This is a genomic window from Streptomyces polyasparticus (assembly GCF_014493765.1).
GTDB lineage: Bacteria > Actinomycetota > Actinomycetes > Streptomycetales > Streptomycetaceae > Streptomyces > Streptomyces polyasparticus.
In genome coordinates, this window is record NZ_JACTVJ010000029.1 from 1 (window position 1) to 110,823 (window position 110,823).

Consider the following 110,823-nt stretch of genomic DNA (forward strand, 5'->3'; position numbering starts at 1 on the left):
TCCGGCGAGCCGTCGGAGAGCAGCCATCCGAGCCCTACGAGAACGCGGTGCAACGCGACTACCTGGAGCAGCACGGCTCCCGCTCCCCCGCCCAGAGGACCGACCTGCTCGCCGCGAACCTCGCCGACTACCGAGCCCTCGTGCACCGCACCGACAGCGCGGGACTGCCCACGCTGCTCGGCCGGCTGCTCGACGGCCGGCGCAGCGTCGTCGTCCCGGACGGACTGCCCGAAGGCTGGCTGGCCGACACCCGCGCGGAGCTGCTGCCCGACCGCGCCGACGACACCCCGTACGTCCTCGACTCCGTCGACAGCATCGTGACCGGCTGCGCCCTGGCGATCGCCGAAACCGGCACCATCGTCCTCGATGGCGGCCCCGGACAGGGGCGCCGCCGCGTGACGCTGATCCCGGACCACCACGTCTGCGTCATCCAGGCACCGGACCAGATCGTCGACTCACTGCCCGAGGCGGTCGAACTCCTCGACCCCGTACGCCCGTTGACGTGGATCTCGGGACCGTCCGCGACCAGCGACATCGAGCTGGACCGCGTGGAGGGCGTGCACGGTCCGCGCACGCTGGAGGTCGTACTGGTGCAGGAGGAGTAAGCGGGCAGCAGGAACGGTGCGGGCGCTCAGACCGTCCGCGTATACGTCCGGATCCGGTAGCGCAGCCCGGTCTTGGAGGACTGCCAGCCGCCGTCCTCGGCGGTCTGCCAGGTCGCGTCCACCTCGGGGGCGTACGTGTCGCCCTGCACCGTCACGTCGACCTCGGTCACCGAGAGCATCGAGGCGTACCCCAGGGCCGCCCGGTAGATCTCGCCGCCGCCCATGACCCAGACCGCTTCCGGGACCTCGGACTCGTAGGGTTTCGCGGCGAGTTCGAGGGCCTCGTCGAGGGACCCGGCGCGTTCCGCGCCCTCGGCCGCCCACTGCGGGTCGCGCGTGACCACGATGTTGCGCCTGCCGGTCAGCGGGCGGAAACGGGGCGGCAGCGAGTCCCATGTCTTGCGGCCCATCACCACGGGGTGGCCGAGGGTGGTCGCCTTGAAGTGCGCGAGGTCCTCGGGCAGCCGCCAGGGGATCGTGTTGCCCGCGCCGATCACACCGTCGAGCGCCTGCGCCCAGATCAGCCCGACCTTCAGCCCGGAGTTCGGCTCGGAACCCGGACCGGAATTCAGCCCAGTGCTCATACGGCGACCGGCGCCTTGATGGCCGGGTGGTGCCGGTAGTCGATCATCTCGACGTCGCCATAGGCGTAGTCGAACAGCGAGTCGGCCTGGCGCAGCTTCAGCCGTGGGAACTCGTACGCGGTGCGCGAGAGCTGCTCGGTGACCTGCTCGATGTGGTTGTCGTAGATATGGCAGTCGCCGCCGGTCCAGATGAAGTCGCCCGGTTCGAGGCCGGTCTGCTGGGCGACCATGTGCGTGAGGAGTGCGTAGCTCGCGATGTTGAACGGCACGCCGAGGAACAGGTCCGCGCTGCGCTGGTAGAGCTGGCAGGAGAGCTTGCCGTCGGCGACGTAGAACTGGAAGAACGCGTGGCACGGGGCGAGCGCCATCTTGGACAGCTCGGAGACGTTCCAGGCGGAGACGATCATCCGGCGGGAGTCCGGGTCGCGGCGCAGGGTCTCGAGGACCTCGCTGATCTGGTCGATGTGCCCGCCGTCGGGGGTGGGCCAGGAGCGCCACTGGGCGCCGTAGACCGGACCGAGATCGCCGTTCTCATCGGCCCACTCGTCCCAGATGGTCACGCCGTGCTCACGCAGCCAGCCGACGTTCGCATCGCCGCGCAGGAACCAAAGGAGCTCGTAGACGATCGACTTGAGATGCACCTTCTTGGTGGTGACCAGGGGGAATCCCTGCGAGAGGTCGTAACGCAACTGGTGCCCGAAGATGCTTCGGGTACCGGTGCCCGTCCGGTCGGCCTTGGCCGTTCCGGAGGTGAGTGCAAGCCGCAACAGGTCTTCGTACTGGGTGTCCGCCACAGCGGGCGAGTCTACTGTCCGCAAAGGCCTGGACGTGCGCAGGGTCCGCGTGCCGGGCGCTATCCGCAGACGTTGAGGCGGGCCACGAGCAGGGCGATGTCGTCCTCCTGGCCGTCGCCCTTCACCGCGGCGAGCACGTCGTCGAGGAAGGTCTCGAGCGGACCGTCCGCGGGCAGTCGTACGCCCCTGAGGCGCTCCAGGGACGTCGTGATGTCCTCGTCGCGGCGCTCGACGAGGCCGTCCGTGTACAGGAGCAGGACGCCGCCTTCGGGAAGAGGTGCCTGGTGGGCGCGGTAGGTGCCCATGCCCGTACCGAGCGGCGGTCCGACCGGGATCGGGCCCTGTACGGCGGATCCCGCGGGACAGAGCCCGAGCGGCGGCAGATGGCCGGCGTTCGCGTACGTCACCTGGGAGGTCTTGGGGTCGACGAGGGCCAGCAGACAGGTGGCCACGCGCTCGAAGCCGGACTCGGCCACCAGACGGTCGGCGTGCTTGAGGATCACGGCCGGCGCGAGCCCTGCATAGGCCAGGGCGCGCAGGCTGGAGCGGTAGTGGCTCATGGCGACGGCGGCCTCGACACCGTGCCCCATCACATCGCCGATGACCAGCAGGATGCGGCCCTCGGGCAGCGCGATCGCGTCGTACCAGTCGCCGCCGATCAGCGCCCGGTCGTCGGCGGGCAGATAGCGGGCGGCCGTCTCCATGCCGGGGTGCAGGATGCCGGGCGGGGTGAGCAGGGAGCGCTGGAGTTCCAGGGCCATGGCGTGCTCGTGGGAGAAACGCCGGGCCCGCTCCAGGGCGCTGCTCGCGCGGGCGGCGAGTTCGCGGGTGATGTCCGCGTCGTCCCGCGTGAAGGGTGGGCTGTCGTGGGCGCGGGCCAGGGTGAGCGTGCCCAGGAACGGACCGTCGGCGCCGGCCACGCTGAGCGGCACCACCAGCATGGAGTGCACGCGGGCGCCCATGTACGCGTCCGCGAGCTCGGGCTGTGCGGCGAGGGCGCGCCACTCGGGCGGCGAGATGCGGTTGCGCAGCCAGGGCCGCCCCGACTCCAGGCACTGCTGGATCGCGGAGCCCGGCTGATAGTCGACCAGGGTGCCCGGCAGCGCCGCCTTGCGCATCGCCTGCCGCAGGGCCGGGGCGGCGGCCAGGGCCATCCGGCGCAGCCGCAGGACACCGGCGGGCGGGCGGCGCTCGGGGACGGCGTCGCCCGGGCGCAGCGCCACCACGGCGGCGTCCGCGAGACCCGGCACCACGGCGTCGGCCAGTTCCTGGCAGGTGAGCTGCAGATCCGCGGTGGTGCCGATCTTCGGGGTCGCGGTGTCCAGGAGGTCGAGCCTGCGGTGGGAGCGTTTGAGGGCGCGCAGGTCCTGGCGCGGGCCGCTGACGTCGAGGCCGATGCCCACGATGCCGAGGACGCGCCCGTCGCGGTCTTCGAGGCGGTGGTATGTCGAACGCCACTCCCGATGCCGGTACGGGGAGTCGGCCAGGGTGCGGCCCCGGCCGATCAGCTGACGCGGCTTGCCGTCGGCGAGCACCCTGCGCAGCACGGTGTCCGAGCGGTACACGCCCGGCAGCACGTCGGTGAGGGTGCGACCCAGATGGGCCTCGGCCGGCAGGCCGTTCATGCGCGCCATGTGCGGATTGACGTAGAGGTAGCGCAGCTCGGTGTCGAGGACGGCCATACCCGCGGCCGCGCCCTCCACGATCGCGCGCAGGACCCGGTACTCACCGGCCAGGCGCCATGCGCCGGCCACGTCCGCCGCAGCCAGTACGGCCTCGCCGTCCAGCGAGATCAGCGGCCGCCGGGCGGCGGTACGCGCAGGCTCGGTGTCCAACGCCGAACCTCCTCGTCCTCGCCCACCGCTGCGGCAGGCCATGTGCCTCTCCATGCTGGGGTGCCCTCGGGGCATCCCGCATCCGCAGGCGGTGGCCGTGCCCGGCGGGCGGCCGCCGAGTGCGGGGGCGGGCTGTGGTCGGGTCAGCCCGCCCGGCACGAACGAGGTCAGTCCGCGCGGGCTGTGGTCAGGTCAGTCCGCCCGGCACGAACGAGGTCAGTCCGCGCGCCGGCCCCGTGAGCTGCCGCGCCACACGCTCTCGCCGATGTCGATCACACCGATCACGATCAGCACGATGCCGAGCGGCCGGCCTTCGAACCAGACGATCTCCTTGTCCGCGAAGAACGCGACGAGCACCAGACCGGCCACGACCAACGCGGCTCCGAGCGCCCTCTGCACAGCAGTCGACATGTTCCCCCGTCCCCCTCTGCTCCCCGTCACGGCCCGCACCGGCTCAACGGCCTTGAGCGGACGGTGACTTGACTCGGGTGATCGTACCGACGGGTGGTCGCCTTGGCATCAGCACGCCACGTACACACGACGCCGCAGGCCTCGCATCAGCCGATCGGCTGACCCCTTCGTCAACCGTCCCGCGCGCCACTGCGAGCCGGTACGTCGAGGGGGCGGGGGCGCTCGCCGATCGAGGATGGGTCTTGTCATCGGAACGGCCGCACAGGCCGGACCGCGAGACCCATCGAACTCAGGAGATTTCGGCGATGAAGCACGTCAAGAAGGTTTCCCGGCGTACGCGTGTGATGGCCGGCGGCGCGGTGGCCGTCGCGATCGCGGCGGGCGGGTTCGGCGTGTACTCCGCCGGCGCCGCCACCGAGGCCGCTCCGGCCGCCGCCGTCGCGGCGGACGCGGCCGACGGCAACCTGATCCAGACGAACCACCTCACCATCGAGGCCGCCGCGAAGGCCGCGGACGCCGCCCTGGACGAGGCCGAGAAGCAGAACCAGCGCGTCTCCATCGCCGTCGTCGACCGCAACGGCAACACCATCCTCACCATGCGTGGCGACGGTGCGGGCCCGCAGTCCTACGAGGCCGCCGAGAAGAAGGCGTTCACCGCCGTCTCCTGGAACGCCCCGACGTCCGAGCTGGTCAAGCGCCTGGAGTCCGCGCCGACCCTGAAGGACATCCCCGGCACCCTCTTCCTCGGTGGCGGCGCCCCCGTCGCCGCCAAGGGCGGCCCGATCGCCGGCATCGGTGTGGCCGGCGCCCCCTCCGGCGACATCGACGAGAAGATCGCCCAGGCCGGCGTCGCCGCACTGACCGGCTGACGCACCCCGCTTCCGGCGCGCCCGCCGCGCACCGCCCCGGTCCGTCCACCGGGTCGGTGGGTGCGGGACGCGCCGGACCGGACACCGACGGCGTGCGCGGTTCCCCCGCCGCCGCACGCCGTCGGTCACCTTTCGACCTCCGTCCGAGGAGCCCCACCATGTCCCCTGCCGATCAGGCCCTGCTCGCCGCCGTCCTCTCGGACGACCCCGCCGCCGTACGTGCGGCGCTCACCGACGGCGCCGACATCGAGCGCCGCGACGAGCACGGCCGTACGCCGCTCCTGATCGCCGCGGCGGACGACTGCGTGGCGGCGGCCGAGGCCCTGGTGGCCGCCGGCGCCGACCCGAACGCGCAGGACGAACGGTCGGACAGCCCCTGGCTGGTCACCGGTGTCACCGGCAGCGTCCGCATGATGCGCGCGCTGCTGCCCGCGAACCCCGACCTGAAGCTGGTCAACCGCTTCGGCGGCATCTCCCTGATCCCGGCGGCCGAGCGCGGCCATGTCGACTACGTACGGGCGGTGTTGCGCGAGACGGACATCGACGTGGACCACGTGAACCGGCTCGGCTGGACCGCCCTGCTCGAAGCGGTCATCCTCGGCGACGGCGGCCGTGCGCACCACGAGATCGTGGAACTCCTGATCACGGCGGGTGCCTCACCGGGCCTGACGGACAGCGAGGGCATGACGCCGCTCGAACACGCCGAGCGGCGCGGATTCGACGAGATCGCCGGACTGCTGAGGGCCGTACGGTGACGCGGCGCGACGCGAAGGTGTCCCGACTTCACGCGAAGGCGTCCCGCCGCAGGGCGCAGGGGCGCATCCCGCGCACGTTGTCCGCCGCGGCCGTCACGCTGACCGCCGCGGCCCTGCTCGCGAGCTGCTCCCAAGGTGAGTCCGAGGCCGATGCACCGACCACCCGCACCCCGTCGGCGGCGCCGACCGCCCAGGCGCCCGAAGCCTCCGACGGCGCCCGTGCCGAGACGCCCGAAGGGACGCTGCTCGTCGCGGACTTCGGCGCCGACACCGTCACCTTCGTCGACCCCGGCAAGGGCGCCATCGACTCCGTACAGGTCGGCACGGCTCCGTACGGTCTGACCGTCGGCGAGGACGGCAGGGCCTGGGTGGCCACGGCCGAGGGCGTCGCGGTGGTCGACACAGATCAGCGCAAGCGCCTCGCGCTCATCCCGTACGAGACGGGGAACCTCGGCGAGGCGACGGGCGGCGAGTACCGCGGCGGCGGCATGGGCATCGCGCTCGCGCCCGACGGCGACCGGGTCTACGTGGGCGTCAACGTCCCCGGCGGCAACGGCACGGTGGAGGCGATCGACACCCGCAGCCTGAAGGTCACCGGCACCGCGGATGTCGGACGCCGCCCCTTCGACGTGGATGTCTCGCGCGACGGCTCGCAGGTGTACGCGACCGACCACGACTCCTTCGATGTCACGGTGGTCGACCCCGACTCCATGGACACGCGCCGGATCGAGGTCGCCCCGTACGGCACCGAGGGCGGTCTGGGTTCCTGGCTGAAGCCGCACTACACGGCGGTACGGCCGTCCGACGGGAAACTGCTCCTGCCGTTCGAGGGCGAGCGCCTTGTCGTGGTCGACCCCGACACGGGCAGGTCCACGATCGAGCGGATGACCGCGAACACCCACCAGCACGGCGTCCAGATCACCGAGGACGGCACACTCCTCGCCGTCGGCACGGGACCGATCGACCCGAGCACCGACGAGGGCCCCTCCCTGACGGTCCGGGCCCCGGACGGCAAGGAGAAGGTCATCCCGCTCGACGGCCCGCACGAGGACGTCGCGGTCTCGGCAGACGGCGACACCGCGTATGTCACGGGCGGCTTCACCCGCGACGGCTACTGGAACGGCATCACGGTCGTCGACCTCGACAGCGGCGATACGCGCCGACTGGCGGCCGGCGAGCGGCCGTTGGGCATCGCCGTTCTCTGACGCCGGCGGTGCGGAGGGTTCAGGAACCGCAGGGGTGCGGAGGACGCCCGCCCAAGTCCCGGCGGGGGCTTGGGCGGGCGGCGGCCCGTCGGTCCCTGAGTCTCGCCCAAAGCGGGCGGCGGCCCGTCGGTCCTTGAGGGTCGCCCAACAGGGGCGCCTGCTAATCCGCGAGCAGCGGCCCGAAGGTCGTCGCCGCCAGTTCCTCGGCGCGGGCGTGACCGATGATCTCCCCCGGCACGTCCGGATGCGCCGCACTCCAGGCCCTCGCCGTATCAGGCCCGCTGAAGAACCCCACCGTCTGACAGCAGACCTCCGCCGCGGTGCCACCGCCGGGCTTCATCCCGGCGAAGACGACCGCGCTCGGCGGCTCCCATGTCAGCTTGCCCGCACGCGAGTTCACGGTCACCGGCGCACCGTTCACCGGGTCCGTCGAGGTGATCGTGAGGTCGCGGCCGAGCATGGACGGGATGCCCAGCGCGTCGATGGCGCACATCGACCAGACCTCGACCTCGTCGATCCGTACGCGGTGCACAGTGGGCGCAGCCGAGAAGGGATACGCGGCGCGGATGCCGCCCGCGTCGTCCAGCGTGAGGAAGTCCTCGCGCGCCAGCTCGGCCAGAACGTCACGGGCACTGCGCCCATGAGCGGCGGCCACCGCCGCCAACTCGGCCTCTCCGGGCGCACGGCCGGTCTCGGCGAAGTGCCGCAGCACCGCCTGGTGCACCGCCCGCAGCCCTCGCTCGGCCGGCGCGGCGCGCCCCTTCCCGCCCCGGCCGACCAAGGCGGACAGACCGCTGTCGCAGCAGTCACAGCCCCCGGACAGGGCTGCCCGCAAAGCCTCCACGCCCGGCGCATGGTCGACCGTCCCGTCGGCGCCCCGATAGAGCCGACAGGACAGACTCGACTCCGCTCCCTGGGCCTCTGTGTGATCCGCAAAGGGATCCACACCGTCGACGAGGATGGTGGGCGACCCTGCCATCCCCAGCGCCCTGGCCTCCTCCTCGTCCCGCACTTCGACCGTCTCCATCGACACCTCGTTCGTGTTCGCCTTCTCCTGCGCCAGTCCGGCCAGCGCGGCGGCGATCCGCTCGCGCGCCGGCCGCTCGCCGGGACACCCGGGAACCACCAGCAGCCTGATCCTCATCTCCCCGTCCCTTCCGTCGACTTCGCCCAGCCGGGGACGACTTCGCCCTGCTGCGGGCGACTTCACCCTGTCGGAGACGCTAGACCTTCCAGTGCACTGGAAGGTCAAGGGCATAGCCTGGACGTATGCGTATCGGCGACCTCGCGGCCCGCAGCGGACTCACCACCAAGACCATCCGCTTCTACGAACAGGTCGGTCTGCTGCCTGAACCCCCGCGCACCTCCGGCGGATACCGCGACTACCCGGACGAGGCCGCGACCCGCCTGGCCTTCGTCCGCGAGGCCCAGGGTGCCGGGCTCACGCTCGCCGAGATCCGCTCGATCCTCACGCTGCGCGACAGCGGCCAGGTGCCGTGCGCCCAGGTCACCCACCTGATCACCGAACACCTGGCGGACATCGAAGCCCGCCTGCGCGAACTGTGCCGCACCCGCGACACTTTGCGCACCCTCGCCACCCGCGCCGCGGAGACCGACCCATCGGAATGCGCCGAGGCAGGCACCTGCACCATCCTCACCCCCGCCCCTTGACCGAATGCCTTCCATCCGGCGCCAACAGGTCAACTTCCTGTGCCAGGCCAGCGAGTTGGCGCTCCACCGCACCGATTGACCCAGGTGCGAGGTACGCCCACGCTCTCCTACCGTGTCCCGGGGCACCGGCCGAGGGGATCTGCGATGAGCATGTACTTCGACATCGGCGACGAGACGTTGTGGAACCCGTCGAACGGTGCCGGGCGCCTCTTCCTCAAGCAGGTCGAGGTCTTCGAGGCCGAGCTCGGGCCGGCCTCGGGAATCGGCCAGGGCAAGTATTGGGGCGACCCCGACACACTCGCGATCGATCCGGAGCTGTACGCGGAGTTCACCCGCAGCCTCGTCGACTGGCACTGCCGGACGGGGCACTCCGTGATCCTCGCGCTCTCCGAGGGGTTCGTGGCCACAGCCCTGGCGCTCGCGCGGCGCGCGGGGATCGAGGTGGAGATGCCCGAGCCGCAATCCGGCCATGTATGTGGTGGCGTCGCGCACGACGTGCAGGTGCCGGGCGTTCCCCGGACCGGGACCGTCGCCGCCGCGCTGGACACCCGGGCGCGGGAGATGGACCGGGGCATGGCCCGCTGAGAAACCCGCTGGAAGAGCGAACTCTCCCCGTGCTTGCATGGCTTCATGGTGTCGTCCGACCGTTTGCTCGCCTTCGCGGCCATGTCGTTCCTGCTGATCGTGATCCCCGGTCCCAGCGTCCTGTTCGTGATCGGGCGTGCGCTTGCGCAGGGGCGCCGCGCCGCACTGACCACGGTCGTGGGGAACACGATCGGCGCCTATGTGCTCATCGTGGCCGTGGCGTTCGGCGTCGGGTCGGTGGTGGAACGCTCGGTGCTCGTGTTCACCGTGCTGAAGCTGGCCGGCGCCGCCTACTTGGTGTACCTCGGCGTCAAGGCATGGCGCGAACGCCGTTCGCTGCATGCCGCGGTCACGGGTACGGGGGCTGCGCAGGGTGGCCGACGCACCTTCTGGGAGGGGTTCGCGGTCGGTGTGACGAACCCCAAGACCATCGTGTTCTTCGCCGCCGTGCTGCCGCAGTTCGTCGACCGCGGGCAGGGACATGTCGCGGCTCAGATGCTGGTGCTCGGCCTGGTCTTCAACATCATCGCTGTCGCTTCCGACATGGCGTGGGGCCTCGTCGCGGCCACCGCTCGTGACTGGTTCGCCCGTTCACCGCAGCGGCTCTCCCTGGTCGGCGGAATCGGTGGGCTCACCATGATCGGACTCGGTGTCACCGTCGCCACGACCGGCCGGAAGGACTGACTCGCCCCGGCCGACCACAAGTCCGCAGATGCCGGTTGTCAGCGGCGGGACGTACGGTACGCAGGCAGGAGCGTTGAAGGGGAGATCATGGGCGACTGGTTCCAGACGATCGTCGACACCGAGGCCACGCCGCAGGAGGCGCAGGGGCTCGCGACGAGTGTCCTCGACTGGCTGATCGCGGACGGCTTCGTCTCGGCGGAACGTACGGACTGCGTCCTCGGCGCCGACGCCGGGCACGCGCCAGGGCCGCGTTACGGCGAAGCCGTCGAAGAGCTGGATCCCCACCTGATCAATCTGTGGAGCAACGGCCTGCATGTCACCGTGGAGCGCACGGTCTTCGACGCCGGTCAGGGCGAGCCCTCGGCCGTCACCTGCCCGCACTGCGCGGCGGAGTTGCCGCTCGTCGACCAGTACTGGTCACCCATCGACGAGAACTGGGACCGGTTCAGCGACGCGGTGAACTCCTGGCCCGACGGGGACGACGAGCCCGTCGCGTGCCCGTCATGCGACCGGACCGCTCCCGTGCACACGTGGATCTGGGCCGACGACTGCTTCGCGTTCGGCCATCTCGGCCTCACGTTCTGGAACTGGCCCGCACTCCGCCGGGAGTTCGTCGCGGACATCGCACGCCGTCTGGGCGGCCACCGCACCGTACTCCTCGCGGGCAAGCTCTGACGGTGCCACCCGTGCCGAGTCTGCTGCCCCTGGTGTCAGGCTCCCCGCCGGGCGACGACGGCCTCGGCGACGCTGAGAGCCTGTCTTTGAACCCCCGCCTGCGACCCGACGCCCGGCACGCGCTCTCGGCGGACTGCGCACGTCCGAAGACGTAGGTCAGTTGGTGGGCGAGGTCAGGGTGGCCGTCGTCGAGGATGCGCGTGTGCAGCCTGCCGGCCGGGCCTTGCATCCCTGAAGGGCTCTGCGGTGCGAGAGGGAGAGCCTTGGCGGGGGTGTGGACCATGTACATGCTGCCGCGTCACCGGCCGTGTAGACAGTGCCCTGACGACACAGACGGGACCACAGCGCGTCCCACCCCGGGTCCTGCAGGTCGGGGCCGACAGCTTCGAGGAGCGCCGGAACGTCTTGGGCGCTCCCGTAGGCGTGGTGAAGCTGGGACCAGTCCGTCATAGGGCTGATCCAAGCAAACGGCTCGACGTCGGTCGCCCCCGGGCTACCTGTCGCGATCGGGGGCCCTCAGGCCGAATCGGAGGGCGAGGCGGTCGGCCATCACGGACGCGGGGACTGACCCGTCGATCGTGATCGTGGGGAGGTCGTGGAGCTCGGCCTGCCTGCGGACCTCGCGGTCCCAGTGCGCGTCGCGTACCAGCCGTTTGGCGAATGTGGCCGCCGGATCCTCGTTGCCCCAGTTGCCCCGGGCGCGGGAGCGGTCGGTATAGCGGGTGGCGAGTGCGTTCTCTCTGAACTCGGCTGTGGGGAGCAGGAATACGGCCTGGTGCGTCCATCGCAGCAGAGGTGCGATGTGCTCCGGCAGGACACCGAAGTAGTCGACCAGAACAATGCGGTCGCCGGAGAAGCCGAGGAGGTCCTCGACAAGGAAGCCGACGGTCTCACCGTGGAGACCGGGCATGCTCTCGAACACCTGCTGTCCGGTGCGTTCGCGCCACATGGCTCCGGGCGGCAGGTCCCGCAGTGCGGTGAAGTGAGGGTGTCGTTGCGGTGTGCTGCGCTCCAGCCAGGCGTGTTCCGCCCGGTCGCCGTCGTAGACCTCGACGTTGTGTCGCTCGGCCAGTAATCGGGTCAGCGTGCTCTTGCCGCCGGCCGTACCGCCGGCGATCCAGCGCACATGAGCGAGTCGGTCCGCGAGGCCCTGACGGGGCTCGGCGTCCGAGGAGGCGAAGGTCATGGCCACCATGGTGACGGTCGCGCAGGCGGCCTTCCAGGTGCTCCCCCTTTGCACGCAGCCGACTTCACGCGCGCCTCACGCCGAAGGGGCCTAAGTCCCGTCGCTCCCAGGCCCATCGACAGGGCCGGTGCTCCCCGCCTGCACCGCTTGACCCAAGCTTGACCGAATCCAGCGAATCGGATGAAAAGTGCAATTTAGGCTTACCTCAGAAACGTCCCCAAGCGCGTCCCCGGACACGCCTCCGGACACGTCTCCAGGAAGGCCAGGCCCCAGTGACCCTTCGCGGCTGCGCCCCCGGCACCCACGCCCGGATCCGGCGGATCACCACCGACGCACAGGACCGGCTGCGCCTCGCCGAACTCGGGTTCGTGCGCGGGGCGGAGGTCAGGGTGGTCGGCCGCGGGGCGACCGGCGGGCTGCTGCTCGCGCTGGGGGACGCGAGGGTCGCGGTCGACGACGCCACCGCACACGCCGTCAGCATCGAGCCGGTGAACGATCCGATGAACGAGCCGGTGATCGAGCCGCTCACCGATCCCGTACGGGCGGCCCCCCATGCCTGACACCCGCACCCCCACACCCACCACCACCCCCCTCATCACCCCCACCTGCAGCCCCACCCCCGAGAACACCCGCACCCCCGGCGCCCCCGTAGTCGCCCTCGTCGGCAACCCCAATGTCGGCAAGTCGACCCTGTTCAACGCCCTCACGGGCGCCCGCCAGCACGTGGGCAACTGGCCCGGCAAGACCGTCCAGGTCGCCCGCGGCACCTGGCGCCCTGCGGACGGTGCGCCGGTCGATCTGGTCGATCTCCCCGGCACGTACAGCCTGGTCCCCCGCTCCCCGGACGAGGAGCTCACCCGCGACCTCCTCGTCGACCCGGGCGCCGAAGGCCGCCCGGACCTGGTGGTGGTGACCGCCGACGCGGCCAATCTGGCGCGAAATCTGTATCTGCTCGCCGAGATCCTGGAGACCGGGGTGCGCTGCGTGGTCGCCCTGACCATGACGGATGTGGCGCGCGGCCGCGGGATCACGGTCGACGAGGCGGCCCTGGCAGGGGAGTTGGGCGTGCCGGTGATCCCCGTGGTGCCGCGCAGGCGCCAGGGGCTGGCCGCTCTCGCCGACGCCGTACGGCAGGAGCTCGACGCGCACCGCCCCGCACGCCCCCTCCACCTGGACGTGCCCCAGGACGACGACCCCGAACTGGCAGCCGCCGAAGCGCGGTACGCGTGGGTGCACGAGGTCCTCGCAGTGGTACGCATACAGCGCGCGGGCGCCGGGCTCACCCTCTCCGACCGGGTGGACCGGGTTCTGACCTCCCGCTGGTTCGGCATTCCGGCGTTCCTCGCCGCCATGTGGTGTGTGTTCACGGCCACGACGACGCTCGCGAAACCTCTGCAGGACGGACTCGGGGCGTTCATGGACGGCCCGGTCACCGATGCGGCCTCCGGTGCGCTGTCGGGCGCGCCGGACTGGCTGCGCGGGCTCCTGGTGGACGGACTGATCGGCGGCGTCGGGCAGTTGCTGACCTTCGTCCCCCTGATGGTCATCATGTTCGTGCTGCTCGCGCTGCTCGAGGACTCCGGCTACATGGCCCGCGCTGCGTTCGTCGTGGACCGCCTCATGCGCCGGCTCGGGCTGCCCGGCCGCGCGTTCCTGCCGATCATCGTGGGCTTCGGCTGCAATGTGCCGGCGCTCGCGGGTCTTCGCATTCTCGGCAACCGGCGCCAGCGGCTGCTCGTCGGCATGATCATCCCGTATGTCTCGTGCAGTGCGCGCCTGACCGTGTACGTGCTGTTCGCGGCGGTCTTCTTCGGGAGCACCGCGGGCACCGTGGTCTTCGCGATGTATCTGCTCTCGGTACTGCTCGTGGTCGGGATCGGGATGCTGCTCCGCAAGACGCTCTTCCGTGAACTGAACGGCGAAGCCCTGGTGTTGGAGCTGCCGCCGTACCGCCTGCCCACCCTGCGCGTGGTCGGCACGCAGACCTGGCAGAAGCTCGCCGGGTTCCTGAAGACCGCCGCCGGGGTCATCGTCGCCACGGTCACCGCGGTGTGGCTGCTCTCGGCGATTCCGCTGGGGGCCGCGTCCGGTACCTCGTTCGGCGAGGCGCCGATCGAGCACAGCGTGTTCGGTGCGATGTCCCGGGCCGCGGCCCCGGCCTTCGCACCGGCCGGTTTCGACAACTGGCACGCGGCCGCCGCGCTCGGCACCGGCTTCGTCGCGAAGGAGGCGGTGGTGGCGACCGTCGCCCAGACCTACAGCGCGGACGAGCCCGAGGGCCCCGACCACGCCGGCGAACTCGGCACGCGTCTGCACGAGACCTTCGAGCAGAGCTCCGGCGGCCATCCGCTGCCCGCGGTCCTGGCCTTCTTGGTGTTCCTGCTCGCGTACACCCCCTGCATGGCCACGATCGCCACCCAGTGGCACGAGATGGGCGGCCGGATGACGCTCCTGTCCACCGGCATCCAACTGGCCGTCGCCTGGCTGCTCGCGATCGCCGTGTTCCAGATCGGGAGCCTGTGGTGGTGAACGGGACCGTCAGCCCGCTGCGCCGCATCCTCGTCGAGATCCACCGCGGCGGCTCCCTGGAGGACGTGGCGGCCCGGATCGGCGTCGCACCGGACGAGGCCGCCGCGATGGTCGACTACTGGGTGGGCCGCGGGGTGCTCACCCGCGAGGCCGTCTCCGGCGGCTGCCCACCGGCCGGATGCGGCGGCTGCACGCTGCGCGCTTCCTGTACGTCACCAGGGCTGACGCGTAAGCCGTCAGGGCCCCCGGGTACGTCACCAGGGCTCACCGGCCGTCCGCTGCTGCACACGATCAGGCCGGCCGACGCGCCAGGGCCCTGACACGACCCTTACTTTCCCTCATTCTTCCCTGACAACTGTCAGGAATCTTTGACGCGTTCACCGCTCGGCTGCACGGTGGAATGGACCGGGCCGCCGAGCGGCAACTCGACGGCCCGTGCACGACATGAGCAATCCGCGCGGACGATGCGACTCGATGCGCGCGGACTTCCCCAGCGTATGGAGAGCAGGTTTCACCATGCCCAGTCCTGCACTGTCCACTGTAACCGTCGACTCCGCCGCCTATACGGTCACGATCGCGGACACCCCTGAACAGGTGCGCGCCGCCCAGCGGTTGCGCCATGACGTCTTCGGCAGCGAGCTCGGCGCGCGCCTTCACTCGCCGGAACCGGGCCTGGACATCGACGAGTTCGACGCCGTGGCCGACCACCTGATCGTCACCGAGACCGGCAGCGGCGAGGTCGTCGGCACGTACCGGCTGATACCGCCGGGCCGCGGCGCGCGGCTCTATTCGGAGAGCGAGTTCGATCTCGCGGCACTCGCCCCGATCCGCCCGCACCTCGTCGAGGCGGGCCGCTCCTGCGTCCACCCCGACCACCGCACCGGCGCCGTGATCAATCTGCTGTGGTCGGCGCTCGCCCGCTACGTACTGCTCTCCGGCCACGAATACCTCGCGGGCTGCGCCTCCGTACCGCTGGACGACGGCGGCCGCGCCGCCACCAGCGCCTGGCTGCTCGGCACCGCCAAGCACGCCGCGCCCGCCGATCTGCGGGTCCACCCGCACCGGCCGTGGCAGCCCGCGGGTCCGCTGGGCGGCACCCCGTCGTACGCGGATCTGCCGCCGCTGCTCCGCGGCTACCTGCGGCTCGGCGCGTGGATGTGCGGGGCCCCGGCGCACGACCCGGAGTTCGGCGTCGCCGACTTCTACGTCCTGCTGCCGATGGTCAACGTGAGCGACCGCTACCGGCGCTACTTCCTCGGCGAGGGACGGTGAACGCCTGGGCGGTGCAGTCTCCCTGCACCACCGGCTGCGTCGAGCACCGGACCGGCCCGGTGTCCGCGCGCACGGCGCTGCGCCGCCATACGGACTTCACCGCGATCATCGCGGGCACCGCGGCCCACCGCCACACCCTCACCGATCCGCAGGCGCTGCGCCTGCGCGCCCGCCACCTCCTGGCCGCCCTCGACATCCGACGGCGGGGCGGCGAGGGCGAGTTGAGCGTCCCCGGCCGCACGGGCACGCTGATCGTCGCCAACCACATCTCCTGGCTCGACGTGATCGCCCTGCTCGCCCGCGAACCGGTCACGCTGATCGCCAAGCGCGAGGTCGCCGGCTGGCCCGTGGTCGGCACCCTGGCCCGCCGCGCCGGCACCTGCTTCATCGAACGCGACGCCGTGCGGCGCCTGCCGCACCAGGTCGCCCTGGTCCGCGAGATGCTCCTCGCCGGCCGCTCGGTGGCCGTCTTCCCGCAGGCCACGACGTGGTGCTCCGAGTACGGCGGTACGTTCCGCCGCGCCATGTTCCAGGCCGCCGTGGACGCCAAGGCGCCGGTGCGGCCCGTCACCCTCGGCTACCGGCAGCACGGGACGCCGACGACGGTGGCCGCGTTCGTCGGCGACGACGGTTTCCTGCCCTCGCTCCACCGGGTGGCGCGGGCGGACGGACTGACCGTGCGGGTCGACACGCACGAGCCGCTCCTGCCGGGTCCCCGCTGGGACCGGCGGACCCTGGCCCATGCGGCGCAGCAGGCGGTGCTCGGCGACGCGACCGCCGCGGCCCTGCCGTCCTTCTCCCCCGCCGCCCATGCTTGACCAGTACGTCCAGACCCTGCAGCAGCTGCTCGACTCCCCCTGGCTCTGGTTCGCCATCTTCCTGACCGCTTCGCTCGACGCCCTGCTCCCCTTCATGCCGAGCGAGACGACGGTGATCACCGCCGCCGTCCTCATCGGCCCCGACCCCGGTCGACTCACTCTGCTCACCGTGCTCGCCGCCGTCGGCGCCTTCGCGGGCGACGTCGGCGGCCATCTCCTCGGCCGCCGTGCGGGCCCCCGCCTCATCCCCCTGCTGCTGCGCGGCGAGCGGGGCCGCCGCCGGTACGCATGGGCCCGCTCGGCCGTCGCACGGCACGGCCCGCTCCTGATCGTGGCGGGCCGCTATGTACCCGGCGGCCGCGTCGCGGTCGGCCTGACCACCGGCGCGCTGCGCTATCCGCTGCGCCGCTTCCTCGCCTGCGAAGCGCTCGGTACGGCGCTGTGGGCGGTCCTCGCCGTCTGTGCGGGCGCGCTCGGCGGTGCGGCCTTCGCGGACCGTCCGCTGTACGGGCTCGCACTGTCCTTCGGCCTGGTCACAGCGCTGACCCTCGTCCTCGAGTGCGTCCGCCGGCGCCGGACACCGACTGGCTCCGTACGACGACGTGCCCCAGCCCTCCCCGTACAGCCGAATGGCGCAGCCCCCGAAGCGCCCGGGCCGCGGCCTGCCGCCCGTCCGCAGCCGCCCGGTTCGCCCGGATTGTCGACTCGCGTGAGGATGTGAGCACGACTGGCCTCACCTCCCGCGCGCGGCGCGCTGCGGGCGGCAGGAGTCCCCGTCGCCCGCGCACGGCAGGGAGAACGCATTGACCGGCACTGAGGTGGACACCCCGGCTACCCCGGCCGACGCCTCCGCGCGCGGCCGTTTCCGCGCCTGGCTCCTGGGTGGCCTCACCGCAGAGACCGCCCAGCACGCGGGACCGCACGGCACACCGCCCTCCGAGCACCGCGGCCACAAGTGGTGGCGGGTCATGTGCCTCACCGGCGTGGACTACTTCTCCACGCTCGGCTACCAGCCGGGCATCGCGGCCCTGGCCGCCGGTCTGCTCTCGCCGCTGGCGACGGTCGTCCTGATCGGGCTGACGCTGCTCGGCGCCCTGCCGGTCTACCGGCGTGTGGCCAAGGAGTCGCCGCACGGCGAGGGCTCGATCCGGATGCTGGAGCGGCTGCTCTCCTGGTGGTCGGGGAAGATCTTCGTCCTGATCCTGCTCGGGTTCGCGGCCACCGACTTCATCATCACCATCACTCTGTCGGCGGCCGACGCCGCGGCCCACGTGGAGGAGAACCCGTTCGCCCCGCAGTGGCTGGACGGGGAGCACACCTGGATCACGCTGTTCCTGATCGCGCTGCTCGGCGCGGTGTTCCTCAAGGGGTTCCGTGAGGCCATCGGCGTCGCCGTGGTCCTCGTCGGCGTCTATCTGGCGCTCAACGTGGTGGTGCTCGCGACCGCGGTCTTCAAGGTGGTCACGGAGCCCGTGCAGATCGACAACTGGTGGGACATGGCCACCGCCGAGCACTCCTCGCCCTGGGTGATGATCGGCGTCGCGGTCCTCGTGTTCCCGAAGCTGGCCCTCGGTATGTCCGGCTTCGAGACCGGTGTCGCGGTGATGCCGCAGGTCAAGGGCGGCAAGGACGATACGTACGAGAATCCCGCGGGCCGGATCCGCGGCACCCGCAAGCTGCTCACGACCGCGGCCGTGATCATGAGTTGCTTCCTGCTGCTCTCCAGCCTGGCGACCACGATCCTGATCCCGCAGGAGGAGTTCAAGAAGGGCGGCGAGGCCAACGGGAGGGCGCTGGCCTTCCTCGCGCACGAGAACCTGGGCGAGGTGTTCGGCACCGTCTACGACGTCTCGACGATCGCCATCCTGTGGTTCGCGGGCGCCTCCGCGCTCGCCGGGCTGCTCAACCTGGTGCCCCGCTATCTGCCGCGCTACGGCATGGCCCCGCAGTGGACGCTCGCCGTGCGCCCGCTGGTCCTGATCTTCATGGCGATCGCGGTGTTCATCACGCTGTGGTTCAACGCCGACGTCGACGCCCAGAGCGGCGCGTATGCGACCGGCGTCCTCGTCCTGATGCTGTCGGCGGCCTTCGCCTGTACCGCGGCGGCCCGCAAGGCCGGTGAGCGCAAGGGGATGATCGGCTTCGGCGTGATCACCGCCGTGCTCGCGTACACCCTGATCGACAACGTCGTGGAGCGGCCGGACGGCATCCGGATCGCGGCGCTGTTCATCCTCGCGATCCTGATCAGCTCGCTCGCCTCGCGCATCCACCGCGCGTTCGAACTGCGGGCCGCGACGGTGACCTTCGACGCGAAGGCACAGCAGCTCATCGACGAGGCGGCCGCGATGGGCGGTCCGCTGCGGATCATCGCCAACGAGCCGCAGGAGCACAGCACGGTCGAGTACCGCGAGAAGGAGTACACGCAGCGCGAGGCCACGTTCATCCCGGGCGGGCGCCCCGTGCTCTTCCTCGAGGTGTTCATCCGCGACTCCTCGGAATTCACGGCCGATCTGGACGTGCACGGCGACGAGAAGCACGGCGCACGCCGGCTGCGCGTCGAGTCATCCGTCGTGCCGAACGCGATCGCGGCGGTGCTGCTCGCGCTGCGCGACCGTACGGGCGAGGTGCCGCACGCGTACTTCAACTGGACCGAGGGCCACCCGGTCAGCCATCTCCTGCGCTTCCTGGTCTTCGGTGACGGCGAGGTCGCCCCGGTCACGCGCGAGGTGCTGCGCCGCGCGGAGCCGAACAGGGAACGGCGGCCGCGCGTGCACGTCGGCTGACCTACGGGACCCAGCCCGCCGTCCCCCGCACGATCCGGGCGGCCGCACGCGACAGCGGCAGCAGGCCGTCCGTGTCGACCTTGTCGAGAGTGTCGGCGGAGTCGACCAGATACATGGGTGCGCTCAGGAAGTGCACAAGCCGTACGCCTTCGGGATGGAAGAAGGCACCGTCCGTGGGCGGCATCGGGGAGAAGACATCGGGCTTGAGGATGTGCGAACGCCGCAGCCGCTCGGCGGTGATGCTCTCGTGCACGAGCTGTTCGAGGGGCGCCTCCTGGGTGGTGAACCACCAGCGCGCCTCGGGATCGGCGGTCGGCTTCAGACCGCCGTCCTGCGGTACGCAGCGCAGGGCCGCGTGTTCGAGATGCATCTGCAGGACGACGTCCGGCAGCAGCGCCCGGTGGGCTTCGAGGAACGCGCGGGTGCCGGCGGCGTGCGCCATGTGGCCCGCGGTGAGCAGGAACAGCAGGTTGTGCGGCCGCTCTTCACGCGGGACCTGGGACCAGTGGCGCGCGGCGGCCAGGACCAGTGCGATCCCCGTGCCGTCCTCCACGGCGGAGGCCCAGGGCGCATCATGATGCGAGGCGATGATCACCCAGTGGTCGGACGCACCGGGCAGCGTGGCCACGACGTTGTGGCTCAGCGCGTCGGTCAGCCGGGAGCTGGTGGTGAGCGTGCCGGTGCACGGGCCCTTGTCCATGAGACCGAGGACCCGGCGGGTGTCGGAGGGCCGCAGCCACAGTCCGGGGATGGGCCGCTCGACGGCGTCGTACGGCACGTAGTAGTCGCGCGTCTCCCAGGGGAAGGCCAACGCCCCTACGTATCCGGCCGACTTGGCGGCGAGCGCCGGCTCCACCACCTGGTTGAGCCGGGGCCCGAACGGCAGGGTCTGCACCAGGGTGTCGAAGACGCCTTCCGGGTCGTACGAGGAGGTCGCGAGCGAGCGCACGTACGACTGGGGCAGTTCGGTGAGCCGCAGCTCGTCGACGGCGAGGGCGCCGGGGTGGGCGGGTGCGTCGGCGAGGCGGACCAGGGGTGCGGTGGTGCCGCGGCTGGGTGCGGTGAACGGCAGCGGGAAGCCCTGCACGCGCAACTCACCGCAGCCCACGGCGTCTTGTCCGTCGCGGCGGACGGTGAGCTCGGCCGAGCGGGGCAGCCAGCGGGGCACCGGCACGGGTTCGAGCTCCACGTCGAGTCCGAACGAGCGCAGCTTGCGTGCCGCCCACTGCTCGGTCCAGGTGTCCGCCGGGTAGCCGGGGCGGCGGATGCCGCGGGCCACGATCGTACGGATCCAGTCCATCATCTCGTCGGTGCCCGGCCACTGGCTCATGAGGTCTACTCGACCCCCAGGCCTTCCACGACGACCGCGCCGGGCAGTTCGGCGAACGCCTTGCCGGGGACGATCAGCTTGCCGCGCCGGCGTCCGCTGCCGATCAGGACGTACGGGGTGTCGACAACGGCCGCGTCCACCAACAGGGGCCAGTCGGCGGGCAGTCCGATCGGGGTGATGCCGCCGTACTCCATTCCGGTCTCGCCAGTCGCGAGGTCCATCGGCGCGAACGAGGCCTTGCGGGCGCCGAGTTGGCGTCGCACCACACCGTTGACGTCGACGCGTGTACGGGACAGGACCACGCACGCCGCCAGGGAGCTCTCGCCGCCGCGCTTGCCCGCGACCACGACGCAGTTGGCGGACTCGTCCAGAAGGCTCGCGCCGTAGTGCTCCACGAACACGGCCGTGTCGGCGATCGCCGGATCGGTGTCCACGTACAGGAACTGCTCGGCGGGCACGGTGCCGCGCCAGTGCCGTACGGCGTCGGCGACGGGGGCGGTCAGCTCGTCGAGGCAGTCGGGGGCGGGCCGGGCGTTGTCGAAATTTCCGATCGGTGCGCGCATGACGGCAAGTTAACAGTCGCCTGCGTACGGAGGTCAGTTGGCCGGGGGGATCTGCACGGCCATGGTCATCTCGACCGGGGCGTCGCCGTCGTTGCGGTAGGCGTGCGCGACGTTGGCCTCGAAGGAGACGGAGGATCCGGCGGGCACGGGGTATGTGGTGCCGTCGACCATCAGGGTCAGCTCGCCCGCGGTGACATGGATGAGTTCGACGGTGCCGGACGGGTGCGGATCGGACGAGCTCTCGTCGCCGGGCATGAGCAGCCAGTCCCACAGCTCGAACGGGCCGCGCACCTCGGTGCCGACGAGCAGCTTGGTGTGGCTGCCCGCGTCCGTGGACCACATCCGTACGACCTGGTCCTCGGGCACGATCCGTACCTGCGGGCCCTGTTCGTAGTCGAGCAGGGTGGTGATGGAGACGCCGAGCGCGTCGGCCAGCTTGACCGTGGTGCCGACGCTCGGGTTCGTACGCGCCTGCTCGATCTGGATGATCATGCCGCGGCTGACGCCGGCGCGGGCGGCCAGCGCGTCGAGCGTGTAGCCCCGCTCCCCGCGCCAGCGCTTGAGGTTGCGCGCGAGCGACTGGGTGAGCTGATCGAGATCCGACATTCCCGTCCCTAATCCGCGGTCGCGGCCACCCCATCGCACCGGCAGTCCAATATTTTGACTGACAGAGTCCATTGGACTGCACTACGGTGTGGTGCACCGAATCGTTCAACACACTGTACTGCGAGGTTGCGTCATGACCGCACTGTTCGCCCTGGCCACCAGCCTGCTCTGGGGTCTCGCCGACTTCGGCGGCGGACTGCTGACCCGACGCATCCCCGCCCTGACGGTGGTGGTCGCCTCGCAGACGATCGCGGTCGTGGTGCTCGGCGCGGTCGTCATCGCCACCGGCGGCTGGAGCGAGTGGGGGCCGCAGCTGTGGTTCGCGGTCGCGGCCGGACTCGTCGGCCCGGTCGCGATGCTCTCCTTCTACAAGGCCCTCGCGCTCGGCCCGATGGGCGTCGTCTCGCCGCTGGGTTCGGTGGGAGTCGCGGTGCCGGTAGGCGTCGGGCTCGTGCTCGGCGAACGGCCCGGACTCCTCCAGTACGGGGGCATCGCGGTCGCCGTCGTCGGCATCGTCCTCGCGGGCGGGCCCCAGTTCCGTGGCGCTCCAGTCCAACGGCAGGCACTCTTCCTGACCTTGCTCGCCGCCTTCGGCTTCGGAGCCGTGATGGCCCTGATCGCCGAGGCCTCGACCACACTGACCGGACTCTTCCTCGCACTGTTCGTCCAGCGGGTCGCGAACGTCGCGGCCGGCGGCACCGCCCTGTACGTCGCGCACCGGCGGGGCATGGAGGTCCTTCCGCACGGCGAGGGCACCCGGGTGCTGCGGTCGGCACTGCCCGCCCTGGCCTTCGTGGGCCTGGCGGACGTGGCCGCCAACGGCACCTACTCGATCGCCGCACAGAACGGCCCGGTGACCGTCGCGGCCGTACTCGCCTCGCTCTACCCGGTGATCACCGCACTCGCCGCGCGCGGAGTGCTGAAGGAGCGACTGCGGGCGGTGCAGGCGGCGGGGGCGGGGCTTGCGCTGGTGGGGACGGTGATGTTGGCGAGTGGGTGACCGGGCCGGGACGGTGCTGTCGGCGAGCGGTTGACCAGCTGAGACGCTGCTGCCGGCGGGTAGTTGACCAGACGGGGCGGCGCTGCCGGCGAGCGGTTGAACAGCTGAGACGCTGCTGCCGGCGGGTAGTTGACCAGCCGGGACGACGCTGCCGGCAGGCAGTGGGACGCCGTGCCCGCGAGCAGGCGGTCAGCCGACGGGAGCGTCGGGCTCCTCCTCCACCCACTCCGCCAGCGCGAGCAGTTCCTCCGAGGTCATTCCCGCCGGGATCGGTACCGGCGGCGGCGTCCGCAGCGGTGGCTGCCAGCCGGTCTCGGCCTGCCAGCGCCGCACCACGCGGGCCGGCGCACCGGCCACCACCGCGTGATCCGGCACCTCTCCCCGTACGACCGCGCCCGCCGCCACCACGACATTGCGGCCGATCCGTGCGCCCGGCAGGATCACCGCGCCCGTGCCGATCCAGCAGCCGGGGCCGATCTCCACCGGCTCCATGCGCGGCCACTGCTTGCCGACGGGCTCCTGCGGATCGTCGTAACTGTGGTTCGTGGACGTGACGTAGACGTATGGGCCGAAGTAGCAGTCCGCGCCGATCGTGACCGTCGTATCGGCGATGACATGGCTGCCGCGGCCGAGGACGACGCCGTCGCCGATGCGCAGGATCGGATCGGGGCCGAGGTCGAGGTCGGGCATCAGGCCGGCGGTCAAAGTGACCTGTTCGCCGACGATGCAGTGGTTGCCGAGTTCGATCCAGGGTTCACCGAACACCGTGCCCTGCGGGAACGCCAGCTTGGTGCCGGTCCCGATCCGGCGGAACTTCAGCCGGCCGGGGCGTTCGGCCGTGACGGCTCCCGACCGCTGCACCCAGCGCCATCCGGCGTGCACGGCGCGCGTGACCAGGCGGCGGCGGGCCGCGGCCAGCGATGAGAACGTGTTCCTGTTCGGCACCCGGACACCGTACTCATGCGCGCTCGCGGCGATGAGAGGCACGGCCTGTGATCTTCACCCCACCCTCCGCCGCCCGGACACCCGTCCCTTACCGTTCCAGCAGGGCGCACCACGACATACGCAGCAAGGAGCACGGCATGACAGAGCGGGCGTTGATCGCAGGCGTCGGCGGCAAGGACCCCCAGGTGGACCCGGAGGCCTTCGCCGCGCCGACGTCCGTCGCGATGGGCGAGGTGACGCTGAAGGCGGGCTCCAGCATCTGGTACCACGCGGTGCTCCGCGCGGACTGCGGCCCGATCGTGCTCGGCACCGACAGCAACATCCAGGACAACTGCACGGTCCATGTCGACCCCGGCTTCCCGGTGACCATCGGCGACCGCGTCTCGGTCGGCCACAACGCCACGGTGCACGGCTGCACGGTCGAGGACGACTGCCTGATCGGAATGGGCGCGACAGTGCTCAACGGCGCGGTGATCGGCGCCGGTTCACTGGTCGCGGCCCAGGCACTGGTCCCACAGGGCATGCAGGTGCCGCCGGGCTCGCTGGTCGCGGGCGTACCGGCGAAGGTGCGCCGGCCGCTGACCGAGGAGGAGCGCGAGGGCATCAAGCTCAACGCGGCGATGTACACGGAACTGGCGAAGGCACACCGGGCCGCGCACGAGGAGCGCGGCGAGTAGCGTCCCGCTCAGCGCACCGGCCGGTCGGCCGGACAGGAAGTGCCCTCGTCCGGCAGTGTCCCGTCGGCGTAGAAGGCGTTGATCTTCTCCCTGACGCAGGGCGAGCCGTTGGCCCCGTGGCCCACCCCTTCGTAGGTCAGCAGCACCGCCCCCAGTTTCCTGGCGGTCTGCTCGGCCCATACGAAGGGTGTGGCCGGGTCGACCTTTCCTCCGATCGCCAGGATCTCCGGAGCTCCGGGCCGGTCGATCTCCCGGAGGAACGTACTGCCGGGCGGCCAGCCTGCGCAGCTCGCCGCCTGGCCGTACAGCATGGGCGCGAAGTACGGCGCTTGCGAGGCCAACCGCCGTTGCGCGGCCGCGCCCTCGCTTGCCGGGTCGGCCGGCCGGTCCGGGTCGTCCATGCAGGTGACGGCGGTCAGCGCTTCCCTGCCCCCGCCGCCGAGGATGTCGTCCATGCCCTGGTTGAATCCGGCCAGCGGTTCGGGGTCCCCTGATCCGGCCAGTGCCGCGAGGCCCCGCTCCAGGTCGGGCCAGGAATCCTGGGCCAGGAGCGCGACCCAGATGGCGTTGCGCAGATCGAGTGCCGTGAACGGCCGGCCCGCCGCGGTCTTCGGCGGCCGCGCGGCGACCCGCGCGGTCTGCTCCTCGACGAGGTCGCGCACCTCCCCCGGGGTGCGGCCGAGCGCGCAGGCCTCGCGGGCGGCGCAGTCCTCGATGAAGGCGTCCAGGGCTTGTTCCGAGGCCTTGGCCACCGCAAGGCCGTCCCGTTCGGCGGGCAGGTCGAGCGTGTCCACCGCGTCGAGGACCATCCGGCCGGTCCGCTGCGGAAACTGGCCCGCGTAGACGGCGCCCAGGCGCGTTCCGTAGGACAGACCGAAGTAGTTCAGCTTCTCCTCGCCCAGCACATGGCGCAGCACGTCCAGATCCCGCGAGGCCTCCACGCTCCCGACGTGGTCGAGCAGCGGGCCGGTCTCCTTGCGGCAGGCCGCGCCGTACTCCTTCCCTTCGGCCACGTCCCGGGCGAAGTCCTCCGCGCGCCGGCCCTCGTCCGCGAGCTTCCGTTCCAGGTCCTCCGCCGCGTCCTGTGCGCCGCAGCGCACGGGCGAACTGCGGCCCACACCCCGCGGATCGAAGCTCACCAGGTCGTAATGCCGGGCGATGCCGCCCCCGTTGTCGCGAAAGAACCCGGGCAGGATGTCGATGCCGGAAACGCCGGGGCCGCCGAAGTTGAAGACCACTGCTCCTTTTCTGCGTGCGCCTTCCGCTTCCGTCGCGAAGCGGCCCACCGCGATCGTGAGGGAACCTCCATCGGGGTCGGCGTAGTCGACCGGCACGGTCAGCCTTCCGCATTCCATGCCGGCGGCGGCCTCGGCCGTCGCCTCCTTCGGACCGTCCGGTCCCGCGCAGGCCTTCCAGGAGATGCGCTGGTCGTAGAAGCGCCCGAGCTCCGGCTGCGCGGGGGCGCAGCTTGCAGCCGCCGATCCCAGGAGCGCGAGCACGACGCCGGCCGCTGCCGCTCGCCCACGCCCGACCTGCATCGCTTCCCTTTCCCGTGATCGCCTGCGGCCAGGCTGAGCGCGGTGCCCCGCCGCCGCACGCAGGGTGTCGCGGTAGCGGCTGACCGACGCGCGCCTCCCCGAAGACCGGGGCGAGCACCTCACCGAGGAGGTGATGTTGCGAGCGTGGCGCTGAAGGAGCGGCGATACGAGCGCGGTGGTACTCCCCGGCGGCGGACGAACTGTTCCCTTAGGACCGCCGCGCTGGAGTAGCCCACCTGGTGGGCGATCTCCTCGACGGGCAGGTCCGTGGACTCCAGAAGTTCCTCGGCGCGCGCCAGGCGCAGGTCGCGCAGCCAGGTGTGCGGGGTGGTGCCGGTCGCGGCGGTGAAGCGGCGGGCGAAGGTGCGGCGGCTCATCACCGCGCGGCGAGCCAACTCGGCTACGGGCAGCGGCCGGTGGAGTTGCGTACGGGCCCATGCAAGCACCTCGGCGAGCCGTTCGTCCTCGCCGTCCTCGGGGACGGGGGCGGCGAGGTACTGGGCCTGTCCGCCGTCCCGGTGCGAGGGCAGCACGATGTCCCTGGCCACGGCGTTGGCCAGGGTCGCGCCGAACTCCCGCCGCAGCAGATGCAGACACAGGTCGAACCCGGCGGCCGCCCCCGCACCGGTGATGACCTGTCCCTCGTCGACGTACAGGGCGCCGGCGTCGACATCGACCTCGGGATGACGCTCGGCGAGGAGCCCGGCGAACCGCCAGTGCGTGGTCGCCCGCAGGCCGTCGAGCAGTCCCGCCTCGGCGAGCGCGAAGGTGCCCACGCAGTGCGCCGCGACGGTCGCGCCCCGCGCGTGTGCGGCACGCAGCGCGTCGCGAACGGGTGCCTGTGCGGGTGTACGGAAGTCCGCGCCCGGCAGGGCGATCACCAAGTCGGCTTCGGCCAGCCGCTCCAGGCCGTGCTCGACCGCGATCGGGATGCCCACGTCGGTACGCACCTGCCCGGGCCGCTCCGTGCACAGGGCGAGGTCGAAGCCGGGCAGGTCCGCGCCGTGCGGGCCGAACACCTCACCGACGATGCCGACGGCGAGCAGGCCCGCTCCGGGCGGGACATGGGCGGCGACGGTACGGAAGGCAGGCATGCCGCAGTGTGGCACGATTCCTGCGATCGCTGGCATCCATGCCACTCGTCCACGCTCCGTGGGCCCGGCAAGCTGAGGGCATGACAGACGCACCGCGCGGCCGCAGCGCCTCGTACACGATCCTGACCACCGGCTATGTCGGCTCCACCGGCCCCGGGGTGGCCGCGACCGTCTCCTATGTGAACGACGGGGACCGGCACGTGATCTTCGATCCGGGAATGGTGGCCGACCGCGAGGACATCCTGGGTCCGCTCGCCGGACTCGGCCTCACGGCCGAGGACATCACCGATGTGGTCCTCAGCCACCACCACCCGGACAACACGATGAACGTCGGCCTGTTCGGCCGGGCCCGTGTGCACGACCACAAGGTCGAGTACCGGGGCAACCAGTGGCGCAACCGCGACGCGGAAGGCTACGAACTCACCCCGTCGCTGCGCCTGATCCGCACGCCCGGTCACAGCACCGAGGACATCACCCTGCTCGCGGGAACGGCCGAGGGCGTCGTGGCCTTCGCGGGGGATCTGTGGTGGCACGTGGACGGCCCGGCGGACGATCCCGTCGCCCCGGACCGCGAGGTGCTCCGCGCGTCCCGGGAGCGCGTCCTCGCGACGGCCGAGGTGATCGTGCCGGGGCACGGGGCGGCTTTCAAGTCTGCTGAGACGGTGGTGCGTTAGCCGGAAGGGCGAACCCCGCGCGTCAACCGGAAGGGGCGGCCCTCGCGCTATTCGGAAGGAGCGGTCCCCGGCGCCGGCGCGCGCCGCCTCCTGCGGACGATCCACAGGGCGCCGCAGGCGAGCAGCACGCCGAGGGCGAGGCCCGCGAGGGAGGCCCGTATCAGCCAGCTCCCGGCCGCGAGGCCCAGGTGGTAGACCACCCCGGTGGTCACGCCCGCCCACAGCACCGCACCGCCCGCGTTCGCCGGGGCGAACTGCCAGTACGGCATGCGCAGGACGCCCGCCACAGGACCGGTGAAGATACGGAGGAGCGCGACGAAGCGGCCGAACAGGACCGCCCACACACCCCACTTGTGGAACGATCGCTCGGCCGCGGCGAGCCGGTCGGGTCCGAACCGGCGGGGGAAGCGGTGGCCGAGCCGTTCCAGGAGCGGGCGGCCGCTTCTGCGCCCGAGCGCGAACCCGCAGAAGGCCCCCGTGGCCGCGCCCACGGCCGCGCCCGTCGCGAGCAGCCACGGGTCGATCTCTCCGTACTGCGAGGCGAGCAGCGCGGCGCTGACGAGGGTGACACCGCCGGGCAGCGGGATACCGATGCTCTCGACCAGCAGAATCGTCCCGACCAGGAGGTAGACCGCGAGCGCGGGGACGGACGCGAGCCACTCCTGCAATGCCCGTTCCCTCCGGTCCACCTGCGCAAGACGACGGCATGGTCCCAGTCCGCCCGCACCTTCCCGGCGGAATGCCACCATTCCCCCCGTATCTACCCGGAGAAGTGCCCTCATCTACCGGGAGAAATGCCCTCAGACCACCTGCATCTGTCCGGCGGAGTGCCCGGACCAGCTGCATCTGCCCGGGGGCATGCCCGGACCACCTGCATCTGCCCGGCGGCATGCTCCCCCTCGGTCCGGCGGTGCCGGTCCTTTGCATGCCGCCGGGCAGCCACTGGATCACGCGGTGGCGGCCGCGTCCCAGAGGTCACACAGGTGCTCTTCGTCGACCGTCGTGCTGACCTGGAGCCCGCCGGCCGAGGCGGTGCGCAGGCTCAGGACGCGGCCCTCGGTGTGCGGCATGACCGGCCCGCCCTGGGCGCGCGGCGGGGATCCGTGGATGAAGGAGCCCCAGTACTGCACCATCTGCCGTGCGAGGACCCGCTGCTGGTCGTCCAGGGGCGTGGTGATGCCGAAGTGCTTGAACAGGTACTGCACTTCGTTGACATGCGTGGCACCGAACGGGAAGTTCGTGCCCAGCTTGCGCAGCGAGGGGAACGGCGGCGAGGTGCGGTCGGCGAACTCGTACGCGTAGACCTTGCCGCGCCGGGCGAGCGTGCGGTCGAGCCGCAGCGCCGTACAGGCCATGAACTGGTCGCCGAGCGCCGTGCCGAACGCGATCGTCGGCGAACGGAAATCTCCCAGCGGGTAACGGCGTTCGACCTCGGGCGCGAGCGCTGGGCCGAAGAGCTGCTCCAGGGCCTTGGGGTACTGGTCCGCGGTCAGGGGCTTGCCGTTGCCGTCGAACTGGGCGAAGGCGAACAGTCGGCCCTCGTCCTGGTTCGCGCCGTTCATGACCGGGATGCCCGCGGCCGCTCCGGCGGCGAAGGCCTCGGCCGGCTGCCGCGGCAGGAAGCGGCCGCCCGCGACGGCGGCCCAGCTGAACCCGGCCTGCGCGGTGAGGATCTCCTGCGCCGACTTGCCACGCAGACAGGCGACGGCGGTCGCCGGGTCGGGGCAGCCGGCCTTCTTCGCGAAGGCGGCACCTTCGTCCACGGCCTTCGTACGGGTACGGGCCGCGCAGTCGTTGTACGCACCGCTCTGGATGATCGCCGCCCGGTAGAGCCCCTTGGCGGTGGGCGAGGCCAGCTGGTTGCACACCGAACCGCCGCCGGCCGACTCGCCCGCAATGGTCACGCGGCCCGGATCGCCGCCGAAGCGGCCGATGTTGGACTGCACCCAGCGCAGCGCCAGCTGCTGGTCCTGCATCCCGAAGTTGCCGGACACCCCGTCGCTCGTCTCACCGTCGAGTCCTTCGGTGGCGAGGAAACCCAGCGCTCCGAGGCGGTAGTTGACGGTGACGACGACGGTGCCGGTCCGCTCGGCGAACTCGTCGGGCACGATGTCCTCGCCCGCACCGCCGGTGAGCCCGCCGCCGTGCAGCCACACCATCACGGGCAGCGGCCGCATGGGCGCTTTGGAGCCAGGTGCGGATGCCTTGGACCCGGGCACGTACACATTGAGATCGAGGCAGTTCTCCGTCAGGCTCGGCCGCTCGTAGCCGGGGTCCCAACTGGCGCCCTGCACACAGCGGTTGCCGAACTCCGTCGCGTCCAGGACGCCGAGCCAGGGCTTCACCGGCTGCGGCTCCTTCCAGCGCAGCCGGCCGACGGGCGGCTCGGCGTAGGTGATGCCGAGGAACTGACGTCCCGCTTCGGTGCTCTCGCCGCGGACCAGGCCGCCCGTGGTGTGCACCACGGTGTCGTGGTCCGCGCGCGCCTGGGCGGGCCCGGCGCCGAGCACCGGGCTGCCCACGGCGAGCACCGCCGCGAGGAACAGGCCGACGCGCCCGCGTATCGCGGAGATGTCCATCGTCACCGCCCCACCTTCGCCATGGTCCGCAGCCGCAGATCGCCGGCCGAGGCGCCGACCTGCACCGCGCGTCGCCCGGTGCCGAGCACCCAGTCGTGCCGCTTGCTGTCCCAGGAGGACAGCGACCGCCGCGTCACGTGCACGGTGACCCGGCGCCGCTCCCCGGCCCGCAGCGCGAGCCGCTGGTATCCGGCGAGCGCCAACTCGGCTTGATCGAGGGAGAGTTCGGGCGAGGGGCCGACATAGACCTGGGCGACGTCGATGCCGCTGCGGCGACCGGTGTTGCGCACGGTGAAGCTGACCGCGAGCCCGCCGTCGTCCTCGCGTACGTCGAGGTCGCTGTAGCCGAACGAGGTGTACGAGAGTCCGTGCCCGAAGGGGAACAGGCTCCGCTTGCCCTCGGCCGCGTACCACCGGTATCCGATGTGCACGCCCTCGGTGTACTCCTGGCGCCCGTTCACACCGGGGTAGCGCACGGGGTCGCCGGCCGTCGGGTGGGTGGCGTCGTCGAGCGGGAAGGTCTGGGTGAGGCGGCCGCCGGGGTCGCAGTCGCCGAAGAGGACCGCGGCGGTGGCGGCGGCGCCCTCCTGGCCCGGGTAGTACATCTGCAGCACGGCGCCGGTGCGCGCGAGCCACGGCATCGAGGTCGCCGACGAGGTGTTCAGGACGACGGTCGTACGGGGATTGGCGGCGGTCACCGCCTTGATCAGCGCTTCCTGGTGGCCCGGCAGCGCGATGGTGGTGCGGTCCATGCCCTCGGTGGCGTCCTCGTAGGCGAAGAGCACCACGCTGTGCGCGCGGCGCGCGGCCCGCACCGCCTCGCCGACGTCGAGCGCCCGGGTCGCGGCGGTCACTCTGCGGATACGGAAGATCTGGCCCTTGTCGCCGCCCTTGGCCGTGATCTTCAGCTGACGTCCGCCCGCGGGGACGTCGAGGGTCTTGCGGCGGACGGAGAGCCCGTCGGGCGCGGCGTTGATGAGACCGCCGGAGAAGAACTCGCCGACGCCGGGAGCCAGCGGGAACAGCTCCTCGCCGTCGAGCAGCACCTTGGGCCGCTCGCCGGAGTAGTGGATCACGAACGTCCACTCCCCCGCCCTGCCGACGTCGAGCGTCCCGTCGTAACTCCAGGTGGCGCCGGGTGCGACACCCTGGCCCTCGGCGTCGAAGCCGGGGCTGAGCAGGTCCTTGGGGATCGCCTTGCCGTACAGGTCCTCGCCGAGCGCGCACGAGACCTGCGCGGCGCGTCCGGCGCGGGCGCGGATGGCGTCCAGCGGGGTGTCGGCGTGATCGGGCACGACATGGGCGCTGCCGCCGCCGCTGACGAAGGGCTGCTTGCCGGTCGGTCCGATGACCGCGATGCTGCGGGCCGCCGGGCCCTGCAGCGGGAGCGTGCCGCGGCGGTTGTGCAGCAGGGTGGCGCCGGCCTTGGCGATCTCCAGGGCGGTGCGGGCGCCGGCCGGGGCGTCGCGGGCGGGGCGCTTGCCGATGGAGCCGTCGAGCAGCCCGAAGCGGTCCATTACGGAGAGCAACCGGCGCACCGAGCGGTCCACGGCCGACTCGGGCACGCTGCCGCCCCGCACGGCCTTCTTCAGGGCGTCGCCGAAGTAGATGCCGCCGGGCATCTCCATGTCGAGGCCCGCGGTGATCGCCTCCACGGTGCTGTGCGCGGCGAACCAGTCGGTCATCACCCAGCCGTCGAAGCCCCAGCGCTCGCGCAGGATGTCAGTGAGCAGGGCCTTGCTCTCGCAGGCGAACGTGCCGTTGACCTTGTTGTACGCGCCCATGACGGAGCCCGCCCCGGCGGCGATGGCGGCCTCGAAGGCGCGCAGCTCGGTCTCGTGCATGGTCTGCTCGTCCGCGTACACGTCGATCGTGTTGCGGTCCTTCTCCTGATTGTTCATCGCGAAGTGCTTCACCGTCGCGACGAGACCCTCGCCCTGGATGCCCCGGATCTCCTCGGCGACCATGTCGGCACTGAGCAGCGGGTCCTCGCCGAAGGTCTCGAAATTCCTCCCCGCGTACGGGGTGCGGATCAGGTTGCACATCGGCGAGAGCAGCACATCCTGGCCGAGCGCGCGGCCCTCACGGCCGATGACCTTCCCGTACGCGCGGGCCAGCGAGGGGTCGAAGGTGGAGGCGAGCAGAACCGGGGCGGGCAGGGCGGTGGCCGGTTCCTTGATACGGACACCGGCGGGGCCGTCGGCCAGGCGCAGCTCGGGGATGCCGAGGCGGGGCACGCCGGGGATGTAGCCGGCCTGGCCGAGGGCTCTGGGGTCCTCGGCGCCGTGCAGCAGCGAGATCTTCTCGTCGAGGGTGAGGCGGGCGATCAGCGCTTCCACGCGCGCGCCCGCGGTGCGGCCGGGTCCGCGCGTGGCTTCGGCCGCGTGGGCGGGCACTGCCACGCCGGCGGTCGCAGCGGTGGCCACGGCGACCGCGGTGCCGAAGAGGCGCAGTGCGGAGCGGCGCGAAACGTGCGGTGCGGTCATGAGCCGTGACTCCTTCAGTACGTGACAAGGCGGCGCGTGTACACGTGTCAACAAGTGAGCGGTGCTCGTTCCTTGAACGCGCAATAGACGCACTATGCGACAAACGAGAGTTGACGGGCTGTCAGACACTGCGGGTTACGCCGGGAAACGTATGACCGTCACTGACTCGTGTCAATGAGTTGAACGGAAAACAAAAACGCGCCCGCTGCGGGGTGGATGCAGCGGGCGCGTCGGCACGGAGAGGGCGGCCCTCCGGGGTTGTGCGTTCAGGCGGTGAAGATCATCAGCTGTTGGGGCGCAGGGTCCAGACGACCGTCATCTCGCCCGTGACGGCGCCGTCTTCGCGCGTGATCTCGATCCCGACGGGGAATTCGGGGCGCTTGCCCTCGTCGAGCTCGGCGACGACCTCGGCGACGGGGCGGCCCAGGGTCGCGGTGGCCTTGACCGGCCCCATGGCGAGCTTCTTGTAGGCGATGTCGGCGCGCACCGCGAGCGGCACCGCACGCGAGAGCTGGTCACCGAACGCGGCGAGCACGATGGCACCGCTCGCGGACTCCCCCAGCGTGAACATCGCACCGGCGTGCGGTCCGCCGACGTGGTTGTGGAAGTCGCCCTGGTCCGGCAGCGACACCACGGCCCGCTCGGGACTGGTCTCGCCGAACTCGAGGTTCAGGGTGCGTGCCATCGGAACGGTCGCGGCGAGCATCTCGCCGATCGACATCTGGTCTGCGCTCATGAACCGCATGTTACCGACCGGTAAGCCTGCTTGACCATACCCTTCTTCCCCACAGCGGACGTATGGGTGCGGTGTGTGCCGAGCTCGTCACAATCGGGGGCGGCCGTGGCACGGGTGAGGCCACCCCTCTATCGTTACTCGCCATGTGGCCAGGACAGCAGCCGCCCGGGGGCGAGCAGAACCCGCAGGACGCGAACCAGAATCCGTATCAGCAGCCGGGGTACCAGCAGCCGAATCCCTATCAGCAGCCGGGATTTCAGCAGCCGAACCCTTACCAGCAGCAGGGATACCCGCAGACCGGCCAGCAGGGCTACCCGGGGACGGGTGAGCAGCAGGGCTACCAGCAGCCCGGTCCCGAGGCGTGGAACGCGCCGAGCCTGGCTGGCGGACCGCAGCCGCCGCAGGGCGGTGGCGGCGGTGACCGCACCAAGCTGGTGGCGATCATCGCGGCGTCCGCGGTGGTCGTCGCGGCGGGTGTCACCGGTTATCTGGTGCTCGGCAAGGACGACGACAAGGGCTCGGACACCGCCAAGGGCGGGGACAAGACCTCCTCCGCGCCGAAGAGCCCGTCCGCCTCGGCCTCCGAGGAGGAGAACCCGCGCGGCACCGGCTCCAACATCGACCCGGTCATCCCGGGCTGGAAGGTCGTGGTCAACCCCAAGCGGGGCACGGCGTTCGACGTGCCGGCGGACTGGGAGGTCGACACTCCCTCGATGATGGTCGGCTTCGAGGATGTCAAGAAGCCCGACGAGATCGCGCCGCTGATCATCATGTCCGCGCCCGCGTACTACAAGAAGACGTGGTGCGAGTCTGACGACGACAAGGACGGCACGAAGGACAACACGCCGCTGGCCACGGTGGGCACCAAGGGCTCGAACGGCGCGAAGAACTTCGACGACATCATCCTCAGCGACGCGCCGCGGTGGGTCTACGGCGGCTACACGCAGCCGGACAAGAAGAGCATGACCTGGGACAAGAAGGGCACGCCCTACACCACGTCCTCCGGTGTGAAGGGCGCCTACGGCTGGGCCCGTTCGAAGAACACCCCGGACACGGGCAAGTGCGCCTCGGACGGCAAGGCGATCACCTTCGGCTTCAAGAACTCCGCGAACGACTTCGTCTCCTGGAGCCTGCACGCCCCCACGGGTGTGGAGGGTGAGCTGCCCGACGAGACGATCATGAAGATCCTCAGCACGGTACGGCTGGCGGGCAACCCCACCGAGACCGGCTGACCGGCTCACCAGCCGAAGACGTCCCCGTACGCCCCTCGCCCCGGCGTGCGGAAATGCATTTGGTGTCCTGGCGGGCGGACAGGGATAGTTCCGGGGTGCATCCCACCCCGGCCCCGTCCGCCCGCTTTCGCATGCCCTCCTGGGCCGGGCGCAACTACTCGCTGCTCACCGCCGCCGCGATCGTCACCAACCTCGGCAGCCATGGCGCCCTCATCGCGGCGGCCTTCGCCGTGCTCGACAACGGGGGCGACGGGGGTGACGTCGGGCTCGTCGCCATGGCGCGCACGTTGCCGCTGGTGCTCTTCCTGCTGATAGGCGGCGCGGTCGCGGACCGCCTGCCGCGGCACCGGGTGATGGTCGCGGCCAATGCGCTCAACTGCCTTTCGCAGGCCGCCTTCGCGGTCGTCGTGCTCGCGGGCGAGCCTCAGCTGTGGCAGATGATGCTGCTCACCGCGCTCGGCGGCACCGGGCAGGCCTTCTTCAATCCGGCCGCCGAGGGCATGCTTCTGTCCAGCGTCGAGGGCGAACAGGCCGGCCGTGCCTTCGCGATGTTCCGTATGGCGATGCACGGTGCCGCGATCGGCGGTGCGGCGCTCGGCGGCGCGATGATCGCCGCGATGGGGCCCGGCTGGGTACTCGCGGTGGACGCGGCGGCCTTCGCGGTGGCCGGCGCGCTGCGCGCCTTCCTCGACGTGAGCCACATCCCCGACCGCGGCAAGGGCGGCGGGATGCTGGCCGATCTGCGCGAGGGCTGGCAGGAGTTCATCGGGCGGACCTGGCTGTGGACGATCGTCGCGCAGTTCTCCGTGGTGGTCGCGGTCGTCGGCGCCGCGGAGTCGGTCTACGGACCGCTGGTCGCCCGCGACGAGCTGGGCGGGCCGGGTCCGTGGGGGCTTGCGCTCGCGGCGTTCGGTGCGGGCACGGTGGGTGGCGCGTTCCTGATGATGCGCTGGAAACCGCGGCGCATGCTGTTCGTCGGATCCCTCTGTGTCTTCCCGCTGGCGCTGCCCTCGGCGGCGCTCGCCGTACCGCTGCCGGTGGCGGGACTCGCGGCCGTGATGTTCGTGACCGGGGTCGCGATCGAGGTGTTCGGCGTCTCGTGGATGACGGCGCTGCATCAGGAGATCCCCGAGGAGAAGTTCTCGCGGGTGGCCGCCTACGACTGGTTCGGGTCGATCTCGATGGTGCCGCTGGCCACGGCGCTCGCCGGGCCCGCGGAGTCGGCGTTCGGACGTGAGCCCGCGCTGTGGGGGTGTGCGGTGCTCGTCGTGGTGGTGACGGCGGCGGTGCTGTGCGTTCCCGACGTACGGAATCTGACGCGGCGCACCGGGTCGGTGGTGGCTTCGGGCACGGCGGGGGCCGAGAGGCCGGGCGACGGGGCGGCCGAGGGGGCAGCGCCTGCTTCGGCCAAGGAGTCAGGCCCTGCTTCGGCCGAGGAAGCAGACCCTGTTTCCGCCGACGCGTCAGCCGATGCTGAACGACCCGCCGGGCGGCTCGGGTGAGGCCACCGCGTCGGCCTCTTCGACCGGCCTCGCGCCGTCGATGAAGCGGACGAGTGCCTGGCCCTGCACGACCCGTGCGGGGAAGGCATCGGCCGCGGTGCGGCGGGCGAGCTCGGCGGTGTCCAGCTCATGGCGGGCGGCGACGAGGACCGCGTTGCCGAAGCGGCGGCCGCGCAGGACGCCGGGCTCCGCGATCAGGGCCAGATGCGCGAACACGGCCTGGAACGTGGCCAGTTGAGACCTCAGGAAGGTGAAGGGCGCGCCGTCCGCGAGGTTGGCGAGGTACACCCCGTCAGGGCGCAGCACCCGCTCGGCCTCGCGGGCATAGCCGAGCGTCGTCAGATGCGCGGGCACCCGCGAACCGCCGAACACGTCGGCGACGAGCAGATCCGCGCTCGCGTCAGCGGCGGACTCCAGCCAGGTACGGGCATCCGCGCCGTGCATCCGTATCCCCGCGTCGTCGGCCACCGGGAGCTGCTCGGCGATCAGGGCGAGCAGGGCGCGATCGGCGTCGACGACGTGCTGGCGTGAGCCGGGGCGGGTCCGGGCGAGATAGCGCGGCAGGGTCAGCGCACCGCCGCCGAGGTGGACCACGTCGAGCGCGCCGTCGTCCAGGGCGTCGATGGCGTGGGCGAGCCGGCGCGCGTACTCGAACTCCAGATGGGTCGGGTCGTCGAGGTCCACATACGACTGCGGGGCGCCGTCGACGGTCAGGAGCCAGGCCCGTGGCCGGTCCACATCGGGCATCAGCTTGGCGACACCGTGGTCCACGGTGCGCATCACGGGTATCGGCTCGTCCACCGCTCCATTGTGCCGGGCCTGACGCGCGCCGGGGTCCGCTTGCGGCCGCTGGCCCGCGCTCCCTGGCCTACGGCGCGTGCGCACGCCTGTCGTCCGGTCGTCCGGTCAGGCCTCCGTGCCGGAATCCGCGCATGCCGATCCGCTACCCCCGCCCGCTGCGGCCCGGTGACCGCGTCGGCGTCACCTCCCCGTCGAGCGGGGTGCCGAAGGAGTCAAGGCGCCGGCTCGATGTCGCCGTGGAGGATGTGCGGGCGCGTGGGTACGAGGTCGTTGGCGGTGGCGACCGTGCACGGCAATGCCTCGCGTCCACACACCGAGCCGCAGCGAACTGACGCAGACCCTGGGCTGATGCGGCACGACCAGGGTCCACGTCGGACCTAGTCCTCCCACAGCCGCCTGACCTCGGCCACGTGCGCGGTGGCCTGGGCCAGGCCCGCGCGGGCCGCCGGGGCGCGGCGGGTGGGGTCGAGGACGTTGCGGCCGAAGGTGCGGCGGGCCTCGCGGGTCGGGGTGATCAGGACGACCTTCGCGCCGGCGGCGGCGAGCTTCGCCGCCTGGGCGCGCGGGGTCGGCAGCGGCCCGCCGCCCATCGCCATGGGCGCGATGATCAGGACCTTCGCGTAGCCGGCCGCGAGGGCCGCGTTGGCGGAGGAGTGCACGCCGCCGTCGATGTAGCGCCGGCCGTCGATGGTGATCGGCGGCCACACCCCGGGCACCGCGCAGCTCGCGGAGACCGCGTCCACCAGGCCGACGCCGCTGTCCCGGTCGAAGGGCACAAGGTCACCGGTCGTGGCATCGACCGCGGTGACCACGAGGCGGCGGTCCTCGGGCCAGTCGTGCGAGAGCAGCCGCTGCGCGATCACCTCGCGCCGGTCCTCCGCGGGGACAGTACGCAGGGCCGAGGCCATCTTCCCCATCCGGATGCCGTACGCCTTCGCATCGCGCGAACGCACCGCGCCCCAGGCGTACCGGGCGAACATCGCGGGCCCCATGGTCGCCGGGATCTCCCCCTTGGGGTCGACGAGTTGACGCTCGAAGAGCTCCTCGTGCGACAGCACTCCCGAGGTCAGCTGGGCGCCGACGACCGAGCCCGCCGACGTACCGACGACGAGGTCGGCAGCGGACGGATCGACCCCGGCGCGGGCGAGTCCGTGCAGGATGCCGATCTCCCATCCGACACCGGTGAGTCCTCCGCCGCCGAGTACGAGTGCCGTGTCGCCCATGGGTGCCCCTGTCCGTGTCGGTGCCCGCGCTGCCTACCGAGGAGTATGCAGAGTGGGGGACGGCGAGGGTACTGGCTCGACCGGTACGGGGAACGCCAGCCGGATCGAGAGCCAGGCGAAGACCGGGCCGAGGGCGTTCATCGCGATCACGCAGATCCAGGCCGACCAGGCGTTGCCGGCGTCGTAGCCGAAGCCGCCGAAGAAGGTCGCGAAGTAGCTGGCGAATCCGAAGAACATGCCGGGGATGAGGGAGAAGAGGGGGAGGCGGCCGGTGTACATCAGGGTCGTGTTGACGACCAGGATGCACAGCGCGGCGAAGAAGTTGCGCGCCAGCTGGCTCTCGCCGAAGGCGGTGCCCGCGTTGGTCTCCAGGAGCACGATGACCAGGGCGAAGGTGGAACCCATCGGCATGGCGCACCACAGGCGTTTGGCGTTGGTGAGGTTCGGGCCGCCGAGCAGGAAGGTGCCCGCCCAGGCGATGAAGATCGCCCAGGGCGGCAGATGCAGGGCGTTGCCGCCGATGAACGCGGTGGTCGCGGCGAGCACGGAGGCCACGATCTCGTGCGGTATGCGTTCGCGCATCACCGGGGCCGCGACGGTGGTGGCGCCCGCTTTCGTGTCGGTTATGTCAGCACTCCAGGGATCGGGTCAGTCTGCGAGGCGTGCGGGGGCGAGGGTGAGTTCCGAGCTGTGCGTCGAACGGGCCACGATGCGGCCCGACTTGATGACGGCGGTGCGGACGGGCCGTTCGAGCAGCACCGCCGCGTAGTCGCGGGTGTCGGTCAGGACGAGGTCGGCGACGGCGCCCACGTGCACGCCGTAGTCCGTGAGCCCCGCGATGCGGGCCGCGTCGTGGGTGACGAGTTGCAGGACTCGGTGCAGGTCCGCGGGTCCGGACAGATGCGCGAGGCGGGCGAGCAGGAGGGCCGTGTCGAGGAGGTCGCCGGTGCCGTACGGGGTGAAGGCGTTGCGGATGTTGTTGTTGGAGCAGGCCATGAGGACGCCGGCGTCCCAGAGGTCGCGGACCGGGGTGATGGCCCGGCGTACGGCCTGTTCGTCGTTGCGGCCGCCGAGGAAGAGGTCCGTGGCCGGCAGCGGAACGACGGCCACGCCCGCCTGCGCCAAGTCGGCTGCCACGGCGCGGCGTTTGGCGGGTGGGAGCGCTCCGAGCGAGGTGACATGGCCGAGGGCGACGCGGCCGCCGAGACCGCGGGCGGCGGTCTGTGCCGCGATGAAGCCGGCGAGGGCGAAGCGCGGGTCGGCGGCGTCGTCGGAGAAGTCGCAGTGCAGGTCGGCGGGGACGCCGTACTCGACGGCGAGGTCGAGGACGAGCTCGACATGGCGCTTGCAGTCCGCGAGGTCCTTCTCCGCGTACGTGCAGCCGCCGACCACGTCCGCGCCGGCGTCGAGGGACTTGCGGAGCAGGGCGTGGGTGTCGGGGGCCTTGAAGATGCCCTCCTGCGGGAACGCGACGATCTGCAGGCTCACCAAGTCGGCCCAGGTCTCGCGCAGTTCGAGCATCACCTCCAGGCCGGTGAGGCCCGCGATGGGGTCGACGTCCGGGTGGGCGCGTACGGTCGTGGTGCCGTTGCGGACGCACATGGCGAGGACCTGTTCGGCCCGTGCGCGCACGCTGTCGTGGGTGAACGCGCGTTTCAGCTCGCCCGTGACCCGGATCGCCCCGTCGAGCGTGCCGGTCGGGTTGGGGCGGATGGCGTCGAGCAGCGCCTTGTCCGGGTGCAGATGGGTCTCGACCAGGCCGGGCAGGAGCACCCGTCCCTCGCCGTCGAGCACCTCTGCGCCTTCGGGTGCGGTGAGGCCGGGGCCGGTCTCCGTGATCCGGCCGTCGTGGATCCGTACATCGGTGGGGTCGGGTGCGTTCTCGATGCGGACGTCGCGCAGCAGCAGGTCCGTCACAGGTCACTCTCCTCGGGGAGTCGGTCCGGGCGGTTCGGAGCTCGCCGGGGCAGCCGGCCTTCAGAGCTCGCCCGGAAAAGTCGGCCTTCAGAGCTCGCCGGGGAAGTCGGCCTTGCGGATCATGCAGTGGACACCTTTGACCTGGTCGACCACTTGCGACACCTCGAAGTCCGCGGCCGCACTCAGATAGGCGTACGCGGTCTGCCGGTCCATGCCAGTGGCGGCGGTGAGGAAGGCGAGCGCGGCGCGTACGCAGCGGCGCATCGCCTCGTCCAGGTCGGCGTCGAGCCCGATGGCGATCCAGTGGGCCGGGGTCTCGGCGAACGGTTCACCGGTCAGCCCCTGGACGCGGCGGGCCGCTTCCCCGCGGATCAGGGAGAGCCGGAAGGTGGCGCGCAGCGGTGCCTCGAAGGCGGTGAGCGCCACCTCGCCGTTCCCCTGGGCGAAGTGCGGATCGCCGGCGTAGAAGCCGGCGCCCTCGGACCGTACGGGGAGATAGAGGGACGATCCGCAGGTCAGATGCTTGATGTCGAGGTTGCCGCCGTGGACACCGGGCGGAATCGAGCTGAGCGGGGTGCCCTCGGTGCCGCTCGCGACGCCCATGATGCCGACGAAGGGGCTGAGCGGGAAACGGGCGCTGAGGGTGTCGGTGCAGCGCAGGACGCCGTGGCCGGTGTCGTCGACGGTGCAGAAGGCGCTGATGGTGCCGGTCGGGCCGCGCAGCAGATCGGCGCTGGTCAACTCGGTGTTGCCGGCGGGCAGTTCATTCGGCAGAGCGCCGCGGGTGTGGCGGTTGGCGACGATGCCGTAGTGGGCGCGGCGGTGCAGCGTGAGCGTCTCCACGCGAAGCAGGTCGCCGGGGGCGGCGCCGCGTATCGCCACCGGTCCGGTGACGATGTGCGGGCCTGGAAGCACCTCCTGGTCGCGCCCGAGGACGGACTCGGCGATCTCGCGGGCGTCGGGCAGGACGTCGCGCTCCGCGACCCCGAACTCGCCGAAGAACGCGACCGGATCGCGGCCCTGGTCGGGCAGGATCCCTTCGTGCGAGACGAGGTCGACGGTGAGGGTCTCGCCGTCGGCGACGGTGAGCACGGGCGCGCTGCCCGCGTGCGGGAGTTCGCCCCAGCGGGCCGTCTTCACCGTCGTACGGAGGTGATGGGCGCCGTCGAGAGGGAGAGCGGCGGGGATGCGGGGCGTCGCGGGGGTGGGCGTCGCAGTGGTGGGCGTCGCGGTGGTGGGCATCGAGGATCCTCAGCGTCCGATCGGTCGGGGGCTCGCAACGAGGTGGTGGTGCTTGCATGTTCGGGAGGCTCGCAACGAGGCGGCGGCACTTATGTGTTACGTCTCCGCTGCCGCGGCGTTGCGATCAAGAACCGCGCCCGCGCCGACGATCCGAGTGCCGGTACGCCCGGCAAGGGCCTCGTCCAGCGCGGCCGGCGAGGTGACGAGGACACTGCTGCCGCCGCCCGCGAGGAAGTCCAGCGCGGCGCGGACCTTGGGGCCCATGCTGCCCTCGGGGAACTGCCCCTGCGCGAGATGTCTCCCGGCCTCGGCCACGTCGAGGCGGTCCACGGACCGCTGCCGCGTCGTGCCGAAGTCGAGGGCGATCCGTTCGACGCCCGTCGTGATGATCAGCTCCCGCGCGCCGAGCGCCGTGGCGAGCAGCGCCGAGGTGGCGTCCTTGTCGACGACGGCCTCCACTCCGCGCAGCGATCCGTCGGGCGCCGCGACCACCGGGATGCCGCCGCCTCCGCCGGCGATCACCACCTGGCCCGCGGCGAGCAGCGCAGCGATCGCGTCCTGTTCGACGACCAGGCGCGGGGCGGGGGACGGTACGAGCCGGCGCCAGCCGCGGCCCGCGTCCTCGCCGATGGAGCAGCCGTGCCGTGCGGCGAGCTGTTCGGCCTCGGGCCGCGCGTAGTGCGTGCCGATCGGTTTGGTGGGGTGCGCGAACGCCGGGTCGGCCGCGTCGACGACCGTATGCGTGAGGACGGCGACGGGGCGGACGCCGGCGGGCAGGGCACCGGAGAGTCCGCGGGCGAGGATGTAGCCGATGCTTCCCTGGGAGTCGGCCACGCACATGTCCAGGTCGAGCGGCGGGAGTTCGGGGGCGATCTCCGCGACCAGGTCGGAGCGGCGTTTGATGAAGCCGACCTGGGGGCCGTTGCCGTGGGTGATGACGACGCGGGCGCCGCTGCGCACCAGGGCGGCCACCGGTGCGGCCAACTGCCTTGCGGCTTCGTACTGTTCGTCGATGGTGGCCCGCCGGCCGCCGCGCAGCAGCGCATTGCCGCCGATGGCGAGGACCGTGACGGGCCGGTCGCCGTGGCGGGGAAGCGGCGGTACGGGGATGCGGACCGCGGGTTCTTCTGGCATGCCAGGACGATAGAAATGCCGCCGCCGGAGGTCATGGGCATCCCATGCCAGTAGCGGGCGGGGCCTGTTGACGTCTGCTGACAGTGTCAAAGCCCCGCGCCAAGAACTGTATACAGTCTTCTGTCCGCGGCGTTTACAGTCCCCGAACGCGCGCTCATAGTGACCAACGTGGCCGGAACCCCAGTGCTCGCCCCACGCCCCGCCCCCGCCGCGGCCCTGACCGTGGCGCAGGCGCTCGAGCTGCCCGCCCTCGCGGGGGCGCGCCTGGTCGCGGGGCATGCGGGGGCGCCGCACCCGATCCGGGTCGCCAACATCATGGAAGTGCCGGACATCGTCCGCTGGATGCGCGGCGGCGAGTTCCTGCTCACCACGGCCTATGCCGTACGCGACGACGAGCGGGCGCTGGCCGCACTCGTGCCCGAGATGGCCCGGCGCGGTCTCGCCGCCCTCGGGGTCAAGGTCGGCCCGTATCTGCCGGTGCTGCCCGAGCCGATGCTGCGCGCGGCGGACGAACTCGCCTTCCCCATCGTCGAGTTGCCCGGCGAGGTGATGCTGAACGACATCCTCTCCGAGGTCATCGGCACCGTGCTCAACCGTCAGGCACTCAGTCTGGAGCGCACCCAGGCGCTGCGCGAACGTCTCTCTCAGGCGGTCCTGAACGGCGGCTCACAGCACGAGCTCATCGTCCTGCTCGCCCGGGAGACGGGCTGCCCCGCCGCCGTACGCGCCGTCGACGGCAGCGTCCTGACCGCCGCGGACATCGTCCCCGACGGTGTGCCGCCCAGCATCACCCGGCCGATCACCGTGGGCGGCCGGCCGCTGGGCGAAGTGGCCCTGTGGGGCGACGGCTCCCGCACGGCGGACGGCGAACTCGCCCCGGCCGTGGAGCATGTGGCCAGCCTCGCCACGATGCTCCTGGTCCAGGAGCGGGCCCTGGCCGAGCGCGAGCGCCGCTACCGCACCCTGCTCCTGACCGCCCTGGTCTCGAATCCGCCCGGCGACCGCGCCGAGGCCGCGCGGCGCGCCGCCGCACTCGGCTGGGATCTGGAGCGCGCCCGCGCCACGGTGGTCGTCGAGGTCACTCCGGCGCCGGGCGCGGCCCGCACCGCTCCGGTCACCGAGGAGCGGCTCCTTTCCGCCGCCCGTACCGCACTCGGCGCACAGACCCCGGCGTGGGGCACCCCGGGCGGCATGACCGTCCTGGCCGAGCCGGGCTCTTCGCTGCGCCAGACCTGCGCGGCACTGCAGCGCGCGGTCGCGGCGGCCTGCCCCGCCCATACGGTCGCGGTCGTCGCGGGGTCCGTACGCGAGGACTTCGTGGAGCTGCACCTCAGTCACGGCGAGGCACTCTCGGCGCTCGCGCTGGGACGTGAACTCGACGGTCCCGGGAGCTCGTTCACGCGCCTCTACGAGGAGTGCGGGGTCTACCGGCTCCTGAACCAGCTGCCGGACGCCGAGCTGCGGTCCCTGGTGGCGGAGGCGCTCGGGCCGCTGATCGCGCACGACGCCCGGCACGACAGCAGCCTGGTGCACAGCCTGAGCGTGTATCTGCAGCGCGACCGCAACGGGGTGGACGCCGCCGAGGAGCTGCACATCCACTACAACACCCTGCGCTACCGCCTGAAGCAGATCGAGAAGCTCACCGGCGCACCGGACAAGGATCCGATGCGCCGGCTGCAGACCGAACTGGCCCTGCACGCCCACCGGTTGCTCAGCGCGCGCCTTCGGTGACCGGCAGCTGCGCGGGCACCCGCGCCTGCTGCGCCGCGCGCCACTGCGGCAGCGAGAACAGCAGATAGAGGAGCGCCCCGGTCAGCGGCAGCGTGTGCCACAGCTTGTCGTCGAAGCCGAAGCCGAGGATCAGATTGATGCCCAGGCCCGCGAAGTACGCGGACACGGCACGCCAGTTGACCGCCGCGAGGGCCGCTTCGGAGAGGTCGTAGCGGCCGCGGCGCAGCAGGAAGTAGTCGGCGACGAGGATGCCGGGGATCAGCGGGATCGCGTAGCCGAGATAGCCGAGGTAGGTCAGGAAGGCGTCCAGGATGCCCGCGGTCAGTCCGTAGTACGCGAGCCCGCAGGCCAGGACGCCGGCGATCACGTTCACCGCGATCCGGGGCAGGTCGATGGCGGTCCGCCCGGCGAGCGAGGCCGCGTACATGTTGTTGACCTCGTGCGGGAAGCCCTGCACGAAGATCGCGAAGGTGGCGAGCGCGCCGACGCCCACGATGCCGAAGGCCTCGCCCATGTCGGCCTCGCGGACGCCGAGTCCGAGCAGGATGCCGAGCATGTTGAAGCCGAAGTTGCCGACCATGAACTCGGCAATCGTGGTGGTGTAGACGGTGGACCTGGACTTGCCGAAGCGGGTGATGTCGGGCGTGACGGTCGCGCCGGTCATCCACTTGTTGACCCCGAGGGCGAACAGCGCGAGCGCCGTGGCCTCCCCCGCACGCGCCGGCTCGGCGCCCACGATCTCGCCGATGCCGCCCGCGTGGTCGACCGCCGCGATCACCGCGATCACGACGGTGACCAGCATCAGCGGCACGCTGATCCGGCCCACCCAGGTGAGCCCCTTGCCGAAGCCGACGATGGACAGCGCGGTGTACAGCGCGCTGAGCACCACGCAGTAGACGAGCCCGAGCCACGGGTCCTTGCCGCCGGGCAGCACCCCGGCCGTGATGCCGGTGCTGTAGCCGACGAAGCCCGCCGAGAGCAGCGCGATGACGAGGGAGGGCAGCCGGCTGCCGCCGCGTCCGAACGCCGCCTGGAGGCCGAGTGCGGTCGTGATGCGTTCCCGCTGGCCGATCAGGCCGCACAGGATCGACACCACGCTGACGACGAGGGACGAGCCCACGGCGATCAGGACACCGGTCCAGAACGGGAAGAACAGCCCGAGCGACATCCCGTACAGGAGGTCGGTGGCCGACACCGTGAAGCCCATCCGGACCAGGGTGATCGACAGGGTGGAGCGGCGTTCGTCCGGCGGCAGCCGGTCGGCGGCGAAGTCCTCGGTGGCTTCGGCGGCGCGCTGGGCGCGGGTACTGGCAGTGCGGTCCGTTCGGGAACTGTCCATCCGGGGGCACCTCTTCGTTGCTCGGCAGCGGGACGGGAGCACGGATGCGGGTGTCGTCCCGAATGTTCGCCGCCCCGGGAGCGCGCGGCACTGTCAGCCGGTGCCAGTGATCGTGGCCGCGCTGCTGGCACTTCACGCCGAAGCGGACCCCTGGGGTGCGGACCGTACCGTCGGGTCATGGAGCAAGCCACGGACGACATTGCCCCCGACGACGGCACGGTGCGCACCGTCAACTCCCTGCGCCGCGACACCTATGCCGACTCCGTAGCCCTGATGAGAGCCGCCCGCACGCTCGGTGCGCTGCCCGGTGTGAGCGCCGCGAGCCTGGTCATGGCGACCGAGGCGAATCTGCGTCTGCTCGCCGACGCACGACTGCTCACGGCCGAGGCCGAGCGGGCCGGACCCAATGATCTGCTCGTGGCGGTACGAGGCCACGCTGACGCGCTCGCCGACGCGCTGGCCGCCGTGGACGGCCTGCTCGCCCAGCCCGACTCCCCCGCTGCCCCCGACGCCCCCACGGCCCGTGCCCTCACGGAGGCCGACCCCGGTACGGCCCTCGCCCTGATCTCCACGCCCGGTCCGTACGCGGCCGCCGAAGCGCTCAAGGCGCTGCGCCGCGGCATGCACGCCTTCGTCTTCAGCGACAACGTGCCCCTCGACCAGGAGATCCGCATCAAGCAGGAGGCGCATCGCGCGGGGCTGCTCGCGATGGGGCCCGACTGCGGCACCGCGGTCATCGACGGCATACCGCTCGGCTTCGCCAACGTGTTGCGCCCCGGCCGGATCGGCCTGATCGGCGCCTCCGGTACGGGACTTCAGCAGGTCTCCTGCCTCCTCGACGCCCACGGCGAGGGCGTACGGCAGATGATCGGCACCGGCGGCCGCGATCTGAGCGCCGACGTCGGCGGCATCACCACCCTGGACGCCCTGGAGCTGCTCGACGCCGATCCCGGCTGCGAGCTGATCGTCCTCGTCTCGAAACCGCCCGCTCCCGAGGTCGCGGAGCAGGTGCTCGCGCGGGCCGCGCGGGCCGCGCGGGCGGGCAAGCCGGTGGTGGCCTGCTTTCTCGACGGGGCTCGCTCCGTCCCCGGTGGACGCGTCACGGTGGCGGGCACGCTGCGCGACGCGGCGTCCGCCGCGGTCGGGCGGCTCGGCGGCAAGTCGCGCGAAGGCTTCACTCCACCGCACCTCCCCGTCCCGTCCGGCCGATGGCTGCGGGCCCTGTACGCGGGGGGCACTTTCGCGTACGAGGCCCGGCGGATCCTTCCCGATGCGGCGACCGGCACCGGGCCCGCGGGGGCTCAAATAAGGCTGCCGGACTGTCACTTGATTCTCGATCTCGGTGACGACGCGTACACGGCGGGCCGTCCGCACCCCATGATCGACCCGACCGTGCGGGCCGCACATCTGCGGGTCGCGCTGGCCGATCCCCGTACCGCTGTCGTCGTGCTCGACGTCGTGCTCGGCCATGGCGCCGGGCCCGATCCGGCCGCGGCGCTCGCGGCCGAATTGCGGCGGGTGCCCGCGGCCGAACGGCCCCCGGTGGTGGCGTTCGTGGTCGGCACCGACGCCGACCCGCAGGACCGCGCGGCCCAGGAGGCGCGGCTGCGCGAGGCGGGGGCGCTGCTCGCACCGACCAGCACCGACGCCATCGAGTGGGCGGCCGCGCTCGTGCCCGCGCACCGCCCGGAACGCAGCCAGGAACTGACCGCGGCAGGAGGCGCCGTATGACCGCGTTGCCCGGACTCTCCGACGAAACGGCGGGCCTGCTGCTCGGCGGAGCTCCCGTCCGAATCGCCGCGGTCGGTGTCCCGGAATTCGCCGAAGTGCCCCGTACGGCTGGTGCCGAGGTCACCGCCCTGGACTGGCGTCCGCCGGCCGCGGGCGAACCCGAGGCGGCCTGGCGGCTTGCAGAACTCACCGGCCATCCGGCCGTCGAGGCCGCCAATCGGGAAGCCGTCGCGCGGCTGCTCGCGGTCCGTCCCGTCTGGACCCGGGTGCTGCCCGCCCGCGAGGCGATCGCGGCGCTCGGCGACCGGTCCCGGCGGCTCCTTCTGCACGCGGGCCCGCCCCTCGCCTGGTCGGCCATGTGCGGACCGATGCGCGCGGGCGTCATCGGTGCGGCGCTGCTCGAAGGCTGGGCGGACTCCCCCGAGGCGGCCGAACGGCTTGCGGACAGCGGGGTGTTGGAGTTCGAACCGTGCCACCACCATGAGGCGGTCGGCCCGATGGGCGGAATCATCTCCCCTTCGATGCCGCTGATCGAGGTCGAGGATCCGGCGACCGGACGGCGCGCGTACTCCAACCTCAATGAGGGCGCGGGCCGTTGTCTGCGCTACGGAGCGCTCGGCGCGGACGTCATGGAGCGGCTGCGCTGGATGGGAACGGTGCTCGCACCCGCGCTGAGCGCCGCGCTCGGCGCGCGCGGCGAAGGGGTCGATCTGCGGGCGGTCACGGCGCAGGCGCTCCAGATGGGCGACGAGTGCCACAGCCGCAACACGGCCGCATCGACCCTGCTCCTGCGCGAACTCGCGGCCGACCTCTGCGAGACGGCCCACGCCCGTGAGGTCCTGCGTTTCCTCTCCGACAACCACTACTGGTTCCTCAACTTCTCGATGGCGGCGGCGAAGCTGGCCACCTCGGCCGCGCACGGCGTGCCGCACTCCACGCTGGTGACCGCGTTCGCCCGCAACGGAGTCGAGGTCGGGATCCGGGTCGGCGGGCTCGGCGACGCATGGTTCACCGCGCCCGCCACACAGGTCCGCGGCCTGTACTTCGCCGGCTACGGGCCCGAGGACGCCAACCCCGACATCGGGGACAGCGCGATCACCGAGACGTACGGGCTCGGGGGCTTCTCGCTGGCCGCGGCCCCCGCGATCACCGGGTTCGTGGGCGGCACGGTGGAGGAGGCGCTCCGCACCAGCCGCGACATGGCCCGCATCTCCCTCGCCCGCCACGAGGCCTACCGCCTCCCGGCCCTCGGGGGCGTGGGCGCCCCGGTCGGCATCGACGTACGGGCGGTCCTCGACACGGGGATCGTGCCGGTCGTGACGACGGGGATCTCCCACCGGGAGCCGGGGATCGGACAGATCGGGGCGGGGCTGACGCATGCGCCGCTGGAGTGTTTCCGCAAGGCGCTGGATGCCATGGCGGTGCCGGCCTCGGAGATCGCGTCGGGCACGGGTTCGCCGTGAGTCCCGCCGCCCTGGTCTGCTCGCCGTCCACGCTGGTCGCGCCGCTGCTGCACGGCCGGCGGCGGCTCGCGCGGGTGGTCGGGCTCACGAGGGCCGCGGTGTATCTCCTGCCGTACGGGGACGGGGCGTCGTCACCGTACGGCCAGGGGGCGCCCCTCTCGTACGGGGAGGGGGCACCCCACTCGTACGGGAAGGGGGCACTCTTCCCGTACGGGCAGGGGCCGGGCGAACGACTCATGCCGTACGGGCAAGGGCCAGCCGAACGACTCATGCCGTACGGGCAGGGGCCGGGCGAGCGGTCAACCTTGGAGCAGGAAACCGCGTCATCCTTCCCGTACGGGCACAACTCGCCCTTCGCTCTGGTGTCCCCCACCGGAGTGCGCGTCCCGGCGGCCGTCCTGCTGTCCCCCGCGGCAGGTGAGCACCCGTTCGCCGGGATCGCACCGGGCGCGGTCGCCCGGGTCGGCGACGGCCGGGTCGAACTGGGCCCGCTGCGCCTGACGGCCGGGGTGTCCTGGGCGCCGCCCCGTGTCCAGGGCACACCGGTCGCCGGGGCGCTGCCCGCTCTGGCCGAGCTGACGTGGGACCGTCGACTTCCGGGCGCCGTCGCACCGTTGGCGGCACAGCTCGCCGAGGCACTGGCGAGCCGAAGCGCGGCCATCCGCGACTGCGTACTCGCCCTCCTGGGCCGAGGCCCCGGCCTCACCCCGTCCGGCGACGACTACCTCTGCGGCCTCCTCCTGGTCGCCAACACCCCGCGCCTCGCGCCGAGTTGGCTGGCCCCGCTGACCACCGCCGTGGCCGACGCCGCGGAACACACCACGCTGATCTCGGCCTCGCTGCTCGCCCACGCGGCCACCGGCCACTGCATCCCCCAGGTCACCGACCTGCTGCGCGCCACGGCAGCAGCGAGCGAGGTCCCGCACGCCCCGCTCGCCGCGCTCCTCGCGGTGGGCCACAGCTCGGGCTCGGACCTGCTGCACGGTCTGTGCGCGGGCGCACGGCTGCTGTCCGGCCGACCCGCCTGACGGCAGCCGCTCACGCCTCACAGCCCGGGCTGTGAGGGCGGGCGTGAGGGGCCAGGAACCGAACTGCTGCACCACACGTCTCCCGCACCATGATCTCCAGCGAGCGCCAAGAACACGCGATCTCCACCAGGCTGGTCTCGCCGTCCGCAGTGAGTGAGCACCCGTCGAAGACCAACGACTACAACAGCTTCGCCGAGGCGTACACGGCCGCGAACGAGACCAACCTGACCAATGCCTACTACGAGAGGCCCGCGATGCTGGCCCTCGCCGGAGACGTGGCCGGGCGGCGGATCCTCGACGCCGGCTGCGGCTCGGGGCTCCTGTTCGCCGCGCTGCGCGACCGTGGCGCCACGGTGAGCGGCTTCGACGCGAGTGCCGAGATGCTGCAGCTGGCCCGCCGGCGGCTCGGCGACGGTGCGGACCTGCAGGTAACGGACCTGGGCAGCCCGCTCCCTTACCCCGATGACACATTCGACGATGCCGTCGCGTCCCTCGTGCTGCACTACTTGGAGGACTGGGGTCCGGCGCTGGCCGAGCTGCGGCGCGTACTCAAGCCCGGCGGTCGACTGATCGCTTCTGTCGACCATCCCTTTGCCGTCGACCTCATCCATCGCGAGGCCGGCCTCGATGCCGGGTACAACTACTTCGACACCACCAAGTGGACCGTGGAGTGGACCATCGGCGGACAGACCGCCCTGGTGAGTCGCTGGAACAGGCCGCTGCACGCGATGACCGAGGCTTTCACCGGAGCCGGTTTCCGGATCACGGTCATCAGCGAGCCGGAGCCCGATCCCGCCGCCCGCGAGCGGTTCCCCGAGACCATCGCGGCCGAGCCGCGCTTCCTGTGCTTCCTGTTCTTCGTCCTGCAGGCCGACTAGCAGGGGCTGTGCGGCGGAAGGTGCGAAGTGACTTGCTGCAGAAAGAGGATGTGCCTCAGGCCGAGTCCCGCACAATCAGCTCCGGATCGAAGACCACCGACGTCGGCTCCGTACGCACCCCCCGTATGTGCTCCTCGAGCAGCCGGGCCATCTCCGCGGCCATGTCCTCCACCGGCTGGCGCACCGTGGTGAGCTGCGGGCTGCAGGTGACCGCGATGGTCGAATCGTCGAAGCCGACCACGGCCACGTCCTCGGGAATCCGGCGCCCGTGCTCGCGCAGCATCTGGCACACGCCCTGCGCCATGAGGTCGTTCGCGGCGAACACTCCGTCCAGGTCGGGGTGTTCGGCCAGCAGACCCGCCATCGCGGACATACCGCTGGCCAGCGTGAACCCGCCCTCGGCGATCGGCACGTACGGGCGTCCCTGGCGGGCCATCGCGTCGCGGAACCCGTCGAGCCGGTTCTGGCTCGCCCGTACGTCGAGCGGTCCCGCCACGGTGACGATCCTGCGGCAGCCGCGGGCGAGCAGATGGTCGGCCGCCTGCCGTCCGCCGTCCCGGTGGTCGAGGTCGACATAGCTCAGCGCGACCGGCCTGGCCGGGCGCGCGAAGAGCACCGCGGGCAGACCTTCGGCGGCGAGCAGCGCGGGCAGCGGGTCCTCGGGGTGCGTGGACACCACGAGCGCACCGTCGGCGCTGCCCTGACGCAGATACGACAGGACCTCGGCGCGCGCCTCCGCGCTCTCCGCGAACATCAGGACCGGGTGCATGCAGCGGGGACGGAGATGCCCGATGACCCCGCTGACCACACGGCCGAAGAACGGGTCGGCGAACACCCGGGCGGTGAAGGCGTTCTGGTCCTGCGCCGAGACGCCGCCCGCAGGAACGCCGTCCGCGGAGGAGTCGCCCGCGCCGGAGACGACCAGGGCGACCGTCCCGCTGCGCCGTGTGACCAGGGATCTGGCGGCGCGGTTGGGTGTGTAGCCGGTACGTTCGATCGCCCGCCGGACCAGATCCTGGATGCTCGGGTCGACGTTGCGCACGCCGTTGATGACCCGGGACACGGTCGCCCGGGACACTCCGGCTTCCCTGGCGACATCCTCCAGGGTCGGGGCCTGTCGGTTCATGCCCCGCACCATAACTGTGCTGCCGGTCCGCTGAATAGAGCGCTCTCCCATGATCGTGCACCGGCCGCCCACCCACCGCGCCGCTCACTCCTCGCCGGCCAGCCGCACATCCAGGGCGAGCCGGTGGTCCCCCGCCGAACGTCCGACCAGGAAGCGGCAGCGCCCGGGCTCGGCGCGCCACCCACCGTCGGCCACCGACCAGTGCATCAACAGCCGCCCCGGCACCTGCACTTCGGCCTCCGCCTCCTGACCCCCTGCGGCGCGTACCGCCGCATGCCCCACGAGCCGGAGCTCGGGGTGCTCCACCGCCGCACCCGGCCGCGCCAGATACACCTGGACGACTTCGCGGCCTTCTCTGGAGCCCGTGTTGCGCACGCGCACCGTCACAACGAAGTCCTCGCCCGCGCGGACGGCTGTCGGCCCGGTGACCTCCTCGTACGACCAGGTCGTGTAGCCCAGACCGTGCCCGAACCAGTACGCGGGTGCGCGCCGCCCGCGCCGTACCCAGGCGCGGTAGCCGATGTGCAGGCCTTCGGCGTAGTCGAGCCGCCCCGCGACGGGCCGGGTCCGTGAGACCGGTGCGTCGGCGAGCCGGACGGGCCAGGTGGTGGGCAGCCGTCCGCCGGGCTCCGTCCGTCCGAACAGCACGTCGGCGAGCGCACCGCCCGCTTCCTGGCCGGGAAACCACGACAGAAGCAGCGCACCGACCTCGTCGCGCCAGGGCATCTCGACCGGTCCGCCGCTGTTGACGACGGCGACCAACCGGGGGTTGGCCGCGGCCACCGCCCGTACCAGCGCGTCCTGTTCGACGCCCAGGGCGAGCGAGCAGCGGTCGCTGCCCTCGCACTCGGTGTGCTCGGTGGTGCCCACGGCCACGACGACGGCGTCCGCCGCCCGGGCCGCCGCCACCGCCTCGGCCAGCGCCGTGTCGAGGTCCTGGTCCGGGGGCGCCGCGCTGAGCACTGTCGCCCGTCCGGTGTCCGGCGCGAGCTGCCGGGTGGCCACCACAAGCACCCCGCGCCCGGCCGTCAGTTCCACCCGCGCCTGCACGCCGGGCGGGTTCACGTGCACCACCGCGGGATCGTCCGTCGTCCGCGGGAACTCCCCGTCGAGTACGGCGGTTTCGTCCACGCTCAGCCGCATCCGTCCGAAGCCCGCGAGGCCGAGCGTCCACGTCCCGGAGATCCGTGGCCGGAGGCGGGCGCTGAGCTCGACCGTATGGGCGCCGGGCGGCAGCGGCGGCTCCAACTGGCGCCCGGAACGGCGGTGTTCGGAGTGCAGCGACCGCCCGGCAGCATCGAGGACCCGCAGCCGCAGTCCCGGCTTCCCGGTCAAGGGGTCGGTGCACAGCTCGGCATCCAGCGGCGGCGCGGGGCACCTTGGCGCAGGACCCGGCACGTGGACGACGCGGGCCCGGCCGCGCAGTGCGGCACGTATGCCGTCCAGGAACGACACTTCGGCGTGCGGGAAGACCCCTGCGCTGCCGCCGCCTTGGGTGCGTGTGCGTGCGGCGTGCGCGCCGACGACCGCCACCGTCCGCAGCCCTGCCGGATCCAGCGGCAGCACCTGCCGATTGGCGAGCAGCACCATCGCGGAGGCGGCGGCGCGGCGGACCAGCCTGCGGGTGCCGGCGGAGCGCGGCCGCCCGGCCGACGCCCCTACCGTTCGCTGCTGCAGCCAGGCGGCGAGCCGCAGTAGCCGGCGGACCTTGTCGTCGATCGCGGCCTGCGGCACGAGACCGTCCTCGACCGCCCTCGACAGGGCCTCGCCCCAAGGCCCTTCGGGCCCGGGCATGACCAGGTCGAGGCCGGCCTTCGCAGTGTCCGTGGTGGTGCGTACGGCGCCCCAGTCGGAGACCACGACGCCGTCGAAGCCCCACTCGTTCTTCAGCGGGTCGGCGAGCAGGCCGTTGGCGCTCATCGTGACGCCGTTGACCTGGTTGTAGCCGGCCATGACCAGCCGTACGCCGGCGGCCACGGCCGCTTCGAAGGGCGCGAGGTAGACCTCGCGCAGCACCCGCTCGGCCACCCGGACGTCGACGGTGAGCCGGTCGGTCTCGGCGTCGTTGGCCACATAGTGCTTGGCCGCGGCGGCCACACCCCCGGCCTGGATCCCGCGGATCAGCGCCGCCCCCATCCGGCCCGTGAGTTCCGGGTCCTCGGAGAAGCACTCGAAGTGCCGTCCGCCGAGCGGGCTGCGGTGCAGATTGAGGTTGGGCGCGAGCACCACGTCCACGCCCTTGCGCCGCGCTTCGGCGGCGAGCAGTCCGCCGAGGGACTCGACCAGCTCCTCGTCCCAGGTCGCCGCGAGTGCGGAGGCCGAGGGCAGCAGCACCGAGGTGCTGCGTTCGTCCCAGCTCTGGCCGCGTACTCCCGCGGGGCCGTCCGAGAGCACCGACTCGGGCAGCTGCACCGCCGGTTCGGCGTGCGTACGCCAGGTCGTGGCCCCGGTGAGCAGCCGCACCTTCGCGGCCGGGGTCAGCTTGTCAAGAAGCCGGTCGAGTTCCTCGTCGGTCACGCAGACCTCCTTTCGTAGGGCATACGGATCAGTTCTTCGGGCGCAGGGACCGGACCTTCAGGCGGACCGGTCAGGCGTAGACGCCGAGCTCGTACAGCGAGTAGCCCCAGCCGGTACCGCGGGCGGTTCCGTGCACCCGGACATAGCGTCCGGTGGCGGAGACGTCGAAGGAGTCCACGCCGCCGTTGCCGTCGGTCACCTCGCGGACGGTCTGCCAGTTCTGTCCGTCGTCCGAGGTCTGGATCGTGTACGCCTTCGCGTAGGAGGCCTCCCAGACGAGCTGGACGTGCCGGAACGCGGTCCGCGCACCGAGGTCGACGGTCAGCCACTGGGGGTCGCTCCAGTCACTGGCCCAGCGGGTGGTCGGGCTCGCGTCCACGGCGTTGGCTGCCGGGCACGGGCAGTCCCCGTAACTCTGCTGAAAGGAGGACGCGGTGGCCGGCTTGCCCCGCGCCACGTTCGTGCCGTCGGGTGTGGGCGGCACGACCTTCACCGACCGTGTCTCCACGCCGACATTGCCCCGGCCGTCCTTGACCTTCACGTACACCTTCCAGACTCCGGGCCTGTCGGGTGCCGTGACTTTGAGGCGGCCGCCGCCGAGGTCGGTGTGGGGCAGGGTGGTGAGGTACTTGCTCTGGTCGATGTAGTTGCTGCCGACCTGCACCTCGTACGAGAGCGCGTCGCCGTCCGGGTCGGTGACCTGCGTGGTGAGGACGAGGTCGCGGCCCGCCTGCACCTTGGTGGCGTCGCCCTCGATGCCGAACTGGCCGATCACCGGCGGGGTGTTGTCGCCGGAGGTGTCCGCTCCGTACGCGCGCTTCACCGCGTAGTACGCGAGCCGCCTCTCGCCGGCGGGCAGCAGATTGAACCAGATGCCGCCGAAGTCGTACTCGAGGCCGTAGTGGAAGAGCGTGGCGCCGAGCGCGACGCCCTGGTGGCCCTTGATGCAGTCCCAGGCGCGGGTGTAGCCCTCTGCCTTGGCGCGGCCGGTGGGCTCCTCGGGCACACCGTTGATGTCGTCGGGCACCTCCCATTCACCGGCCGGGCCCGATTCGGTGACGATGTACGGCTTGGTGTAACCGCCCTGCTCCCAGGCCGACTTCACGTCGCACACGGCGTCGTAGGAGTTGACCGCGTACAGGTCGAGGTCGGGTGCGTTGCGCTGGTAGTAGGGCCAGGCGCCGACCCAGGCGTCGGTGGAGGTCACGGGGTGGTTCGGGTCCACGGCGTGGATCTTCTTGGTGACGTCGTTGACGAAGGCCGTGTACGCGTTGCGCTGGGTCTCCAGCTCGGTGCCGCTGTAGCAGTTCTGCAGACCGAGCACCGATTCGTTTCCGACGTTCCACATGAGTACGCCCGGGTGGTCCTTGTACTCCTGGACCCACCTGGGGAACTCGTCGAGCATCTGGTTCTTGTACGCGGTGTCCGTCACGTAGTTGACGCAGCCGCCGCTGCCGGGACCGCCGCCGGGCTGCAGCCAGAAGCCCGCGATCACCTTGAGTCCGTGGGCGGCCGCGGAGTCGAACAGGGGTTTGCTGGAGGCGTCCGTGCCCCAGGTGCGAATGGTGTTGACCCCCATGGATCTGAGGTCGGGCATATAGCGGTCGGCGTCGGCCACCGAGGGGCCCCAGGTGAGGCCCTTGATCTGGTACGGGCCGCCGTCGACGGTCAGTTGCCAGGTGCCCTGGCCGCCGGTCACCTTCACGACGCTCGGGGCGGCTTGGGCTTGCTGGGCGGGCAGCACGAGGACGGTGGCGGCGAGCACACCGGCGGTCAGTGGCGCGGCTATGCGGCGCGCGGGAGTTCTGGATCGGGTCATCGTTGCCTCTCGGGAGAACGGGTGCGGGTGCTGGAGGTGCGACTGCGGAGGGGCGCGTGGGTGCGCCACGGGAGCCGGCCCGGGCCCGGCGCGGGGAACGGGACCCGGGCCGGCCGGTTCAGGGCAGTTCGTAGTTCTCGTTCAGCGCCGCCCCGGCCTCGGGGTGCGTCTCGTCGTAGCCGCGCGCATTGCACTGCAGACCGCCGACGACACAGTGGTCCACGAGGGCCTTCAGGGTGCGGTCGTCCCAGGCGTTGAAGAAGTCGTAGTGGAACGACCAGGCCTCACCGGACGACAGCCGGACGTTCGACAGATCGCCGTTGACGGGGAAGGCCATCTTGAACTCGATCATCGGCAGCGCCACGGGGTGCGAGGCGGGGCAGATGTTGTTGTTCGTCCCGGGGTTGACCACCGGATACGCCATGTGGCTCTGGTGGTTGGGGGTGTCGAGGTACTTGCCGTCCCAGCAACTCGGCGCCTGGAAGCGGATGTTGACCTGGACGTCCTCCCGCTCGGGGCAGCTGGTGGGGAAGTCGGTGTTGAAGAAGCTGTCGCCGCACTCCCAGCCCTCCACGAACCCCTTGTGGGCGCGGAACTCCTCGCGGGTCTGCAGCGGGCTGCCGACGACATAGCGCAGCCCCTTGGGGAACGGCCGGACGCTGGTGTAGTCGGTGACGCCCGCCTTGTAGTAGATGACCTGCGGTCCGACGGGCAGGACCGGCCGGTCGCCGTCGAGCAGCGTGGGCATCCAGTACGCCGACTTGTCGCCGGGCGCGAGGCACTTGGTGCCGCCCGCCGACAGCGAGGCCGTGGTGCTGGCCGCGTCGGTGGTCGTATTGCCCATGAACGTGTGGTCGTGGGACCTGCCGGGCTGCTGCGGATAGACGATCGGGTCGTCGGGACGGGTGTGGGTGACCGAGCAGTTGGCCTGGAACTCGTGGAAGTAGCGGTGCGGCGGCTCCTTGGTGGAGGGTTCGACGCCGGTGACGGGCGGTTCGGCGGGGATGTATCCGTCGCCGTCCGGGTCGTCGGCGGCGGCGCGGGTCGAGGCGGCCATGCGGTGGCCGGCGTGGGCGGCCCCGGACTGCGTGACGGATGCGCCGGCCGACGCGGCGCCGCCCGGGGGCGGACCGTCGACGCTGGACGCCACGCCGCCTATGCCGAGCGTGGTCAGCAGCAGGGCGCCGGCGATGAGGCTCCCTGAGAGGACTTTCGATCTCCGTGGCATGGAGAACTCCTGGACGCTGGAAGGACGGTGGGGGTCGGGTGGCCACCCGCGCCGGCGGGCGACCACCCACGGTGCGCCTTCCAAGGGAAAGCGGGAGAGCGCTCTCCCACTGCGGGAGTGTTGAGGCGCTCGCATACGAGTGTCAAGCGATCCGACCGAAGGAATCGCGCAACGGAACGTACTGCTGGGCCTCTTGACGGCTGCTGACTCCCCCTGAAGCATGCTCGTTCGGAGAGCGCTCCCCCACCCCTGTTCGTTCATTTCATGAACCAGGAGAGCCAGCCATGCCCCCGACAACCCCCCTCAACTCCTCCGCAGCGCACGACGGTTCGGCGGTCGGAAGACGCGCCGTCCTGGGCGCCGCCGCCACGGCCGCGGTACTCGGCGCCACCACCGGCCATGCCTCCGCCGCCCCCTCACCTGGCGCGCAGCGCCGGCGCAACCTGCCCGGCGGCGGCGACCTCGGCCCCAACGTGATCGTCTTCGACCCGTCGACGCCCGGCATCCAGGCGAAGCTCGACGAGATCTTCCGCGCACAGGAGTCGGCCCAGTTCGGCACCGGCCGCTATGCGCTGTTCTTCAAGCCCGGTACGTATCACGGGCTCAATGCCCAACTCGGCTTCTACACCTCGATAGCGGGACTCGGCCTGACCCCCGACGACACCACCATCGACGGCGATGTGACCGTCGACGCGGGCTGGTTCAACGGCAACGCCACCCAGAACTTCTGGCGCTCGGCGGAGAATCTGGCCCTCGTCCCGGTCAACGGCACCAACCGCTGGGCGGTGTCCCAGGCCGCTCCCTTCCGCCGGATGCATGTGCGCGGCGGCCTCAATCTGGCGCCCGACGGATACGGCTGGGCCAGCGGCGGCTACATCGCCGACAGCCGGATCGACGGCCAGGTCGGACCGTACTCGCAACAGCAGTGGTACACCCGGGACAGCGCGGTCGGCGGCTGGGTCAACGCGGTCTGGAACATGGTGTTCTCGGGCGTCGAAGGCGCACCGGCGCAGAGCTTCCCCGACCCTCCGTACACCACGCTCGCCACCACGCCCGTCTCGCGCGAGAAGCCGTTCCTGTATCTCGACGGCGGCGCGTACCGCGTGTTCCTGCCGGAAAAGCGCACCGGCGCCCGCGGGGTCAGCTGGGGATCGGGCACGCCGCGCGGCACCTCGCTGCCGCTGGAACGGTTCTACGTCGCCCGTCCCGGAGACTCGGCGGCCACCATGAACCAGGCGCTCGCCCAGGGCCTGCACCTGCTGCTGACCCCGGGCATCTACCACGTGGACCAGCCGATACGGGTGGACCGTCCGGGCACCGTCGTCCTGGGCCTCGGCTACGCCACGCTCATACCCGACGGCGGCGCCACGGCGATGAAGGTCGCGGATGTCAGCGGCGTACGGCTGGCCGGCTTCCTGATCGACGCGGGACCCGTGAACTCCCCCACCCTCGTCGAGGTCGGCCCGCAGGGCGCGTCCGCCGACCATGCGGCCGACCCGGTCACGGTGCAGGACGTGTTCATCCGGGTCGGCGGCGCGGGCGCCGGCAAGGCGACCACCGGCATGGTCGTCAACTCCCGCCACACGATCATCGACCACACGTGGATCTGGCGCGCCGACCACGGCGAAGGGGTGGGCTGGGAGACCAACCGCTGCGACTACGGTCTGGTGGTCAACGGCGACGACGTGCTGGCCACGGGCTTGTTCGTGGAGCACTTCAACAAGTACGACGTGCAGTGGCACGGTCAGCGCGGCCGCACGGTCTTCTTCCAGAACGAGAAGGCCTACGACGCCCCGAACCAGGCCGCGATCCAGAACGGTGCGGTCCGGGGCTACGCGGCGTACAAGGTCGCCGACTCCGTGACGGAACACGAGGGGTGGGGCCTCGGCAGCTACTGCTACTACAACGTCGACCCGGGCATCGTGCAGGACCACGGCTTCGCGGCTCCGGTGACACCGGGCGTCCGCTTCCACGGGCTGCTCGTGGTCTCCCTCGGCGGCAACGGCCAGTACGCCCATGTCATCAACGACACGGGCGCCCCGACCTCGGGCACCTCGACGGTGCCGTCCACCGTGGTCTCGTATCCCTGACCGTCGGCCGGTGGCTGTCAGGCCCGGTGGACCACCTCCCCGGCCACCGCCACCACCTCCGCGACCGTCCCCGGGATGTCCTGCGGCGCCGCGCGCAGGATGTCCCGGGACAGGACCACGAAGTCGGCCTTCTTGCCGACCGACAGCGAACCCAGCTCGTTCTCCAGGAAGTTGGCGTACGCCGAGCCCATCGTGTAGCCGTGCACGGCAGTGGCCACGTCCAGGGTCTCCTCCGGCTGCCAGGGCTCGCCTCCTGCGAGAGGGCGCCGCGTCACCGCCGTATAGATGCCGATCATGGGGTCCATCTCCGCGACGTTCCAGTCGCTGGAGAACGCGAGCGGCGCACCCGCCTCGTGCAGGCTGCGCATCGGCCACGCCTTGTGCCAGCGGTCGGGTCCGACGTTGTCCGCCCAGTCCTTGCCCGGGCCGGCGACCTCGGGTGCGCAGTGCCGTGGCTGCATGCAGGCCACGACGCCGAGCTCGGCGAAGCGCCCCGTATCGGCCGGGTCGAGGCATTCGACGTGCACGATCTGATGGCGGGCGTCGCGCGGCCCGTTGATGCGCCGGGCGTGCTCGAACCCGTCGAGGGCGACGCGGATGCCCCGGTCGCCGGTGGCGTGCACGAAGCACTGGAAGCCGTGCGCATCCAGCTTGGTGAGCAGTTCGGCGAACTCATCGGGCGGGTAGTACGTGGTTCCGCTGTGGTGGCGGCAGCCCGCGTACGGAGCGAGCAGAGCGGCGGTGCGCGGCTCCACCACATCGTCGATGTAGAGCTTGAGCGGTCCCACGCGCAGCCGGTCGCCGCTGTGGCGGCGGGCCGCGGCGGCGAACTCGTCGAGGTCGGCGTCGCTGGTGCCGCGCGGGTGGAAGAGCGCCGCCACGAGCCGGGAGCGGAGCCGGCCCTCGGCCCGCGCCCGCTCGAACAGAGCGAGGTCGTCGAGGGAGTTCTGGGGTTCGACGACGGTGGTGATGCCGTAGCCGATCGCGTCGTCGAGTGACTTGGCGAGGCGGCCGTACTGCCGGTCGGGCGAGGCCCAGGGCACACCGAGGGCGCGCAGCGCGCGATGCCCCTCGCGCGACAGCCCCTTGATCGCGAAGTCCTTGATGAATCCGGTGGGTTCACCGGTGACGGGGTCGGTCTGCGCCGTCCCGAACGGCAGCTCCGTACGGTCACGGGTGACGCCGAGGCGCCGCAGGGCGGCGGTGTTCAGCCAGGCGGTGTGGACGTCGTAGCTCAGGACGATGGCCGGGACGGAGCCGGTGACCGAGTCGAGGTCGGCGGCGGTGGGCAGGCGGCCGCCGCCGAGCGCCGAGTAGTCGAAGGCCTCGCCCTCGATCCAGTCGGCGTCCGGGTGCGCGGCCCGCCACGTCCGTATCCGCTCGTGCACCTCGTCGAGCGTCGTGGCGCCCGCGAGCTGCACGCAGGCGGCGTCGGATCCGAGGCGTACGTGGTTGTGCGCGTCGATGAACCCGGGGAGCACGAGCCGCCCCTCTGCGTCGAGCACCTGCGTGTCCGCCCCGGTCCACTCCCCCGCGTCCGCGTCGTCCCCGAGCCAGACGATCCGGCCGTCCCGTACCGCCATCGCCTGCGCCTCGGGCAGGTCCGGGTCGACGGTGTGGATGCGCGCTCCCCGTACGAGAAGGTCGGCGGGGCGGGGGTGCGGATGGGTGGTGCCGGGGCGGTGCATGGGGCGACTCCTGTGGTCGTACGGGGTGTGGTGCGGTGGGGGTTCAGCGCGAGGCCGTGGGGGCCGTGCGGGTGCTGAGCGCCCAGTAGGCGAGCGCTGCGACGACGGACGAGGCCAGGCTGAGGTCGGCGCCGCCGAGCGGGGTGACGAGCGGGCCGGTCCACAGCTCCGAGTCGCAGGTCAGGGCGCCGAAGGCGATGCCGGCGAGCAGGGCGGTCAGGCCGGCCGGGTGGTAGCCGCCGCGGTACCAGTAGGCGCCGGCGCGGCCGGAGTGAAGGGATTCGTTGTCGTAGCGGCAGCGGCGCAGCACCATGTCGGCGAGGAACACACCGCCCCAGGGCGCGAACACGATGACCAGCAGCGACAGGAACGACAGCAGGGCGCTGGTGAAATCGCCGAGGAACAGCGCGTACACCGAGCCCCCGAGTGTCACGGCGGCGCTGATCACGATGGCTTTCGCGCGGCTCCAAGGGATGCCGAGGACCTGGAGGTTGAGGCTGGACGAGTACAGCGTGATGATCGAGTTGGTGACGCAGCCGCCGAGGACGAGCGCGAGGAAGACCGGCTTGAACCAGCCCGGAAGCAGCGTCTCCGTACCCGCCACGGCGTCCGTCAGATCGGCCTGTGTGGCGGCGGCCACGCCCGCGACGCCCAGCGCCACGGAGGAGACGAATCCACCGAGGGCGCCGGCCCAGGTCAGGGAGCGCAGCGAGGTGGTGACCGGCAGATAGCGGGTGTAGTCGGCCGGCATCGGCAGATACGAGAACGGGCCCGCGAGCGCCACCACGAAGGCGAGGCTCCACCCCGCGGCGCCGGGCGCTCCGCCTTGCGTGGAGAAGTCCGCGCCGGGCAGGACGAACACGAGCAGCGCGCCGAACCCCGCGGCCAGGACATAGGCGAGCCAGCGCTCGGCGAACTGCACGGTCGCGTGTCCCCACAGGGCCACGGCGAAGGTCAGCGCCATCGTCACGGCGAGGGCCGCGGCGCGTGCGCCGGTGCCGTGCCATCCGAGGTGGGCGAAGAAGGCCTCCAGGGCGAGGACGCCGACGACGGTGTTGACCACCGTGTAGCCGATCGAGACGACCCAGTTGAGCAGCCCCGCGGGCCAGTTGCCGCGTACACCGAACGCGGCGCGGGAGATGACCAGGGTCGCCGTGCCGGTGCGGACGCCGCTGTAGCCCGCGGCGCTGATGGCGAAGAAGGCGAGCCCGCCGATGACGACCACGCCGGTGGCCTGCCAGAAGTTCAGGCCGAAGGCGACTGCCAGGGCTCCGTTGATCACGTAGGTGAAGGTGAGGTTCGAGCCGAACCAGAGCCAGAACAGATCCTTCGCACCGCCGTGGCGCGCGGACTCGGGGATGGGGTCGATGCCATGGGTCTCGATCTGGAAGACCTCGTCCCGGCCCTGATCCCGTGGTGCGGGCGGGGACGGTTGCGTACGCGTCTTGGTCATCGGCGGCGCCCTCTCCAGGCAGGGTGCATGCGGCGGGCATGCGTTTTGAATGCCGTTCTATTTCTTAGAACGGCATTCAAGATGGAGGGTGGCGGCACACGGCGTCAAGACCCTGACGGATAAGGTCGGAAGCCGACGGGCCGCAGACGCCCGGACGGCAAGCGAAGGAGCGCGGGGATGGCGGTGCGGGAGCGCGAAGGGCGTTCGGGGCGACCCTCGCCCGAGCGCATCCTCGAGGAGGTCATGACGGCGGTCGCCGAGCACGGCCTCGCGGAGCTCACCATGGCCTCGCTCGGCCGGCGGCTCGGCATGAGCGGCGGCCATATCCTCTACTACTTCGGCAGCAAGGACCGGATCTTCCTGGAGGCCCTGCGCTTCAGCGAGGGCCGGCTCGCCGAGGAGCGGCGCGCCCTGCTGAACCGGCGGGTGACGGCGGAGCGCAAGCTGGAACAGTTCCTCGATCTGTATCTGCCGCGCGAGGCCCGCGACCCGCGCTGGATGCTCTGGATCGAACTGTGGGCCCGTACGCCGTCCGACGAGGAACTGCGCACGGCGCAGGACGAACTCGACGCGGGCTGGCAGGAGGACCTGACGGCGCTGCTTGCGCGCGGGGTCCGGCAGGGACGCTTCGCGGCCCACGACTGCCCGGCGGTCGCGAGTCAACTCCTCGCGCTCCTCGACGGGTTGAGCACCCGGGTCGTCCTCGGCCTGCGCGGCGCCGAACGGGCGGCGGCGCTGGATACGGCGCGGGCGGCGGCGAAGTCGCTGGTGCCGCGGGCCTGAGCCCCGCGGATACGACGGCCGCCGCCGAGCACCCCCGTCAGCGCCGGGAACCCACCAACTCCCCCGGCCGGTAGGGCACATACGCCGCGCCGTCCAGGCCGAGCTCGACCGCCGCACGCTGCAGGACGTGCGGCTGGGCCCGGTCGTCCCAGCGGCCGGTGTCCAGGCGGTGCTCCATGGCGTGGACGGCTGCCACGTACTCGGCGGTGGTGAAGGCGCAGTGGCCGGGGCGGGCCACGTAGGCCTGGCGCAGCAGGGGTGCGTCCGCGGCGGCCCGTACGCGGTCGGCGAAGGCGTTCTCCTGCTCCACCGGGACGAGTTGGTCGGCGATGTTGTGCACGTTCAGGAGGGGTACGTCGAGGCCCTGTCCGGCCGTCGAGGTGCGCTGCGCCGTGCGTACCGCCGCCGGGTCGGCCGTGATGTGCGCGTCGCGGGTGAGCGTGGCCAGGTCGGCGCCCAGGTCGAGACCCGCGGTGCGGTAGAGGGCACGCACCTGCGGGGCGTGTGCGGAGGCGGCGAGCAGGCGCGCGTAGTCGACGCCCTTGGTGCCCGAGGGGTTGCCGCCCACCGCCTGCTCGATGTGGTAGCGGCCGAACTCGATGAAGTTCAGGACCCCTTGGGCCAGCCAGGCGTACTGCTGCTCCTCGTGGGCCACCTCGTCGTGCCGCGGCGGAGGGGTCGCCCCGGAGTGCCAGGGCGGGAGGTTGAGGTAGGCGGCGGCGAGAGCGATCCGGGCCCGGCCCTGGGGCGTGGTCTGCGCCGCCTTCACCGCGGCGGTGAGACGGTCGGCGGTCGCCGTGGCCTCCGCCGGGCTCGCGAAGTCCACCAGCTTCAGCTGTTCGCCGGGGAGCAGCAGGCGAGCAAGGGCGTGTTCGGCGTCGAGCTGGTAGTTCGACAGATCGATGCCGCCGGCGACCAGGCCGCAGAAGCCCAGCGCGCCGTCCACCCGGCCGTCCGCGTCGCGGGCGATCTGCGCGTTGACGAGACCGCCCATCGACTGGCCGACCGAGATGGTGCGCTCGGGACGGCCGGCGGCGCGGCCGAAGGCCTCGATGGTGGCGAACTGGTCGCGCTCCGCACTGCTCAGGGCCCACCACGACCCGGCCGGATCGTAGGAGGAGCCCGCCAGCGCGTAGCCCTCGGCGAGCAGCCGGTCGCGTACGGCGGGGCTCGGCGCGTTGGCGGCGACGGTGGGGCCGAAGCCGTGGGCGAACAGGAGCAGGGTGCCGTTCCAGTCCGCCGGCACGTCGGCGATCCAGGCGGCGCCGTCGGCGAGTGTGCCGGTGAAGTGCTGCGGCGGCGCGGCCGGTTGGGGCCGCGCTGCGGCCGTTCCGGTGACGGCCGGCGCCGTGACGGCGAGGAGGACCGCCGCTGCCAGGGAGACGAGGGTGCGCTTCGGGCGTACGGGCATGGCGAGTCGCTCCGTTTCATCGGAAGGCATTCGTACGGAGGCACGGGTGCCGCGCGCAGTGCGCGGGGCACCGGAATGTAGGGCGGCTTTCCGACTGTCGTCAACGATCCGCACAACATCCCGAAAACCCTTCCACCGGGCGGAAGTTGCCTTGCCTGCGCGCTTGTCACGCTCCGACTCTGGTCGCACCATCGCGGCGGAGCACAGCCGCTCCGCCCCGCGGCGAGAGGAGTGCCATGCCGGCCTTTGCGAGGAACCAGTGGTACGTGGCGGCCTACGGACACGAGGTGGGCCGGGAGCTGATCGCCCGGACCGTCCTCGGCGAGCCGATCGCCTTCTACCGGACCGAGGACGCCGCGGCCGAGGTGGTCGCACTGGCGGACCGCTGTGTGCACCGCCGCTTCCCGCTGTCGCAGAGCCGGCTCGACGGCGACACGGTGGTGTGCGGCTACCACGGCTTCACGTACGACAGGACCGGCACCTGCGTGTTCGTCCCCGGCCAGAAGCGCATTCCGCGGACCGCCCGCGTGACCTCGTATCCCGTGGTGGAACAGGACTCCTTCGTCTGGGTCTGGATCGGCGATCCCGCACTCGCCGACCCGGCGGCCGTTCCGCGCGCGCCACACCTGTCCGACCCGGCCTGGGTCTCGGTCAGCGGTATGGAGCCCATCGACTGCGACTACGGACTGCTCGTCGACAACCTCCTGGACCTTTCGCACGAGACGTATCTGCACGGCGGCTACATCGGCACCCCGGAGGTCGCCGAGACCCCGATCACCACGGAGGTCGACGAGGGCGCGGGCATCGTGCGGGTCAGCCGGCACATGGACGATGCGGCCTGCCCGCCGTTCTACGCCCGCTCCACCGGCATCGAGGGCCGGATCACCCGCTGGCAGGACATCGAGTACCACGCGCCCTGTCTGTATCTGCTGCACAGCCGCGTCGCCCCGGTCGGCGTGCTGCCGAACCCGGACGGCACCGACCCGCACGCCTTCCACACCGAGATCACCTATGCCATCACCCCGTCCGCGCCCGGCAAGGTCTACGACTTCTGGGCGGTCTCGCGCGACTTCGCGAAGGACGACCCCGAAGTCACCACGTTCCTGCGGGACTTCAACCACAAGGTGGTGATGCAGGACGTCGACGCGCTCAACATCCTGCAGAAGGCCCTGGACACCGAGCCGGAGGGCTACCAGGAGTTGAGCATCAACATCGACACCGGCGGCCTCGCCGCCCGTCGTATCCTCGCCCGCCTGGCCGAGGCGGGCGCCAAGCCCGCGGAGCAGGTGTCGTGAGCGGCGCCCCCACGGCCCAGGCGACGTACCGCGCCACCGCCGAGGTGTACCGGGTCGACTGGCAGCCCGGCACGGACCTGCTGCACGGCGTCTGCCACTGCGGGGCCGAGCACGTCGAGGAGGACCCCGTCGCCCTGTGGCAGTGGATGCTCGCGCACCCCGAGGGGCACACCGTATGACCGAGCAGACCCTGAATCGGGGTGTCACGACCGAGCGCGGTCAGGAACCGGCCGCCACGGCCGAGCTCACCCTTGAACTGGTCGTCGCGCAGCGGCAGTTCCCCGCCCGGGGCGTGCTCGCGCTCACCCTGCGCGACCCGTCGGGCGGTGAACTGCCCGCTTGGGAGCCCGGAGCGCATATGGACCTGCTGCTCCGCGAGGGCCTCGTACGGCAGTACTCGCTGTGCTCCGACCCTGCGGACAGGAGCAGTTGGCGCATCGCGGTCCTGAGGGAGGAGCCGGGGCGGGGTGGATCCGCTCACGTCCACGAGCAGTTGACCGAGGGTGCGCGGGTGCGGGTGCGCGGCCCGCGCAACAACTTCGCGCTCCGCCCGGCGCCCCGCTACCGCTTCATCGCCGGCGGCATCGGCATCACCCCGATCCTGCCGATGGTGCGGGCCGCCGAGGCCGCGGGCGCCGACTGGTCACTGCTCTACGGCGGCCGTACCCGCGCCGCCATGGCCTTCACCGACCAACTCGCCCGCTACGGCGACCGGGTCCGCCTCGTCCCGCAGGACGAGGAGGGGCTGCTCGACCTCGCGTCGTATCCGGGCGAGCCGCGGCCGGACACGCTCGTCTACTGCTGCGGTCCCGGCCCGCTCCTCGACGCGGTGGAGCAGGTGTGCGCCTCCTGGCCGCCCGGATCCCTCAACGCCGAACGCTTCCAACCGCGTTCACCGCTCCACGACTCCGCCGACCACCCCTTCGAGGTGGTCCTCGCCCGCACCGGCCGCACCCTCACGGTGCCCACCCATGTCTCCGTGCTCGACGCGGTGCGCGCGGCCGGGACCGAGGTCCTCTTCTCCTGTACGGAGGGAACGTGCGGCACCTGTGAGACGGACGTCCTGGAGGGCACACCCGACCACCGCGACTCGTTGCTGAGCGAGGAGGAGCGGGCGGCGGGCGAATCGATGATGATCTGCGTCTCGCGCTGCCGGGGGTCAAGGCTGGTACTCGACCTGTGAACCCAGGCGTGTGGTGGGGCAGCGTCAACAGACCGGCCACGGGCCGGTGAGAATGGCGCGATGAAGAGAACCGCATGCTCGGCGGCGCTGATCTGCGTCGGAGCCCTTGCACTGCTGGCCGGCTGCACCACCGGCAGTGCCCCGCGCTCCGACCGCCCCTCTGCCGCTCCCGGCCCCACGGCCACCACCACCGTCGCGCCCGCTGCCGCGGTCCAACTGGCCGATCGCTACCGGCAGTCCGGCGGAGCGCGCGATGTGTACGGGATTCAGCGGAGCTCCGGCCCTGCCGGCGTACCCCTGCTGGTCGTGTGGACGCGCGACCCGGACGACAGCGCCGAGACGTTCGACGACCTCAAGGGGTCGATCATCGGCTTCCTGCAGCGCGAGGAAGGGCTTTCGTTGAGGCGGGGCTACTTGATGGACGTCTTCGGCCGGGATGGTTCGCTGCAGCACCGCCTCGACGCCCGCCCCTAGCTCCGCGCACCCGGGTGTGGTTGGCCGGCCTCCAGGTGGCCGGGGGGGACGTCGCGGGTTCTCAGCCGCCTCCCCCGTCCTTCGCCGCCCGCCGCCGCTCCCACCAGCCCTGCGCACTCGGGACCAGGCCCCGCGGCAGATACAGGACGACGAGGATGAGCAACACCCCGTACACGGCATAGGACATGACGGCGGGTGCGTAACCGGGCATGCCCTCGGCGGTACCGAGTTCGTTCAGCTGCTGGAGGAGGAGCGTGATGGCGGCCGCTCCGACGAGCGCGCCCCAGATCGTGCCCAGGCCGCCGATCACCGCCATGACGACGAACTCGAAGGACAGCAGTACGGGGAAGGAGCCGGGCGCCACGTACCCGGTGTAGAAGGCGTAGATCCCGCCCGCGAGGCCCGCGAAGCCCGCCGAGAGACTGAAGACCGCCAGCTTGTACGCCACGACCGGCACGCCGGCGGACTCGGCGGCCACCTCGCTGGTCGCCAGGGCCCGCAGCCCGCGGCCCGGACGCGAGGCGATCACATTGCGGGCGACGAGCACGACCAGGGCCAGCGCGCCGAGTGCCAGATACGCGTACGAGGACGTGCTGGCGAACTCGTAGCCGGCGACGGTCAGCCGGGGCACGCCCTGCAGGCCGATGTCGCCGCCCGCCCATTCGTTCTGGCCCACGATGTTGAGCAGGATGAGCTGCATCGCGAGCGTGGCGAAGGCCAGTTGGTGGCCGCGCAGCTTCAGCAGAGGTATGCCGATCAGCGCGGCAATGACCGCGGCGGTCAGGGGTGCGGCGGCCAGACCCAGCCAGGTCGGTATGTCGTGGGTGGCGCTCAGCGCGGCCGTGTACGCGCCGATGAGGTAGAACGCCGCGTGGCCCAGGGAGACCTGTCCCGCGTACCCCATCAGCATCGACAGGCCGGTGACCACGATGGCCGAGAGCAACAAGGTGACGTAGACGGCGACATCGGAGCCCGCGAGCAGCTGCGGCAGCAGCAGGGCCACCACCGACACAACGAGGACGGCCAGGACGCGCGGCCGCCGCAGTCGGGCGGCCAGGCCGGGTCCGGGCGCAGGGGTGGTGGCCGTGGCCGGTCGGAGCGTCACCTGCTTCATCTCGCCTTCTCGTACAGGGTGGTTCATGTCGCCTCCTCGTACAGGGCGGTGTGCCGGCGGGCCCGCCAGACCATGACCGCGAGCATCAGGGCCAGGGCCACGACGCTCTGGTACGAGGCCTCGTAATAGCCGGCGACCATCGACTCCGCGACACCGAGGGCAAGGCCGCCGACCAGGGCCGGGCCCAGCCTGACCAGGCCGCCGAGGATGGCGGCGGCGAATCCGTTGGTGATCAGCAGGACGTCGCTGTGGTACGAGACGGACTGCAGCGGGGTGACGAGCACCCCGGCCACGCCGCCGAGCATCCCGCCGAGGGTGAAGGCCACAAGTCCCATACGGGTCACGTCGATACCGACGGCGCGCGCGGCGTACGGGTTGGACGCGCAGGCGCCGAGCGCCTTGCCGAGGTAGCTGCGGGTGAAGAACAGGCCGAGCGCCGTGAAGCCGAGCGCGGCGGCTCCGATCACGAGGAAGTACTGCTTCTGCAGATGCGCGCCGCCGATCTCGACGGCTCCGCCGAGCCCGGCGAACGAGTGCGGGTCCTCGCCCCAGATGAGGATCTCCCCCGCGTACGCGAGGAAGCCGATGCCGAGCGTGACGATCAGGGCGGACTGCGGGCCGGTGCCGCGGCGGCCGATCGCCACGATGCCGACCAGCAGGCCTGTCGCGCCTGCCACCAGGACGGCCGCCACCTCGGCCACGCCGTGCGGCAGCCCCGCCGAGAGCAGCGAGCCCGCGGTGAGGCCCGCGACCACGGCGAACATGCCCTGGGCGAAGTTGACCACGCGGGTGACCCGGTGGATCGTCACCAGGCCGCTGCCGAGCAGCGCGAAACCGCAGCCGACGGCGAGTCCGGAGATGAGGTACTGCAGGAAGTCGCTCACTCCCCGTCTCCTTCCGTGTCGGGTGCGCCGGAGGGCTCCGCCGCACCGCCCAGATACGCGGCGGCGACCTCGGCGCTGTCCGCGAGCTGCGCGGATGGCCCCTCGGTGCGGATACGGCCCGATTCGAGGACGTATCCGCGGGTGCAGAGGTCGAGGGCGAGGCGGGCGTTCTGCTCGATGAGGAGCACAGCGAGCCCGCGGGATGTGTTCAGCTCGCGGAGGTGCTCGGCGAGCGCCGCGGTGATCAACGGGGCCAGTCCGAGGGAGAGTTCGTCGACCACCAGGACATCCGGGTCGGCCATGAGTGCGCGGCCGAACGCGACCATCTGCTGCTGACCGCCGGAGAGCGCGCCCGCTTTGCGGCGGCGGATGTACGCGAGGTCGGGGAGCACCTCGTACACGCGGGATGTGTCGCGGGCGGCGGCCCCGCGCGAGCGCAGCGGCCAGGCGCCGAGCCGCAGGTTGTCCTCGACGTCGAGGTCGGGGAACATCTGCCGGCCCTCGGGGACGAGCGCCGCCCGCCCGTGGAGACGGACGCTGCCCGCCGCCGGCCTGAGCAGCCCCATGACCGCGTCGACCAGGGAGGACTTGCCCGCGCCGTTGGGCCCGACGAGGGCCACCGCCTCGCCGGCGCCGACCGTGATGCTGACCTGGTCGACGGCGGTGGCGGTGCCGTAGCGGACGACGAGGTCTTCGACCTCGATCACCGCCGTGAGCGGGTCCGCGGACGCGGCGGTCCCCTGCGGGGAGAGGCTCATGCCGCGCTCTCCTGCCCGAGGTAGGCCGCGAGCACCGCTTCGTTGTCGCGGATCTCCCGCGGGGTGCCCTCGGCGATCTCGCGTCCGAGGTCGAGCACGGTGATCCGGTCGGCGAGGCGGGTCACGAACGCCACGTCGTGCTCGATGAGCATCATCGTCAGGCCTTCCTGGCGCAGGCTCTCAATCAGCTGGGCCAGCGCCTCGCGTTCGCCGGCCCGCAGCCCGGAGGCCGGTTCGTCGAGCAGCAGGAGCCTTGGCCGGGCGCACAGGGCCCGTGCCACCTGCAGGGCGCGCTGCTGTCCGAGCGGCAGGACGTCGGCGGAGCGGTGGGCCCAGTCCTTCAGGCCCACGCGTTCGAGCGCCGCCAGGGCGTCGGCGGTGATGGCGGCCTCTTCCCGGTGGTGGCCGGGCAGGCGCAGCGCGGCGGAGAGGAAGCCGTGGCGGGTGCGGGCGTGCGCACCGACCATGACGTTCTCCAAGGCGGTCATACGGTGGAAGAGCCGCGCGCCCTGGAAGACGATCGCGATGCCCAGGCGGGCACGGCGGTGCGCGGAGAACCGGTCGATGCGCTGCGGGAGTCCCACCCCTCCGTCCGTGGCCGGGGTGTAGTGCACGGTGCCGTGATCCGCCGTCAGATGGCCGCTGATCATGTTGAACAGGGTTGATTTCCCAGCCCCGTTGGGGCCGATCACGGCACGCGTCTCTCCTTCGGCGACGCTCAGGGACACATCGCGTACGGCATACACGCCGCCGAAGGCACGGCTCACATCTTCGATACGCAGCAGAGGATCGGCGGCCGTCATCCCGCGTCCTTCGCAGCCTCGGCCAACTGCTCGCGGCCCCACTCGGTGGGGACGAGCTTGCCGTTCTTCACCTGGTTCATGGAGATGTTGACGACGTTCAGGCCGGAGTGGTCGTCGGCGCTGTACTTGTAGCGGCCCGTGGGCGTGACCAGGTCCATCGACTCCAGGGCGTCGCGGACCTTCGCCTTGTCCGTGCCGCCGGCCTTCTCGAACGCGGCGGCGATCAGCTGCACGCCCGCATAGCCGTCCATGGCGAACTGCGGCGGCTCATAGCCGTACTTCTTCTCGAACGGGTCCGCCATCTTGTCGATGACGTCCTTCAGCTTCCCGTCCGGGAGTTCGTCGCCGACCACGCCGACGGCGCTCTGCACGAACACGCCTTCGGCGGCGGCCCCGGTCGGCTGCAGCCACAGCTTGCTCGCCTGCGAGGCGGTCATCACCAGCGGCATGTCGAGTCCGGCGGAGGCGTACTGCTTGGCGATGGTCACGCCGGGCGCTCCGCTCGCCCAGACGGCGAGTGCCTGCGCGCCGGAGCCGCGGACGTGGGTGAACACGGAGCTGAAGTCGGAGGCATTCGTCTCGTAACGCTCTGTCTGCACCAACTGGACGCCGTACTTGGACGCGTACTTCTGCATGCCCGCGAACCCGGCCTGCGCATAGGCGGACTTGGTGTCGTACGCGACGGCGATCTTCGTGATCTTCTCCGCCTGGAAGTAGCGCAGCATCGACTCGGCGTACTTGGAGGAGGTCGCCGGGACGACGAAGGTGTGCGGCCGTACGGGGTCGACTTGCTCGTCGGCGGGTGCGAGCGAGATGTACGGGATCTTCTCGCGCTCCGCCAACGGCTCGACCGCCAGAGCGCAGTTGGAGAAGGTCGAGCCGATGATCGCGTCGACGCCCTGGTCCTTCAGCTTGTTGAAGTGCACGACGGCCTGGTCGGGTGCGGTCTTGTCGTCGAGCGTGGTCAGCTTGATCTTGCGCCCGTCGATGCCGCCCGCCGCGTTGATCTGCTCGACCGCGAGCTCGACGGTCTTGGCCGCCTCGGTGCCGAGCGGGGCGTAGTTGCCGGAGAGCGACTCGATGAAGCCGAGCTTGATCTCCCCCCCGCCGTCGGAGCCGGCTTCGCCTCCGCAGGCGGTGACGGTCAGGGCGACCGCGGCGAGCAGGGGCAGGACTCTGCGCATGGAAACCTCCCGATGATGCCGCGCCCGGCGACGGTGAGGGATGCCCGGGCGAGGGGCGTACGGAGTGCGGTCGGATCGCGTGCAAGGCCCCCCGGGAAGGCGGCCGTTGGGCCGGAATGCAGTGCGAAGATAGGCGTGCTGTTGACTGCCGTCAATAATGTGCCCAATATCAGTGGGCCGCGATACTGCTGCTCTGGCCGCCGCGGCCTCTCCTCACGACCTCTTAGGAGCAGAAACGGTGAACGCTGCACTGGACGACGACCTTCCGGCCGGGCGCGCGGGCACTGCGACCCTGCGCCCGCAGTCCGTGATGCTGACCTTCCTCGGCAATTACGTGCTCGGCCGCGACGTCGCCGTGTTCTCCGGCAGCTTCATCGACGTCTTCGCCCGGCTCGGCGTGGGCGAGCACGCCCTGCGCTCCACGCTGACCCGGATGGCGGGCCGGGGTCTGCTCTCGCGGCACCGGCGCGGCCGCCGGATGTACTTCGGCCTCACCGAGCGCTCCGCCGAGATACTCCGCGACGGCGAGACAAGGGTCTGGCAGCGCGGTCCGGTCAACGACGACTGGGACGGCGCCTGGACCGTACTCGCCTTCTCGCTCCCCGAGTCCTGGCAGCGCCAGCGGCACGATCTGCGCGCCCGCCTCGTGTGGTCCGGCTTCGGCATGCTCGGCAACGGCATGTGGATCGCCCCGTCGGGCGTCGACGTGGGCCCGGTCGTCGACACCCCGGAGCTCGCGGGCCGGGTCAAGGTCTTCTCCGGTGTGGCCCAACCCCCCACGGACGTCGGGCAGATGGTGCGCGACGCCTACGACCTGGACGGACTCGTGGCCGGCTACAGCGACTTCCTGCTCCGCTGGGACCTGCCGGACCCGGCCCCCGACGCGGCGGACGACCTCGTCCGCTACCTGCGCCTGCTCACGGAGTGGCTGCAGATCGTACGGGTGGACCCGCGCCTGCCCGTACAGCATCTGCCGGCCGACTGGCCCGCGGCCCGCGCCCAGGACGTCGTCCACCAACTCCGCAGCCGCTACGAGCAGCCGGCCCGGGAGATCGTCGACCGGACGTGCGAGATCGTCGAGTTGGACTGAGCGTCCCGGATCGCTAGACGAGCGGCTGCTGCCCCGGCACGCCCGCGCGATCGCCCGGCTGCCAGCCGAGGGTCCGGGAGATGCCGCGCGCCGCGACCTGCACGGCCGGGATCAACGCCCGCGTCGGAGCACCGTCGGCGTGCACGACCACGGACACGGCCGCGATCACATCCCCGCCAGGCCCGCGCACCGGCGCCGCCACCGACAGGGCGTCGTCCGTGATCTGACGGTCGCTCACCGCGCAGCCGGTACGCCGCACTTCCGCGAGCATCCGGCGCAGCCGCCCGGGATCGGTCACGGTGTACGGGGTGAAGGCGACCAGCGGCTTGCCGTAGACCTCCTCCTGCAGTGCGGCGCCCGCGTACGCGAGCAGCACCAGGCCGACCCCGGTCGCGTGCAGTGGCCAGCGGGCGCCGACCTGGCTGAGCACACCGACGGCGGTGCGCCCGGAGATCCGTTCGATGTAGACCACGTCCGCCCCGTCGCGGACGGCGAGTTGGACGTTCTCGTGCGTGGCTTCGTACAGGTCCTCGAGAAACGGCTGGGCGGCCTGGCGCAGCGCCACCCCACGGGGAGCCAGCGCGCCGAGCTCCCACAGGCGCAGCCCGATGCGGTAGCACCCGGACGCATCGCGCTCCAGCGCTCCCCAGCGGGTCAGCACCCCGGCCAGGCGGTGGGCCGTGGCCAGCGGCAGGCCGGCCCGGCGGCCGATCTCGGTGAGCGACAGCGCAGGGTGCTCGTGGTCGAAGGCCGCGAGCACGTCGAGCAGGCGGTCGGCGGCGGATCTGGGGCTTTCGGGGCTGCGGCTTTCGGGGCTGCGGCTTTCGGAGGTTCGGCCTTCGGACTTACGGCCTTGGGGGCTGCGACATTCGGACTTACGGCCTTCGGAGCTGCGGCCTTCGGACGACTGCACGGGTCAGCCCTTGCTCCGCTCGGCGACGCGCAGCAGGAGCGCGTGCAACTGCTCGCGTTCCTTGGCGTCGAGCGGATCGAGCAGTTCGTCGGTGACGCGGCGGCCGGCCTTGTCGGTGTCGCGCAGCATGGTCCGCCCCGGGTCCGTCAGGACGACGACTCGGCGGCGCCGGTCCTCGGGGGACGGCCGGCGTTCGGCGAAGCCCAGCCGCTCCAGGTCGTCCACGAGACTGACGATGGCGCTCGGGTCGTAGCCGAGCCGGTCGCTCAACTCCCGCTGCAGCGCGCCCTCGACGGTGGCCAGATAGCGAAGCAGCGCATAGTGCCGCAGACGCAGCCCCGACTCCTCGAGGGTGGCGTTGAACAGCCGCCCCGACCGCAGGCCCAGGCGGTAGAGCAGATAGCCCGTGTCGGCATGCAGGGCGCGCATCCAGGGCGCGTCCCCCTCTGTCTCAGCGATGTCGTGCTCCCCGGTCCGGTCCGCTCGTGGGCGGGTGTGCGTCCGGCACCAGCATGACGTAGACCCAGGCCCGTCACAATCATTGACGGCAACAATGATTGTAGTTAGCTTCCTTTCCGCGAACCGGTCGGGGACCTGCTCCGGCCGTCTTCCCGACGCTCCTCCGTGGCACCGATGCACCTGATGGCTTCCTCATGACTTCTTGATGAAGGGACACCAGCTGTGCCGAACGCCCCCATCGATCTGGCCGGAAAGGTCGCCGTGGTCACCGGCTCCGGCCGTGGCCTGGGCCTCGCGTACGCCACCGCGCTGGCCAGATCCGGCGCCGCGGTCGTCGTCAACGACCTCGACGAGGAGGCCGCCGCGCAGGCTGCCGAGTCGATCACCGAGGCGGGCGGCCGAGCGGTCGCCGAGGCCGTCGCCGTCGGCAGCGCCGAGGCCGCCGACCGCCTGGTCGCCCGCGCCGTGGACACGTACGGGCGCCTCGATGCGATGGTCACCAACGCCGGCATCCTGCGCGACCGCGTGCTGTGGAAGATGACCGACGAGGACTTCGACGCCGTGCTGACCACTCATCTGAAGGGCACGTTCACCTGCGCCCGTGCCGGGGCCGTCCGCATGCGCGAGCAGGGCGAGGGCGGCAGCCTGGTCCTGGTGGGCTCGCCGGCGGGGCAGCGCGGCAACTTCGGGCAGACCAATTACGCCGCCGCCAAAGCGGGGATCGCCGCGATGGCGCGTACCTGGTCCATGGAGCTGGCCCGCTCGGGCATCACCGTGAACGCGATCGTGCCCGTCGCCGCCACCGCCATGACCGAGACCATCCCCGCCTTCGCGCCGTACGTCGAAGCCCTGCACGAGGGCCGCCCGCTGCCGGACTTCCTGCGCAAGGGCGAGGGGTTCGGCACGCCCGAGGACTGCGCCGCGCTCGTCCCCTTCCTCGCCTCCCCGGCCGCCCGCGACATCACCGGCCAGTGCATCGGCATCGGCGGCGACAAGCTCGCCCTGTGGTCCCATCCCCAGGAGACCGCGATCGCGTACGCCGACGGCGGCTGGAGCCCCGAGTCCATCGCCGCCACCTGGCACACCTCGGTCGGCAGCCGCCCGGAGAGCGTCGGCATCCCCGCGCCGAGATTCCCGGAGCATCCCGCGTCCGGACACTCCCCTTCCGGGCCCGCCGCGTCCGGACACTCAGCCTCCGGCTCCTGAAGGAGAGCGCCGATGCGCAACGAGGGAATCGGGTCGTGGCCCGCGCGCCGGGCCCGCAAGACTCCGCACCGCACCGCCCTGCTGTACGAGGGCGCGGCGACCACGTACGCCGCCCTGTACGAGCGCACCACCCGCCTCGCCCATGCCTTGAGGGCAGCGGGAGTTGAACGCGGCGACCGCGTCGCCTACCTCGGCGCCAACCACCCCTCCTTCCTGGAGAGCCTCTTCGCCACCGGCCTCCTCGGAGCGGTCTTCGTGCCGCTCAACACCCGCCTGGCCGCACCGGAGATCACCTACCAGGTGGCCGACTCCGGCGCCCGGCTGCTGCTCCACTCCCCCGCGTATGCCGCCACCGCCGAGACCGTACGCGCCGAGACGATGCCGATCACGCTCCTGCCGACCGGCGGAGACGCATACGAGGAGCTGCTCGCCTCCTCGTCCCCGCAGCCCATCGACGAGTCCGTCGCACTCGACGACACCTGCATCATCATGTACACCTCGGGGACCACGGGCCGCCCCAAGGGCGCGATGCTCTCCCACGGCAACCTCACGTGGAACGCCGTCAACGTCCTGATCGACCACGACCTCATCGCCGAAGAGGTCGCGCTGGTCTCGGCCCCGCTCTTCCACACGGCCGGGCTCAACATGCTCACGCTGCCCGTCCTGTTGAAGGGCGGCACCTGCGTCCTGGTCGAGGCCTTCGACCCGGGCGACACCTTCGATCTCATCGGGCGCCACGGCATCACGTTCATGTTCGGGGTGCCGGCGATGTTCGACCGGATGACCCGCCACGCACGCTGGCCGGTCGCCGACCTGACCTCGCTGCGGATCCTCACCTGCGGCGGATCGCCCGTCCCCACCCCGCTCATCGCCACGTACCAGGAACGCGGTCTGACCTTCCTGCAGGGATACGGGATGACGGAGGCGGCGCCCGGAGTCCTCTTCCTGGACGCGGAGCACGCGGTCAGCAAGGCGGGCACGGCCGGTGTGCCGCACTTCTTCAGCGACGTACGGGTGGTGCGCCCCGACCTGACGCCCGTGGACACAGGCGAGACCGGCGAGGTGATCGTGAGCGGCCCGCATGTCATGCGGGGCTACTGGGACCTGCCCGCGGACACCGAAGTCGCCCTCAGGGACGGCTGGTTCCGCAGCGGGGACGCCGCCCGGGTGGACGCGGACGGCTATGTCACCATCGTCGACCGCATCAAGGACATGATCATCTCGGGCGGCGAGAACATCTACCCCGCCGAGGTCGAACAGGCCCTGCTCGCCCACCCCGACATCGTGGAGGCGGCCGTCATCGGCGTCCCCGACGACAAGTGGGGAGAGGTGCCGCGCGCGGTGGTCGTCGCCCGCGAGGGCGCCGCCATCGATCCGGACGAGGTCCGTGCCCGTCTCGTCGGCCGGCTCGCCGGCTACAAGATCCCGAAGTCGGTCACGGCCGTGGCCGCCCTGCCCCGCACGGCCTCCGGAAAACTCCTCAAGACCCGACTCCGCCACGAATACGGCAGCTGAATCCCTTTGCGCCCGGGCTGACGGAGGTGACGGAGGTGACGGAGTCACTCCTCCACAACCGGACGGACATCCTCCCAAGCCGGCGTCCCGATGAAGCGGCACCGGAACCCGGCGACTTCAGTGCAGCGGGTGGATCCGCTGATGCCGGCCGGGAGGAGCAAAGCTCAGCCCATTCTCGTCGAGTGCGTTGAAGACCGTCACCCGGCCCGTCTCGAAGACGAAGCTGATGTCCACGTTTCCCTGAGCCATATCCCGGACTGCCCACTCGAGCAGTTCGACGCCTGCGAGGCGCAGACCCCGCAGAGCCGGAAGTCCGGGAAGGGGATCGGCACGCCACTGCAGGTCGAAGTCGGGCCACCGGACAGGCGCACCTGGGTCGACCGTGTTCCACGTGAGGGAGAGATCGTCGAACTTCTGATGGTTGATCTCGACCTGCTCGCCGTCGAAGTCGAACAGGACCGGGCCGTCGCAGAACCACTCGTCGTCCTCACGGTCCCAGACCATCCAGACACACGTCAGTGTCCGGCCGGCCAGACCGCGCAGCCGATGCGCATGCGCTCGCACGAGGTCACTGCGGCCGTTCAGCCACAGCGGTTCGTAGCCCGCGATGCCGAAATCGAACATTGCCTCATCGTGCCAGAGCCCCTGCCCTCAGCGAATCGCCCAAGGCCCGTTGTGCACACCCCGAAAGGCGCGGTCAGCGGTAGACCCTGCCCGGTTCGACGACAGCCGGGTGCAGCAGTTGGGAGACGGTGACGAAGGCATCACGGTCCAGAGCACCTGGGCCAGCCCGAGATCCTTCATGACCTTCGAGACGCGCCGGTCGGTACGTCCCTCCGGCGGCCGCATGAGCGTGGGCGCACGGCCGGTGATGTCCGTGATCGCCCGCTCGGTGCGCCCCATCTCCTCCCGTATCTGCGCGTCCGTGACATCGGTCAGCCGCGGGTGATTCCACGTGTGGTTGCCGGTCGGCTCACCCGGATTCCCGTCGAAGGTCAGCGCAATGCACTTCTGCCGTCGGCAGTCCACCGCGCCCGGCGCAGTGGCGGCCCTGTCCAGAGCTTGCGCACGTACGGTGTCCGGCGCGATCGGCACCACGGCCGAGGAGAAAGCCGAGACCAGGCCGGCGACCAGGGCCATCAGGACGGCGAACCCCATGGGCGGCACGAGCCGAGGCAATGTCCTGCGTATGTGCATGTGCGCGTGCTCCCTGCAAGCGGATCGGTCGCTTCCGGGCTCGCCACACACCATGCACCGCACGCCGGCGGCGACCCCTCTGCAAGAGGGGGAATCAAATAGGAACGTTCCACGCATTCACGGTGATTCGGAACACTCCGGCGTCCATCCGGTCTCCTGATCCGAAGCGGCGAGCGGAAACGCCCGACCGCCGCACAGCAACCGCATACCGCATGCACCCTTCGACCGGCCCCGGTCGAAGCCCCTCAGGTCAGCCCCGCAAGCCGGAACCCCTGGACCGTCTGCGGACGCAACCGCAGAAACGTGTCGTGCGGGCCGTGCATCCAGCCCGCCAACGCCCGTCGGTAGTGCGCGACTTCGTGCGGCTCGGTGACCAGGTCGTACGGGCCCGTGGCCGTGACCGTCCAGCCCGCGCCCGTCGCCGCGTCGGACTCGTCCACGTGGTACGAGAGCGCCGGCGGCAGCGAGCCGGCCGCCACCGGAGTGCGTACCACCAGGCGGCCGGTACCCCACAGGTGCCGGGCGGGCCGGATCACGGGCAGGTCCCGCTGCAGGTATACGAGGCGGCCCTGGGTGCTCCCTTCGAGCAGCCAGAGCGCTTCTGCGCCGGAGACCTCGGTCATCCGCGGGGTCGTGTCACGGGTGATGCTCATCGGGCTGGTTCCTCCCTGGCGTGAACTGCCGTCTGCTGAACGGGAAGGGCGCGCAGGAAGCCGCCGCTCTCCAGGTGGGTGCGGGCTCCGGCGATGGCCTCGGGCGTCGTGGCATACACACGCCCGTGGGCCTCGAGCAGTTCCAAGGCCCCTACGGACGCGAGGACTTGCCGGTGTCCGGGCCGAATGCCCGTGGTCATCACGGCGATGTCGCGCCGGTTGAGTTTCCGCACGGCGTCCTTGAGGACCAGGGCGCCGGTCGCGTCCATCGTCGTGATCCGGGACATGCGCAGGATGACGACCCGAACGTCGGCGACCTCCGCGAGTTCGAGCAGGAAGCGGTGCGCTCCGGCGAAGAACAGCGGTCCGTCGAGCCGGTAGGCCACGATGTGCTCGGCGAGAAGCGCCTGTTCCTCGGCGGTGTACTCCCCGCGGTCGAGCGGCACTTGGTCCATACGGGCCTGCTTGGCCACCGCGCGCAGCGCGAGGACTCCGGCGACCACCATGCCGATGATGACGGCCTGGACGAGGTCGAGGGCCAGCGTGGCGGCGGCGGTCAGGACGAGGATGACGGCGTCCGAGCGCGTCGCCTTCGTCATGGCGCGCAGGGAGCCCACCTCGACCATCCGGATCGCGGTCGCGAGCAGCACGCCCGCGAGTGCGGCGAGCGGGATCCTGGACACCAGGGGCGCGGCGGCGAAGACGATCACCGCGAGCACCGCGGCGTGGGTGAGCGCGGCAAGCCGCGATGACGCTCCGGTGCGGACATTGACCGCGGTACGTGCGATGGCGCCGGTGGCCGGCACTCCGCCGAACAGCGGTGCGGCGATGTTCGCCAGGCCCTGACCGAACAGCTCGCGGTCCGGATCGTGGCGCTGTCCGACGGTCATTCCGTCGGCGACGGACGCGGACAGCAGGGACTCCAGGGCGGCGAGTGCGGCCACCGCCACGGCCGAGGGCAGCAGCGTGCCGAGGGAACCGAGGTCGAGGAAGCCGAGCGACGGAGCAGGCAGCCCGGCGGGCAGATCGCCGATCGGCGGCGCGCCGTCGAGACGGAACACCTGGGCGACGATCGTGGCCGCGATGACGGCGACGATGGAGAACGGAATCGTGGGCCGGAGCCGGGCGCCGGCCAGCATCACGACGGCCACGCCCGCGGCGAACGCGACGGCGGTCCAGTTCGGGGCCTGCGCGAATTCCTCCACGGCGCGCCAGGTCACGGCGAGGATCTGTTCGCCCTCGGGCTTGTCCAGACCCAGGGCGTTCGGGACCTGCTGCAGGCCGATGACACCCGCGATGCCGAGAGTGAAGCCCTCCACGACCGGGGCGGGCACGTATTGCATGTACTTACCGGCCCGGCCCACCGCGAGCGCGACCAGCAGCAGCCCGGCGACCAGGCCGACCGTCAGCACACCGCCGGGCCCGTACGCCGCCGCGATCGGCACCAGGACGACGGTCATCGCGCCGGTCGGCCCGGACACCTGCAGATTCGATCCGCCGAACACCGCGGCCAGCGCTCCGGCGACGACGGCGGTGGCCAGGCCCGCCTCCGCTCCGAGTCCGGAGGAGACGCCGAAGCCCAGCGCGAGCGGCAGCGCCACCACGGCGACCGTGAGGCCGGCCAGCAGATCGCGGCGCGGATGACGCCGTACGTCCGCGAGATCGGAGCGTCCGGGCAGCAGCGAAGCCACCCGGCCCGCCAGGGACCGGGTGCACGAAAGCACGCTCATGAACGGGCGACCTCGGACTCCCGCAGTTCCTCGAGGAGTTCGTTCTGCCCGGCGATCATGTCGGTGAGGATCCGGCGGGCGGCCCGCATCAGATCGGCGACGTCCCCGCCCGCGAGCGCATACACGACCGTGGCCCCCTCACGCCGCGAGTGGACGATCCCCGAGCGGCGCAGCACCGCCAGCTGCTGCGACAGCGCCGAGGGCTCCACCTCGATCGCGGTCAGCAGCTCGCGTACCGGCATCGGCCCGTCCTGCAACAGCTCCAGAACCCTTATCCGTACGGGATGACCGAGCATCCGGAAGAACTCGGCCTTCGCCTGATACAGCGGTACGGACACGTACGGGACTCCTCGCCGGCTGGGCACAACGACCTCAGCATGTATGGACTTGCGAAATTTTGCAATTCATGGACTGCATTCACTACGCTGGCCCCGTGAACGAAACGCTTCCCCCCTGCCCCCAGTGCGCCGGCGCCTACACCTACGAGATGGGCGCCCTTCTGGTCTGCCCCGAATGTGCCCACGAGTGGTCCCCCGCCACCGCCGGCGCAGAGGAAGCGACCAACGCCGGGCGCGTGGTCAAGGACGCCGTGGGCAATGTGCTCTCCGACGGCGACACGGTCACGGTCGTCAAGACGCTGAAGGTCAAGGGCAGCCCCAACGGCATCAAGGCGGGCACCAAGGTCCGGGGCATCCGCCTGATCACGGACGGCGTCGACGGCCACGACATCGACTGCAAGGTCGACGGCTTCGGCGCGATGCAGCTCAAGTCGAGCGTGGTCAAGAAGGCCTGACGCACGGGGCCCGCCTCTGCTCGGCCGGATCCTGTCTGCTCGGCCGGGGCATTGTCGTACCCCCGGTGTAGCGTCCGGTCCCCCTCGAAGTTCATGCCCTGCGTCGACCCAGGATCAGGATGGCGATGACCATGACGATGACGGTGACGACAGAACAGACCGGCCGCAGTGTTCCGAGCCGTCCGGCGAGCGTCGAACTCGACGCACTCAAGGCCGCCCTGGACCACCAGCGGGAGCATGTGGCCGGGATCCTCGAAGGGCTCACCGAGGAGGAGCTGCGCCGGCCGATGCTGCCGAGCGGCTGGAGCTGCCTGGCCTTGGTGCGCCACCTCACCCTGGATGTGGAGCAATTCTGGTTCGCCGGTGTGATCGCGGGCGAACCGGATGTGGCCGGACAACTCCTGGCAGGCACCGAGGCGCACTGGTGCGTACCGGACGGGATGAACGCCGCCGAGGTCTTCGCCGACTACCGTACGGCGATCGCCCGCGCGGATTCCGTGCTCGCCGACGCCGATCTCGACCAGGAGCCCGCTGCCTGGCCCGTGGAGATCTGGCCGTCCTGGCGGCTGCCCGACGTGCGGCGCATCCTGATCCACGTACTGACCGAAGTGGCCTGTCACAGCGGCCACTTGGACGCGGCGCGCGAACTGATCGACGGCACCACCTGGCTCGGCGGCAACCCCTACGCCGGCTAGCCCGGCATGCAAGGACCGGAATCGGAGCGGTGGGATCCCGGTGCGCGGATTGGTCAAGCTCCGCGCACGCGCGAGGATGGACCGCATGTCAGTCACGTTTGGGTGGATGCGATGCGCCAAGGACCGGCCGCTGCGGCACAGGCCGAGGAGGTCTGCACGGTGAGCGCGCCGCTGTACCAGCTGAAGGCCGAGTTCTTCAAGACGCTCGGCCACCCGGCCCGGATCCGCGTCCTCGAGCTGCTGAGCGAAGGGGAGCACGCGGTCGCGGAGCTGCTGCCCGAGGTCGGCATCGAGCCCGCTCACCTCTCACAGCAGCTGGCGGTGCTGCGCCGCGCGAACCTCGTCACCACGCGCAAAGAAGGATCGAACGTCTACTACTCGCTGACGAGCCCCCAGGTAGCCGAACTGCTCAGGGTCGCCCGCTCGATCCTGTCCGGCGTCCTGGCGGGGCAGGCCGAGCTCCTGGCCGACCTGCGCGCCGCATCCCCCGACGCGAAGCCGCCCGGCTGAGGGCCCCCTGATCGGCGGCCACCTTCTGGCGCGAGGGATTGCGCCATGACGACGGTGGAAGGTGGCCGTCTTCTTTTCGTTCAGCGCACGTCGACGGTGGTCATCATGCCCCCGTCCTCGTGGTCGAGGATGTGGCAGTGGACCATCCAGGCGCCGGGCTTGTCGAAGGTGACGGCGACGTCCACGTACTGCCCGTACGGAATGTCGATCGTGTCCTTCCAGATCTCACGGTCCTCCGGTGTGCCGTCGTGGTCCAGGACGCGGAAGTGGGCGCCGTGCAGGTGCATGGGGTGACCCATCCGGTGCATGCCGTCGTTGCGGAAGCGGATCCTGTACGTGCGTCCGCGCTCCAGGTCGAATCGCCCGGTCTCCGGGAAGACTTCGCCGTTGATGGTCCAGCGGTGGCCCGACATCCCCGCCATGTCGTCCGAGAGCGTCATCTCGACATCGGGGTTCCTGGCGTTCAGGCCCGGCGCGAGCGAGGTCGTGGGCGGCGGTGTGAAGGGCGAGGCGGCCGGCTTCGCGCCGGAGGCCGTGTACGTGATCGGGATGCGCAGGCCGGCGTCGCGTTCGTTGGTGATGGCGAGGTTCTTGTCCGTACTGTCCGTCATGGCCAGCTCGACGTCGTAGCGTTCGCCGGGCGCGATCTCCAGGCTGCGGGTGGTGTACGGCTCGGGCAGAGGCGCGCCGTCGGTGTGGGTCACGCGCACGCCGACCGGGAAGCGCATCACCTGGGTCCTGGCGGACGACGCGTTGATCAGGCGGAGTTTGGCGATCTGCCCGGTGGCCAGGGCGAGCGGGGAAATGTCCTTGCCGGTACGCCCGTTGACGGTGTCGACGTCGCCGACGACCTCCATGTGTCCCACGTTGCCGCCGGCCACCCAGTCGTCGAGGACCAAGATCTGGTCGAGGTCGTACTCGGCGTCGGCGGGATCGCGGACGATGAACGGCGCGTACATGCCCTCGTCGACCTGGTCACGCACGGGCCGTTCGTGCGAGTGGTACCAGTAGGTCCCCGCCGCCTCGGCCTTGAAGCTGTACGTGTGGTCGGTGCCGGGTTCGATCAGGAGGCCGGGGCCGTCCTGCTCGTTGGGCACGCTCATGCCGTGCCAGTGGATGTTGGTGGCGGTGCCGGTGCCGTTGGCCACGTCGAGGCGGACGGTGTCGCCCGCGTCGACGACGATCGGCAGGCCGGCGCCGAGGGCAGCGGTCTCGGGGCGGGCCGCGTCCGTGTACACGTACCGCTTGATCTCCTTGCCGCCCACGCGCATCGACCGGGACTCGATGGCCAGGTCGATGTCCTTGTGCGACGGGCTGTTGGTGATGTTGTACGCGTCGGTGGCGGGCAGCGGCAGGTCGGCTGCGGCGTCCGGTGCGCCCGCAGCCGAGCCGCTCGAACCGGTCGAGCAGGCCGACAGGACGGTGGCCGCGGTGACCGTGGCCACGGCCAGGGCGACACGTCGTCGGCCTCGTGGCTTCACGGTCCGCTTCTTGCCGTCGGCTTGAACCGCCGCAGTGCCGGCGAGATCGCGGCGGGTCTGGTGAAGCGTGGTCTTCTTGGTGCTCATGCGCGGGTCTTCTTCCGGTGTGCCGAAGCGCGCCGCGTGGCCGACGGGTTCGGCCGCGGTGCGTGGTGGGGAGATCACCGCTCACCGGGACAGGGCTCGACGCCCGCGGATCAGGTGGCGGTGGCATAGCACTGACGAGGCCGTACGGCCGGATGGTCAGTGCGCCGGAAGAAGTCGCGGCGGGCCGCGACGGGTCAGCTGATGCCGGGGGATGTGCGAGGAGGGCGGTGGGATGTCCCGGGCGTGGAGGCGGTCCCTGCGGACCTGAGGCAAGGTGACGGCGGGTCGCCGCAGGAGCAGACGCAGCAGCGGTTCGAGCAGCGGGGGCAGATTCGTCCGGGTGAATTCGCGGACGGCACGGGCGAGTTCGCGCTCCCCCTGGTGCAGCCACCAGGCCCCGAGGACGCCGATCACCAAATGCGCGGCAAGCAGCAGGCAAGGGCCGCCGGCCACGGCGGGGCCGTGCACCGCGAGGGCCTGTCCGACTCCGGCGCCTTCGCAGGCACTCAGCGGGACGGCCCCCGCGGAATGGCACATGCTCTGCCCCGCGGTGAACACGAACCCGAGTACGAGCTCAAGCGGTACGAGCACGGCCGCGATCTGCCAGAACGACCGCCTGCGGCGCGCCAGCGGAAGCACCACGGCGAACACGCTCACCACGGCGCCCGCAACGGCCGGCGCGGGCAGCGCCATCCACACCTGCGAGGTGGTCGCCAAAGTGACGCACAGGACGGAGAACACCGCCGCGCGCACCAGGGCCACCCCTCCCATACCGAACATCCCGCCAGCGTAGCCAGCGGCCGCCCGCGCACGGCCGGACGTTCTCCCCTCGCCGGCGGGACCAACGGCCCCTTCTCCGCTCAGGAGTTCACGGGAGTACCCGGATCGACGACACGCAGGCGTGAGACGTCCGCGTCGATCGCCCCGCGTACGTATCCGTTGGGTGCCGCGGCCGTGCGCTGCAGGAAGCCGACCACCTGCTCGGTGATCACCTCGCCGGGCAGCACATTCGGAATACCCGGCGGATACGCGGCCAGCGTGTCGGCGGCGATCATGCCCACCGCCTTCTCCGCCGGGACCGCGCACGACGGACTCAGGAACGCCTGGCGTGCCGTCATCCGCGCCGGGCCCGGGGTCGGCAGCCACAAGCGGGGCAGGTCGCGCTCCGTGCTCGGCGCGGGGTGAGCCGGCAGACAGTGCAGTGCCTCGATGAAGCGGTCGGTGTCGGGGGCCGCGCCCGCGCCGATCACGGCCACGACGGCCGCGTCCGTCGCCACTTCGACCAGCACCTGATGGTCCCTGGCCAGCAGAGTGCGCGCCTCGTGTCCGGAGATACCGCCCGCGCGGGTGTCGACGGCTATACGCAGCGGGTCCGCGGCGACGACATCCCCGAACCTGTCGAAGGTGTCGCTGACGAGCGAGAACCTACCCAGCCTGCGGATGGCGCCGCGCACCCGGTCGGCGGCCGCCACCGATGCGCCGATCGCCTCCTTGTTGCCCACCAGGGCGGCACGCGCCACATCGAGTGACGCCGCCAGCAGGGCACTGGCACTCGTCGACTGCACCATCCGGAACGCCCGGTCGATCAGCGGCTCGAGACGGTCGGCGAACGGGCCGTGCCCCAGGTGCAGCATCGCGGACTGCGTGAGACTGCCGCCCAGCTTGTGCGTGCTGGAGACGACCAGATCCGCACCCTGGGCCAGCGCCCCGGACGGCAGGTCGGGGTGGAATCCGAAATGCGAGCCCCAGGCCTCGTCGACGAACAGCGGAACCCCGGCGGCATGAGCGGTGTCCGCCAGGGCCCGCACATCGGCGACCGCGCCGAAATAGCTGGGCGTCACGACGTACGCAGCCGCCGTGTCCGGCTGCTCGGCCAGCGCCTCGGCCAGGTCGTCCGCGGTGATCCCGTGGGCGATCCCCTGTACGGGATCGACGGACGGCGCCACGAACCGCGCCGCGAGTCCCGAGAGGACGAGCCCGTCTATGACGCTCGAATGCACGCTGCGCTGGACGACGAGCGTCCTGCCGAGGGCCGGTGCGACGAGCGAGGCGATCTGGTTGCCCTGCGAGGCACCGTTCGTCAGAAACCAGGTCCGACGGGCACCCCAGGCCTCCGCCGCGAGCGACTGCGCCTCCTCCAGGGGCGACCCCGTACCGAGGTCGATTCCTTCCAGAAGCGGCGGGAAGTCCAGCCGGAGGGGGGCATCGCCGACGAGGGCGGCCAGGTGCCCGAAGGGGTCGGGGTCGCCCGCGTGTCCGGGGACGTTCAGCCGGAGCCAGCTGCGGCCCGCATGGGCCTTGAGCGCTGTGGCGTAGGGAGTGCGGTGCTGCGCGGCGACGGTGCCGTGACCTGCAGCGATGGGTGCGGGTGAGGCGGGAGGTGCGATGTTCACGCCGGTGAGCGTGGCAGGCGCCCGGCCATCGAGGAATACATCAAATACCTGGGGGGCTCCATAGACTGTCTATATGCTCGAGCTGCGCCAACTGCACGTACTCAAGGCCATCGCCCGCGAGGGTTCACTCGCCGCCGCGGCCCGTGCGCTGCACTACTCCCAGCCCACGATCACGCACCATCTGGCGGCGCTCGAAGCACACTTCGGGCATCGGCTCGTGCAGCGCGGCCCGCGCGGAGCCGAGCTCAACGAACTGGGCAGCAGTCTCCTGCCGCACGCCGAGGCGGTCCTGGAGCGGCTGCGTCTCGCCGAGCAGGAGATCCGCGACCTCGCCGAGCAGGGGACGCATGCCGTGCACATCGGCACGTTCCCGACTGCCGGCGCCCTGCTGCTGCCGCCGGCGGTGAAGGCACTGCTCCAGGCCGGCGTACGGGTAACGCTCAGCGAAGGCGAACTGCCCATGCTGCTCAAGGGGTTGAGGGCGCGGCAGCTGCACGCGGCGCTCGTCTTCTCCGAGCCCGGTGAGCATCTGGATCTCGACGAGGAGTTCGAGCTGCACGCTCTGCTGCGCGACCCGCTCCAACTCGTGCTGCCGAGAAACCACCGGTTCGCCGACCGGGACCACGTACCGCTGGAGGAGCTCGAAAACGACGACTGGATCGGGGCCGCCGACCCGGGCGACCCCTGCGACCGCGCCCTGTCGCGGGCCTGCGCCAAGCACTCCTTCCAGCCCGTGTACACGCTGCGCACCGACGACTACGCCGTCGTGCAGGGCTTCGTGGCCGCCGGTGCGGGGATCGCCCTCGTGCCGCGGCTCGCCCTGAGCACACCGCACCGCGGTGTCGTCCTCCGTCAGCTCGCCGATCTGCCGCTCGCCCGCGAGGTCAGCGTCGCCGCGCTGCGCACCTCCGCCGCCGGCAGCATCCCCACGCTGGTGGAGCATCTGCGCACCCAGGCACACACGATCCAGCGGCGCTGGAGCGACTGACCGGGCTGGGGACGTGCTAGGCGCCGACGGTCGCACCCGATCCGCGCACCGACGCATCAGTACGCGGACCGGGCAACAGCCCCTACGGGCCTAGCCGATGACCTCGGTCACGGTCCCCGCCCCGACCGTGCGCCCGCCCTCGCGGATCGCGAAGCCGAGGCCGGACTCCAGTGGGACGTCACGGCCCAGTTCGACCGTCATCGTGACGGTGTCCCCGGGACGCGCGACCGCCGCCTCACCGAGGTCGACGTCGCCGACCACGTCCGCGGTACGGATGTAGAACTGCGGCCGGTACCCGGTCGTGAGCGGGGTCGTACGGCCGCCCTCGCGACCCGACAGGACGTACACCTGCGCGGTGAACCGCCGCGCGGGCTGCACGCTGCCGGGCGCCGCGACCACATGACCGCGGCGGACCGCGTCGCGCGGGACACCGCGGAGCAGCAGGGCGACGTTGTCACCGGCCTGCGCCTCGTCCATCGGCTTCCCGAAGGTCTCCAGACCCGTCACGACCGACTCGACCTCCGCACCGAGCACTTGCACACGGTCACCCATGCGCACGGTGCCGCGCTCGATGGCACCCGTGACGACCGTGCCGCGACCCGTGATGGTCAGGACGTTCTCCACGGGCAGCAGGAACGGTGCGTCGACGTACCGCTCCGGCATCGGGACGTAGGTGTCCACCGCGTCGAGCAGCGCCTCGATCGAGGCGGTCCAACGCGGGTCGCCGTCAAGGGCCTTGAGGCCGGACACCGGGACGACCGGGACCGAGTCCCCGTCGTAGCCGTGCTGCGAGAGCAGGTCGCGGACCTCCAGCTCGACGAGCTCGATCAGCTCCGCGTCGCCCGTGTCGGCCTTGTTGAGGGCGACCACGATGTGGTCGACCCCGACCTGGCGGGCGAGCAGGACGTGCTCGGCGGTCTGCGGCATGATGCCGTCGGCCGCGGAGACGACGAGGATCGCCCCGTCGAGCTGGGCGGCGCCGGTGACCATGTTCTTGATGTAGTCGGCGTGGCCGGGCATGTCGACATGCGCGTAGTGCCGGGTGTCGGTCTCGTACTCGACGTGCGCGATGTTGATGGTGATGCCGCGGGCGGCCTCCTCCGGAGCCTTGTCGATCCGGTCGAAGGGCACGAACGTGCCGCTGCCGCGCTCGGCGAGCACCTTCGTGATCGCGGCGGTGAGGGTGGTCTTGCCGTGGTCGACGTGGCCCATGGTGCCGATGTTGAGGTGCGGCTTGGTGCGCACGTATGCCGTCTTGGACATTGCTTGTCCTTCTGGGTTCCCTGTCAGTGCAGGGCAGTTGATGGTCCTCCGCACCGGTTGCCGGCCGGTTTGCCGCGAAGGGCGGCGGAAGACGGGGACCCCTCGGATCACACCGACCCTCCCCCTGCGGGGTCCGCCGGAATGTCCGGGGAGAGTCAGCTTCGGACGCCGTCGAAGGCGTCGACGAACAGATCGGCTGCGAGAGCGGCCGCGAGATCAGCCGCGAGTGCGGCCGCGAAGAAAGGCGCGAGGGAATCCTCGGCAACGGCCTGGCAACCGGCAGCCCGAGCAGCGCCCGCGACTGCGGGCGTAGCTGCGAGGAAGGTCTGCCGGAACATGCTGTGATCCTCTACTGTCGGCGTACCCACGTCCAACGAATTACCGTCAGCAGCTATTCCGGGGAGTGGCATGCCGAACCGTTGGGTCGGAGTGACCGTCGACTGTCTGGACGTGGAGCGCGTCGCGGCGTTCTGGAGCGTCCTGCTCGACCGGCCGAAAGGCCCGTCGATGCCGGGCTGGATCTATCTCGGCCATGTGGACGACCCGCAGCCGCGGCTGGTGTTCCAGCCGGTGACCGAGCCGCAGCAGGGCAAGGTGCGGCTGCATTTGGACGTTCTGGTGGACGACATCGACGCGGGCGTCGCCCAAGTCCTCGCCCTCGGCGGCACGTTCACCGGGGAGCGGCATGACTACGAGGAGGGTGTGGTGCTGGTCATGGCCGATCCCGAGGGGCATGAGTTCTGCCTGTCGCAGTTCTACTGACCGTACTGAGGCCTATGGACGCCCGACGTTCTTGAGCGCCTCGCGCACCGACAGCGGCGACAGGCGCTGCTCATGGGCGGCCACGAAGTCCCGTACGGCCTGCGCGTCCGTCTTCGCGTACTCCCGAAGGCACCAGCCGATCGCCTTGCGGATGAAGAAGTCCGGATGCCCGCTCTGCCGCAGGCAGTAGCCGAAGAGGCGGTCGGGGTCGGTCGCGTCCTTGTAGCGCAGCTGGTGCAGCAGCGCCGTGCGCGCGACCCAGAGGTCGTCGTCCTCGATCCACGCGTCCATGTCGCGCTCGAGCCGCGGATCCGCGGCCACAAGGCCGCCGACGACATGTACGGCCAGTGCGTCGACCGTGTCCCACCACGGAAGTGTGGTGACCAGATGCCGGGCGACCGGAAGGAAGGCGGACGAGAGGCGCTTGCCGTGGCGCCGCAGATAGTCGACGGCGAAGTAGTGGTACTCGCGCTCCGGCAGCCGCCAGGCGCGCAGCGCGACGGCTGTGCAGTCCGCCTCGTCCGGCCGCGGCAGCCCTTCGAGCACGATCTTGGACAGCGCCTTGCGCTCGGGGGACGCGATCCCGAGAAAGGGAGCGACCCCTTTCATGTACGCGGCCATCTGCTCGGCACGCGCCGCGTCCGCACCCTTCCCGTACGTGGGGACCAGGCGTTCCAGTACGAGATCGGCCAGCGCACTGGCCGGAACCGACGGTGAAGCGGACGCGGCGCCGTCCGCGGCATGCCGAGCACTCATGAGACGCACCCCACGAAGCGAGGAAACAGCGAGGAATCGAGGTCAGAGACGAAGCAGTGGGCGGAGACGGACGCGCAGACTCAGGCCGTGCCGTACGGAAACACAGCAGTACTGAGACAGAGGTGAGACGCAGACTACGGCGATCAGTGAGGTTTGTCGGTTAGTCTCCCCGGATGTCGGACACCGTCACACGAGCTGCTACGAGCGCCACGCTCGCGCGGCCTGCCCCCGGCGACCGGGCGTTTGCCGTGCGCTGCGGCAGGGCGCTGCTCTCGCCGTGGTCACGGCTCGGGCTGCTCGTCCTGCTGCTCGCCGCCGCGGGCGCCGGCGTCCTCGTCTTCGAACCCCAGCGGCTGCTCGCCGAGGGCTGGCCGCCCCAGGTCGGCGGCGCCGCGGCCGTGGTGCTGTTCTCGGTCGCGTACGGCGTGTGCACGGCGGCCTTCGTCCCCCGGCCGCTCCTGAACCTCGCCGCCGGTGCGCTCTTCGGCGCGCAGGCCGGGCTCGTGGGAGCGATCGCCGGCACGGTCCTGGGGGCGGGCATCGCCTTCGGGCTCGGCCGCATCCTCGGCCAGGACGCGTTGCGCCCCCTGCTGCGCGGCCGGATCGTCCAGGCCGTCGACGGGCAGCTCAGCCGGCACGGCTTCCGCTCGATGCTCGCCGCGCGCCTCTTCCCGGGGATCCCCTTCTGGGCGGCGAACTACTGCGCGGCGGTCTCGCGTATGCGCGTGACTCCGTTCCTTCTGGCGACCGCGCTCGGCTCGATTCCCAATACGGCCGCGTATGTCATCGCCGGCAGCCAGGCCTCGGCGCCCACCTCGCCCGCGTTCCTGATCGCGATGGGGTTCATCGCCGTGACGGGGCTGGGCGGGGCGATAGTCGCCTGGCGCAAGCGCCACCGTCTGCGCGGGCACTGAGCCCGGGCACGGTCAGCGGCCTATCCGTCCAGGCCTGGGCACGGTCAGCTGCCTCTCCGTCCAAGCCCGGGGACGGTCAGCTGCCTCTCCGTCCGGCGTGAGCGCCGGGGCGCGCACGGAGCGCCCACCCGATGACGCTAGGCTGCACGGGGCAACCGCATGATCACCCGAGAACCCTCACCCCGATACCCGGGGATCGACGGCTGCCCAGGACCACAGCCCCCGCAGCGCCTGGCCCGCAAGTTTGCCGGTCGGCTCGAGACCAGTACTTGGACGGCTTAGTACATGTCTTGGTTCGAATCCCTGATCCTCGGACTCGTCCAGGGACTCACGGAGTTCCTCCCGATCTCCTCCAGCGCACATCTGCGCCTGACGGCCGCGTTCGCCGGCTGGCACGACCCGGGTGCGGCGTTCACGGCGATCACGCAGATCGGCACCGAGACCGCCGTCCTGATCTACTTCCGCAAGGACATCGCCCGCATTCTCTCGGCGTGGTTCCGCTCGCTGACGAACAAGGCGCTGCGCAGTGACCACGACGCCCAGATGGGCTGGCTCGTGATCGTCGGCTCGATCCCGATCGGGGTACTCGGCGTCACGCTCAAGGACCAGATCGAGGGACCGTTCCGCGATCTGCGTCTGATCGCCACCACCCTGATCGTGATGGGCATCGTGCTCGGCATCGCCGACCGCCTCGCGGCCCGCGACGAAACCGGCGGCCGGCACCGCGCGGTCAGGGAGCGCAAGACGCTCAAGGACCTGAGCGTGAAGGACGGCCTCATCTACGGCTTCTGCCAGGCGATGGCCCTGATCCCCGGCGTCTCCCGCTCGGGCGCCACCATCAGCGGCGGCCTCCTCATGGGCTACACCCGTGAGGCAGCGGCCCGCTACTCCTTCCTCCTCGCGATCCCCGCGGTCCTGGCCTCCGGCCTCTTCGAGCTGAAGGACGCCGGCGAGGGCGGCCACGTCTCGTGGGGCCCGACGATCTTCGCGACGATCATCGCTTTCGTGGTGGGTTATGCCGTCATCGCCTGGTTCATGAAGTTCATCTCGACCAAGTCCTTCATGCCCTTCGTCTACTACCGTGTCGTGCTCGGCATCGTGCTGTTCGTCCTGGTGGGGATGGGCGTCCTGAGCCCGCATGCGGGTGAGTCGGCGGGCTGAGCCAGACGGTTCGAAGCCCCGGCCCCGAGCGACCACACGCGGAAGCGGCCCCCACCATGGGGGCCGCTTCCGCGTTCTTGAGGATCGCGCCACGAGCCCTGGATGATGGGCGTCGTCGAGGGGGGCGAGCGTGGGTCGTTGGGGTGTGGTTGCGCAGGTTCACCAAGGTGAGTCGTATCGGACGGAGTTCGTCTGTCGTGGGCGGGAGACGAAGCGGCAGGCGGTGGAGGAGCTGCGGGCCCTCGTGCACACGTATCTGCCGAGCAAGAACATCATCGAGCAGTGGCGGCACGTGTACCGCTTCGCCGGCCAGGAGACGTATCTGGTGGTGGTCAAAGGCGTGATGAGCAAGTGGGAGTGCACGCTGAGCGTCGTGGAGCTCGTGGCGGATTCGGCCGATCCGGCGGTCGCCGAAAGTGCGCTGCGGGAGGAGGACGCCCTGCCGGGGGTCGACGACGGTCCGCAGGACCGGGTCCCGCCCGGCTACTGACACGCGCCCGCCGCGCCCGCACCACGTCCAGCGCAGGACCCCCGCCCGCATCACGTCAGCGCAGGACCCCGGCCCACACCACCTCAGCGCAGGACCCCCGCCGCCGATGCCGCCCGCAGCCAGTCCGGGAACTCCCCCATCAGGCGGTCGTACAGGACCCCGTCCGGGATCAGCTTCGGGTCCTTGCCCGCCGGGAAGAAGCCCGCGTTGTCGACGAGGCGCTTCTTCGGTACGGCCAGGTCGTCGAGCTTGCGCAGGAAGCCGAACTCGTCGTCCCCGTAGCCGATGAACTGCCAGAAGATCGGCAGCTCGGCCGCCTTGCACAGGGTCTTCTCAGCCGCGCGGCGCGAGTCCGGGGAGCCGTCGGTCTGGAAGAGCACGAACGCGGGTGCCTCGACACCGCTGTCGAGGTAGTGGCCGATGACGGCTTCCATGGCGGCGGCGTAATTGGTGGTGCCCATGTGCCCGAGCGCGTCGTGGAGTTCGGTGATGCGGCCCTGGTAGTGGTCGAGGCTGATGTCGACGGCGGCGTGGGCGTCCGTGTCGAAGAAGACGGTGGGCACGATGCCGTCGTCGTCGAGGTTCGCGGAGAGACCGAGGGCCTGCTCGGCGAGGTGCTGCATGCTGCCGTCCTTGTAGTACCTGCGCATGCTTCCCGAGCGGTCCAGTACGAGGTAGACGGCGGCCCGCCGGCCCGTGAGTCCCTGCTTCTCCAGGGATACGGCGGCCGTCTTGACCAGGCTGACGAGGCCGGCCGGGACCTTCTCGAAGTCGATCGGCATGCGGATGCGCTCCTTACGTGTCGGTGAGAGGGATGACCGCCGGGGCGGCCGGACGGTTGCACCGGCGGGGCAACCGTCCACGGCGGCTCGGCGACTTCTGCGGAATCCGGGGCAATCCCGCCGGACAGCCGCTCCGAACTTCCAGGGCCGACACCCGTCGGCAGTTCAACAGTTCGGCAGTTATCCGGCAGTGAGGAGCCACCATGCAGCACAGCGCCACCACACCCCGCCGCAGGCGGATCAAGCGGCTCGCCGTCGCGGCCGCGGCAGTCGCCGCGTTCGCCGGCGGCGGGTTGGCCGCAGCCGGTCCGGCCTCGGCCGACACCTTCTGCGGTGAGACCGGCGACGGCGGATTCGGGTGTGTGATCGACCAGGGCGACGGCACGTTCAAGATGGTCAACAGCAACGGGGACATCGTCTACAACTGGTGATTCTCCAGCCGAGTCGAGGCCTCCCTGCGTCTGGCGGACGTCAGGCGCAGGGAGGCCTCACCCGCCGTCCGCCGCATCCAACTCGCGCACCAGCGCCACTGCCTCGTCGAGTGCGTCGATCTCCTGGCGCGTCAGGTTCGGATCGGCCGCCCTGCGCATCCGAGCCTGCTCCATGCAGCCCAAGTCGCCGACATCCAGGCCGATCGCGCGGTCACGGTGCTCAAGCAGGGCCGCGAGCCCCGCCCGCGCCCCTGCGGACTCCGCGCCGGGCACGACGGCCACCTGCGCCAGAATCAGCGCGGACATCGCCCAGTCCAGCCCGGGCGGCCCCTCCTGTACGTTGCCCCAGTCGATCACCACCGGGCCACCGGCGGTCAGCATCACATTGTCCGGGTGCAGGTCGAGGTGGAGCACCCGGTCCGCCGGGTCCGGCGAGAGCCGGGCCGGGATCTCGTGCAGCCGGCGCAGCAGACCGGCCAGCATCACCCCGCCCTCGTACGCGCTGAGCGCACCCTGCCCCAGGGCCCCGCTCATCGACGGACCCGACAGCCGCTCCATCACCAGATCGGTGTGCCGCAGCGACCCGGCCTCTCCCGCATCCGCGCCTGCGGCCCGGATCCTCGGCACCGGATACCCGCGCTCGGCGAGATACGCCATGAACGCGCCCTCACGGGAGGCATCTCCCTCTCCCCGGTAGCGGCGCAGCACCCACCGGTCGTCAAGCGCGAACACATCGGCCGAGCGGCCGGAGCCCAGCAACTCCCCCGTATCCATGGACTGCACCCTACCGATCACCGATCCACCGGTGACCGGTGATCACTCCGGCCGCGTATCCTCCGGCGTCAGCAAGGTCTCGTAGTGCGCAGAGCGTGCGTCGAAGCGGGCCAGGACCGCCTGCGCCTCCGCCGGTACGTGGGCGACCTCGTAGTCCTCGCCGACGAACTGCCGTACGGCATCGAGGGAATCGAAGAACATCACCGTGGAGAACTCCACCTCGCCCTCGGCCAGGGGCCGTCTGAGCAGGTAGGCGCCGTGGTAGCCGGACAGCTTGCGTGCGGCGATCGCGGGCAGGACCTGGGTGCTGACGACGGACTCGTACGCGTCGGCGTTCTCGGGTGTGGTCCACCCCCGCCAGATTCGAACGATCATCCGCCCAGGCTACCGGCGAGGTCCGACAACTCCCCCGCATTCATCGCAACTTGCTCTCCGACACGGCCCTCCGGCAGCCCTTGCCATCGAGTGCACTCCAACTCCTAGACTCACGCCTCCAGTCACCTCGCCTCGCCTGACACCACGCCTCCAGTCACCTCGCCTCGCCTGACACCACCCACCACCCCGACGGAGCCCCACCATGCGCTACCGCGTGCTCGGCAAGACCGGTATCGAGGTCAGTACGCACTGCCTCGGCACGATGATGTTCGGTGCCGTCGGGAACGCCGACCACGAGGACGGCGCGCGGATCATCCACGCCGCCCTCGACGCCGGGATCAACTTCGTGGACACCGCGGACATGTACTCGGCCGGCGAGTGCGAGGAGATCGTGGGGAAGGCGCTCAAGGGGCGGCGTGACGACGTGGTGCTCGCGACGAAGGTGCACTTCCCGCTCGGGGAAGGGCGCAACAGGAGCGGGAACTCCCGGCGTTGGATCGTCAGGGCCGTCGAGGACAGTCTGCGGCGGCTGGACACCGACTGGATCGACCTCTATCAGGTGCACCGGCCGGATCACACCACGGACGTCGAGGAGACGCTGTCCGTGCTCACCGACCTGGTGCGGGCGGGAAAGATCCGGACCTTCGGGTGCTCCACCTTCCCGGCCGAGGACCTCGTCGAGGCGCACCATGTCGCCGAGCGGCGCGGCCTGATGCGGCTGCGCACCGAGCAGCCGCCGTACTCGCTGCTCGCCCGCGGTGTGGAGCGGGCCGTGCTGCCCACGGCGCAGCGCCTCGGCATGGGAGTGCTCACCTGGTCGCCGCTCGCGTCCGGTTTCCTGTCGGGTGCGCAGCGTGCGGGCCGGCCCGTGGACCTCACCACCGGGCGCGCCAAGCTGACTCCCCACCGCTTCGATCCCGGGATCCCGGGCAACGCCGCCAAGTTCGCGGCCGTCGAGCAACTCGTCGCGCTCGCCGACGACATCGGCTGCACACTGCCCGAACTCGCCGTCGCGTTCCCCCTCGTCCACCCCGCGGTCACGTCGGTGATCATCGGTCCGCGCACCATGGACCAGCTCACCTCACTGCTCAAGGGCGCGGAACTGCTGCTCGACGACGACGCGCTCGACCGTATCGACGAGATCGTGGCCCCCGGCACCGACCTCTACCGGGCCGACGGCGTCTGGCAGCCCCCGGCGCTGACCGACTCCCGTCTGCGCCGCCGCCCGGCCGCCGAACGGCCGGCCGCGGGCTGAACCCGGCCCGCGCACGGACCACTTGATCCCTGCACGCCTCTTGGCTACGGCACCCCCGCCCCCGAGACTGACCCGATGACGCAGCGCGTGGATCTCTCGAATCTGATGGACCGCCTGGCCATCGACTCACTGATCACCGATTACGCCAACATCGTCGACGACGGCGCATGGGCCGCGTATCCCGGGATCTTCACCCAGGACGGGCGGGCCGACTACACCTCCTCCGGCGGCGAGGAGGGCACGGCGCGGGAGATGGCCGCGTGGCTGGAGCAGACGCTCCAGCTGTTCGCGATGCGGCAGCATCTGATCGTCAACCGGAAGATCCGGTTCGAGGTCCTCGACGGCAACACCGGCGACACGGCCACGGCGCAGGCCGACATGTACAACCCGATGCGGATGGGCGACGACGGCGGTCCGCCGGACCTCGAGTGCGGGGCGCGCTACTCCTTCACCTTCCGGCGTACGTATGCGGGTTGGCGTATCTCGAAGCTCGTCGTGCACGAGAAGTGGCGCCGGATGAAGCCGCCCACGCGCGCGGACCTCGACTGACGCCCCGGCTGCAGACCGGCGTCACGTCTGCCACAGAAAGGCGGCCTCGCCACAGGGCTCGCAGTGGAAGACGTAACCGCGGCCGCCTCCGCCGAAGTTGGCGGCGGTCTCGTAGTCGGCGCCCTCTTCGAGTTCGGCCGTGAACGTCATACGGCCGGCGCAGGACGGGCAGTCAGGGGTCTCGTCGCCCTGGATCCACTCGGGTTCGCCGCCGAGCCGCCCCAGAACGCGTTCCTCGGTGGGCGCGTCGGCCGGGTGGGTGCGCAGCGCCGTGACCGCGCCGAGCAGCGTCTCGCCCTCGGACGGAACGGCGGCCGCGGTGAGTTCGCCCCGGAACAGGAAGGCGCGGTTGGCGCCGCCGGTGGCATCCCACTCGTCGCACATACCGGGGTCGTTCTGGCAGAAGAAGACCGAGACCGTCCCGAAGGCGAGCGGCAGATGGGCGAGGAACTGCTGCGCCCCTTCGCACTCGCGGCACAGCGGCCAGACGAATCCGTCCGCGACGAGGGGAACACCGCCCGTGCGCAGGTCAGGGGCGTCGGCTGCGGCTTCACCGCCGTTGATCAGGAGCATGACCACAGACTAGGTGCACCCCTGGGTACCCGAGCCAGGGGGCTCGTACCCCGCCCGCTCTCCACGCACTCTGTCCGAGATCGTCCGCAAAGCGCACACTGGAACTCCGGGGGCGAGGGAGGCGCGGTATGGGCGGCTCGGAGGGTGTGCGGGAGTCCTGGGCGCGGAGGTTGCGCTCCCCTTGGTGGCGCGGCCTTGCCGCCGTGGCGGCCGGGGCGCTGCCCGCGCCGGCCTTCCCCGAGCCGAACTGGTGGTGGTTCGCCTATGTCGCGCTCGTGCCGTGGCTGCTGCTGGTGCGTTCCGCGCCGAGCGCCCGGCGGGCCGGTCTGGACGGCTGGCTGGGCGGGACCGGCTTCATGCTCGCGATGCATCACTGGCTCGCCCCGAATCTGCATGTGTTCACGGTCGTCATCGCCGCGCTGCTCGGGCTGCTCTGGCTTCCCTGGGGTCTGCTCGTACGGCATCTGCTCGGCGGCGCGCCGTCCCGCACGAGGGCTGCCGCCGCGCTGGCCGTCGTGCCCTCGGCCTGGCTGATCGCCGAACTCGTCCGTTCCTGGGAGGGGTTGGGCGGCCCGTGGGGCCTGCTCGGGTCCAGCCAGTGGCAGCTGGAGCCCGCCCTGCGGCTCGCATCCGTGGGCGGGGTGTGGCTGGTCACGCTGGTGATCGTCGCCGTGAACACGGGCGTGGCACTGCTGCTCGTCCATCCTCCCGCGCGGCTCCCCGCGGTCGGCGGCATCGTGGTCGCGGCCCTCGTCACGACCGCCGTCTGGGCCTGGGCTCCGCGTCCCGAAGAGGCCGGCCGTGTACGGGTGGCCCTCGTCCAGCCCGGCACCGGCAACGGGGTGGGCCTGAGCGGCAACCGTTTCGACCGCGAGGAGGCCCTGACGCGCACCCTCGTCGGCCGCGACGTGGATCTGGTCGTCTGGGGCGAGAGCAGCGTCGGCTTCGATCTCGCCACGCGTACGGACCTCGCCGACCGCCTCGCCCGCCTCTCGCGCGAGGTGGGCGCGGAGATCCTCGTGAACGTGGACGCGCGGCGTTCCGACAAGCCCGGGATCTTCAAGTCCTCGGTCCTGGTCGGCCCGGAGGGTCCGACCGGGGCGCGCTACGACAAGATGCGGCTCGTCCCCTTCGGCGAGTACGTGCCCGCACGGTCGCTGCTCGGCTGGGCGACCTCGGTCGGCGAGGCCGCCGGCGAGGACCGCAGGCGGGGCACGGCGCACGTGGTGATGCCGATCGGCGAGGGCTGGACGGTGGGCCCGCTGGTCTGCTTCGAGTCCGCGTTCCCCGACATGAGCCGCCAACTGACGCGCCGCGGCGCCCAGTTGTTGCTCGCCCAGTCGGCCACGTCCTCCTTCCAGGACAGCTGGGCGCCCGAGCAGCACGCCTCGCTCGCGGCGATGCGTGCCGCCGAGAACGGCCGCCCGATGGTGCACGCCACGCTGACCGGCGTCTCCGCGGTGTACGCCGCCGACGGGTCCCGTATCGGCGAGGCACTCGGCACCGAGGAACGCGTCACCGGCGTGTACGACATCCCGCTGACCTCGGGCACGACCCCGTTCGTCCGCTTCGGGGACTGGGCGGTGTACGCCGCCCTCGGCGTCCTCGCCGTACTGCTCGCCTTCGAGGGCGTACGGGCGTTCAGGCAGCCTGCTCCGCCGCGCTCCGCACGATCCGCTCGCACAGCTCATGCGTCGCCAGTGCGTCCCGTGCGCTGAGCAGCTTGCCCGCCCGCACCGCGTCGACGAACGCGAGGACGACCTGCTCGATACCGCGCTGGCGGGCCACCGGCACCCAGTCGCCGCGGCGCCGCACGCTCGGCTGGCCCTTGTGGTCGACGATCTCGGCGAGGTTGCGCACCTCGCGCTTGGTGTCCTGGCCGGAGACCTCGAGGATCTCCTCGGCCGAACCGCTGAGCCGGTTCATGATGCCGAGCGCCGTGAAGCCGTCGCCGGCGAGCTGCAGCACGACATGGTGCATCAGGCCGTCCTGGACGCGGGCGCGCACCGTGACGTCGTCGATCTGCCCGGGCGCCAGGAAGCGCAGGGTGTCGACCACGTGGATGAAGTCGTCGAGCACCATGGTGCGGATGTCCTCGGGCAGCCCGACCCGGTTCTTCTGCAGCACGATCAGCTCGCGCGGGTGCTCGGCGCACTGCGCGTAACCGGGTGCATGGCGCCGGTTGAAGCCGACCGCGAGCGAGACACCGCGCTCCTCGGCGAGCTCCACGAGCCGCTCGGAGTCGGCCAGTTCGTAGGCGAGCGGCTTGTCGACATACGTGGCGACGCCGGCCTCGATGAGCCGCGTCACGATCTCGGGATGCACGGCGGTCGGCGCGTGCACGAACGCGGCGTCCAGGCCGACGGCGAGCAGCGAGTCGAGATCGGCGTGCAGGTGCTCGGCGGGGACGCGGTGGGTGGCGCCGACCCGCGCGAGGGTCTCAGGGCTGCGCGTCTGCAGGTGCAGCTCGGTGTCGGGCAGGGTGGTCAGGACCGGCAGGTAGGCCTTCTGTGCGATGTCGCCCAGACCGATGCAACCGACCTTCACGATGAATCTCCCTGCCTCTGCGCCAGGCTCTCCGGCGGCCTTTTCGCAGCATACGTGGCCTGCGGCGGCCGCCAGTCCGCGATGGACTCGAAGCTCTTGAGCATCAGGTTAGGGCCGAGCCGCGAGACCGTAGCGATCAGCGCGTTGCGCGCCAGGACGAGCGGGCCGCTGCCGACCATTTCGAGGCGTGCGGTCCTCGCGGCCTGGCGCGCGATCCCCATGGTGCGCGGCAGCCGCTCCCGGGTGTACGCGGCGAGGTCGAGGCGCGGGTCCCGCGCGTCGCCCGCGTGGTGGGCGAGGACGACGGCGTCCTCGATGGCCTGGTTGCCGCCCTGCCCGAGCATCGGCACCATCGCGTGTGCGGCATCGCCCACCAGGGCGACCCGGCCGCGGTGGTACGCGGGCAGCGCGGTAGCCATGTGGTGCACGTCATGGCGCAGCACCTGTGCGGCGTCCGCGGCGGCGAGGATCGCCGGGACCGGGTGGTGCCAGCCTGCGAACAGCCGGTGCAGGGCGGCCAGTTCACCCTCGGGAGCCCGCTCGCCCTCGGGCGCGCGGGCGGCGGCATAGGCGTAGGTGCGCCCGCCCTTGAGTGGCTGGGTGCCCCAGATCCGGCCCCTGCCCCAGGTCTCGTGCGGCGCGAACGGCTCCCGCGGAGTCGGCACCACCACGCGCCAGGTGGTGTAACCCGAGTACACGGGCCCGGGATGGTCCGGGAAGAGCACACCCCGCACTCCGGACCGCACTCCGTCGGCGCCGACCACCAGCTCGGCCTCGTACGCGCCGTCGTCGGTGCGGACGACGGCCGGCCGGTCCGGCCCTCCGGCATCGGTGAGCCGGGCCGCGCTCGCGGTGCGCAGCACGCCGTCGGGCAGGGCGGAGACCAGGACGTCGACGAGATCGGCCCGGTGCACGGCGACCAGCGCACCGCCGAACCTGTCGGCCACCTCGGCCACATCCGTCCGCGCCAGCCAGCGCCCGCTCGGCGAGCGCATCCCGCCCTCGCCCTGCCAGGCGCCGAGGTCACGGACGCGGTCGCCGAGGCCGATGACGTCGAGGGCGCGCTGCGCGTTCGGCGAGAGTCCGATACCCGCGCCCACCGGTTCGAGGGACCCGGCGCGTTCGAGGACCGTGACGGTCCAGCCGCGCTGGTGCAGGGCGATGGCGGCGGTCAGGCCGCCGATACCGCCGCCGATGACAAGGGCACGGGGCATGGGAACTCCTCCGGTCGGCCGGGGTGCATGGACAGGTCCGCCCACCCCGGCACTACACCTGTAGTCCTTCTGCGATCGACCGTACTACACATGTAGTGAGTGCCGGTAGGGTGGCCGTCATGGCAGCTCGCAGCACCGGCGCCCCGCGCGCCGAACTCATCGCCGACACCGCACTCGCCCTGCTCGCCGAACGCGGGATGCGCGGCCTGACGCACCGCGCCGTGGACGAGGCGGCCGGACTGCCGCAGGGCTCGACGTCGAACCACGCGCGCACCCGCCTGGCTCTGCTCGAAACGGCCGTACGACGGCAGGCGGAGCGCGAGGCCCAGGTGCTCACGCCCGAGGAGATGCCCGTACCGGGGACGGATTCGATCGCGGCCGGACTCGCCCTCGCGCTGCACCGCTACCTGACGCAGCAGCCCCAACTCGTGATCTCCCGTTACGAACTGGCGCTCGAAGCCACGCGCCGCCCCGAGCTGCGCACCTTCTACGACGAGGCGGGCCGGCGCTTCCGTGAACCGGTCACGGCACTGCTGCGGGCGGCGGGCTCGGCCGACCCCGAGCGCCACACGCTCTCGCTCGTGGCCTGGTGCGAGGGCGTGATGTTCTCGTGCGCCGCGGGCTCGTTCCATGCGGCGGCGCCCACGCACGAGGAACTCACGCGGGGCATCGACGAGTTGCTGAGCGGCATGCTCGCCCGGCACTGAGCTCCGTCACCCGTGTGGGGCAACCTGCACCGGTCGGCTCCCCAAACCGCGCCGGAACCCGCAGAGTTGCGCGAGTGCATCGAACGACCCGAGCCGCGCTGCTCCTCTCCCTCACGGTCACGGCCGTCTCCGGCTGTGTCGCCGTGAAGTCTCCCGCCGCACCGCCCACCACTCCGTCGGGGCCGGCCGCGGCGCCCTCGGCCAAGGGCCATGCGGAGCCGCAGATCGTGCAAGCCCCGGCGCACGAGGCGCTGGAGCGCGTGCGCGCCGAGGAGCAGGAGCGCGCCCCACAGGCGCCCGGGGTGGTCCGTACGCCTGCCGCCGAGCCCGCTCCCGTACGGGAAGCGGCGCCCGATGCCGTACGGGAATCGGGCGCCGCACCGCACGCGGACACCGCACCGGCCCTGCCGCGCGCACAGCCGCCGGGGGCACTGCCCTCGACGGCCGTGTGCACGCTCGGCGAGCAGTACGGCGGCTGGCCGGCGGACAGCCCACAGGCTCTGATCTGCCGGGGCGCCTACGGGGGTTGAGCCCGGCGGTCATGGCCGTCGGCCGGCGCAGCTGCCGCGTGAGGAACTGCTGAGGCAGATGCCGCTTGAGGGACCGCTGGCGCAGCTGGCGCGCGAGGGACCACTAACGCAGATGCCGCGCGAGGGACCACTAACGCAGATGCCGCGCGAAGAAGCTCGCCCCGTCCTCCCCCGCGTGCGCGGGCACGCCGGTGTGGCCACCCATATTGGCGTGCAGGGATTTCTCCTTCGAGCCGAAGGCGTCGAACAGGTCGAGGGCCGCCTGCCGGTCGTTGCCCTCGTCGTCCCACTGCAGCAGGACGTGCAGCGGAATGGCGATCCGGCGGGCCTCGTCGAACGTGGCCCGCGGCACGAAGCTGCCCGCGAAGAATCCGGCGGCCGCGATGCGCGGCTCGACCACCGTGAGCCGGACACCGAGAGCGATCACTCCGCCGGAATAGCCGACCGGGCCGCTGACCTCGGGGAGCTCGAGGAGCGCGTCCAGGGCGGCCTGCCACTCCGGGACCGCCCGGTCGACCAGCGGGAGGATCAGCGCGTCGATGATCTCCTCGCTGACGCGCTCGCCGGCCTCCAGTGCCCGGCGCAGCCCGGCGCGGGCCTCCTCGGTGCCGGGCGGACTCGGCCGCTCCCCGCCTCCGGGGAGCTCGATGGTGGCCGCGGCGAATCCGTCCGCGGCAGCGCTGCGGGCTCGCGCCACCAGCCGGGGGTACATCCGGCCGAGCCCCAGCGGAGGGTGCCCGAGCAGGATCAGCGGGGCCGGTGCGGAGGCGGTCGCGGACGCAGGGGTCCACAGGAACCCGGGGATGTCGCCGAGGGTGAAGGCGCGCTCGAGCACGCCGTCGTCGAGACGCTGTTCAGAAGTGAAGTGCACGGTCGTGCCTTTCGGGAGGGCTCATGTCGGCGCTCCCGGACGACCTATCGCCCGACCGTGACTCCGCAGGAGAGCACCCATGTCGATACTGCGTTCACGGGTACCACCTCCTCGTTCTCTCGCACGGCCTCCGGGACGGTACCAGCGCCCGCCTCGGTCCGCCAAAGTGTTTTCGCCCCCGCCCCCGCCCCCGCGACCAGGACAGGACAGGCGCCCTAGAGTCCGAGCTTCTCCCCCAGGCGCTGCACCGCCGCCCGGATCCCGTCCCCGTACGAGTCGTCGCCGAGTGCGCCCAGGGAGTTCTGCGCCGAGAGCAGGTGGCCGCGGGCCTCGTCGTCGCGGCCGAGCTTGTGGTAGTCCGCGGCCAGGTTGAGGTGGAGCGAGGGGTAGAAGCCGCGGACGGCCAGGCCCGCATGGTGGTTGTCCACCCGCTCGTCCGTGAGGCTGTCCGCGGCCGTCAGGGCCCGCAGATCCCAGGCCAGCTCGTCGGCCGGATCGTCCTGGGTGTCCGCCATGTAGTGCGCGATGGTGCAGCGGTGCAGCGCGTCGCCGTCCTCGCCGACCTCGGCCCACAGTTCGAGCAGACGCTTGCGGGCCTCCTCGCGGTCACCGCCGTGGTGCAGCATGACGGCCTGTCCGGCGCGGGCCATGACCGGGTCGGCCGTCGTTTGCTCCTCGTGGTCGGCCACGTGGTCCTCCGTACTCGTATGACGATCAACTGCCGATGACGCTATCCGCCGTCACCGACAATCCACGTCTCACGAGTGCGCGGCTCGCCGGAAGCTTCGCGGGCGGCGGTCCCGACGGCCCGCCGCCCGGTATCGCGGACACCCGCTGCGGGCCGACCCCGCAGGACCTCAGCCCAGGTTCGGGATCGTCCAGTCGACCGCCTCGTGCCCCTGGGTCGCGATCGCCTCGTTGATCTGCGTGAACGGCTGCGATCCGAAGAACTTCTTCGCCGACAGCGGCGAGGGGTGCGCGCCCTTCACGACGATGTGGCGGGACTCGTCGATCAAGGGGAGCTTCTTCTGCGCATAGTTGCCCCACAGCACGAAGACCGCCGGGTCGGGGCGCGAGGCCACGGCGCGGATCACCGCGTCCGTGAACTTCTCCCAGCCCTTGCCCTTGTGCGAGTTCGCCTCACCTGCGCGCACCGTCAGCACCGCATTGAGCAGCAGCACGCCCTGCTCGGCCCACGGCATCAGATAGCCGTTGTCCGGGATCGGGGTGCCGAGCTCGGCCTGCATCTCCTTGTAGATGTTGCGCAGCGAGGGCGGGGTCTTCACCCCGGGGCGGACCGAGAAGCACAGCCCGTGCCCCTGGCCCTCGCCGTGGTACGGGTCCTGACCGAGGATCAGGACCTTGACCTTGTCGTACGGCGTCGCGTCGAGCGCCGCGAAGACCTCGTCGCGCGGCGGGTACACCGGCCCCTTCGCCCGCTCGTCCTCGACGAACTCGACAAGCTCCTTGAAGTAGGGCTTGTCGAGCTCCTCACCGAGCACGCCCTGCCAGGATTCGGGAATCATGGCGGTGTAGGCCTGGTCCGTCACGTCAACAACCTCCGGTGTGCGGTCACTTGCGTATGACCCAGAAACCTACCGGCGACCACTGACAACGCCCACGCCGCCCACCCCTTGCCCGAGCCGCTACCAGCTGGTCTTGCGCTCCAGCTGCCACATCATCATGATCGTCGAGGGGTCGAGCGCCTGCTCGCCACCCGCGATCTCCTCGCTGGCCGCGATGTACTGCTTGCCCTGCCACAGCGGCAGCAGACGCGCGTCGTCGACGAGGATGTCCTGCGCGCGTTCGAACGCGTCGTCCACCGCGCCGCGGTCGCTCTCCTGCCGCGACTGGGGCAGCAGCTTGTCCGTGATCTCCGGGGAGGGATACGGCGTACCGAGCGCGTTCTCCTTGCCGACGAACGGCGCGATGAAGTTGTCCGGGTCCGGGAAGTCCGGGAACCAGCCACGCCCGAAGACGGGGTACTCGCCCTTGCGGTAGCCCGCCTCGTACGTCGTCCACGGCCTGCTCTTGAGGGTCACGTCGAACAGGCCCGACTTCTCCAGCTGCCGCTGGATCTCCTCGAACTCGGGCTTGGTGCCCGATCCGTACCGGTCGGTCGTGTACCAGAGCGTGAGCGGCACGGGCTCGACGATGCCCGCCTCGGTGAGCAGGGCCTTCGCCTTGGCCGTGTTCGGCTTGCCGAACGAGTTGAAGAAGCCGGCGGTGTGGCCCGTGACGCCCTTCGGCACCATCGAGTACAGGGGCTCGACCGTGCCCTTGTACACGTCATGACTGATCTTGGACCGGTCGATCATCTGGGCGACGGCCTTGCGCACGGCGGGATTGCGGGTCCAGCGGTCCTTCTCGGTGAAGACCAGGTAGCGGATCTCCATGCCCGCGCCCTCGACCAGCTGCAGTCCCTTCGCCGCCTGCTGCTTGTCGAGGTCGACGATGTCGCTGGGGGCGAGTCCGCGGTAGGTGACGTCGATCTGCTTGGCCTTCAGGGCGCGCACCATCGCCGTGGAATCCTGGAAGTACTTGATGGTGACGGCGCTGTTCTTGCGGGCCGCCGAGCCCTCGTAGTGCGGGTTCTCGGCCAGCACGGCCTCCAGCGGCCTCCCCTTGGCGTCGACCTTGTACGACTGGACCAGATACGGGCCCGAGCCCGTGATGGTCCGTGCGACGCGCTTCTTGTCGGCCGGGTAGTCGTCCGGGTCGACGATCGACATGGCGGGGGTGGCGAGCACGAACGGGAACGTGGCGTCGGTCTTGTTGAGGTGGAAGATCACCTCTTTGTCGCCGCGGGTCTCCACCCGGTCGAGGCTGCCGAGCAGCGGCGCGGGACCGCCCTGCGCACCGACCTTGCGGACGCGCTCGATGGAGTGCTTCACGGCCTCGGCGTCCATCGGGTCGCCGTCGGAGAACTTCATGCCGTCGCGCAGTTCGCAGCGGTACGTCTTGTTCTGGCGGTCCGTGAACCGGCAGTTGTCCGCGGCGTCCGGTTCGGGCGCCGCGCTGCCGCTCGGGAAGCTGACAAGGGTCTGATAGACGTTCCGGAACAGCTCCCATGAGCCGTCCCAGGCGGCTGCCGGGTCGAGAGTGCTCGGCGCACTCGTCGTACCGACGACGATCGCCTTCTCTTCCTCGGACTCCCCGGAAGACATCAGTCCGCACCCTGCCACCAGGGATATGGATGCCATGGCCGCGGCCATACGCAGACTTGAGGCCCGGTTGAACACGTGCACGCTCCTCGCTCGGACATGCCAGAGTCGGGCGACCATATCGCAGTGCCCCGCCGTTCCAACCCGCGGGAACGGCAGGGCACTTGAGCGGGATTCCGCTTATCCGCGTACGTCACTTACGCGGCGTCGCGCCGGGTTCGTCAGCCGACGCCCGCATTGAGGAAGATTCCGCCGTCGACCACGAGTGTCTGACCGGTTACCCAATCGGACTGGTCGGAGGTCAGGAACGCGGCCGCGCCGCCGATGTCCGAGGGCACGCCGAGCCGGCCCAGCGGGTACGCCGCCGCGGCCTCCTCCTCGCGGCCCTCGTACAGGGCCTCGGCGAACTTGGTCTTGATCACCGCGGGCGCGATCGCGTTGACCCGCACCTTGGGCGAGAACTCGTGCGCGAGCTGCACCGTCAGGTTGATCATGGCGGCCTTGCTCATGCCGTACGCGCCGATGAACGGCGAGGGCGCGACGCCCGCGACGGAGGCGATGTTGACGATGGCGCCGCCGTGCTCGGACTGCCAGGCCTTCCAGGTCCGCTGCGCGAAGCCGAGCGCCGAGATCACATTCGTCTCGTAGACCTTGCGCGCGACATTGAGGTCGAGATCGGCCATCGGGCCGAACACCGGGTTCGTACCGGCGTTGTTGACCAGGAAGTCGACCCGGCCGTACGCCTCCATGATCCGCTCGACGGCAACGGCCTGGTGGGCCTCGTCGTGCGCCTTGCCCGCGACGTACATCGCACGGTCGGCGCCGAGCTTGTCGACGGCTTCCTTGAGGGCGTCCTCGTTGCGGCCCGTGATGCACACACGGTCGCCGCGGGCGATGAGGGCCTCGGCCACGCCGTAGCCGATACCCCGGCTGCCGCCCGTGACGAGCGCGGTCTTTCCGCTGTCCTGCACTGTCATGTCCCTTGTCCTAAGCGCGAGTAGATGAGGGGCAGGTGCTAGTCGAGCGGTCCGCCGGCCACGTACAGGACCTGTCCGGAGACGAATCCTGCCGCTTCGCCGGTGAAGAAGGCGATGGTGTTGGCGATGTCGTCGGGGTTGCCGACGCGCTGCACCGGGATCATCGTGGCGGCCGCGTTCTGGAAGTCCTCGAAGCCCATGCCCACGCGCTCGGCGGTGGACTTGGTCATCTCGGTGACGATGAAGCCGGGGGCCACGGCGTTGGCGGTGATGCCGAACTTGCCGAGCTCCTTGGCGAGCGTCTTGGTGAAGCCCTGCAGACCGGCCTTGGCGGCCGAGTAGTTGGCCTGGCCGCGGTTGCCGAGCGCGGAGGAGCTCGACAGGTTGACGATACGGCCGAAGCCGGCGTCGACCATGTGCTTCTGGCAGGCCTTGGACATCAGGAACGCACCGCGCAGGTGGACGTTCATGACGGTGTCCCAGTCGAGCGCGCTCATCTTGAAGAGCAGGTTGTCGCGCAGGACGCCGGCGTTGTTGACCAGGATCGTGGGCGCGCCCAGCTCGTCGGCGATCCGCGCGATGGCGGCCTCGACCTGTGCCTCGTCGGCCACGTCGCAGCCGACCGCGATGGCCTTGCCGCCGGCCGCGGTGATGGCCTCGACCGTGTCCTTGCAGGCCGCCTCGTCGAGGTCGATCACGGCCACAGCGCGGCCCTCGGCCGCCAGGCGTACGGCGGTCGCCGCGCCAATGCCTCGTGCGGCGCCGGTGACTACGGCGACGCGCTGCTCGGTGCTGGACATGCTGGTTCTCCTCGCCCTCGGGGGTGCGGCTCCTGCGATGCGCTGCCGGTTGGAGCAGTCGGGTGAGCGACCGCTTAGTACCTTCAGCAGACGTGACGCTAGAAGCCCTGGCACCCGGTGTCAACGGCCCACCGGTGCCAGGGCTTCACATCACATCCTCGCCGCGCGCCGTTCAGCGCACCAGAACGTCGAGCAACCGCTCCACCTCGGCCCCCGGATCCGCGGTCAGACCGGTGTGCACGGGGCCCGGCTGCACCACCGCCGAGCGCGGTGCGATCAGCCACCGGAAGCGCTGTCCCGGGTTGTCGCCGGCGGCCTGGCCCGTGCCGTCGCAGACGCCCTCGACCGCCCGCAGCGCGGCCCGCACACCCTCGACATCGGCCTCGGGGTCGAGGGCGAGCAGCTTGCGCTCGTCGAGATGGGTGCGCGCCGCCACGAAGGACCTGGCCCGGCAGTAGACGACGACTCCGGCATTGATCAGTTCCCCGCGCTCGACGCGGGGCACCACGCGCACCAGCGCGTACTCGAAGACGTCCCGCTGCTCGTCCACCACGTCTGCGTTCATCGCCCCTGCCTCCACCCGGTCGACTTCGACGGCTCGGTCCCCGCGCCCAGCGTGATGCGCTGATCGAGCCCCTGTACGCGGGTGAGCAGCGTGGCCGCGTACGCGCGGCGCACCTCGTCGGGGCCGGCGAAGCCCGGTTCGCCGGCCAGCCACTCGTCCGGCACCTCGCCGGCGCACTCCAGGAGCAGCTCCTCGGTGACCCGGGGCGCGAGCTCGGCGGCCGCGGCCGCCACGTCCGGGCCGAAGGGGGCGAGCGCATGGTCCGTGGCGTCGTACGGCTTGGCGGCCGAGGCCTCGGCCCCGCGCCAGTTGTGGTGCCAGATCATCGAGGCGCCGTGGTCGATGAGGCACAGCTCGCCGCCGTGGACCAGCATGTTCGGGTTGCGCCAGGAGCGGTCGACGTTGTTGATCAGCGCGTCGAACCACACCACGCGTCCGGCCTCCTCGGCCGACACCTCGTACGCGAGGGGGTCGAAGCCGATGGCGCGCGAGAGGAAGTCCATGGCGAGGTTGAGGCCGCCGCTCGACTTCAGCAGGCCCTGCACCTCGGGGTCCGGCTCCCCCAGGCCGATCACCGGATCGAGCCGGATCTGCGCGAGCCCCGGGACCCGCAGGCCGAGCCGGCGCGCGAGGAGACCGCAGATCACCTCGGCGACGAGCGTCTTGCGGCCCTGGCCGGCTCCGCTGAACTTCAGGACGTACAGACGGAGATCGTCGGCCTCGACGAGCCCGGGGAGCGAACCGCCCTCCCGCAAGGGGGTGACATAGCGGGTCACGGTGACTTCAGGCAGCATTTGCCCAGGCTATACGGCCCTCAGCGGGCCGAAGGCGGCCCCGGCCGCGAGTGCTGGGCGACCGTCGCCGGGTCGGCGGGGGTGGACCGCGTGAGGTACTGCGGGACCGGCGCCTTGTCGGTGCCGGTGTCGCGTACGAGGCCGTAACGGACGACTCCCTCGCGGGTGCGCACGTCGTCGGTGACGGCCTGCCAACTGGAGGGCTGCACATAGAGGTTGTAGTCGGCGCCGCGCTCGTTCTGGTGGAGGGTGACCGTGCCGTCGATCCAGACATACTCGTTCTGCCACATCTGCTGAGCGCCCTCGGGCAGCACCGTGGGGCCGTTCACCGGATCCGTC

At 71.3% G+C, this 110,823-nt stretch carries 111 protein-coding genes (1 of these 111 only partly in view); 48 read left to right on the forward strand and 63 right to left on the reverse strand.

Translation table 11 applies throughout. The annotated features are described in order from the left end of the window. Positions 1–605, forward strand: a 605-nt coding sequence (locus H9Y04_RS39900; RefSeq protein WP_187819141.1) for a LutC/YkgG family protein, incomplete at its 5' end; no start/stop codon positions are given. Positions 606–631: 26 nt separating this feature from the next. Here H9Y04_RS39900 and H9Y04_RS39905 read toward each other — a convergent pair. The 4 genes from H9Y04_RS39905 to H9Y04_RS39920 all read right to left on the reverse strand — a co-directional run bounded on the left by H9Y04_RS39905 (position 632) and on the right by H9Y04_RS39920 (position 4,229). Further along, the gene (locus H9Y04_RS39905) at positions 632–1,141 is read right to left on the reverse strand and encodes a dihydrofolate reductase (protein WP_306660220.1); all 510 of its coding nucleotides are present in this window, start codon (positions 1,139–1,141) and stop codon (positions 632–634) included. 44 nt (positions 1,142–1,185) lie between these two features. Continuing rightward, the gene (locus H9Y04_RS39910) at positions 1,186–1,983 is read right to left on the reverse strand and encodes a thymidylate synthase (RefSeq protein WP_187819143.1); all 798 of its coding nucleotides are present in this window, start codon (positions 1,981–1,983) and stop codon (positions 1,186–1,188) included. Positions 1,984–2,042: 59 nt separating this feature from the next. Next, on the reverse strand, positions 2,043–3,818 hold the full coding sequence (locus H9Y04_RS39915) for a SpoIIE family protein phosphatase (RefSeq protein WP_236072025.1): 1,776 nt from the start codon (positions 3,816–3,818) through the stop codon (positions 2,043–2,045). 216 nt (positions 3,819–4,034) lie between these two features. Further along, positions 4,035–4,229, reverse strand: coding sequence for a hypothetical protein (locus H9Y04_RS39920; RefSeq protein WP_187819145.1), 195 nt, complete (start codon positions 4,227–4,229; stop codon positions 4,035–4,037). A 305-nt stretch (positions 4,230–4,534) separates the two neighbouring features. On the opposite strand from H9Y04_RS39920, the gene H9Y04_RS39925 reads away from it, so the two are divergent. From H9Y04_RS39925 to H9Y04_RS39935, 3 genes are all read left to right on the forward strand, one after another. Continuing rightward, entirely contained in the window at positions 4,535–5,098 is a 564-nt protein-coding gene (locus H9Y04_RS39925; RefSeq protein WP_187819146.1) for a GlcG/HbpS family heme-binding protein, read from the forward strand. 158 nt (positions 5,099–5,256) lie between these two features. Further along, complete coding sequence (locus tag H9Y04_RS39930) at positions 5,257–5,853, forward strand: ankyrin repeat domain-containing protein (RefSeq protein ID WP_187819147.1); 597 nt, start codon at positions 5,257–5,259, stop codon at positions 5,851–5,853. Beyond that, entirely contained in the window at positions 5,850–7,058 is a 1,209-nt protein-coding gene (locus H9Y04_RS39935) for a YncE family protein (RefSeq protein ID WP_438818210.1), read from the forward strand. The genes H9Y04_RS39930 and H9Y04_RS39935 overlap by 4 nt, the downstream gene beginning before the upstream one ends. A gap of 160 nt (positions 7,059–7,218) precedes the next feature. Here the strand turns inward: H9Y04_RS39935 and H9Y04_RS39940 are convergent, their stop codons facing one another. Then, entirely contained in the window at positions 7,219–8,202 is a 984-nt protein-coding gene (locus H9Y04_RS39940) for an alkylmercury lyase family protein (RefSeq protein WP_187819148.1), read from the reverse strand. 125 nt (positions 8,203–8,327) lie between these two features. On the opposite strand from H9Y04_RS39940, the gene H9Y04_RS39945 reads away from it, so the two are divergent. The 4 genes from H9Y04_RS39945 to H9Y04_RS39960 all read left to right on the forward strand — a co-directional run bounded on the left by H9Y04_RS39945 (position 8,328) and on the right by H9Y04_RS39960 (position 10,673). Continuing rightward, the gene (locus tag H9Y04_RS39945) at positions 8,328–8,729 is read left to right on the forward strand and encodes a heavy metal-responsive transcriptional regulator (RefSeq protein ID WP_187819149.1); all 402 of its coding nucleotides are present in this window, start codon (positions 8,328–8,330) and stop codon (positions 8,727–8,729) included. A gap of 144 nt (positions 8,730–8,873) precedes the next feature. Further along, positions 8,874–9,314, forward strand: coding sequence for a DUF6086 family protein (locus H9Y04_RS39950; protein WP_187819150.1), 441 nt, complete (start codon positions 8,874–8,876; stop codon positions 9,312–9,314). A gap of 45 nt (positions 9,315–9,359) precedes the next feature. After that, positions 9,360–9,998, forward strand: coding sequence for a LysE family translocator (locus H9Y04_RS39955; protein WP_187819151.1), 639 nt, complete (start codon positions 9,360–9,362; stop codon positions 9,996–9,998). A gap of 87 nt (positions 9,999–10,085) precedes the next feature. Next, positions 10,086–10,673, forward strand: coding sequence for a hypothetical protein (locus H9Y04_RS39960; protein ID WP_187819152.1), 588 nt, complete (start codon positions 10,086–10,088; stop codon positions 10,671–10,673). A gap of 493 nt (positions 10,674–11,166) precedes the next feature. On the opposite strand, the gene H9Y04_RS39965 is transcribed toward H9Y04_RS39960, so the two are convergent. Further along, positions 11,167–11,859 (reverse strand): hypothetical protein, encoded by a 693-nt coding sequence (locus H9Y04_RS39965; protein ID WP_187819153.1) that lies wholly within the window; start codon positions 11,857–11,859, stop codon positions 11,167–11,169. Positions 11,860–12,131: 272 nt separating this feature from the next. Between H9Y04_RS39965 and H9Y04_RS39970 the strand changes: the two genes are divergently transcribed. The 7 genes from H9Y04_RS39970 (at position 12,132) to H9Y04_RS40000 (ending at position 19,261) form a co-directional block, all read left to right on the forward strand. Next, a complete protein-coding gene (locus H9Y04_RS39970) occupies positions 12,132–12,419 on the forward strand; it encodes a FeoA family protein (protein WP_187819154.1) in 288 nt (95 codons plus the stop codon). Then, positions 12,412–14,388, forward strand: a complete 1,977-nt coding sequence (gene feoB, locus H9Y04_RS39975; protein WP_187819155.1) for a ferrous iron transport protein B — start codon at positions 12,412–12,414, stop codon at positions 14,386–14,388. Before H9Y04_RS39970 ends, feoB begins: the two co-directional genes overlap by 8 nt. Further along, the gene (locus tag H9Y04_RS39980; RefSeq protein WP_187819156.1) at positions 14,385–14,708 is read left to right on the forward strand and encodes a FeoC-like transcriptional regulator; all 324 of its coding nucleotides are present in this window, start codon (positions 14,385–14,387) and stop codon (positions 14,706–14,708) included. The genes feoB and H9Y04_RS39980 overlap by 4 nt, the downstream gene beginning before the upstream one ends. Before the next feature lie 196 nt (positions 14,709–14,904). Beyond that, positions 14,905–15,660: a GNAT family N-acetyltransferase gene (locus H9Y04_RS39985; protein ID WP_187819157.1), complete on the forward strand. Its 756-nt coding sequence runs from the start codon at positions 14,905–14,907 to the stop codon at positions 15,658–15,660. Between the two features lie 11 nt (positions 15,661–15,671). Next, the gene (locus H9Y04_RS39990) at positions 15,672–16,478 is read left to right on the forward strand and encodes a lysophospholipid acyltransferase family protein (protein ID WP_308801831.1); all 807 of its coding nucleotides are present in this window, start codon (positions 15,672–15,674) and stop codon (positions 16,476–16,478) included. Next, positions 16,471–17,199: a DedA family protein gene (locus tag H9Y04_RS39995; RefSeq protein ID WP_187819159.1), complete on the forward strand. Its 729-nt coding sequence runs from the start codon at positions 16,471–16,473 to the stop codon at positions 17,197–17,199. Before H9Y04_RS39990 ends, H9Y04_RS39995 begins: the two co-directional genes overlap by 8 nt. Positions 17,200–17,281: 82 nt before the next feature. Further along, a complete protein-coding gene (locus H9Y04_RS40000; RefSeq protein ID WP_187819160.1) occupies positions 17,282–19,261 on the forward strand; it encodes an APC family permease in 1,980 nt (659 codons plus the stop codon). Between the two features lies 1 nt (position 19,262). On the opposite strand, the gene H9Y04_RS40005 is transcribed toward H9Y04_RS40000, so the two are convergent. From H9Y04_RS40005 to H9Y04_RS40015, 3 genes are read right to left on the reverse strand one after another with little or no spacing between them, the layout of a single operon-like run. Next, on the reverse strand, positions 19,263–20,591 hold the full coding sequence (locus H9Y04_RS40005; RefSeq protein WP_187819161.1) for a M28 family peptidase: 1,329 nt from the start codon (positions 20,589–20,591) through the stop codon (positions 19,263–19,265). 5 nt (positions 20,592–20,596) lie between these two features. Then, on the reverse strand, positions 20,597–21,154 hold the full coding sequence (locus H9Y04_RS40010) for a YbaK/EbsC family protein (protein ID WP_187819162.1): 558 nt from the start codon (positions 21,152–21,154) through the stop codon (positions 20,597–20,599). A 33-nt stretch (positions 21,155–21,187) separates the two neighbouring features. After that, the gene (locus H9Y04_RS40015) at positions 21,188–21,760 is read right to left on the reverse strand and encodes a helix-turn-helix domain-containing protein (protein WP_187819163.1); all 573 of its coding nucleotides are present in this window, start codon (positions 21,758–21,760) and stop codon (positions 21,188–21,190) included. 133 nt (positions 21,761–21,893) lie between these two features. Between H9Y04_RS40015 and H9Y04_RS40020 the strand changes: the two genes are divergently transcribed. Continuing rightward, complete coding sequence (locus tag H9Y04_RS40020) at positions 21,894–22,760, forward strand: DMT family transporter (protein WP_187819164.1); 867 nt, start codon at positions 21,894–21,896, stop codon at positions 22,758–22,760. A 189-nt stretch (positions 22,761–22,949) separates the two neighbouring features. Here H9Y04_RS40020 and H9Y04_RS40025 read toward each other — a convergent pair whose 3' ends face one another. Beyond that, a complete protein-coding gene (locus H9Y04_RS40025) occupies positions 22,950–23,705 on the reverse strand; it encodes an acyltransferase (RefSeq protein ID WP_187819165.1) in 756 nt (251 codons plus the stop codon). A gap of 137 nt (positions 23,706–23,842) precedes the next feature. Between H9Y04_RS40025 and H9Y04_RS40030 the strand changes: the two genes are divergently transcribed. After that, positions 23,843–24,382, forward strand: a complete 540-nt coding sequence (locus H9Y04_RS40030) for a gamma carbonic anhydrase family protein (RefSeq protein WP_187819166.1) — start codon at positions 23,843–23,845, stop codon at positions 24,380–24,382. Between the two features lie 8 nt (positions 24,383–24,390). Here H9Y04_RS40030 and H9Y04_RS40035 read toward each other — a convergent pair whose 3' ends face one another. Continuing rightward, positions 24,391–25,920 (reverse strand): alpha/beta hydrolase, encoded by a 1,530-nt coding sequence (locus H9Y04_RS40035; RefSeq protein ID WP_187819167.1) that lies wholly within the window; start codon positions 25,918–25,920, stop codon positions 24,391–24,393. A gap of 119 nt (positions 25,921–26,039) precedes the next feature. Further along, on the reverse strand, positions 26,040–27,014 hold the full coding sequence (locus H9Y04_RS40040) for a GlxA family transcriptional regulator (RefSeq protein ID WP_187819168.1): 975 nt from the start codon (positions 27,012–27,014) through the stop codon (positions 26,040–26,042). Positions 27,015–27,094: 80 nt separating this feature from the next. Here H9Y04_RS40040 and H9Y04_RS40045 point away from each other — a divergent pair, with 80 nt between their 5' ends. Beyond that, positions 27,095–27,688: an MBL fold metallo-hydrolase gene (locus H9Y04_RS40045; protein ID WP_187819169.1), complete on the forward strand. Its 594-nt coding sequence runs from the start codon at positions 27,095–27,097 to the stop codon at positions 27,686–27,688. 47 nt (positions 27,689–27,735) lie between these two features. Here H9Y04_RS40045 and H9Y04_RS40050 read toward each other — a convergent pair whose 3' ends face one another. The 4 genes from H9Y04_RS40050 to H9Y04_RS40065 form a co-directional block, all read right to left on the reverse strand. Beyond that, a complete protein-coding gene (locus tag H9Y04_RS40050) occupies positions 27,736–28,356 on the reverse strand; it encodes a DedA family protein (protein WP_236072028.1) in 621 nt (206 codons plus the stop codon). 279 nt (positions 28,357–28,635) lie between these two features. Beyond that, positions 28,636–30,267 carry a carboxylesterase/lipase family protein gene (locus tag H9Y04_RS40055; RefSeq protein WP_187819265.1) on the reverse strand — a complete coding sequence of 544 codons (1,632 nt, stop codon included), beginning with the start codon at positions 30,265–30,267 and terminating at the stop codon, positions 28,636–28,638. A gap of 2 nt (positions 30,268–30,269) precedes the next feature. Beyond that, positions 30,270–32,753, reverse strand: a complete 2,484-nt coding sequence (locus H9Y04_RS40060) for a beta-glucosidase family protein (protein ID WP_187819171.1) — start codon at positions 32,751–32,753, stop codon at positions 30,270–30,272. Between the two features lie 283 nt (positions 32,754–33,036). After that, on the reverse strand, positions 33,037–33,489 hold the full coding sequence (locus H9Y04_RS40065) for a DUF4442 domain-containing protein (protein ID WP_187819172.1): 453 nt from the start codon (positions 33,487–33,489) through the stop codon (positions 33,037–33,039). 143 nt (positions 33,490–33,632) lie between these two features. Between H9Y04_RS40065 and H9Y04_RS40070 the strand changes: the two genes are divergently transcribed. Together H9Y04_RS40070 and H9Y04_RS40075 are read left to right on the forward strand one after the other, a co-directional pair. Beyond that, positions 33,633–34,721, forward strand: coding sequence for a DUF8017 domain-containing protein (locus H9Y04_RS40070; protein ID WP_187819173.1), 1,089 nt, complete (start codon positions 33,633–33,635; stop codon positions 34,719–34,721). 131 nt (positions 34,722–34,852) lie between these two features. Next, positions 34,853–36,223, forward strand: a complete 1,371-nt coding sequence (locus H9Y04_RS40075) for an MFS transporter (RefSeq protein ID WP_187819266.1) — start codon at positions 34,853–34,855, stop codon at positions 36,221–36,223. Here H9Y04_RS40075 and H9Y04_RS40080 read toward each other — a convergent pair. From H9Y04_RS40080 to H9Y04_RS40105, 6 genes are all read right to left on the reverse strand, one after another. Then, positions 36,185–37,024, reverse strand: a complete 840-nt coding sequence (locus tag H9Y04_RS40080; protein WP_187819174.1) for a spermidine synthase — start codon at positions 37,022–37,024, stop codon at positions 36,185–36,187. The genes H9Y04_RS40075 and H9Y04_RS40080 overlap by 39 nt on opposite strands. Before the next feature lie 377 nt (positions 37,025–37,401). Then, positions 37,402–38,247: a patatin-like phospholipase family protein gene (locus tag H9Y04_RS40085; protein WP_187819175.1), complete on the reverse strand. Its 846-nt coding sequence runs from the start codon at positions 38,245–38,247 to the stop codon at positions 37,402–37,404. 33 nt (positions 38,248–38,280) lie between these two features. Next, entirely contained in the window at positions 38,281–38,829 is a 549-nt protein-coding gene (locus H9Y04_RS40090; RefSeq protein WP_187819176.1) for a DUF1097 domain-containing protein, read from the reverse strand. A 66-nt stretch (positions 38,830–38,895) separates the two neighbouring features. Then, positions 38,896–40,164, reverse strand: coding sequence for an amidohydrolase family protein (locus H9Y04_RS40095; protein ID WP_187819177.1), 1,269 nt, complete (start codon positions 40,162–40,164; stop codon positions 38,896–38,898). A gap of 87 nt (positions 40,165–40,251) precedes the next feature. Further along, positions 40,252–41,406, reverse strand: coding sequence for an acetamidase/formamidase family protein (locus H9Y04_RS40100; protein WP_187819178.1), 1,155 nt, complete (start codon positions 41,404–41,406; stop codon positions 40,252–40,254). Between the two features lie 96 nt (positions 41,407–41,502). Next, on the reverse strand, positions 41,503–42,540 hold the full coding sequence (locus tag H9Y04_RS40105) for a carbamate kinase (protein WP_187819179.1): 1,038 nt from the start codon (positions 42,538–42,540) through the stop codon (positions 41,503–41,505). A 168-nt stretch (positions 42,541–42,708) separates the two neighbouring features. On the opposite strand from H9Y04_RS40105, the gene H9Y04_RS40110 reads away from it, so the two are divergent. After that, entirely contained in the window at positions 42,709–44,271 is a 1,563-nt protein-coding gene (locus tag H9Y04_RS40110; RefSeq protein ID WP_308801841.1) for a PucR family transcriptional regulator, read from the forward strand. Here H9Y04_RS40110 and H9Y04_RS40115 read toward each other — a convergent pair. Continuing rightward, a complete protein-coding gene (locus tag H9Y04_RS40115; RefSeq protein WP_187819181.1) occupies positions 44,252–45,610 on the reverse strand; it encodes a purine-cytosine permease family protein in 1,359 nt (452 codons plus the stop codon). The two genes, H9Y04_RS40110 and H9Y04_RS40115, sit on opposite strands and share 20 nt — an antisense overlap. A gap of 177 nt (positions 45,611–45,787) precedes the next feature. Between H9Y04_RS40115 and H9Y04_RS40120 the strand changes: the two genes are divergently transcribed. The 4 genes from H9Y04_RS40120 to H9Y04_RS40135 all read left to right on the forward strand — a co-directional run bounded on the left by H9Y04_RS40120 (position 45,788) and on the right by H9Y04_RS40135 (position 50,710). Next, entirely contained in the window at positions 45,788–47,341 is a 1,554-nt protein-coding gene (locus H9Y04_RS40120; RefSeq protein WP_214662128.1) for an AllF/FdrA family protein, read from the forward strand. Then, positions 47,338–48,804: a YlbE family protein gene (locus H9Y04_RS40125; protein WP_187819182.1), complete on the forward strand. Its 1,467-nt coding sequence runs from the start codon at positions 47,338–47,340 to the stop codon at positions 48,802–48,804. The genes H9Y04_RS40120 and H9Y04_RS40125 overlap by 4 nt, the downstream gene beginning before the upstream one ends. Continuing rightward, entirely contained in the window at positions 48,801–49,832 is a 1,032-nt protein-coding gene (locus H9Y04_RS40130; protein WP_187819183.1) for an oxamate carbamoyltransferase subunit AllH family protein, read from the forward strand. The genes H9Y04_RS40125 and H9Y04_RS40130 overlap by 4 nt, the downstream gene beginning before the upstream one ends. 89 nt (positions 49,833–49,921) lie before the next feature. Further along, a complete protein-coding gene (locus H9Y04_RS40135) occupies positions 49,922–50,710 on the forward strand; it encodes a class I SAM-dependent methyltransferase (protein WP_187819184.1) in 789 nt (262 codons plus the stop codon). A 55-nt stretch (positions 50,711–50,765) separates the two neighbouring features. Here the strand turns inward: H9Y04_RS40135 and H9Y04_RS40140 are convergent, their stop codons facing one another. From H9Y04_RS40140 to H9Y04_RS40155, 4 genes are all read right to left on the reverse strand, one after another. Then, positions 50,766–51,836, reverse strand: coding sequence for a LacI family DNA-binding transcriptional regulator (locus tag H9Y04_RS40140; RefSeq protein ID WP_187819185.1), 1,071 nt, complete (start codon positions 51,834–51,836; stop codon positions 50,766–50,768). Between the two features lie 84 nt (positions 51,837–51,920). Beyond that, a complete protein-coding gene (locus H9Y04_RS40145) occupies positions 51,921–54,353 on the reverse strand; it encodes a glycoside hydrolase family 3 C-terminal domain-containing protein (RefSeq protein WP_187819186.1) in 2,433 nt (810 codons plus the stop codon). Positions 54,354–54,423: 70 nt separating this feature from the next. After that, entirely contained in the window at positions 54,424–56,172 is a 1,749-nt protein-coding gene (locus tag H9Y04_RS40150; protein ID WP_187819187.1) for a discoidin domain-containing protein, read from the reverse strand. 118 nt (positions 56,173–56,290) lie between these two features. Then, positions 56,291–57,400: a DUF1996 domain-containing protein gene (locus H9Y04_RS40155; RefSeq protein WP_187819188.1), complete on the reverse strand. Its 1,110-nt coding sequence runs from the start codon at positions 57,398–57,400 to the stop codon at positions 56,291–56,293. Between the two features lie 284 nt (positions 57,401–57,684). On the opposite strand from H9Y04_RS40155, the gene H9Y04_RS40160 reads away from it, so the two are divergent. After that, on the forward strand, positions 57,685–59,490 hold the full coding sequence (locus tag H9Y04_RS40160; protein ID WP_187819189.1) for a pectate lyase-like domain-containing protein: 1,806 nt from the start codon (positions 57,685–57,687) through the stop codon (positions 59,488–59,490). Positions 59,491–59,507: 17 nt separating this feature from the next. Here H9Y04_RS40160 and H9Y04_RS40165 read toward each other — a convergent pair whose 3' ends face one another. Together H9Y04_RS40165 and H9Y04_RS40170 are read right to left on the reverse strand one after the other, a co-directional pair. Next, the gene (locus H9Y04_RS40165; protein ID WP_187819190.1) at positions 59,508–61,178 is read right to left on the reverse strand and encodes an amidohydrolase; all 1,671 of its coding nucleotides are present in this window, start codon (positions 61,176–61,178) and stop codon (positions 59,508–59,510) included. A 43-nt stretch (positions 61,179–61,221) separates the two neighbouring features. Next, positions 61,222–62,631 carry a purine-cytosine permease family protein gene (locus tag H9Y04_RS40170; RefSeq protein WP_187819191.1) on the reverse strand — a complete coding sequence of 470 codons (1,410 nt, stop codon included), beginning with the start codon at positions 62,629–62,631 and terminating at the stop codon, positions 61,222–61,224. Positions 62,632–62,808: 177 nt separating this feature from the next. Between H9Y04_RS40170 and H9Y04_RS40175 the strand changes: the two genes are divergently transcribed. Then, the gene (locus tag H9Y04_RS40175) at positions 62,809–63,414 is read left to right on the forward strand and encodes a TetR family transcriptional regulator C-terminal domain-containing protein (protein WP_187819192.1); all 606 of its coding nucleotides are present in this window, start codon (positions 62,809–62,811) and stop codon (positions 63,412–63,414) included. Between the two features lie 37 nt (positions 63,415–63,451). On the opposite strand, the gene H9Y04_RS40180 is transcribed toward H9Y04_RS40175, so the two are convergent. Continuing rightward, entirely contained in the window at positions 63,452–64,825 is a 1,374-nt protein-coding gene (locus H9Y04_RS40180; RefSeq protein WP_187819193.1) for an alpha/beta fold hydrolase, read from the reverse strand. 236 nt (positions 64,826–65,061) lie between these two features. Here H9Y04_RS40180 and H9Y04_RS40185 point away from each other — a divergent pair, with 236 nt between their 5' ends. The 4 genes from H9Y04_RS40185 to H9Y04_RS40200 are packed head-to-tail and all read left to right on the forward strand — an operon-like array spanning position 65,062 to position 67,777. Further along, complete coding sequence (locus tag H9Y04_RS40185; protein ID WP_187819194.1) at positions 65,062–66,120, forward strand: aromatic ring-hydroxylating dioxygenase subunit alpha; 1,059 nt, start codon at positions 65,062–65,064, stop codon at positions 66,118–66,120. Next, entirely contained in the window at positions 66,117–66,299 is a 183-nt protein-coding gene (locus tag H9Y04_RS40190) for a hypothetical protein (protein WP_187819195.1), read from the forward strand. The genes H9Y04_RS40185 and H9Y04_RS40190 overlap by 4 nt, the downstream gene beginning before the upstream one ends. Next, positions 66,296–67,303, forward strand: coding sequence for a PDR/VanB family oxidoreductase (locus H9Y04_RS40195; RefSeq protein WP_187819196.1), 1,008 nt, complete (start codon positions 66,296–66,298; stop codon positions 67,301–67,303). The genes H9Y04_RS40190 and H9Y04_RS40195 overlap by 4 nt, the downstream gene beginning before the upstream one ends. Positions 67,304–67,363: 60 nt before the next feature. Continuing rightward, complete coding sequence (locus H9Y04_RS40200; protein WP_187819197.1) at positions 67,364–67,777, forward strand: hypothetical protein; 414 nt, start codon at positions 67,364–67,366, stop codon at positions 67,775–67,777. Positions 67,778–67,838: 61 nt separating this feature from the next. Here the strand turns inward: H9Y04_RS40200 and H9Y04_RS40205 are convergent, their stop codons facing one another. From H9Y04_RS40205 to H9Y04_RS40225, 5 genes are read right to left on the reverse strand one after another with little or no spacing between them, the layout of a single operon-like run. Further along, positions 67,839–68,918, reverse strand: coding sequence for a branched-chain amino acid ABC transporter permease (locus tag H9Y04_RS40205; RefSeq protein ID WP_214662129.1), 1,080 nt, complete (start codon positions 68,916–68,918; stop codon positions 67,839–67,841). After that, positions 68,915–69,775 carry a branched-chain amino acid ABC transporter permease gene (locus H9Y04_RS40210; RefSeq protein WP_187819198.1) on the reverse strand — a complete coding sequence of 287 codons (861 nt, stop codon included), beginning with the start codon at positions 69,773–69,775 and terminating at the stop codon, positions 68,915–68,917. Before H9Y04_RS40210 ends, H9Y04_RS40205 begins: the two co-directional genes overlap by 4 nt. Beyond that, positions 69,772–70,533 carry an ABC transporter ATP-binding protein gene (locus H9Y04_RS40215; protein WP_187819199.1) on the reverse strand — a complete coding sequence of 254 codons (762 nt, stop codon included), beginning with the start codon at positions 70,531–70,533 and terminating at the stop codon, positions 69,772–69,774. Before H9Y04_RS40215 ends, H9Y04_RS40210 begins: the two co-directional genes overlap by 4 nt. Next, positions 70,530–71,336 carry an ABC transporter ATP-binding protein gene (locus H9Y04_RS40220; protein ID WP_187819200.1) on the reverse strand — a complete coding sequence of 269 codons (807 nt, stop codon included), beginning with the start codon at positions 71,334–71,336 and terminating at the stop codon, positions 70,530–70,532. The genes H9Y04_RS40215 and H9Y04_RS40220 overlap by 4 nt, the downstream gene beginning before the upstream one ends. Then, positions 71,333–72,520 (reverse strand): ABC transporter substrate-binding protein, encoded by a 1,188-nt coding sequence (locus H9Y04_RS40225; RefSeq protein ID WP_187819201.1) that lies wholly within the window; start codon positions 72,518–72,520, stop codon positions 71,333–71,335. Before H9Y04_RS40225 ends, H9Y04_RS40220 begins: the two co-directional genes overlap by 4 nt. Before the next feature lie 238 nt (positions 72,521–72,758). On the opposite strand from H9Y04_RS40225, the gene H9Y04_RS40230 reads away from it, so the two are divergent. Then, positions 72,759–73,610, forward strand: a complete 852-nt coding sequence (locus H9Y04_RS40230; protein ID WP_308801848.1) for a PaaX family transcriptional regulator — start codon at positions 72,759–72,761, stop codon at positions 73,608–73,610. A 13-nt stretch (positions 73,611–73,623) separates the two neighbouring features. Here H9Y04_RS40230 and H9Y04_RS40235 read toward each other — a convergent pair whose 3' ends face one another. Together H9Y04_RS40235 and H9Y04_RS40240 are read right to left on the reverse strand one after the other, a co-directional pair. Further along, on the reverse strand, positions 73,624–74,379 hold the full coding sequence (locus H9Y04_RS40235) for an IclR family transcriptional regulator (protein WP_214662144.1): 756 nt from the start codon (positions 74,377–74,379) through the stop codon (positions 73,624–73,626). Positions 74,380–74,526: 147 nt separating this feature from the next. Beyond that, positions 74,527–74,952, reverse strand: a complete 426-nt coding sequence (locus H9Y04_RS40240) for a MarR family winged helix-turn-helix transcriptional regulator (protein ID WP_187819203.1) — start codon at positions 74,950–74,952, stop codon at positions 74,527–74,529. Between the two features lie 252 nt (positions 74,953–75,204). Between H9Y04_RS40240 and H9Y04_RS40245 the strand changes: the two genes are divergently transcribed. Continuing rightward, positions 75,205–76,188: an SDR family NAD(P)-dependent oxidoreductase gene (locus tag H9Y04_RS40245; protein WP_308801850.1), complete on the forward strand. Its 984-nt coding sequence runs from the start codon at positions 75,205–75,207 to the stop codon at positions 76,186–76,188. Positions 76,189–76,200: 12 nt separating this feature from the next. Beyond that, entirely contained in the window at positions 76,201–77,703 is a 1,503-nt protein-coding gene (locus tag H9Y04_RS40250; protein WP_187819204.1) for an acyl-CoA synthetase, read from the forward strand. A 117-nt stretch (positions 77,704–77,820) separates the two neighbouring features. Here H9Y04_RS40250 and H9Y04_RS40255 read toward each other — a convergent pair whose 3' ends face one another. From H9Y04_RS40255 to H9Y04_RS40275, 5 genes are all read right to left on the reverse strand, one after another. After that, positions 77,821–78,327 (reverse strand): hypothetical protein, encoded by a 507-nt coding sequence (locus tag H9Y04_RS40255; RefSeq protein ID WP_187819205.1) that lies wholly within the window; start codon positions 78,325–78,327, stop codon positions 77,821–77,823. 27 nt (positions 78,328–78,354) lie between these two features. Next, positions 78,355–78,900 carry a polysaccharide deacetylase family protein gene (locus H9Y04_RS40260; RefSeq protein ID WP_236072030.1) on the reverse strand — a complete coding sequence of 182 codons (546 nt, stop codon included), beginning with the start codon at positions 78,898–78,900 and terminating at the stop codon, positions 78,355–78,357. A gap of 245 nt (positions 78,901–79,145) precedes the next feature. Further along, a complete protein-coding gene (locus H9Y04_RS40265; protein ID WP_236072031.1) occupies positions 79,146–79,553 on the reverse strand; it encodes a pyridoxamine 5'-phosphate oxidase family protein in 408 nt (135 codons plus the stop codon). Next, positions 79,550–81,283 (reverse strand): SulP family inorganic anion transporter, encoded by a 1,734-nt coding sequence (locus H9Y04_RS40270; RefSeq protein ID WP_187819206.1) that lies wholly within the window; start codon positions 81,281–81,283, stop codon positions 79,550–79,552. The genes H9Y04_RS40265 and H9Y04_RS40270 overlap by 4 nt, the downstream gene beginning before the upstream one ends. Further along, on the reverse strand, positions 81,280–81,621 hold the full coding sequence (locus H9Y04_RS40275; RefSeq protein WP_187819207.1) for an ArsR/SmtB family transcription factor: 342 nt from the start codon (positions 81,619–81,621) through the stop codon (positions 81,280–81,282). The genes H9Y04_RS40270 and H9Y04_RS40275 overlap by 4 nt, the downstream gene beginning before the upstream one ends. Before the next feature lie 95 nt (positions 81,622–81,716). On the opposite strand from H9Y04_RS40275, the gene H9Y04_RS40280 reads away from it, so the two are divergent. From H9Y04_RS40280 to H9Y04_RS40290, 3 genes are all read left to right on the forward strand, one after another. Next, a complete protein-coding gene (locus tag H9Y04_RS40280) occupies positions 81,717–82,076 on the forward strand; it encodes a zinc ribbon domain-containing protein YjdM (protein ID WP_308801854.1) in 360 nt (119 codons plus the stop codon). Positions 82,077–82,207: 131 nt separating this feature from the next. Beyond that, positions 82,208–82,771, forward strand: coding sequence for a DinB family protein (locus tag H9Y04_RS40285; RefSeq protein ID WP_438818213.1), 564 nt, complete (start codon positions 82,208–82,210; stop codon positions 82,769–82,771). 159 nt (positions 82,772–82,930) lie between these two features. Further along, positions 82,931–83,281 (forward strand): ArsR/SmtB family transcription factor, encoded by a 351-nt coding sequence (locus tag H9Y04_RS40290; protein ID WP_187819273.1) that lies wholly within the window; start codon positions 82,931–82,933, stop codon positions 83,279–83,281. Between the two features lie 80 nt (positions 83,282–83,361). Here the strand turns inward: H9Y04_RS40290 and H9Y04_RS40295 are convergent, their stop codons facing one another. The 3 genes from H9Y04_RS40295 to H9Y04_RS48015 form a co-directional block, all read right to left on the reverse strand. Beyond that, a complete protein-coding gene (locus H9Y04_RS40295) occupies positions 83,362–84,849 on the reverse strand; it encodes a multicopper oxidase family protein (RefSeq protein WP_187819209.1) in 1,488 nt (495 codons plus the stop codon). A 156-nt stretch (positions 84,850–85,005) separates the two neighbouring features. Then, positions 85,006–85,629 carry a hypothetical protein gene (locus H9Y04_RS40300; protein WP_187819210.1) on the reverse strand — a complete coding sequence of 208 codons (624 nt, stop codon included), beginning with the start codon at positions 85,627–85,629 and terminating at the stop codon, positions 85,006–85,008. A gap of 80 nt (positions 85,630–85,709) precedes the next feature. Next, positions 85,710–87,242, reverse strand: a complete 1,533-nt coding sequence (locus H9Y04_RS48015) for an aminotransferase class I/II-fold pyridoxal phosphate-dependent enzyme (RefSeq protein WP_308801857.1) — start codon at positions 87,240–87,242, stop codon at positions 85,710–85,712. Between the two features lie 73 nt (positions 87,243–87,315). Here H9Y04_RS48015 and H9Y04_RS40310 point away from each other — a divergent pair, with 73 nt between their 5' ends. Continuing rightward, positions 87,316–88,230: a LysR family transcriptional regulator gene (locus H9Y04_RS40310; RefSeq protein ID WP_187819211.1), complete on the forward strand. Its 915-nt coding sequence runs from the start codon at positions 87,316–87,318 to the stop codon at positions 88,228–88,230. A 90-nt stretch (positions 88,231–88,320) separates the two neighbouring features. Here H9Y04_RS40310 and tuf read toward each other — a convergent pair whose 3' ends face one another. Both tuf and H9Y04_RS40320 read right to left on the reverse strand, forming a co-directional pair. Continuing rightward, on the reverse strand, positions 88,321–89,493 hold the full coding sequence (gene tuf / locus H9Y04_RS40315) for an elongation factor Tu (protein ID WP_187819212.1): 1,173 nt from the start codon (positions 89,491–89,493) through the stop codon (positions 88,321–88,323). A gap of 155 nt (positions 89,494–89,648) precedes the next feature. Continuing rightward, entirely contained in the window at positions 89,649–89,831 is a 183-nt protein-coding gene (locus H9Y04_RS40320) for a hypothetical protein (protein WP_187819213.1), read from the reverse strand. A 70-nt stretch (positions 89,832–89,901) separates the two neighbouring features. Here H9Y04_RS40320 and H9Y04_RS40325 point away from each other — a divergent pair, with 70 nt between their 5' ends. Further along, entirely contained in the window at positions 89,902–90,255 is a 354-nt protein-coding gene (locus H9Y04_RS40325; RefSeq protein ID WP_187819214.1) for a VOC family protein, read from the forward strand. A gap of 12 nt (positions 90,256–90,267) precedes the next feature. Here the strand turns inward: H9Y04_RS40325 and H9Y04_RS40330 are convergent, their stop codons facing one another. Then, complete coding sequence (locus H9Y04_RS40330; protein WP_187819215.1) at positions 90,268–91,011, reverse strand: DNA alkylation repair protein; 744 nt, start codon at positions 91,009–91,011, stop codon at positions 90,268–90,270. Between the two features lie 173 nt (positions 91,012–91,184). Here H9Y04_RS40330 and H9Y04_RS40335 point away from each other — a divergent pair, with 173 nt between their 5' ends. From H9Y04_RS40335 to H9Y04_RS40345, 3 genes are all read left to right on the forward strand, one after another. Continuing rightward, positions 91,185–91,925, forward strand: coding sequence for a TVP38/TMEM64 family protein (locus H9Y04_RS40335; protein ID WP_187819216.1), 741 nt, complete (start codon positions 91,185–91,187; stop codon positions 91,923–91,925). Between the two features lie 285 nt (positions 91,926–92,210). Next, positions 92,211–93,086, forward strand: coding sequence for an undecaprenyl-diphosphate phosphatase (locus H9Y04_RS40340; RefSeq protein ID WP_187819217.1), 876 nt, complete (start codon positions 92,211–92,213; stop codon positions 93,084–93,086). Positions 93,087–93,309: 223 nt separating this feature from the next. Continuing rightward, entirely contained in the window at positions 93,310–93,576 is a 267-nt protein-coding gene (locus H9Y04_RS40345; protein ID WP_187819218.1) for a hypothetical protein, read from the forward strand. A gap of 83 nt (positions 93,577–93,659) precedes the next feature. Here the strand turns inward: H9Y04_RS40345 and H9Y04_RS40350 are convergent, their stop codons facing one another. After that, positions 93,660–94,358 (reverse strand): VWA domain-containing protein, encoded by a 699-nt coding sequence (locus H9Y04_RS40350; RefSeq protein ID WP_187819219.1) that lies wholly within the window; start codon positions 94,356–94,358, stop codon positions 93,660–93,662. Positions 94,359–94,561: 203 nt separating this feature from the next. Between H9Y04_RS40350 and H9Y04_RS40355 the strand changes: the two genes are divergently transcribed. Continuing rightward, on the forward strand, positions 94,562–94,789 hold the full coding sequence (locus H9Y04_RS40355) for a hypothetical protein (RefSeq protein WP_187819220.1): 228 nt from the start codon (positions 94,562–94,564) through the stop codon (positions 94,787–94,789). A gap of 57 nt (positions 94,790–94,846) precedes the next feature. Here H9Y04_RS40355 and H9Y04_RS40360 read toward each other — a convergent pair whose 3' ends face one another. Both H9Y04_RS40360 and H9Y04_RS40365 read right to left on the reverse strand, forming a co-directional pair. Next, complete coding sequence (locus tag H9Y04_RS40360) at positions 94,847–95,563, reverse strand: aminoglycoside phosphotransferase family protein (protein ID WP_187819221.1); 717 nt, start codon at positions 95,561–95,563, stop codon at positions 94,847–94,849. A gap of 42 nt (positions 95,564–95,605) precedes the next feature. Beyond that, the gene (locus tag H9Y04_RS40365; RefSeq protein WP_187819222.1) at positions 95,606–95,938 is read right to left on the reverse strand and encodes an antibiotic biosynthesis monooxygenase; all 333 of its coding nucleotides are present in this window, start codon (positions 95,936–95,938) and stop codon (positions 95,606–95,608) included. 202 nt (positions 95,939–96,140) lie between these two features. Here H9Y04_RS40365 and H9Y04_RS40370 point away from each other — a divergent pair, with 202 nt between their 5' ends. After that, positions 96,141–97,193, forward strand: coding sequence for an aldo/keto reductase (locus H9Y04_RS40370; protein ID WP_187819223.1), 1,053 nt, complete (start codon positions 96,141–96,143; stop codon positions 97,191–97,193). 75 nt (positions 97,194–97,268) lie between these two features. After that, positions 97,269–97,742: a nuclear transport factor 2 family protein gene (locus H9Y04_RS40375; RefSeq protein ID WP_187819224.1), complete on the forward strand. Its 474-nt coding sequence runs from the start codon at positions 97,269–97,271 to the stop codon at positions 97,740–97,742. 21 nt (positions 97,743–97,763) lie between these two features. On the opposite strand, the gene H9Y04_RS40380 is transcribed toward H9Y04_RS40375, so the two are convergent. Beyond that, entirely contained in the window at positions 97,764–98,315 is a 552-nt protein-coding gene (locus H9Y04_RS40380) for a hypothetical protein (RefSeq protein WP_187819225.1), read from the reverse strand. Positions 98,316–98,443: 128 nt separating this feature from the next. Here H9Y04_RS40380 and lnt point away from each other — a divergent pair, with 128 nt between their 5' ends. Continuing rightward, positions 98,444–100,033, forward strand: coding sequence for an apolipoprotein N-acyltransferase (lnt, locus tag H9Y04_RS40385; RefSeq protein WP_187819226.1), 1,590 nt, complete (start codon positions 98,444–98,446; stop codon positions 100,031–100,033). Here the strand turns inward: lnt and H9Y04_RS40390 are convergent. Beyond that, positions 99,957–100,862: a Gfo/Idh/MocA family protein gene (locus H9Y04_RS40390; protein WP_187819227.1), complete on the reverse strand. Its 906-nt coding sequence runs from the start codon at positions 100,860–100,862 to the stop codon at positions 99,957–99,959. The genes lnt and H9Y04_RS40390 overlap by 77 nt on opposite strands. Then, positions 100,859–102,076 (reverse strand): FAD-dependent monooxygenase, encoded by a 1,218-nt coding sequence (locus tag H9Y04_RS40395; RefSeq protein ID WP_187819228.1) that lies wholly within the window; start codon positions 102,074–102,076, stop codon positions 100,859–100,861. The genes H9Y04_RS40390 and H9Y04_RS40395 overlap by 4 nt, the downstream gene beginning before the upstream one ends. Positions 102,077–102,195: 119 nt before the next feature. Here H9Y04_RS40395 and H9Y04_RS40400 point away from each other — a divergent pair, with 119 nt between their 5' ends. Both H9Y04_RS40400 and H9Y04_RS40405 read left to right on the forward strand, forming a co-directional pair. Continuing rightward, positions 102,196–102,783 (forward strand): TetR/AcrR family transcriptional regulator, encoded by a 588-nt coding sequence (locus H9Y04_RS40400; protein ID WP_187819229.1) that lies wholly within the window; start codon positions 102,196–102,198, stop codon positions 102,781–102,783. A 74-nt stretch (positions 102,784–102,857) separates the two neighbouring features. Then, positions 102,858–103,313, forward strand: coding sequence for a hypothetical protein (locus H9Y04_RS40405; protein ID WP_214662132.1), 456 nt, complete (start codon positions 102,858–102,860; stop codon positions 103,311–103,313). Positions 103,314–103,443: 130 nt separating this feature from the next. On the opposite strand, the gene H9Y04_RS40410 is transcribed toward H9Y04_RS40405, so the two are convergent. The 9 genes from H9Y04_RS40410 to H9Y04_RS40450 all read right to left on the reverse strand — a co-directional run. Next, positions 103,444–104,184, reverse strand: coding sequence for a dienelactone hydrolase family protein (locus tag H9Y04_RS40410; RefSeq protein WP_187819231.1), 741 nt, complete (start codon positions 104,182–104,184; stop codon positions 103,444–103,446). Between the two features lie 215 nt (positions 104,185–104,399). Beyond that, entirely contained in the window at positions 104,400–104,873 is a 474-nt protein-coding gene (locus tag H9Y04_RS40415; RefSeq protein WP_187819232.1) for a hypothetical protein, read from the reverse strand. 168 nt (positions 104,874–105,041) lie between these two features. Continuing rightward, positions 105,042–105,710 carry a uracil-DNA glycosylase gene (locus tag H9Y04_RS40420; protein WP_214662149.1) on the reverse strand — a complete coding sequence of 223 codons (669 nt, stop codon included), beginning with the start codon at positions 105,708–105,710 and terminating at the stop codon, positions 105,042–105,044. A gap of 120 nt (positions 105,711–105,830) precedes the next feature. Further along, entirely contained in the window at positions 105,831–107,468 is a 1,638-nt protein-coding gene (locus tag H9Y04_RS40425) for an ABC transporter substrate-binding protein (RefSeq protein ID WP_187819234.1), read from the reverse strand. A gap of 101 nt (positions 107,469–107,569) precedes the next feature. Next, positions 107,570–108,325 carry an SDR family oxidoreductase gene (locus H9Y04_RS40430; RefSeq protein WP_187819235.1) on the reverse strand — a complete coding sequence of 252 codons (756 nt, stop codon included), beginning with the start codon at positions 108,323–108,325 and terminating at the stop codon, positions 107,570–107,572. A gap of 38 nt (positions 108,326–108,363) precedes the next feature. Then, positions 108,364–109,125, reverse strand: coding sequence for a 3-oxoacyl-ACP reductase FabG (gene fabG / locus H9Y04_RS40435; protein ID WP_187819236.1), 762 nt, complete (start codon positions 109,123–109,125; stop codon positions 108,364–108,366). A gap of 172 nt (positions 109,126–109,297) precedes the next feature. Next, entirely contained in the window at positions 109,298–109,690 is a 393-nt protein-coding gene (locus H9Y04_RS40440) for a DUF3037 domain-containing protein (RefSeq protein WP_187819237.1), read from the reverse strand. Then, positions 109,687–110,484 carry a HipA family kinase gene (locus H9Y04_RS40445; protein WP_187819238.1) on the reverse strand — a complete coding sequence of 266 codons (798 nt, stop codon included), beginning with the start codon at positions 110,482–110,484 and terminating at the stop codon, positions 109,687–109,689. Before H9Y04_RS40445 ends, H9Y04_RS40440 begins: the two co-directional genes overlap by 4 nt. Positions 110,485–110,504: 20 nt before the next feature. Then, on the reverse strand, positions 110,505–110,823 hold the end of the coding sequence (locus H9Y04_RS40450; RefSeq protein WP_187819239.1) for an RNA polymerase sigma factor. It continues 1,388 nt past the right edge of the window; only the last 319 of its 1,707 coding nucleotides appear in the window; the start codon falls outside the window, past its right edge; the stop codon is at positions 110,505–110,507.

What these genes read in the sequence shown, in the direction of transcription:
- H9Y04_RS39920 (WP_187819145.1), bottom strand. Translation starts at nt 4,229, where the DNA reads ATGTCGACTGCTGTGCAGAGGGCGCTCGGAGCCGCGTTGGTCGTGGCC.
- H9Y04_RS39925 (WP_187819146.1), top strand. Translation starts at nt 4,535, where the DNA reads ATGAAGCACGTCAAGAAGGTTTCCCGGCGTACGCGTGTGATGGCCGGC.
- H9Y04_RS39930 (WP_187819147.1), top strand. Translation starts at nt 5,257, where the DNA reads ATGTCCCCTGCCGATCAGGCCCTGCTCGCCGCCGTCCTCTCGGACGAC.
- H9Y04_RS39940 (WP_187819148.1), bottom strand. Translation starts at nt 8,202, where the DNA reads ATGAGGATCAGGCTGCTGGTGGTTCCCGGGTGTCCCGGCGAGCGGCCG.
- H9Y04_RS39945 (WP_187819149.1), top strand. Translation starts at nt 8,328, where the DNA reads ATGCGTATCGGCGACCTCGCGGCCCGCAGCGGACTCACCACCAAGACC.
- H9Y04_RS39950 (WP_187819150.1), top strand. Translation starts at nt 8,874, where the DNA reads ATGAGCATGTACTTCGACATCGGCGACGAGACGTTGTGGAACCCGTCG.
- H9Y04_RS39955 (WP_187819151.1), top strand. Translation starts at nt 9,360, where the DNA reads ATGGTGTCGTCCGACCGTTTGCTCGCCTTCGCGGCCATGTCGTTCCTG.
- H9Y04_RS39960 (WP_187819152.1), top strand. Translation starts at nt 10,086, where the DNA reads ATGGGCGACTGGTTCCAGACGATCGTCGACACCGAGGCCACGCCGCAG.
- H9Y04_RS39965 (WP_187819153.1), bottom strand. Translation starts at nt 11,859, where the DNA reads ATGACCTTCGCCTCCTCGGACGCCGAGCCCCGTCAGGGCCTCGCGGAC.
- feoB (WP_187819155.1), top strand. Translation starts at nt 12,412, where the DNA reads ATGCCTGACACCCGCACCCCCACACCCACCACCACCCCCCTCATCACC.
- H9Y04_RS39985 (WP_187819157.1), top strand. Translation starts at nt 14,905, where the DNA reads ATGCCCAGTCCTGCACTGTCCACTGTAACCGTCGACTCCGCCGCCTAT.
- H9Y04_RS39995 (WP_187819159.1), top strand. Translation starts at nt 16,471, where the DNA reads ATGCTTGACCAGTACGTCCAGACCCTGCAGCAGCTGCTCGACTCCCCC.
- H9Y04_RS40005 (WP_187819161.1), bottom strand. Translation starts at nt 20,591, where the DNA reads ATGAGCCAGTGGCCGGGCACCGACGAGATGATGGACTGGATCCGTACG.
- H9Y04_RS40010 (WP_187819162.1), bottom strand. Translation starts at nt 21,154, where the DNA reads ATGCGCGCACCGATCGGAAATTTCGACAACGCCCGGCCCGCCCCCGAC.
- H9Y04_RS40015 (WP_187819163.1), bottom strand. Translation starts at nt 21,760, where the DNA reads ATGTCGGATCTCGATCAGCTCACCCAGTCGCTCGCGCGCAACCTCAAG.
- H9Y04_RS40020 (WP_187819164.1), top strand. Translation starts at nt 21,894, where the DNA reads ATGACCGCACTGTTCGCCCTGGCCACCAGCCTGCTCTGGGGTCTCGCC.
- H9Y04_RS40030 (WP_187819166.1), top strand. Translation starts at nt 23,843, where the DNA reads ATGACAGAGCGGGCGTTGATCGCAGGCGTCGGCGGCAAGGACCCCCAG.
- H9Y04_RS40035 (WP_187819167.1), bottom strand. Translation starts at nt 25,920, where the DNA reads ATGCAGGTCGGGCGTGGGCGAGCGGCAGCGGCCGGCGTCGTGCTCGCG.
- H9Y04_RS40040 (WP_187819168.1), bottom strand. Translation starts at nt 27,014, where the DNA reads ATGCCTGCCTTCCGTACCGTCGCCGCCCATGTCCCGCCCGGAGCGGGC.
- H9Y04_RS40045 (WP_187819169.1), top strand. Translation starts at nt 27,095, where the DNA reads ATGACAGACGCACCGCGCGGCCGCAGCGCCTCGTACACGATCCTGACC.
- H9Y04_RS40055 (WP_187819265.1), bottom strand. Translation starts at nt 30,267, where the DNA reads ATGGACATCTCCGCGATACGCGGGCGCGTCGGCCTGTTCCTCGCGGCG.
- H9Y04_RS40060 (WP_187819171.1), bottom strand. Translation starts at nt 32,753, where the DNA reads ATGACCGCACCGCACGTTTCGCGCCGCTCCGCACTGCGCCTCTTCGGC.
- H9Y04_RS40065 (WP_187819172.1), bottom strand. Translation starts at nt 33,489, where the DNA reads ATGAGCGCAGACCAGATGTCGATCGGCGAGATGCTCGCCGCGACCGTT.
- H9Y04_RS40070 (WP_187819173.1), top strand. Translation starts at nt 33,633, where the DNA reads ATGTGGCCAGGACAGCAGCCGCCCGGGGGCGAGCAGAACCCGCAGGAC.
- H9Y04_RS40075 (WP_187819266.1), top strand. Translation starts at nt 34,853, where the DNA reads ATGCCCTCCTGGGCCGGGCGCAACTACTCGCTGCTCACCGCCGCCGCG.
- H9Y04_RS40085 (WP_187819175.1), bottom strand. Translation starts at nt 38,247, where the DNA reads ATGGGCGACACGGCACTCGTACTCGGCGGCGGAGGACTCACCGGTGTC.
- H9Y04_RS40090 (WP_187819176.1), bottom strand. Translation starts at nt 38,829, where the DNA reads ATGCGCGAACGCATACCGCACGAGATCGTGGCCTCCGTGCTCGCCGCG.
- H9Y04_RS40100 (WP_187819178.1), bottom strand. Translation starts at nt 41,406, where the DNA reads ATGCCCACCACCGCGACGCCCACCACTGCGACGCCCACCCCCGCGACG.
- H9Y04_RS40105 (WP_187819179.1), bottom strand. Translation starts at nt 42,540, where the DNA reads ATGCCAGAAGAACCCGCGGTCCGCATCCCCGTACCGCCGCTTCCCCGC.
- H9Y04_RS40115 (WP_187819181.1), bottom strand. Translation starts at nt 45,610, where the DNA reads ATGGACAGTTCCCGAACGGACCGCACTGCCAGTACCCGCGCCCAGCGC.
- H9Y04_RS40120 (WP_214662128.1), top strand. Translation starts at nt 45,788, where the DNA reads ATGGAGCAAGCCACGGACGACATTGCCCCCGACGACGGCACGGTGCGC.
- H9Y04_RS40125 (WP_187819182.1), top strand. Translation starts at nt 47,338, where the DNA reads ATGACCGCGTTGCCCGGACTCTCCGACGAAACGGCGGGCCTGCTGCTC.
- H9Y04_RS40135 (WP_187819184.1), top strand. Translation starts at nt 49,922, where the DNA reads ATGATCTCCAGCGAGCGCCAAGAACACGCGATCTCCACCAGGCTGGTC.
- H9Y04_RS40140 (WP_187819185.1), bottom strand. Translation starts at nt 51,836, where the DNA reads ATGAACCGACAGGCCCCGACCCTGGAGGATGTCGCCAGGGAAGCCGGA.
- H9Y04_RS40150 (WP_187819187.1), bottom strand. Translation starts at nt 56,172, where the DNA reads ATGACCCGATCCAGAACTCCCGCGCGCCGCATAGCCGCGCCACTGACC.
- H9Y04_RS40155 (WP_187819188.1), bottom strand. Translation starts at nt 57,400, where the DNA reads ATGCCACGGAGATCGAAAGTCCTCTCAGGGAGCCTCATCGCCGGCGCC.
- H9Y04_RS40160 (WP_187819189.1), top strand. Translation starts at nt 57,685, where the DNA reads ATGCCCCCGACAACCCCCCTCAACTCCTCCGCAGCGCACGACGGTTCG.
- H9Y04_RS40165 (WP_187819190.1), bottom strand. Translation starts at nt 61,178, where the DNA reads ATGCACCGCCCCGGCACCACCCATCCGCACCCCCGCCCCGCCGACCTT.
- H9Y04_RS40170 (WP_187819191.1), bottom strand. Translation starts at nt 62,631, where the DNA reads ATGACCAAGACGCGTACGCAACCGTCCCCGCCCGCACCACGGGATCAG.
- H9Y04_RS40175 (WP_187819192.1), top strand. Translation starts at nt 62,809, where the DNA reads ATGGCGGTGCGGGAGCGCGAAGGGCGTTCGGGGCGACCCTCGCCCGAG.
- H9Y04_RS40180 (WP_187819193.1), bottom strand. Translation starts at nt 64,825, where the DNA reads ATGCCCGTACGCCCGAAGCGCACCCTCGTCTCCCTGGCAGCGGCGGTC.
- H9Y04_RS40185 (WP_187819194.1), top strand. Translation starts at nt 65,062, where the DNA reads ATGCCGGCCTTTGCGAGGAACCAGTGGTACGTGGCGGCCTACGGACAC.
- H9Y04_RS40195 (WP_187819196.1), top strand. Translation starts at nt 66,296, where the DNA reads ATGACCGAGCAGACCCTGAATCGGGGTGTCACGACCGAGCGCGGTCAG.
- H9Y04_RS40200 (WP_187819197.1), top strand. Translation starts at nt 67,364, where the DNA reads ATGAAGAGAACCGCATGCTCGGCGGCGCTGATCTGCGTCGGAGCCCTT.
- H9Y04_RS40205 (WP_214662129.1), bottom strand. Translation starts at nt 68,918, where the DNA reads ATGAACCACCCTGTACGAGAAGGCGAGATGAAGCAGGTGACGCTCCGA.
- H9Y04_RS40215 (WP_187819199.1), bottom strand. Translation starts at nt 70,533, where the DNA reads ATGAGCCTCTCCCCGCAGGGGACCGCCGCGTCCGCGGACCCGCTCACG.
- H9Y04_RS40220 (WP_187819200.1), bottom strand. Translation starts at nt 71,336, where the DNA reads ATGACGGCCGCCGATCCTCTGCTGCGTATCGAAGATGTGAGCCGTGCC.
- H9Y04_RS40225 (WP_187819201.1), bottom strand. Translation starts at nt 72,520, where the DNA reads ATGCGCAGAGTCCTGCCCCTGCTCGCCGCGGTCGCCCTGACCGTCACC.
- H9Y04_RS40240 (WP_187819203.1), bottom strand. Translation starts at nt 74,952, where the DNA reads ATGCGCGCCCTGCATGCCGACACGGGCTATCTGCTCTACCGCCTGGGC.
- H9Y04_RS40250 (WP_187819204.1), top strand. Translation starts at nt 76,201, where the DNA reads ATGCGCAACGAGGGAATCGGGTCGTGGCCCGCGCGCCGGGCCCGCAAG.
- H9Y04_RS40255 (WP_187819205.1), bottom strand. Translation starts at nt 78,327, where the DNA reads ATGTTCGATTTCGGCATCGCGGGCTACGAACCGCTGTGGCTGAACGGC.
- H9Y04_RS40260 (WP_236072030.1), bottom strand. Translation starts at nt 78,900, where the DNA reads ATGCACATACGCAGGACATTGCCTCGGCTCGTGCCGCCCATGGGGTTC.
- H9Y04_RS40265 (WP_236072031.1), bottom strand. Translation starts at nt 79,553, where the DNA reads ATGAGCATCACCCGTGACACGACCCCGCGGATGACCGAGGTCTCCGGC.
- H9Y04_RS40270 (WP_187819206.1), bottom strand. Translation starts at nt 81,283, where the DNA reads ATGAGCGTGCTTTCGTGCACCCGGTCCCTGGCGGGCCGGGTGGCTTCG.
- H9Y04_RS40285 (WP_438818213.1), top strand. Translation starts at nt 82,208, where the DNA reads ATGACGATGACGGTGACGACAGAACAGACCGGCCGCAGTGTTCCGAGC.
- H9Y04_RS40295 (WP_187819209.1), bottom strand. Translation starts at nt 84,849, where the DNA reads ATGAGCACCAAGAAGACCACGCTTCACCAGACCCGCCGCGATCTCGCC.
- H9Y04_RS40300 (WP_187819210.1), bottom strand. Translation starts at nt 85,629, where the DNA reads ATGTTCGGTATGGGAGGGGTGGCCCTGGTGCGCGCGGCGGTGTTCTCC.
- H9Y04_RS40310 (WP_187819211.1), top strand. Translation starts at nt 87,316, where the DNA reads ATGCTCGAGCTGCGCCAACTGCACGTACTCAAGGCCATCGCCCGCGAG.
- tuf (WP_187819212.1), bottom strand. Translation starts at nt 89,493, where the DNA reads ATGTCCAAGACGGCATACGTGCGCACCAAGCCGCACCTCAACATCGGC.
- H9Y04_RS40320 (WP_187819213.1), bottom strand. Translation starts at nt 89,831, where the DNA reads ATGTTCCGGCAGACCTTCCTCGCAGCTACGCCCGCAGTCGCGGGCGCT.
- H9Y04_RS40325 (WP_187819214.1), top strand. Translation starts at nt 89,902, where the DNA reads ATGCCGAACCGTTGGGTCGGAGTGACCGTCGACTGTCTGGACGTGGAG.
- H9Y04_RS40330 (WP_187819215.1), bottom strand. Translation starts at nt 91,011, where the DNA reads ATGAGTGCTCGGCATGCCGCGGACGGCGCCGCGTCCGCTTCACCGTCG.
- H9Y04_RS40335 (WP_187819216.1), top strand. Translation starts at nt 91,185, where the DNA reads ATGTCGGACACCGTCACACGAGCTGCTACGAGCGCCACGCTCGCGCGG.
- H9Y04_RS40340 (WP_187819217.1), top strand. Translation starts at nt 92,211, where the DNA reads ATGTCTTGGTTCGAATCCCTGATCCTCGGACTCGTCCAGGGACTCACG.
- H9Y04_RS40350 (WP_187819219.1), bottom strand. Translation starts at nt 94,358, where the DNA reads ATGCCGATCGACTTCGAGAAGGTCCCGGCCGGCCTCGTCAGCCTGGTC.
- H9Y04_RS40355 (WP_187819220.1), top strand. Translation starts at nt 94,562, where the DNA reads ATGCAGCACAGCGCCACCACACCCCGCCGCAGGCGGATCAAGCGGCTC.
- H9Y04_RS40360 (WP_187819221.1), bottom strand. Translation starts at nt 95,563, where the DNA reads ATGGATACGGGGGAGTTGCTGGGCTCCGGCCGCTCGGCCGATGTGTTC.
- H9Y04_RS40365 (WP_187819222.1), bottom strand. Translation starts at nt 95,938, where the DNA reads ATGATCGTTCGAATCTGGCGGGGGTGGACCACACCCGAGAACGCCGAC.
- H9Y04_RS40370 (WP_187819223.1), top strand. Translation starts at nt 96,141, where the DNA reads ATGCGCTACCGCGTGCTCGGCAAGACCGGTATCGAGGTCAGTACGCAC.
- H9Y04_RS40375 (WP_187819224.1), top strand. Translation starts at nt 97,269, where the DNA reads ATGACGCAGCGCGTGGATCTCTCGAATCTGATGGACCGCCTGGCCATC.
- H9Y04_RS40380 (WP_187819225.1), bottom strand. Translation starts at nt 98,315, where the DNA reads ATGCTCCTGATCAACGGCGGTGAAGCCGCAGCCGACGCCCCTGACCTG.
- lnt (WP_187819226.1), top strand. Translation starts at nt 98,444, where the DNA reads ATGGGCGGCTCGGAGGGTGTGCGGGAGTCCTGGGCGCGGAGGTTGCGC.
- H9Y04_RS40395 (WP_187819228.1), bottom strand. Translation starts at nt 102,076, where the DNA reads ATGCCCCGTGCCCTTGTCATCGGCGGCGGTATCGGCGGCCTGACCGCC.
- H9Y04_RS40400 (WP_187819229.1), top strand. Translation starts at nt 102,196, where the DNA reads ATGGCAGCTCGCAGCACCGGCGCCCCGCGCGCCGAACTCATCGCCGAC.
- H9Y04_RS40420 (WP_214662149.1), bottom strand. Translation starts at nt 105,710, where the DNA reads ATGATTCCCGAATCCTGGCAGGGCGTGCTCGGTGAGGAGCTCGACAAG.
- H9Y04_RS40425 (WP_187819234.1), bottom strand. Translation starts at nt 107,468, where the DNA reads ATGGTCGCCCGACTCTGGCATGTCCGAGCGAGGAGCGTGCACGTGTTC.
- H9Y04_RS40430 (WP_187819235.1), bottom strand. Translation starts at nt 108,325, where the DNA reads ATGACAGTGCAGGACAGCGGAAAGACCGCGCTCGTCACGGGCGGCAGC.
- fabG (WP_187819236.1), bottom strand. Translation starts at nt 109,125, where the DNA reads ATGTCCAGCACCGAGCAGCGCGTCGCCGTAGTCACCGGCGCCGCACGA.
- H9Y04_RS40440 (WP_187819237.1), bottom strand. Translation starts at nt 109,690, where the DNA reads ATGAACGCAGACGTGGTGGACGAGCAGCGGGACGTCTTCGAGTACGCG.
- H9Y04_RS40445 (WP_187819238.1), bottom strand. Translation starts at nt 110,484, where the DNA reads ATGCTGCCTGAAGTCACCGTGACCCGCTATGTCACCCCCTTGCGGGAG.